The sequence below is a fragment of the Aminobacter aganoensis genome (genome assembly GCF_014206975.1).
Classification (GTDB): Bacteria; Pseudomonadota; Alphaproteobacteria; order Rhizobiales; family Rhizobiaceae; genus Aminobacter; species Aminobacter aganoensis.
The window spans coordinates 221395-335426 of record NZ_JACHOU010000003.1 but is presented as its reverse complement, the minus strand read 5'-3'; the positions used below and the strand labels follow the sequence as shown (position 1 = coordinate 335426).

General features: G+C 63.1%; 105 protein-coding genes and 3 pseudogenes (2 of these 108 only partly in view). 24 read left to right on the top strand and 84 right to left on the bottom strand.

Features of this window, described 5'->3' with window-relative positions:
• From GGR00_RS09230 to GGR00_RS09220, 3 genes are all read right to left on the bottom strand, one after another.
• Window positions 1-192, bottom strand: the 5' end (the start) of a protein-coding gene (locus GGR00_RS09230; RefSeq protein ID WP_055980850.1) for a tripartite tricarboxylate transporter TctB family protein. The gene continues 297 nt to the left of window position 1, outside the view; 192 of the gene's 489 nt are visible here — the first part of the coding sequence; it begins with the start codon at window positions 190-192; its stop codon lies off the left edge, out of view.
• The gene (locus GGR00_RS09225) at window positions 189-1133 is read right to left on the bottom strand and encodes a Bug family tripartite tricarboxylate transporter substrate binding protein (protein WP_184699285.1); all 945 of its coding nucleotides are present in this window, start codon (window positions 1131-1133) and stop codon (window positions 189-191) included. Before GGR00_RS09225 ends, GGR00_RS09230 begins: the two co-directional genes overlap by 4 nt.
• Window positions 1134-1441: 308 nt before the next feature.
• Entirely contained in the window at window positions 1442-2506 is a 1065-nt protein-coding gene (locus GGR00_RS09220; RefSeq protein ID WP_184699284.1) for an ABC transporter substrate-binding protein, read from the bottom strand.
• 128 nt (window positions 2507-2634) lie between these two features.
• Between GGR00_RS09220 and GGR00_RS09215 the strand changes: the two genes are divergently transcribed.
• Both GGR00_RS09215 and GGR00_RS09210 read left to right on the top strand, forming a co-directional pair.
• Window positions 2635-3309: a response regulator gene (locus GGR00_RS09215; protein ID WP_184699283.1), complete on the top strand. Its 675-nt coding sequence runs from the start codon at window positions 2635-2637 to the stop codon at window positions 3307-3309.
• Window positions 3309-4700: a sensor histidine kinase gene (locus GGR00_RS09210; protein WP_184699282.1), complete on the top strand. Its 1392-nt coding sequence runs from the start codon at window positions 3309-3311 to the stop codon at window positions 4698-4700. Before GGR00_RS09215 ends, GGR00_RS09210 begins: the two co-directional genes overlap by 1 nt.
• Window positions 4701-4970: 270 nt before the next feature.
• Here GGR00_RS09210 and trmB read toward each other — a convergent pair whose 3' ends face one another.
• The 17 genes from trmB to GGR00_RS09125 form a co-directional block, all read right to left on the bottom strand.
• Window positions 4971-5672: a tRNA (guanine(46)-N(7))-methyltransferase TrmB gene (gene trmB, locus GGR00_RS09205; RefSeq protein ID WP_184699281.1), complete on the bottom strand. Its 702-nt coding sequence runs from the start codon at window positions 5670-5672 to the stop codon at window positions 4971-4973.
• A gap of 16 nt (window positions 5673-5688) precedes the next feature.
• On the bottom strand, window positions 5689-6972 hold the full coding sequence (gene metK / locus GGR00_RS09200) for a methionine adenosyltransferase (protein ID WP_055980866.1): 1284 nt from the start codon (window positions 6970-6972) through the stop codon (window positions 5689-5691).
• A gap of 257 nt (window positions 6973-7229) precedes the next feature.
• Window positions 7230-7649 (bottom strand): helix-turn-helix domain-containing protein, encoded by a 420-nt coding sequence (locus GGR00_RS09195; protein WP_055980869.1) that lies wholly within the window; start codon window positions 7647-7649, stop codon window positions 7230-7232.
• Between the two features lie 140 nt (window positions 7650-7789).
• Window positions 7790-9382 carry an apolipoprotein N-acyltransferase gene (gene lnt / locus GGR00_RS09190; protein ID WP_184699280.1) on the bottom strand — a complete coding sequence of 531 codons (1593 nt, stop codon included), beginning with the start codon at window positions 9380-9382 and terminating at the stop codon, window positions 7790-7792.
• An 85-nt stretch (window positions 9383-9467) separates the two neighbouring features.
• Window positions 9468-10538, bottom strand: coding sequence for a hemolysin family protein (locus tag GGR00_RS09185; protein ID WP_184699279.1), 1071 nt, complete (start codon window positions 10536-10538; stop codon window positions 9468-9470).
• Between the two features lie 27 nt (window positions 10539-10565).
• The gene (gene ybeY, locus GGR00_RS09180; protein WP_184699278.1) at window positions 10566-11078 is read right to left on the bottom strand and encodes an rRNA maturation RNase YbeY; all 513 of its coding nucleotides are present in this window, start codon (window positions 11076-11078) and stop codon (window positions 10566-10568) included.
• A gap of 18 nt (window positions 11079-11096) precedes the next feature.
• Entirely contained in the window at window positions 11097-12089 is a 993-nt protein-coding gene (locus GGR00_RS09175) for a PhoH family protein (protein ID WP_377863445.1), read from the bottom strand.
• Window positions 12090-12163: 74 nt separating this feature from the next.
• Window positions 12164-13564, bottom strand: a complete 1401-nt coding sequence (miaB, locus tag GGR00_RS09170) for a tRNA (N6-isopentenyl adenosine(37)-C2)-methylthiotransferase MiaB (RefSeq protein ID WP_184699277.1) — start codon at window positions 13562-13564, stop codon at window positions 12164-12166.
• A 48-nt stretch (window positions 13565-13612) separates the two neighbouring features.
• Window positions 13613-14413 (bottom strand): lyso-ornithine lipid O-acyltransferase, encoded by an 801-nt coding sequence (olsA, locus tag GGR00_RS09165; protein WP_184699276.1) that lies wholly within the window; start codon window positions 14411-14413, stop codon window positions 13613-13615.
• A gap of 32 nt (window positions 14414-14445) precedes the next feature.
• Window positions 14446-14934 (bottom strand): GNAT family N-acetyltransferase, encoded by a 489-nt coding sequence (locus GGR00_RS09160; RefSeq protein WP_184699275.1) that lies wholly within the window; start codon window positions 14932-14934, stop codon window positions 14446-14448.
• Window positions 14931-15614 (bottom strand): tRNA (adenosine(37)-N6)-threonylcarbamoyltransferase complex dimerization subunit type 1 TsaB, encoded by a 684-nt coding sequence (gene tsaB / locus GGR00_RS09155; protein WP_184699274.1) that lies wholly within the window; start codon window positions 15612-15614, stop codon window positions 14931-14933. The genes GGR00_RS09160 and tsaB overlap by 4 nt, the downstream gene beginning before the upstream one ends.
• A gap of 287 nt (window positions 15615-15901) precedes the next feature.
• Window positions 15902-18073: a malate synthase G gene (locus GGR00_RS09150; protein ID WP_184699273.1), complete on the bottom strand. Its 2172-nt coding sequence runs from the start codon at window positions 18071-18073 to the stop codon at window positions 15902-15904.
• Window positions 18074-18222: 149 nt separating this feature from the next.
• Window positions 18223-20247 carry a hydantoinase/oxoprolinase N-terminal domain-containing protein gene (locus GGR00_RS09145; protein ID WP_184699272.1) on the bottom strand — a complete coding sequence of 675 codons (2025 nt, stop codon included), beginning with the start codon at window positions 20245-20247 and terminating at the stop codon, window positions 18223-18225.
• An 89-nt stretch (window positions 20248-20336) separates the two neighbouring features.
• Window positions 20337-20711: a hypothetical protein gene (locus tag GGR00_RS09140; protein WP_055980900.1), complete on the bottom strand. Its 375-nt coding sequence runs from the start codon at window positions 20709-20711 to the stop codon at window positions 20337-20339.
• A 708-nt stretch (window positions 20712-21419) separates the two neighbouring features.
• A complete protein-coding gene (locus tag GGR00_RS09135; RefSeq protein ID WP_184699271.1) occupies window positions 21420-21602 on the bottom strand; it encodes a hypothetical protein in 183 nt (60 codons plus the stop codon).
• A gap of 312 nt (window positions 21603-21914) precedes the next feature.
• Window positions 21915-22514, bottom strand: a complete 600-nt coding sequence (locus GGR00_RS09130) for a lysozyme inhibitor LprI family protein (RefSeq protein WP_184699270.1) — start codon at window positions 22512-22514, stop codon at window positions 21915-21917.
• A 43-nt stretch (window positions 22515-22557) separates the two neighbouring features.
• Entirely contained in the window at window positions 22558-23364 is an 807-nt protein-coding gene (locus tag GGR00_RS09125; protein ID WP_210314979.1) for a hypothetical protein, read from the bottom strand.
• Window positions 23365-23777: 413 nt separating this feature from the next.
• On the opposite strand from GGR00_RS09125, the pseudogene GGR00_RS09120 reads away from it, so the two are divergent.
• Window positions 23778-24056, top strand: a pseudogene (locus GGR00_RS09120) (GIY-YIG nuclease family protein); the annotation flags it as partial.
• 495 nt (window positions 24057-24551) lie between these two features.
• Here GGR00_RS09120 and lepA read toward each other — a convergent pair.
• The gene (gene lepA, locus GGR00_RS09115) at window positions 24552-26360 is read right to left on the bottom strand and encodes a translation elongation factor 4 (RefSeq protein ID WP_184699268.1); all 1809 of its coding nucleotides are present in this window, start codon (window positions 26358-26360) and stop codon (window positions 24552-24554) included.
• Window positions 26361-26412: 52 nt separating this feature from the next.
• On the bottom strand, window positions 26413-27057 hold the full coding sequence (locus GGR00_RS09110; RefSeq protein ID WP_184699267.1) for a TetR/AcrR family transcriptional regulator: 645 nt from the start codon (window positions 27055-27057) through the stop codon (window positions 26413-26415).
• 234 nt (window positions 27058-27291) lie between these two features.
• Between GGR00_RS09110 and GGR00_RS09105 the strand changes: the two genes are divergently transcribed.
• Window positions 27292-28233: a homocysteine S-methyltransferase family protein gene (locus GGR00_RS09105; RefSeq protein WP_184699266.1), complete on the top strand. Its 942-nt coding sequence runs from the start codon at window positions 27292-27294 to the stop codon at window positions 28231-28233.
• Window positions 28234-28278: 45 nt separating this feature from the next.
• Here the strand turns inward: GGR00_RS09105 and GGR00_RS09100 are convergent, their stop codons facing one another.
• Both GGR00_RS09100 and GGR00_RS09095 read right to left on the bottom strand, forming a co-directional pair.
• The gene (locus tag GGR00_RS09100; RefSeq protein ID WP_244487916.1) at window positions 28279-28599 is read right to left on the bottom strand and encodes a hypothetical protein; all 321 of its coding nucleotides are present in this window, start codon (window positions 28597-28599) and stop codon (window positions 28279-28281) included.
• A gap of 48 nt (window positions 28600-28647) precedes the next feature.
• A complete protein-coding gene (locus GGR00_RS09095) occupies window positions 28648-28962 on the bottom strand; it encodes a hypothetical protein (protein ID WP_055980921.1) in 315 nt (104 codons plus the stop codon).
• A 275-nt stretch (window positions 28963-29237) separates the two neighbouring features.
• On the opposite strand from GGR00_RS09095, the gene GGR00_RS09090 reads away from it, so the two are divergent.
• The 4 genes from GGR00_RS09090 (at window position 29238) to GGR00_RS09075 (ending at window position 31755) form a co-directional block, all read left to right on the top strand.
• Window positions 29238-29834: a GNAT family N-acetyltransferase gene (locus tag GGR00_RS09090; protein ID WP_082496718.1), complete on the top strand. Its 597-nt coding sequence runs from the start codon at window positions 29238-29240 to the stop codon at window positions 29832-29834.
• A gap of 58 nt (window positions 29835-29892) precedes the next feature.
• Window positions 29893-30621: a hypothetical protein gene (locus GGR00_RS09085; protein ID WP_184699265.1), complete on the top strand. Its 729-nt coding sequence runs from the start codon at window positions 29893-29895 to the stop codon at window positions 30619-30621.
• 319 nt (window positions 30622-30940) lie between these two features.
• Window positions 30941-31252 (top strand): hypothetical protein, encoded by a 312-nt coding sequence (locus GGR00_RS09080; RefSeq protein WP_184699264.1) that lies wholly within the window; start codon window positions 30941-30943, stop codon window positions 31250-31252.
• A 164-nt stretch (window positions 31253-31416) separates the two neighbouring features.
• Window positions 31417-31755: a hypothetical protein gene (locus GGR00_RS09075; protein WP_055980930.1), complete on the top strand. Its 339-nt coding sequence runs from the start codon at window positions 31417-31419 to the stop codon at window positions 31753-31755.
• Window positions 31756-31811: 56 nt separating this feature from the next.
• Here the strand turns inward: GGR00_RS09075 and GGR00_RS09070 are convergent, their stop codons facing one another.
• Both GGR00_RS09070 and GGR00_RS09065 read right to left on the bottom strand, forming a co-directional pair.
• A complete protein-coding gene (locus tag GGR00_RS09070) occupies window positions 31812-32798 on the bottom strand; it encodes a carbon-nitrogen hydrolase family protein (protein ID WP_184699263.1) in 987 nt (328 codons plus the stop codon).
• Between the two features lie 270 nt (window positions 32799-33068).
• Window positions 33069-35054, bottom strand: a complete 1986-nt coding sequence (locus GGR00_RS09065) for a PhoX family protein (protein WP_184699262.1) — start codon at window positions 35052-35054, stop codon at window positions 33069-33071.
• 239 nt (window positions 35055-35293) lie between these two features.
• Here GGR00_RS09065 and GGR00_RS09060 point away from each other — a divergent pair, with 239 nt between their 5' ends.
• From GGR00_RS09060 to GGR00_RS09050, 3 genes are all read left to right on the top strand, one after another.
• The gene (locus GGR00_RS09060) at window positions 35294-35980 is read left to right on the top strand and encodes a phosphatase PAP2 family protein (RefSeq protein ID WP_055980940.1); all 687 of its coding nucleotides are present in this window, start codon (window positions 35294-35296) and stop codon (window positions 35978-35980) included.
• An 89-nt stretch (window positions 35981-36069) separates the two neighbouring features.
• Entirely contained in the window at window positions 36070-36312 is a 243-nt protein-coding gene (locus GGR00_RS09055; RefSeq protein ID WP_055980943.1) for a helix-turn-helix domain-containing protein, read from the top strand.
• An 84-nt stretch (window positions 36313-36396) separates the two neighbouring features.
• Complete coding sequence (locus GGR00_RS09050) at window positions 36397-38112, top strand: SulP family inorganic anion transporter (protein ID WP_156381363.1); 1716 nt, start codon at window positions 36397-36399, stop codon at window positions 38110-38112.
• A 95-nt stretch (window positions 38113-38207) separates the two neighbouring features.
• On the opposite strand, the gene GGR00_RS09045 is transcribed toward GGR00_RS09050, so the two are convergent.
• Entirely contained in the window at window positions 38208-39464 is a 1257-nt protein-coding gene (locus tag GGR00_RS09045) for an Hsp70 family protein (RefSeq protein WP_184699261.1), read from the bottom strand.
• Window positions 39465-39673: 209 nt separating this feature from the next.
• Between GGR00_RS09045 and GGR00_RS09040 the strand changes: the two genes are divergently transcribed.
• Both GGR00_RS09040 and cysK read left to right on the top strand, forming a co-directional pair.
• A complete protein-coding gene (locus GGR00_RS09040; RefSeq protein WP_055980948.1) occupies window positions 39674-40291 on the top strand; it encodes a LysE family translocator in 618 nt (205 codons plus the stop codon).
• A 152-nt stretch (window positions 40292-40443) separates the two neighbouring features.
• Complete coding sequence (gene cysK / locus GGR00_RS09035) at window positions 40444-41424, top strand: cysteine synthase A (RefSeq protein WP_184699260.1); 981 nt, start codon at window positions 40444-40446, stop codon at window positions 41422-41424.
• A gap of 24 nt (window positions 41425-41448) precedes the next feature.
• Here cysK and GGR00_RS09030 read toward each other — a convergent pair.
• The 3 genes and pseudogenes from GGR00_RS09030 to GGR00_RS09020 all read right to left on the bottom strand — a co-directional run bounded on the left by GGR00_RS09030 (window position 41449) and on the right by GGR00_RS09020 (window position 43533).
• Window positions 41449-42692, bottom strand: a pseudogene (locus GGR00_RS09030) (RNA polymerase sigma factor).
• Window positions 42693-42694: 2 nt separating this feature from the next.
• Window positions 42695-43042 carry a YciI family protein gene (locus tag GGR00_RS09025; protein ID WP_055981055.1) on the bottom strand — a complete coding sequence of 116 codons (348 nt, stop codon included), beginning with the start codon at window positions 43040-43042 and terminating at the stop codon, window positions 42695-42697.
• Between the two features lie 167 nt (window positions 43043-43209).
• Window positions 43210-43533 carry a hypothetical protein gene (locus tag GGR00_RS09020; protein WP_183262890.1) on the bottom strand — a complete coding sequence of 108 codons (324 nt, stop codon included), beginning with the start codon at window positions 43531-43533 and terminating at the stop codon, window positions 43210-43212.
• 176 nt (window positions 43534-43709) lie between these two features.
• Here GGR00_RS09020 and mbfA point away from each other — a divergent pair, with 176 nt between their 5' ends.
• The 4 genes from mbfA to GGR00_RS09000 all read left to right on the top strand — a co-directional run bounded on the left by mbfA (window position 43710) and on the right by GGR00_RS09000 (window position 48648).
• A complete protein-coding gene (mbfA, locus tag GGR00_RS09015) occupies window positions 43710-44693 on the top strand; it encodes an iron exporter MbfA (protein ID WP_055980959.1) in 984 nt (327 codons plus the stop codon).
• Between the two features lie 275 nt (window positions 44694-44968).
• Window positions 44969-46360 carry a TackOD1 domain-containing metal-binding protein gene (locus GGR00_RS09010; protein ID WP_184699259.1) on the top strand — a complete coding sequence of 464 codons (1392 nt, stop codon included), beginning with the start codon at window positions 44969-44971 and terminating at the stop codon, window positions 46358-46360.
• Window positions 46357-47634 (top strand): glycosyltransferase family 2 protein, encoded by a 1278-nt coding sequence (locus tag GGR00_RS09005; RefSeq protein ID WP_184699258.1) that lies wholly within the window; start codon window positions 46357-46359, stop codon window positions 47632-47634. Before GGR00_RS09010 ends, GGR00_RS09005 begins: the two co-directional genes overlap by 4 nt.
• Before the next feature lie 3 nt (window positions 47635-47637).
• Complete coding sequence (locus tag GGR00_RS09000) at window positions 47638-48648, top strand: HlyD family secretion protein (protein ID WP_055980974.1); 1011 nt, start codon at window positions 47638-47640, stop codon at window positions 48646-48648.
• Window positions 48649-49121: 473 nt separating this feature from the next.
• Here GGR00_RS09000 and GGR00_RS08995 read toward each other — a convergent pair whose 3' ends face one another.
• Window positions 49122-50192 carry an NAD(P)H-quinone oxidoreductase gene (locus tag GGR00_RS08995; protein WP_184699445.1) on the bottom strand — a complete coding sequence of 357 codons (1071 nt, stop codon included), beginning with the start codon at window positions 50190-50192 and terminating at the stop codon, window positions 49122-49124.
• A gap of 182 nt (window positions 50193-50374) precedes the next feature.
• Window positions 50375-51772 carry an aspartate ammonia-lyase gene (locus GGR00_RS08990; protein ID WP_184699257.1) on the bottom strand — a complete coding sequence of 466 codons (1398 nt, stop codon included), beginning with the start codon at window positions 51770-51772 and terminating at the stop codon, window positions 50375-50377.
• A 241-nt stretch (window positions 51773-52013) separates the two neighbouring features.
• On the opposite strand from GGR00_RS08990, the gene argE reads away from it, so the two are divergent.
• Window positions 52014-53171, top strand: a complete 1158-nt coding sequence (gene argE, locus GGR00_RS08985) for an acetylornithine deacetylase (protein ID WP_184699256.1) — start codon at window positions 52014-52016, stop codon at window positions 53169-53171.
• 2 nt (window positions 53172-53173) lie between these two features.
• Here the strand turns inward: argE and GGR00_RS08980 are convergent, their stop codons facing one another.
• The 19 genes from GGR00_RS08980 to GGR00_RS08890 form a co-directional block, all read right to left on the bottom strand.
• A complete protein-coding gene (locus GGR00_RS08980) occupies window positions 53174-54157 on the bottom strand; it encodes a LysR family transcriptional regulator (RefSeq protein ID WP_244487803.1) in 984 nt (327 codons plus the stop codon).
• A 97-nt stretch (window positions 54158-54254) separates the two neighbouring features.
• Window positions 54255-54932, bottom strand: a complete 678-nt coding sequence (locus GGR00_RS08975) for a DUF1028 domain-containing protein (protein ID WP_184699255.1) — start codon at window positions 54930-54932, stop codon at window positions 54255-54257.
• Window positions 54933-54948: 16 nt separating this feature from the next.
• Window positions 54949-55368, bottom strand: coding sequence for a RidA family protein (locus GGR00_RS08970; RefSeq protein ID WP_055973758.1), 420 nt, complete (start codon window positions 55366-55368; stop codon window positions 54949-54951).
• Window positions 55369-55446: 78 nt separating this feature from the next.
• Entirely contained in the window at window positions 55447-56919 is a 1473-nt protein-coding gene (locus GGR00_RS08965) for a 4-hydroxyphenylacetate 3-hydroxylase family protein (protein WP_055973756.1), read from the bottom strand.
• 44 nt (window positions 56920-56963) lie between these two features.
• Window positions 56964-57527 (bottom strand): flavin reductase family protein, encoded by a 564-nt coding sequence (locus GGR00_RS08960; RefSeq protein ID WP_082496498.1) that lies wholly within the window; start codon window positions 57525-57527, stop codon window positions 56964-56966.
• A 131-nt stretch (window positions 57528-57658) separates the two neighbouring features.
• Window positions 57659-58108 carry a type II 3-dehydroquinate dehydratase gene (locus tag GGR00_RS08955; RefSeq protein WP_055973792.1) on the bottom strand — a complete coding sequence of 150 codons (450 nt, stop codon included), beginning with the start codon at window positions 58106-58108 and terminating at the stop codon, window positions 57659-57661.
• A gap of 19 nt (window positions 58109-58127) precedes the next feature.
• A complete protein-coding gene (locus tag GGR00_RS08950) occupies window positions 58128-58775 on the bottom strand; it encodes a glutathione S-transferase (protein ID WP_184699254.1) in 648 nt (215 codons plus the stop codon).
• Between the two features lie 92 nt (window positions 58776-58867).
• Entirely contained in the window at window positions 58868-59290 is a 423-nt protein-coding gene (locus GGR00_RS08945; RefSeq protein ID WP_055973748.1) for a GlcG/HbpS family heme-binding protein, read from the bottom strand.
• Window positions 59291-59435: 145 nt separating this feature from the next.
• Window positions 59436-60401, bottom strand: a complete 966-nt coding sequence (locus tag GGR00_RS08940; protein WP_184699253.1) for a hypothetical protein — start codon at window positions 60399-60401, stop codon at window positions 59436-59438.
• 80 nt (window positions 60402-60481) lie between these two features.
• A complete protein-coding gene (locus tag GGR00_RS08935) occupies window positions 60482-61057 on the bottom strand; it encodes a HutD/Ves family protein (protein WP_184699252.1) in 576 nt (191 codons plus the stop codon).
• Between the two features lie 66 nt (window positions 61058-61123).
• On the bottom strand, window positions 61124-62230 hold the full coding sequence (locus GGR00_RS08930) for an ABC transporter ATP-binding protein (RefSeq protein ID WP_055973790.1): 1107 nt from the start codon (window positions 62228-62230) through the stop codon (window positions 61124-61126).
• A 35-nt stretch (window positions 62231-62265) separates the two neighbouring features.
• Window positions 62266-63075: an ABC transporter permease gene (locus GGR00_RS08925; protein ID WP_055973741.1), complete on the bottom strand. Its 810-nt coding sequence runs from the start codon at window positions 63073-63075 to the stop codon at window positions 62266-62268.
• Window positions 63072-63929 (bottom strand): ABC transporter permease, encoded by an 858-nt coding sequence (locus GGR00_RS08920; protein WP_055973739.1) that lies wholly within the window; start codon window positions 63927-63929, stop codon window positions 63072-63074. Before GGR00_RS08920 ends, GGR00_RS08925 begins: the two co-directional genes overlap by 4 nt.
• Before the next feature lie 44 nt (window positions 63930-63973).
• Complete coding sequence (locus GGR00_RS08915) at window positions 63974-64999, bottom strand: ABC transporter substrate-binding protein (protein ID WP_055973736.1); 1026 nt, start codon at window positions 64997-64999, stop codon at window positions 63974-63976.
• Between the two features lie 107 nt (window positions 65000-65106).
• Window positions 65107-66042 carry a 2-hydroxyacid dehydrogenase gene (locus GGR00_RS08910; protein WP_184699251.1) on the bottom strand — a complete coding sequence of 312 codons (936 nt, stop codon included), beginning with the start codon at window positions 66040-66042 and terminating at the stop codon, window positions 65107-65109.
• Window positions 66043-66383: 341 nt separating this feature from the next.
• The gene (locus GGR00_RS08905) at window positions 66384-67664 is read right to left on the bottom strand and encodes a TRAP transporter large permease (protein ID WP_184699444.1); all 1281 of its coding nucleotides are present in this window, start codon (window positions 67662-67664) and stop codon (window positions 66384-66386) included.
• Window positions 67661-68263: a TRAP transporter small permease gene (locus tag GGR00_RS08900; RefSeq protein ID WP_184699250.1), complete on the bottom strand. Its 603-nt coding sequence runs from the start codon at window positions 68261-68263 to the stop codon at window positions 67661-67663. The genes GGR00_RS08905 and GGR00_RS08900 overlap by 4 nt, the downstream gene beginning before the upstream one ends.
• A 74-nt stretch (window positions 68264-68337) precedes the next feature.
• Window positions 68338-69336, bottom strand: coding sequence for a TRAP transporter substrate-binding protein (locus GGR00_RS08895; RefSeq protein WP_156381176.1), 999 nt, complete (start codon window positions 69334-69336; stop codon window positions 68338-68340).
• Window positions 69337-69369: 33 nt separating this feature from the next.
• Window positions 69370-70470 carry a mandelate racemase/muconate lactonizing enzyme family protein gene (locus tag GGR00_RS08890; protein ID WP_184699249.1) on the bottom strand — a complete coding sequence of 367 codons (1101 nt, stop codon included), beginning with the start codon at window positions 70468-70470 and terminating at the stop codon, window positions 69370-69372.
• A 305-nt stretch (window positions 70471-70775) separates the two neighbouring features.
• On the opposite strand from GGR00_RS08890, the gene GGR00_RS08885 reads away from it, so the two are divergent.
• Window positions 70776-70931 carry a hypothetical protein gene (locus GGR00_RS08885; RefSeq protein WP_184699248.1) on the top strand — a complete coding sequence of 52 codons (156 nt, stop codon included), beginning with the start codon at window positions 70776-70778 and terminating at the stop codon, window positions 70929-70931.
• A 324-nt stretch (window positions 70932-71255) separates the two neighbouring features.
• Here the strand turns inward: GGR00_RS08885 and GGR00_RS08880 are convergent, their stop codons facing one another.
• The 9 genes from GGR00_RS08880 to GGR00_RS08840 all read right to left on the bottom strand — a co-directional run bounded on the left by GGR00_RS08880 (window position 71256) and on the right by GGR00_RS08840 (window position 79439).
• On the bottom strand, window positions 71256-71510 hold the full coding sequence (locus GGR00_RS08880) for a J domain-containing protein (protein ID WP_184699247.1): 255 nt from the start codon (window positions 71508-71510) through the stop codon (window positions 71256-71258).
• Between the two features lie 470 nt (window positions 71511-71980).
• Window positions 71981-72979, bottom strand: coding sequence for an asparaginase (locus GGR00_RS08875; RefSeq protein ID WP_055973727.1), 999 nt, complete (start codon window positions 72977-72979; stop codon window positions 71981-71983).
• Window positions 72980-72988: 9 nt separating this feature from the next.
• Window positions 72989-73744 carry an amino acid ABC transporter ATP-binding protein gene (locus GGR00_RS08870; RefSeq protein ID WP_184699246.1) on the bottom strand — a complete coding sequence of 252 codons (756 nt, stop codon included), beginning with the start codon at window positions 73742-73744 and terminating at the stop codon, window positions 72989-72991.
• Window positions 73728-75179: an aspartate ammonia-lyase gene (locus GGR00_RS08865; RefSeq protein ID WP_055973721.1), complete on the bottom strand. Its 1452-nt coding sequence runs from the start codon at window positions 75177-75179 to the stop codon at window positions 73728-73730. Before GGR00_RS08865 ends, GGR00_RS08870 begins: the two co-directional genes overlap by 17 nt.
• A gap of 8 nt (window positions 75180-75187) precedes the next feature.
• Window positions 75188-76201, bottom strand: a complete 1014-nt coding sequence (locus tag GGR00_RS08860; protein ID WP_055973719.1) for an agmatinase — start codon at window positions 76199-76201, stop codon at window positions 75188-75190.
• Window positions 76202-76214: 13 nt separating this feature from the next.
• A complete protein-coding gene (locus GGR00_RS08855; RefSeq protein ID WP_184699244.1) occupies window positions 76215-77036 on the bottom strand; it encodes an amino acid ABC transporter ATP-binding protein in 822 nt (273 codons plus the stop codon).
• On the bottom strand, window positions 77033-77755 hold the full coding sequence (locus tag GGR00_RS08850; RefSeq protein ID WP_055973714.1) for an amino acid ABC transporter permease: 723 nt from the start codon (window positions 77753-77755) through the stop codon (window positions 77033-77035). The genes GGR00_RS08855 and GGR00_RS08850 overlap by 4 nt, the downstream gene beginning before the upstream one ends.
• A gap of 4 nt (window positions 77756-77759) precedes the next feature.
• Window positions 77760-78419 carry an amino acid ABC transporter permease gene (locus GGR00_RS08845; protein WP_055973711.1) on the bottom strand — a complete coding sequence of 220 codons (660 nt, stop codon included), beginning with the start codon at window positions 78417-78419 and terminating at the stop codon, window positions 77760-77762.
• 177 nt (window positions 78420-78596) lie between these two features.
• Entirely contained in the window at window positions 78597-79439 is an 843-nt protein-coding gene (locus GGR00_RS08840; RefSeq protein ID WP_055973784.1) for a transporter substrate-binding domain-containing protein, read from the bottom strand.
• Window positions 79440-79756: 317 nt separating this feature from the next.
• On the opposite strand from GGR00_RS08840, the gene GGR00_RS08835 reads away from it, so the two are divergent.
• Window positions 79757-80722, top strand: coding sequence for a LysR family transcriptional regulator (locus GGR00_RS08835; RefSeq protein WP_055973778.1), 966 nt, complete (start codon window positions 79757-79759; stop codon window positions 80720-80722).
• Between the two features lie 326 nt (window positions 80723-81048).
• Here GGR00_RS08835 and GGR00_RS08830 read toward each other — a convergent pair whose 3' ends face one another.
• From GGR00_RS08830 to GGR00_RS08815, 4 genes are read right to left on the bottom strand one after another with little or no spacing between them, the layout of a single operon-like run.
• Window positions 81049-81828, bottom strand: a complete 780-nt coding sequence (locus GGR00_RS08830; protein WP_055973708.1) for a CoA-transferase subunit beta — start codon at window positions 81826-81828, stop codon at window positions 81049-81051.
• Window positions 81829-81839: 11 nt separating this feature from the next.
• Window positions 81840-82787, bottom strand: a complete 948-nt coding sequence (locus tag GGR00_RS08825) for a CoA transferase subunit A (protein WP_055973705.1) — start codon at window positions 82785-82787, stop codon at window positions 81840-81842.
• A 27-nt stretch (window positions 82788-82814) separates the two neighbouring features.
• Window positions 82815-84923, bottom strand: a complete 2109-nt coding sequence (locus tag GGR00_RS08820; RefSeq protein ID WP_055973702.1) for a hydantoinase/oxoprolinase family protein — start codon at window positions 84921-84923, stop codon at window positions 82815-82817.
• Between the two features lie 42 nt (window positions 84924-84965).
• Window positions 84966-86747, bottom strand: a complete 1782-nt coding sequence (locus tag GGR00_RS08815) for a hydantoinase B/oxoprolinase family protein (protein WP_082496496.1) — start codon at window positions 86745-86747, stop codon at window positions 84966-84968.
• 344 nt (window positions 86748-87091) lie between these two features.
• Between GGR00_RS08815 and GGR00_RS08810 the strand changes: the two genes are divergently transcribed.
• Window positions 87092-88252 (top strand): ABC transporter substrate-binding protein, encoded by a 1161-nt coding sequence (locus tag GGR00_RS08810; protein ID WP_184699242.1) that lies wholly within the window; start codon window positions 87092-87094, stop codon window positions 88250-88252.
• Between the two features lie 187 nt (window positions 88253-88439).
• Here the strand turns inward: GGR00_RS08810 and GGR00_RS08805 are convergent, their stop codons facing one another.
• The 11 genes from GGR00_RS08805 to GGR00_RS08755 all read right to left on the bottom strand — a co-directional run bounded on the left by GGR00_RS08805 (window position 88440) and on the right by GGR00_RS08755 (window position 101014).
• A complete protein-coding gene (locus GGR00_RS08805; RefSeq protein WP_184699240.1) occupies window positions 88440-89648 on the bottom strand; it encodes a xanthine dehydrogenase family Fe-S subunit in 1209 nt (402 codons plus the stop codon).
• Window positions 89645-90463, bottom strand: a complete 819-nt coding sequence (locus tag GGR00_RS08800; RefSeq protein ID WP_184699238.1) for an FAD binding domain-containing protein — start codon at window positions 90461-90463, stop codon at window positions 89645-89647. The genes GGR00_RS08805 and GGR00_RS08800 overlap by 4 nt, the downstream gene beginning before the upstream one ends.
• Window positions 90460-92832, bottom strand: coding sequence for a xanthine dehydrogenase family protein molybdopterin-binding subunit (locus GGR00_RS08795; RefSeq protein ID WP_184699236.1), 2373 nt, complete (start codon window positions 92830-92832; stop codon window positions 90460-90462). Before GGR00_RS08795 ends, GGR00_RS08800 begins: the two co-directional genes overlap by 4 nt.
• Window positions 92832-94052: a diaminopropionate ammonia-lyase gene (locus GGR00_RS08790; RefSeq protein ID WP_184699234.1), complete on the bottom strand. Its 1221-nt coding sequence runs from the start codon at window positions 94050-94052 to the stop codon at window positions 92832-92834. Before GGR00_RS08790 ends, GGR00_RS08795 begins: the two co-directional genes overlap by 1 nt.
• A 138-nt stretch (window positions 94053-94190) precedes the next feature.
• Window positions 94191-95228 carry a zinc-binding dehydrogenase gene (locus GGR00_RS08785; RefSeq protein ID WP_082496495.1) on the bottom strand — a complete coding sequence of 346 codons (1038 nt, stop codon included), beginning with the start codon at window positions 95226-95228 and terminating at the stop codon, window positions 94191-94193.
• Between the two features lie 39 nt (window positions 95229-95267).
• Window positions 95268-96098, bottom strand: a complete 831-nt coding sequence (locus GGR00_RS08780; protein WP_055973683.1) for a putative hydro-lyase — start codon at window positions 96096-96098, stop codon at window positions 95268-95270.
• A 132-nt stretch (window positions 96099-96230) separates the two neighbouring features.
• The gene (locus GGR00_RS08775; RefSeq protein WP_184699232.1) at window positions 96231-96941 is read right to left on the bottom strand and encodes an ABC transporter ATP-binding protein; all 711 of its coding nucleotides are present in this window, start codon (window positions 96939-96941) and stop codon (window positions 96231-96233) included.
• Entirely contained in the window at window positions 96934-97728 is a 795-nt protein-coding gene (locus GGR00_RS08770) for an ABC transporter ATP-binding protein (RefSeq protein WP_055973676.1), read from the bottom strand. The genes GGR00_RS08775 and GGR00_RS08770 overlap by 8 nt, the downstream gene beginning before the upstream one ends.
• A gap of 8 nt (window positions 97729-97736) precedes the next feature.
• Window positions 97737-98789, bottom strand: coding sequence for a branched-chain amino acid ABC transporter permease (locus tag GGR00_RS08765; protein WP_055973673.1), 1053 nt, complete (start codon window positions 98787-98789; stop codon window positions 97737-97739).
• Entirely contained in the window at window positions 98786-99658 is an 873-nt protein-coding gene (locus GGR00_RS08760) for a branched-chain amino acid ABC transporter permease (protein WP_055973671.1), read from the bottom strand. The genes GGR00_RS08765 and GGR00_RS08760 overlap by 4 nt, the downstream gene beginning before the upstream one ends.
• Window positions 99659-99859: 201 nt before the next feature.
• On the bottom strand, window positions 99860-101014 hold the full coding sequence (locus tag GGR00_RS08755) for an ABC transporter substrate-binding protein (RefSeq protein WP_184699230.1): 1155 nt from the start codon (window positions 101012-101014) through the stop codon (window positions 99860-99862).
• A gap of 328 nt (window positions 101015-101342) precedes the next feature.
• Between GGR00_RS08755 and GGR00_RS08750 the strand changes: the two genes are divergently transcribed.
• Together GGR00_RS08750 and GGR00_RS08745 are read left to right on the top strand one after the other, a co-directional pair.
• Window positions 101343-102992 (top strand): AMP-binding protein, encoded by a 1650-nt coding sequence (locus tag GGR00_RS08750; RefSeq protein WP_184699443.1) that lies wholly within the window; start codon window positions 101343-101345, stop codon window positions 102990-102992.
• Window positions 102993-103044: 52 nt separating this feature from the next.
• Entirely contained in the window at window positions 103045-103812 is a 768-nt protein-coding gene (locus GGR00_RS08745) for a TetR/AcrR family transcriptional regulator (RefSeq protein ID WP_082496494.1), read from the top strand.
• A 32-nt stretch (window positions 103813-103844) separates the two neighbouring features.
• On the opposite strand, the pseudogene GGR00_RS08740 reads toward GGR00_RS08745, so the two are convergent.
• The 7 genes and pseudogenes from GGR00_RS08740 to GGR00_RS08710 form a co-directional block, all read right to left on the bottom strand.
• Window positions 103845-104586 (bottom strand): annotated as a pseudogene (locus tag GGR00_RS08740) (IS5 family transposase).
• Window positions 104587-104782: 196 nt separating this feature from the next.
• A complete protein-coding gene (locus GGR00_RS08735) occupies window positions 104783-106213 on the bottom strand; it encodes an amidohydrolase family protein (protein ID WP_055973655.1) in 1431 nt (476 codons plus the stop codon).
• A 52-nt stretch (window positions 106214-106265) separates the two neighbouring features.
• Window positions 106266-107645 carry a nucleobase:cation symporter-2 family protein gene (locus GGR00_RS08730; protein ID WP_055973652.1) on the bottom strand — a complete coding sequence of 460 codons (1380 nt, stop codon included), beginning with the start codon at window positions 107643-107645 and terminating at the stop codon, window positions 106266-106268.
• Window positions 107646-107713: 68 nt separating this feature from the next.
• Window positions 107714-108529 carry an alpha/beta fold hydrolase gene (locus GGR00_RS08725; protein ID WP_055973649.1) on the bottom strand — a complete coding sequence of 272 codons (816 nt, stop codon included), beginning with the start codon at window positions 108527-108529 and terminating at the stop codon, window positions 107714-107716.
• Entirely contained in the window at window positions 108522-109568 is a 1047-nt protein-coding gene (locus GGR00_RS08720; RefSeq protein WP_055973646.1) for an aromatic ring-hydroxylating dioxygenase subunit alpha, read from the bottom strand. The genes GGR00_RS08725 and GGR00_RS08720 overlap by 8 nt, the downstream gene beginning before the upstream one ends.
• A gap of 9 nt (window positions 109569-109577) precedes the next feature.
• Complete coding sequence (locus tag GGR00_RS08715; protein ID WP_055973643.1) at window positions 109578-110327, bottom strand: SDR family NAD(P)-dependent oxidoreductase; 750 nt, start codon at window positions 110325-110327, stop codon at window positions 109578-109580.
• 11 nt (window positions 110328-110338) lie between these two features.
• The gene (locus GGR00_RS08710; protein WP_055973640.1) at window positions 110339-111283 is read right to left on the bottom strand and encodes a PDR/VanB family oxidoreductase; all 945 of its coding nucleotides are present in this window, start codon (window positions 111281-111283) and stop codon (window positions 110339-110341) included.
• 113 nt (window positions 111284-111396) lie between these two features.
• On the opposite strand from GGR00_RS08710, the gene GGR00_RS08705 reads away from it, so the two are divergent.
• Window positions 111397-112284, top strand: coding sequence for a LysR family transcriptional regulator (locus GGR00_RS08705; RefSeq protein ID WP_055973636.1), 888 nt, complete (start codon window positions 111397-111399; stop codon window positions 112282-112284).
• Window positions 112285-112411: 127 nt separating this feature from the next.
• On the opposite strand, the gene bhcD is transcribed toward GGR00_RS08705, so the two are convergent.
• Both bhcD and bhcC read right to left on the bottom strand, forming a co-directional pair.
• Window positions 112412-113377, bottom strand: coding sequence for an iminosuccinate reductase BhcD (bhcD, locus tag GGR00_RS08700; protein ID WP_184699228.1), 966 nt, complete (start codon window positions 113375-113377; stop codon window positions 112412-112414).
• 46 nt (window positions 113378-113423) lie between these two features.
• Window positions 113424-114032 carry the 3' portion of a 3-hydroxy-D-aspartate aldolase BhcC gene (gene bhcC, locus GGR00_RS08695; RefSeq protein WP_184699226.1) on the bottom strand. It continues 555 nt past the right edge of the window, so the window shows 609 of its 1164 coding nt (coding positions 556-1164); its start codon lies beyond the right edge, outside the window; its stop codon occupies window positions 113424-113426.

The window sequence follows — 114032 nt, the reverse complement described above, 5'->3', positions numbered from 1 at the left end:
CGACAGGCCGAAGAAGGCGATGGCGATCACATAGGGGAACGTGGTCGGGCCGACGCGGGCATAGTTGGCGCCGGCGCCATGGCTGGCGGTGCTCCAGGCGATGACGGCAGCCACCGCGAAAAGGGCGGCGGCGATGGCAAGCGCCGCCCAATCGGGGCGGCGCTTTTCTTGTTGCTGGTTGTCCAGGCTCATTTCACCAGGCCGATGTCTTTCAGGATCGCGGCGGTGGACTCGGTGTCCTTCTTCAGCTGCGCTGCGAATTCGTCGCCGGCGAGATAGGTATTGGCCCAGCCCTTGTCGGCGAGGATCTTCGTCCACGAGGCCGAGGTGACCATCTTGTCGACGTCGGCTAGCACTGCTGCCTTCTGCTCGGCCGAGATGCCGGGAGCGGCGGCGACCATGCGCCAGTTCTGGATCGAGACGTCCACGCCGCCTTCCTTAAAGGTCGGTGCGTCGATGCCTTCGACCTTTGCATCCGAGGAGATGCCGATGATGCGCAATGTGCCGGCCTTGATCTGCTCGGCGAATTCGCCGTAGCCGGAAATGCCGACCGTCACCTGGCCGCCGAGAATGGCGGCAAGCGCCTCGCCACCGCCGGAATAGGCGATGTAGTTGACCTTGGTCGGATCGACGCCGACGGCCTTGGCAATCAGCCCGGCGGTGATGTGGTCGGTGCCGCCGGCCGAGCCGCCGCCCCAGGACACAGCACCCGGATCAGCCTTCAGCTTGGCGACGAGGCCAGCCATGTCCTTGATGTCGGAAGCGGCGGGAACGACGAGCGCCTCATACTCGCCGGTCAGGCGGGCAATCGGGGTGACCTGGTCGAGCGTGACCGGCGAAGCATTGGTCAGGATCGCGCCGACCATGACGTAGCCGCCGACGATGAGCTGTGCCGGATCGCCATTGGCCTGGTTGACGAACTGGGCGAGGCCGATGGTGCCGCCGGCGCCCGGAACGTTGTTGACCTGGACCGAGGCGGAGATCTTCTCGTCCTGGAGCGCGGTCTGCATCGAGCGCGCGGTCTGGTCCCAGCCGCCGCCCGGGGCCGCAGGTGCCATGATCTTGTAGTCGGCGGCCGCAGCCGGCAGGGCGATCGCGCCTGCGACGATGGTTGCCAATACGAACTGCTTCATTGCTGTTCCTCCCTTGCCCGCATGCGCGGTGCAGATGCTTTTCAGTTTCGAGGCCCGCGCCTGGGCAGCGTCTCGGATTTTCGGGGGAAGGAACCAGCCGGCCCAGGGGCCTGCCATCATAGCAGCGTTTCCCGGCCCCTCTGCTCGGCGAAAGCATCGCCGCCGGGTAGCCGTTAGCGGAAACGTGTTCGAAATCCTCCCGAACTTTCCGAGCCTCGCCGCCTCCAACGGTTGGGCCAAAACTTCCCTATCGCAGCAACCTGACATCAGACTGACACCGATGCAACAGCTTGGGAACATCGCCTAAATCAGGGGCTGCGCAGCGCCTCGTTCCAGCGCTCGATGACCCGCAAGCGCTTGACCTGGTCGAGATAGACCATCAGGCCCGGGCTGACCGGAACCGGGCGCAACTGCCCGCCGAGCACCTCCTGCATGCGGTTGGCGGTGTTCTCGCCCGAGACCTCCGGATTGACGGCCGCGATATGCAACTGCCGCGCCATCACCGTCTGGCCCTCGGCCGACATGAAATATTCGAGATAGCGGCGGCCGAGATCGGGAGACTTCGCCGCCGCCGGCACCAGGCCGATGCGCGACATCACCACCGTGTAGTCCTTGGGCAGGACGATGCCGACATCGGGGTTCCGCGCCGCCCAGTCGGCGGCATAGGAGCCGAGGATGTTGTAGCCGAGCACGAAACGTCCGTCGGCGATGCGCTCGAGGATGGCGCCGCTGGTCGAATAGAGCTTCACGCCGGCCGAACCCATGGTGCGGATCACCGTCCAGATGTCGGGATACTGCTCCTGGTCGCGCGCCATGAACATGAAGCCGACGCCGGAGCGCTCGATGTCGTAGGTGGCGATCCGGCCGTAGAACTTGTCGCCCTGGGTCTTGAGGAAATCGACGAACTGGCCGCGCGTCGCCGGCGGCGGCGCATCCTTGAAGCTCGGCTTGTGATAGACGAAGACCGCCGGCTCGAAGGTCAGCGCATAGGCGGTGTCGCGCCAGTTGGCCCAGCGCGGCCAGCGGTCCGACAGCGGCAGCCGGCTTTCCTGGGCATAGCCGTCATTGGCGAGCTTGACCTGGAGGTCCATGGCCGAGGAAAAGGCGATGTCGGCGGTGCCCTTGCCCTCGTCGGTCTCGGCGACGACGCGGTCGTAGATGTCGACGGTCTGCAAATCCTCGTAGCGGACGGCGACGCCCGGGTTCGCCTTCTGGAAGCCTTCGATCATCGGCCTGGCCAATGGCGCGTCGAGCGATGAGTAGACGACCAGCGTACGGGCATCCGCGGCGCCGTTGAGCGCCGGAAAGACGGTGACTTCGGCCCAGGCGGGCGATGAAAGGCAGGCAAGAACGGTGAGTATGGCCAGGCGCATGATCGCCGGACCATGCAACAGGCACGCGCCCGGCACAACGGCGAAGCGCCATCGAGGCGCATGACGGGCTCTGGACCTTTGCCTGGCGAATGGGCATCGTCCGATCGGGGCGGGCAAGGAGAATTCGGGTGCGCATTCTGGTGGTCGAGGATAATACGACGCTGGCCGGGGGGCTGGCGGCGGTGCTCAAGGGCAGCGGCTATGCCGTCGATGTCGTCGGCGACGGCGCTTCCGCCGTGGCGGTGCTCGCCACCGAGCGCTTCGACCTCGTCATCCTCGACCTCAACCTGCCGGAGATGGACGGGCTCGACGTGCTGCGCACCATGCGCGGGCGCCAGCACGATGCGGCGGTGCTGATCCTGTCGGCGCGTCATTCGCTCGACGAGCGGGTCAAGGGCCTCGACCTCGGCGCCGACGACTACATGGTCAAGCCGTTCGATGTCGGCGAGCTGGAGGCACGGGTGCGCACGCTGTTGCGCCGCCGCGCCGGGCTCAAGGCATCGACGGTGTCGTTCGGCGAGGTGACGCTGGACCTCACCACCCGCAGCTTCTCGTCGCACGGCGCTGCCATCGACATCCCGGCACGGGAACTGGCGCTGCTCGAAACGCTGTTCATGCGCGCCGGCAAGGTGGTCGCCAAGCAGGCGATCATCGAATCGCTCGCCGGCTTCGACGAGGACCTCAGCGCCAACGCCATCGAGCAATATGTCAGCCGCCTGCGCAAGCGATTGGCGCCCTACGGGCTGACCGTGCGCACCGCTCGCGGCATCGGCTACTACCTCGAAAAGCTGCCCAGCCCCTGATGGCCCGGACCAAGACCTATTCGCTGCGCCGCCGGCTTCTGCTGTGGCTCCTGGTGCCGCTCGTCGCGCTCGGCCTCGTCGCCCTGGCCGACACCTACAACGAGGCGGTCGACACCGCCAATGCCGTCTCCGACCGCGTGCTGGCCGGCTCGGCGCTGGCGATCGCCGAGCGGGTGGTGGTGGCCGAAGACGGCGCGCTGGAGGTCGACATCCCCTATGTCGCGCTGGAGATGCTGACCTCGGCGGCACAGGACCGCGTCTTCTACCGCGTCGACGGCCCCGACGGCTTCATCACCGGCTACCAGACGCTGCCCCTCATCGAGGGGCTGGAGCAGGAGGAAAGCGGCTATACCGACGCCAGCTTCCGCGGCGAGCCGATCCGGCTGACCTCGCTGTCCCGCGCCGCCTCGACGGGCGCGAGTTCGATCCCCTTCGTCGTCACCGTGGCCGAGACGACGATCGCCCGCACCCATCTTGCGCAGACCATCCTGCTGCGCTCGGCACTCCGGCTCGCCATCCTGATCGGCAGCGCGGCGGCCATCGTCTGGCTCGCCGTCACCTTCTCGCTCGGGCCGCTCTACCGGCTGCGCGACGCCATCGCCGAGCGCAACCCCGACGATCTCCACCCGATCGAACAATCGGTGCCCAAGGAGGTGCGCGGCCTGGTCGACACGGTCAATTCCTTCATGGGCCGGCTCGGCTCGGCGCTCGGCGCGATGCGCCACTTCACCGGCAATGCCAGCCACCAGCTGCGCACGCCGCTGACCATCATCCGCACGCAGCTTGCGCTCGCGTCACGCGCCCATTCGCTGGAGGAAGCCCGGCAGGCGGCGCGCATCGGCGATGAGGCTGTCGCGCATGCCGAACGCGTCATCGCCCAGTTGCTGCTGCTCGCCAAGGTCGACGAAGCCGCATCGGACCGGCTGAAGAACCTCGGAGCGGTCGACCTCACCGCGCTTGCCCGACAGCTGACCTCCGACCGTGTCACCCAGGCCCATGCGGCCGGCATCGACCTGGGTTTCGAAGGCGAGCATGCGCTGTTGGTGCGCGGCGAACCGATGCTGCTCAGCGAAATGATCCGCAACCTGATCGAGAACGTGCTCGCTTATGCCGGCCAAGGCTCGGAAGCGACGGTCAAGGTGCTCGAGCAAGGCACCGACGTGCTGCTCGAGGTCGAGGACACCGGTCCGGGCATTCCGGCGTCGGAACTGGAGAGCGTGCGCCAGCGCTTCGTGCGCGGGCGCGAGGGCGACAAGCCCGGTGCCGGCCTCGGCTTGCCGATCGTCGAGGAGATCGCCTCACTGTTCGGCGGCCAGCTCGCGCTCTCCACCGGCGCGGACGGGCGCGGGCTCAGGGTGCGGGTGGTGTTTGGGAAGGCCCCCGAAGCTTAGGAGCCCGACAGGGGCGCTCGTCATCCCGGAAACCGGAGCGAAGCGCAGGTTATCCGGGACCCATTGATTTGCACGGCCGGGGTCTGGGCTTGCGGACGCGTCCATGAAGGCCACGAAGCGAGGACCCGGCCGCGCTTCACGATGAACCAGTCAATGGGTCCCGGCTCTCGCTCCGCTCGGCCGGGATGACGTCGTCGCGCTCCGGCCAACACCCCTCATCCGCCCCTTCGGGGGCACCTTCTCCCACAAGGGAGAAGGACGAACTGCGGCCTAAACCCTGGCGAAAGTCAGATACGCCGGCGTCCGGTTTTCGCGGATCGCCTTGGCCTCGTAGCGGGTGCGGGTCCAGCCTTCGTAGGGCGTGTGCCAGTCGGCGGCATCGGCTGCCTGCCACTCGAAGGCAGGATGGGCGCGGCAGTGCTGCAGCGTCCAGTTGACGTAGGTGTCGATGTCGGAGGCAAAGCGGAACTTCGCGCCGCTCTTCAGCACGCGGGCGAAGCGGTCAAGGTTGACCGGGCTGACGAACCGGCGCTTCCAATGCCGCTTCTTGCGCCACGGGTCGGGATACAGCAGGTCGATGCCGGCGAGCGACGCCTCCGGCAGCCAATCGAGCAGCTGCGTCGCGTCCTCGTCGTACAGGCGGATGTTGGCAAGCGGCTTGTCGACGAGGGCGGTGGTCATCTTGGCCATGCCGTTGACGAAGGGTTCGATGCCGATGAAGCCGTCGTCGGCATTGTTCGCCGCGATATGGCGAAGATGCTCGCCGCCGCCGAAGCCGATCTCCAGCCTGACCTTCGAGACCGGCGCCGCAAACAGCGTGCGCAGGTCCTCTGGGGCCGGGGTCTTGATGTCGATGCCCAGGCGGGCAAGCCCGTTTTCAAGCGCGAGCGCCTGATGCGGGCGGACAGGCTTGCCGCGCCGCCGCCCGAAGAAGGCTTCCGTCGTGCGGCTGCGGCGCGGTTCCTGTTCCATCTAACTTACAGTCGCCTCAGGCGGCGACTGCTTCCTTGCTGGCGACGGCGTCCTTGATCGCCTTGACCAGGTCGGTCTTCTCCCAGGAGAAGGAACCGTCGCGACCAGCCTTGCGGCCGAAATGGCCATAGGACGAGGTCTTGGCATAGATCGGCTTGTTGAGGTCGAGATGGCGACGGATTCCCGACGGCGACAGGTCCATGACCTGGCGCAGCGCGTCTTCGAGCACCGCCTCGTCAACCTTGCCGGTGCCGTGCAGGTCGACATAGACCGACAGCGGCTGGGCAACGCCGATGGCGTAGGACAGCTGGATCGTGCAGCGGTCGGCAAGCCGGGCGGCAACGACGTTCTTGGCGAGGTAGCGCGCGGCATAGGCTGCCGAACGGTCGACCTTGGTGGTGTCCTTGCCGGAGAAGGCACCGCCGCCATGCGGGGCTGCGCCGCCATAGGTGTCGACGATGATCTTGCGGCCGGTCAGGCCGGCGTCGCCGTCGGGACCGCCGATGACGAACTTGCCGGTCGGGTTGATGTACCAGTTGCAGTCATTGGCAATCTCGAGATCGCCAAGGGCTTCGCGGATGTAGGGCTCGACGACCTTGCGGACCTTGCCCGAATCCCAGCTGCCGTCGAGGTGCTGGGTCGAAAGCACGATCTGCGTGACTTCGTGGGCCTTACCGTCCTGGTAGCGGACGGTGACCTGGCTCTTGGCGTCGGGGCCGAGCTTGCCGGCGTCGCCCTTGTTCTCGTGGCGGGCCGAAGCCAGCAGTTCGAGGATCTTGTGGCTGTAGTAGATCGGAGCCGGCATCAGGTCCGGCGTCTCGCGGCAGGCATAACCGAACATGATGCCCTGGTCGCCCGCGCCTTCTTCGCCCTGGCGATCGGCGGCGTTGTCGACGCCCTGGCCGATGTCCGGCGACTGGCCGTGCAGCAGCACGTCGATCTTGGCGGTCTTCCAGTGGAAGCCGGCCTGCTCGTAGCCGATCGCGCGGATGGCCTTGCGGGCCACCGACTTGAACTTCGACGGATTGACGACCGGATGACCGGCGGCGTCCTTCACGATCTGGCCGTTCTTGTCCTTCTTCAGCAGCGTGTCGGGCACGCGAACTTCGCCGGCGATCACGACGCGGTTGGTGGTTGCCAGCGTTTCACAGGCAACGCGGACCTTCCACGGATCCATGCCGGTCTTCTTGGCCTCACGGTAGACGAGATCGACGATCTCATCGGAAATACGGTCGCACACCTTGTCGGGGTGACCTTCGGATACGGATTCGGATGTGAAAAGATAATTCTGCCGCGACACGGGATGTCCCCTCTTGGAAAGCGATCGGCGCTATGCCGATCAGTTTGGCGCGTCACGTGTTAGCGAAGCCTGCCGGAACTCGTCAAGCAGGCTTTCGTCGCGGAAGGCTGGTTATTGCAAGGGCGTGGCGCCGGCGCACCGCCGCCGCTCTCGCGCATCGTTCGAGAATCGGAACCGATTTCCGGACGCACGATGCGCAGTTCAGGCATCTGGAGCGCCCTTTGTGCGCCCTTGCGGACGCACGACGCTCCCCGGCATCACTGCTCTTCGTCGTCGGCCAGCACCTTGGCCAGTTCGATGACCTTGCGCCGCACCTTGGGGTTCGAGATCCGGGCAAAGGCGCGGTTGAGCTGCAGGCCTTCGGCGCTCGAAAGAAAATCGACCACGAAGCTGGTGGAAGAGTCCTCGGCAAGCCCCTTGTGCTCGCCGCCATCGGCACCTGGAGCGTCTTCGAAGAAGAATGCGACCGGCACACTGAGGATCGAAGCGATGGCCTGAAGGCGACTCGCTCCAACGCGATTGGTTCCCTTTTCGTACTTTTGAATCTGCTGGAATGTAATTCCGAGACTTTCTCCGAGCTTCTCTTGGCTCATTCCCAGCATGTTGCGTCGCAGGCGAATTCGTCCGCCGACGTATACGTCGGTCGGGTTCGGTTTTTTCTTGTTCTCTTTTTCCACTGTCTTTCCTCGCCGGATTTTTCCAGCTTATTATTTGGGCAGATAGCCCCTTCAGGGCAATTTATAGCGTCCTGGCATGGACGCCGATTGGCACAGCCTGAAGCCGCGCGGTGGCATATGAGTTTCTAACAATAGCAGTGTCAATTCGCCCTGAGCCTCTGTCTGAGCTTCAAGCCACTTGCCGCAACGGCAATAAGGAACATGATCAGGAAACCGTTAACGCGCGAAAACGGCGGCGAGGCAGCGCCGGAGGCGGCCACCGGAAGCGAGACATCGATGGTGCCGCGAACATTCATCGCAAGTGCATCCACAACTCGCCCGCTCGGGTCGACAATGCCGGAAATTCCTGTGTTGGCCGCGCGCAGGACCGGCAACCCGTTTTCGACCGCGCGGACCTGCGACTGCCGGAAATGCTGATAAGGACCCGGAGTGTCGCCAAACCACGCGTCGTTGGTGACATTCACCATAATCTGAGTTGACGCCGCGTCAACTGCAACGAGTGCGGGAAAGATTATTTCATAACAGATGAAGGCTGAGGCCTTGATGCCGCCCGGCAATGTGAACGGCCTCCGGTCCGTGCCGGCGACAAAATTCATCGGGCCGGCGACCAGCTGTGTCAGGCCGACACGCTCCATCAGCCCGGCGAAGGGGATGTATTCACCGAACGGGACCAGATGGACCTTGTCGACAGCGTCAACGATCTCGCCCTTGTCGTTGATGCTGACGACGGAGTTGTAGTAGCGCGTGGCCTCGCCGCCTCCCGACTGGCCCTCGTCGCGGACGATGCCGGCCATCAGCATCTGGCCCTCGGACAGCATCTCGCCGATCGCCACCAGCGCATCCGGCCGCTCGGTGAACAGGAACGGCACCGACGTTTCGGGCCAGATGATCAAGTCCGGCTTCGGCGCACCCCGCTTCGGCGCCTCGGCCGACTGCTGCAGCATGCCGGCAAAGATGCGGTCGCGGACACGCCCGTCCCATTTCTCGCTGAGATCGATGTTCGGCTGGACGATGCGGACGTTGATCGTTCGTTCCGGCTTCGCTGCCGGCGCTGCCAGCCTGAGATAGCCATAGGCGGCGTGGGCTGCGACGAGCATCACGGCCAGCGCGGCACCGAGCTTGAGATTACGCCGGTCGGCCAGCAGCGCCGGCATGGCGAAGACGAAGACCGCCAGCACGTTCATGCCGACGACACCGACGATGGCGACGCTCTGCATCAGCAGCGGCACCGGCATTGCGGCAAAACCGAGCGGGTTCCAGGGAAAGCCGGTGAACAGGAAGGTGCGCAGCCATTCGCTCAGGCCGAAGGCGAAGGCCAGTGCGGCAATGCGGCCGATGCCGTCGCTCCACAGCAGCCGCGCCAAGGCGGCTGCGAAACCGTGGAAGAAGGCGAGGATCAGCGGAATGCCGACGACCGCCAGGGGCAGCGCCCAGGCAAAACTGTCGGCCTCGACCAGCAGCGCGCCACCGACCCACCACAGCCCCGCCAGGAAATAGCCGAAGCCGAACCACCAGCCGGTCGCGAAAGCCGGTTTGAGCCGCCGCAGGAGGCCCGCCGGCCTGTCGGCGACGGCGCCGTCGATGAGCCAGACCAGGATCGGGAAGGAAACGAAGCAGGCGGCGAAGAAATCGTAGGGCGCCTGGCCCAGAACTGCCAGGGCGCCGGCCAGGAAGGCCATCAGCGCCCTTTTCCATCCCCACAGCAGAATTATCCGCCCAGCAAGGCGCGCCATCCTGTCCCCTCGTCCAAGAATCACGGATCGAAGGTGTAGCAGCACCGCGTGGCGGCACCAAATGGCGGGCCGCCGAACGTCAGGCTCACGCCTGTTCCGCCTTGGCGCGGCGGCGGCGCTCGCTCTTGACGCTGTGGACGATGCGGACCCGCTTGACGCGGCGCGGGTCGGCGTCGAGCACGTGGAACTCGAAGCCCGGGATCGCCTGCACCACCTCGCCGCGGGCCGGCACGCGGCCGAGCGCATTGAAGATCATGCCGCCGATGGTGTCGACATATTCGCTGTGCTCGCCGGCCGAGAACTCCTCGCCGAGGACCTTGGCGACCTCCTCGATCTCGGCCTTGCCGTCGACGACGTAGACGCCATCGCCGGCCTGGGTGATCATCGGCTCGTCGTCGTCATGCTCGTCCTCGATGTCGCCGACGACCATCTCGACGATGTCTTCGAGCGAGACCAGCCCGTCGGTGCCGCCATATTCGTCGATGACCAGCGCCATCTGGGTGCGCGTCGCCTGCATGCGGGTCATCAGGTCCGAGGCAAGCATCGACGGCGGCACGAACAGCACGGTGCGGACGAGGTTGAGATCGCCGATGCTGCGCTTGAGGTCCACCTGGGCAAGGTCGAGCTGAGCGTCCGCGGCCTGCGCCTTGCGCGACCGGCCCTTCTTGACGCGGGCGCCGCGGGTGATGTGGGCCAGCACGTCGCGGATGTGGACCATGCCGCGCGGATCGTCGAGGGTCTCGACATAGACGGGCATGCGCGAGTGGCCGGACTGCTCGAAAACCGAGAGCAATTCGCCGAGCGTGGTGGACAGCTCGATCGCCTCGATGTCGGCACGCGGCACCATGACGTCCTCGACCCGCACTTCGCGCAGGCGGAGGATGTTGTTGAGCATGGCGCGTTCGCCGGGCGAAAACGAATCGGCGTCGCTGCCCGTTTCGGCCAGCGCGTCGACGATTTCCTCACGGATATTGGTGCCGTTGCTGCGGTGCCGGAAAAGCCTGGTCAGCCGCTCGATGAAGGATGGCCGCTCGGCCTGCGTGTCGTGCGTCGTTGTTAACGGCGCACTGGTACTAGGTCCGTCCTCGGTCTGGTCGGAGGCCCTTGCCGCGGTTCCCGGTTCGGGCGTGGCGGCAGTCTCTATTTTGTCGTTCATCTTCTTCCGGTCGATTGCTCGTCCCTGTTACGCGTAGGGATCGGGAATGGCAAGCCTCGCCAGCGCCCGGCGTTCCAGCGCTTCCATCTCCTCGGCCTCCTCGTCGGTCTCGTGATCATACCCCAAAAGATGCAGGAGTCCGTGGATTATGAGGTGGGTGATATGGTTTTCGAGCGGCTTGCCTTCAAGCTCGGCTTCGCGCGCCACCGTCTCCCAGGCCAACACGATGTCGCCGAGCATCGGCGGCAGCGGATCGCCGGGCGTCACCGGAAAGGCCGGAAACGACAGCACGTTGGTTGGCTTGTCCTTGTCGCGCCATTCGGCGTTGAGCTTGCGGATCGCCGCGTCGTCGGTGAAGACGAGGCTCAGTTCGACGCCTTCGGCGGCTTCAACCTCGGCTTCCTGGAAAGCCGCAGGCACGGCGCGGTCAACCAGCGCCCGAAGTGCGGCCTCGCTCGGCCAGGCGCCCTCCTCGACCATCAGGTCGATGTCGAGACCGCCCACAGTGCCTGTGGGCGGCGGTAAATCCTTGTCAGGCATTGCCAAATTCGTTCCCGGTCAACCCTCGGTGCCAAGGCCGCGCGCGACTTTGCCGTCACGGTCGTAGGCCCTGACGATCTCGGCGACGAGCGGATGGCGGACCACGTCGGTGTCGTTGAAGCGCACCGTCACCGCACCCGGCACGCCGTCGAGGATGCGCAGCGCCTCGACCAGGCCCGACTTGGTGTTGGGCGGCAGGTCGATCTGGGTCGGATCGCCGGTGATGATCATGCGCGAGCCCTCGCCGAGACGCGTCAGGAACATCTTCATCTGCATCGAGGTGGTGTTCTGCGCCTCGTCGAGGATGACGGCCGAATGAGCCAGCGTGCGGCCGCGCATGAAGGCAAGCGGCGCGATCTCGATGACCTCGGCGGCAATGGCGCGCTCGACCTTGTCGGCCGGCATCATGTCGTAGAGGGCGTCGTAGAGCGGGCGGAGATAGGGATCGACCTTCTCCTTCATGTCGCCGGGCAGGAAGCCAAGGCGTTCGCCCGCCTCGACCGCCGGCCGCGACAGGATGATGCGCTCGACCATGCCGCGCTCGAGCAGCATGGCGGCGTGCGCCACCGCGAGATAGGTCTTGCCGGTGCCGGCCGGGCCGATGCCGAATACCAGTTCGGCGCGCTCCAGCGCCCGCATGTAGGCGTCCTGGTTGAGCGAGCGGGCATAGATGGTGCGCTTGCGCGTCGAGATCTGGGCGGCGGCCATCTTGCCCTTGCGCTCCAGCGTCGGCAGCGTCAGCTGGTCGTCGGGGGCGACCGCCATGCGGACGGCGCCGTCTACGTCGGACTGGGCCAATTCGCCGCCTTTCTGCAGGATGGCATAGAGATGATCGAGCGCCCGGCGTGCCTGCTCGGCGGCGGTGGCGCTGCCCTTGATGGTCAGCTGGTTGCCGCGCGAACGGATGTCGACGCCGAGTTTCTGTTCGAGACGGGCCAGGTTCTCGTCGAACTGGCCGTAAAGCGCACTGGCTAGCTTGTTGTTGTCGAAGGTCAGTACGATGTGCGCCATGTCAGACGCCCCGGAGGGCAGGTTCTTGAGTTCAGCAGCGCTCAACCGTCTCTCCTCATCTGCCGTACGGCCGATCAGACCGCTTCGGCGAACAGGCTGTTGGTACCTGTCTTCGTGATTCGCACATCAACAATGTCACCGATTTCGCCGGCCTTTTCATCAACAATAACCGGTTGTAACCAGGGTGATCGTCCGACGATCTGGCCGGCCTGGCGACCTGGCTTCTCGATCAGCGTCGAGATGGTCTGCCCGACCAGCCCGTCGGCGAAGGCACGCTGCTGCTCGGTGATCAGCCGCTGCAGCCGCTGCAGGCGCTCGTCCTTGACCTTTTCCTCGACATGGCCGCCCATATCGGCGCCCGGCGTGCCGGGACGCGGCGAATATTTGAACGTATAGGCCGAGGCGTAATTGGTGGCTCGCACGATCTCCATCGTAGCCTCGAAATCGGCATCCGTCTCGCCCGGAAATCCGACGATGAAATCGCCCGACATGGCGATGTCGGGACGGGCAGTGCGGATGCGCTCGACCAGCCTGAGATAGTCCGCTGCCGTGTGCCTGCGGTTCATCGCCTTGAGGATGCGGTCCGAGCCCGACTGCACCGGCAGGTGCAGGTAGGGCATGAGGGCCGCAAGGTCGCGATGGGCGGCGATCAGCTCGTCGTCCATGTCGCGCGGATGGCTGGTGGTGTAGCGCAGCCGGGCAATGCCGGGAATCTCGGCAAGGCGGTACAGCAGGCGGCCCAGGCCCCATTCCGTGCCGTCGGCGCCCTCGCCATGCCAGGCGTTGACGTTCTGGCCGAGCAAAGTGACCTCGCGCACGCCGGCCTCGGCCAGCCTTTCGGCCTCGGTGACGATCTGGGCGACCGAACGCGATACTTCCGAGCCCCTGGTATAGGGCACCACGCAGAAGGTGCAGAACTTGTCGCAGCCTTCCTGCACCGTCAGGAACGCGGTGACGCCGCGCCTGGCGACTTCGGCCTTCCTCGGCTGCGGCAGGTGCTCGAACTTGTCTTCGAGCGAATATTCTGTCTCGACCACCTTCTGGCCGCCGCGCGCCTTCCTCACCACCTCGGGCAGGCGGTGATAGGTCTGCGGTCCGACGACAAGGTCGACCGCCGAAGCGCGGCGCAGGATCTCGCGGCCCTCGGCCTGGGCAACGCAGCCGGTGACGCCGACGATCATCTCGCGCCCGGCCTCGGCCCGTTCGGCCTTGAGCTGGCGCAGGCGGCCAAGCTCGGAATAAACCTTCTCGGCAGCCTTCTCCCTGATATGGCAGGTGTTGAGCAGCACCAGGTCGGCGTCCTCGATGGTTTCGGTCGCCGAATAGCCATCCGCTGCGAGCGCATCGTTCATGCGCTGCGAGTCGTAGACGTTCATCTGGCAGCCATAGGTCTTGATGAAGACCTTGCGGTCGGCGCCGGCCGTTGCGGCGGCAGAGGCCGCCGGCATGATTTCGGAGATATCGTCGAGTTCCATGCGGCGCCTATTAGCGCCTTTCCACGGCAAAAAACAGACGCCTTGCGCCTACCGCGCCGGATGCGGCTCGGCCAGCGACTGCAGCATCATCGTGCGCACCCGCTCCTCCATCAGCCGCGTCGCTTCCTTGCGGCTCGATTTGGCCGAGAAGTCGATCGGCTCGCCGAAACGGATCTCGACGTCGAGCCCGCCTTCGGCGAGCAGCTGGCCGACATGCGGCACCAGGTCCATGTCGCCGATCCAGCTGGCGATCGGCCGGTGCTGGCGGCCCATCGGCAGGCCATGGATGCGGGTATAGGCGATCGACACCGGCTGGATGACGACATGCTCGGCAGCCCCCTCGGCGATTGCCATCGAGGCCGCGCCGAACAGCGTGCTCTTGAACGGCAGAAGCAGGTTGCCGTCGCCGGTGCTGCCTTCGGCGAACAGCACCATGGCGTTGCCGGCGGCAAGGCGCCGGGCGATCTCGCTCGCCTGGTCGCCCGACTTGCGCTTGCGCTCGCGCTCGATGAACACGGTGCGCTGCAGCCGCGACAGGAAACCGAAGACCGGCCAACCGTTCAATTCCGACTTGGCGATGAAGGTGACGTCGACCAGCGAGCCGAGCGCCATGATGTCGGTCCACGAGACATGGTTGGACGCGATCATCAGCGGTCGGGTTTCGACCATCTTGCCGACGATGCGGACGCGCATGCCGAGCGCCCGCAGCATGGCGCGATGCCAGATCTTGAGGATGAAGGTTTCCGGCCACAGGCCGGTCTTCATCGAGATGACCTGCAGCGGCACCAGCACCAGCGAGGCCGCCACCATCCAGAAGAGCGCAAGCCCCGTGCGGATCTTTCCGATCATGTAGCCCTCAACGCCCCCGAACGGGCCTCTGGCTAGCGAAGATCGAGCCGCATGACAAGCGCCCCGGTGGCGCCCTGCGCCGACTGGTAGTAGTTCGGGCGCTTGCCGACCTCGTGGAAGCCGAACTTGCGGTAGAGGCCGATCGCCGGCGCGTTGGTCTCGTCGACCTCGAGGAACAGCGCTTCGGCGCGCTGGGCGTGCAGTTCGCGCAGCACCGCATCCATCAGCCGCCAGCCGAGACCATGGCGGCGATGGCTGCGCGAAACCGCGATGGTCAGGATCTCCGCCTCGCCCGCCGCCAGCCTTGCCAGCACGAACCCCGCCGGCGCCTCGGCGCCGTGGCCGATCTGGCGCACGGCAAAGCCGAACACCGTATCCTGTTCGAGCAGGGCGGCGAACTCTTCGCCCGACCAGGGGCGGACGAAATCCTCGCGGTGCAGCGGAGCGATGGCGGCGCTGTCGCCGATGGTCAGGAGTTCGAGCGCGTAGTCGCGCTTCAGCGGCCAGAACGGCAGTTTCATTTCTGTTCCCTCGGCAGCACGAAGCCGGCCTGCGGCTTGGCGTCCGGCGCTCTCAGGTAGACGGGTTTCGGCCGCTCGCCCGGTTCCTTGGCGGCGGCAAGGCGGGCATAGGTGCCGATGTCCGACGTCGCCAGTTCCGGACCGAAGGCGAAGATGCGGTCGACCTTCGCCGCATCGGCGATCTTCCGCGCGGCGGTGCCCGCCAAGGCCACGTCGCCGGACATGGCGATTTCGATTGCCTCGGCCAGGGTCAGGACCGCCGGTTCGCGCAGCACGGCACCTTGCTCGTCATACAAGGCGGCGTGGATTTCCTCGCGGCCGGCATCAAGCGCGGCGAGAACGTTCCTCGGGCCGATCGCATCGCGCGTCTCGCGGGCCAGCGCCTCGATCGTGGTGACACCGACGGCAGGGATCTTCAACGCCAGCGAGAACCCTCGCGCGGCCGACACCGCCACGCGCACGCCGGTGAACGAGCCCGGCCCTGTGGAAACGGCGATACGTCCAAGATCGGCATAGGCCTTGTCGGCCTGCGCCAGCGCCTCGTCGATGACGGCCATCAGGTGCTCGGCATGGCCCTTGCCGAGATCGCGCACGGACCGGCCAAGCTCGCGGCCTGCATCTGTGTCGTAGACGCTGGCGGCGCAGAGGCTTGCGGCACAGTCGATGGCGAGCAGGATCATGGTATTGGCCGCCGCCTTGAGTTGCTAATTGGGCGCTCCTTCGCACCCCCCTCTGCCCTGCCGGGCATCTCCCCCTCAAGGGGGGAGATCAGTCTCGCAACCCGCGGCGCCCATTCTGCAACGTCGCAAGGATAGTCCCTGCGATTTTGACGATTGGCCGCAGCGCCGATGACGGCGTGATCTCCCCCCTTGCGGGGGAGATGCCCGGCAGGGCAGAGGGGGGTGCCAAGGGACGCGTTCATGCGACGTAAATTACCACGGACTGCTTAGCATTCCGTTGGCAATGCTCAGCCTCTTTCCTTAGCCTTGAGCTCCAGCCTTCTCTTGTGGAGGACCGGTTCGGTGTAGCCGTTGGGCTGGGCGCGGCCTTCGAAGACGAGGTCGCAGGCGGCGCGGAAGGCGGTCGACTGGTCGAACTCGGGGGCCATCGGCCTGTAGAGCGGGTCGCCGACATTCTGGCGGTCGACGATGGCCGCCATGCGCTGCAGCGAATCCATCACCTGGATGTGCGAGCAGACGTCGTGGCGCAGCCAGTTGGCGATGTGCTGCGAGGAGATGCGCAAGGTGGCGCGGTCTTCCATCAGGCCGACGTCGTTGATGTCGGGCACCTTGGAGCAGCCGACGCCCTGGTCGATCCAGCGCACGACGTAGCCCAAAATGCCCTGCGCGTTGTTGTCGAGCTCGCGCTGGATCTCGTCGGGTGTCCAGTTGGGACGGACGACCACCGGCACCGACAGGATGTCGTCGAGACGCGCCTTGGGGCGGGACTTGAGCTCTGCCTGCACCTGGTGCACGTCGACCTTGTGGTAGTGGGTGGCATGCAGCGTCGCTGCCGTCGGCGACGGCACCCAGGCGGTGTTGGCGCCGGCGCGTGGGTGGGCGATCTTCTGCTCCAGCATCGCCGCCATCAAATCCGGCATCGCCCACATGCCCTTGCCGATCTGGGCATGGCCCGACAGGCCGCATTCGAGGCCGGTGTCGACGTTCCAGGCCTCGTAGGCATTGATCCACGGCGCCTGCTTCATGTCGCCCTTGCGCACCATCGGGCCTGCTTCCATCGACGAATGGATCTCGTCGCCGGTGCGGTCGAGGAAGCCGGTGTTGATGAACACCACGCGTTCCTTGGCAGCACGGATGCACTCCTTGAGGTTGACGGTGGTGCGCCGCTCCTCGTCCATGATGCCCATCTTGATGGTTTTCCGGGGCATGCCGACGAGGCGCTCGACGCGGTCGAATATCTCGACGGCGAAGGCGACCTCCTCGGGGCCGTGCATCTTCGGCTTGACGACATACATCGAGCCTTTTCGCGAGTTGGCTTTGCGGCCGTTGGCGCCGACGTCGTGCAGGGCGATCAGCGCGGTGATCGCCGCGTCCATGATGCCCTCCGGCACCTCGTGGCCGTCGCGGTCATGGATCGCGGGGTTGGTCATCAGGTGGCCGACATTGCGCACCAGCATCAGCGAGCGGCCGGGCAGCGAGACAGCGCCGCCATCCGGGCCGGTGTATTCACGGTCGCCATTCAGCCTGCGCGTCACAGGCTTGCCGCCCTTGTCGAAGGTTTCCGACAGGTCGCCCTTCATCAGGCCGAGCCAGTTGCGGTAGACCACGACCTTGTCTTCGGCATCGACCGCGGCGACCGAATCCTCGCAATCCTGGATGGTGGTCAGCGCGGACTCGAGGATCATGTCGGAGATGCCGGCCGGATCGGTCTTGCCGATCGCGCTGTCGCGGTCGACCACGACCTCGACATGCAGGCCGTTCCTGACCAGCACCACGGCATCGGGATTCTTCTCAACACCGCGATAGCCCGCAAACTGCCTGGCATCGCGCAGCACAACCGTGCCCGACGCGGTCGCAAGCTTCAGCGCGCCGCCGTCGACCGAAAGCCCGGTCACATCCGACCAGCTGCCCTGTGCCAGCGGTGCGGACTCGTCCAGGAACGCCTTGGCCCAGGCGATGACCTTTTGGCCGCGCTTGGGGTTGTAGCCCCTGCCCTTCTCCGCACCGTCGGCATCGGAAATCGCGTCGGTGCCGTAGAGCGCGTCGTAGAGCGAGCCCCAGCGGGCGTTCGCCGCGTTGAGCGCATACCGCGCGTTCATCACCGGCACCACCAGCTGCGGCCCGGCGACGGTGGCGATCTCGGGATCGACATTGTCGGTGGTCACCGAAAAGGCCGGGCCTTCCGGGACCAAGTAACCGATCTCGCTCAGAAACGCCTTGTAGGCCGCCATGTCGTGCGGCGCGCCGTGCTTGCGGTACCAGGCATCGAGCTTCAACTGGAAGTCGTCACGCTTTTCCAGGAGCGCCCGGTTCTTCGGCCCGAGATCGTGCACGATGTCGGCAAAACCCTCCCAGAACGCATCCGCCGAAACACCCGTGCCGACCAGCGCCTCCAACACCACGAAGTCGTGCAACTCACGCGATATCGATAGGCCAAAGAGTTCGACGGTGTCGGTCATATCTTGCGCTCCAGAATTCCGGCGCCGCAGGGGCGTTCAAAACAAGGTTTTCGGGCGTTTGGCATGCAAAGCCCGCAGGGTCAATTCGTCCAATGTTGCAAGGCAGCATAGATTGCCACCCGGCGCGCCGCCGCAAATCGATTTAGCCGTCAAACCGCGATCCTGGGCCTGCCCGCGGCAATCGCCAGCACATGCGCCTCGATGAACATGCGCTGGCCCTCGACCGTCGAGACCTTGAAGTCGGCCGTCACCTCGATCTCGGCGGCATCGGTGCCGGCATCGCGCGCCTTGGCGGCGACGATGGCGCGCACCTCGGCTTCGGCCAGCGCCATTGCCGCGTCCTCGTCGACGAAGTCGCGCACGAGCTCGCCGACCGCCACCCTAAACAGCCCCTCCTTGGGCTGGCTGACGCGGGCCTCGGCGGTGACGCGGACCTGGCCGACAACCGCACCCAGCGCATTGGCGACGTCGGTGTCCTCGGGCACCACGCATTCGTTGCCGACCAGCGGCGGCAGGCCGGCATAATGCAGCGGGGCGGAAGCGCCGAGGCCGATCACCGGTCGGTCGAGCGCGACCGCGAAACGCGCGATGCCGGGATGGGAATCGACCGCGCGCTGCACCAGCGCATGCGCAACGGTCGCGGCACCGTCGAGCCCGTCCTCGGCGAAGGCGGTCTCGAGGATGACTTCCGCCGACAGGCGGGTGAGCGTCGCCAGCACACGCTCGGACAGCGCTTCCGGGCTCGCCGCGATCGGCTGGCCACGGCCGTCGCGCTTGCGGGCGAACAGCTCGGCGCCGAGCCGTGCGGCGGCCTCGTCCCAGTTCGCCTGGCGGCCGAGCACATGGGCGGCATCCGAGGGCGTGAAGCCGACGACATGGACCAGCCCGCGCGACACCAGCCGGTTGAGCGTGGCGTTCTGGGCGTTGGAGGTGAGCAGGCGGTCGACCGGCAGCGGCACGGTGCCTATCTGGTCGTAGAGCCTGGCCTCGGGCGCGGTCAGGCCGGCGGCGAGCCGTTCCGGCACGCCGGTGCGGACGGCGAAGCGGCCGTCGAGGCGGCCGGGATTGGGGGCGCGCAGCTGGCGCTCCAGCTCCGCCGTCACCGCCTCGCCATGGACCATGCCGGCAAGCGCCAGCGGCACGACGCGGCGCGGGCCGAGCGACATTCTGGGCTTCAGCCCGCCCTCTTCCAGCGCCACCTCGGAATCGCCGCCGAGGCCGAAGGTGCGCATGGCGACCGCCTCGACCATGGTGCGGAAGCCGCCGACGGTTGCGCCCTCGGGATCGAGCCGCGGGCGGCCATGGTCGAGCACAGCGACGTCGGTGGTGGTGCCGCCGATGTCGGAGACCACCGCATTGTCGAGCCCGGTCATGTGGCGGGCGCCGACGAGGCTGGCGGCGGGGCCGGACAGGATGGTCTCGATCGGGCGCTGGCGGGCGAATTCGGCCGAGACCAGCGCGCCGTCGCCGCGCACCACCATCAGCGGGGCAACGATGTTGCGCTTTTTGAGGAAGCCTTCGGTCGCGGCGACGAGGCGGTCGATCATCGAGATCAGGCGGGCGTTGAGCAAGGTGGTCAGCGCCCGGCGCGGGCCGCCGAGCTTGGCCGACAGCTCGTGGCTGGCAGTGACGGGCAGGCCGGTTTTTTGCCGGATCAGGTCGCGCGCGGCGATCTCGTGGGCCGGGTTGCGGGTGGCGAAATAGGCGCAGACGGCAAAGCCCGAGACGGATTTTTCGAGCTCGGGCAAGGCCGCCTCGAGCGGCGCGAGGTCGAGGGGCCGGGCATTGCCGTGGACGTCGTGGCCGCCCTCGCACAGCACCAGCGGGTCGGAGCCGAGCGCGGTCCTGAGCCCGTCGCGGCCAAGGTCGGCCTCGGAAAAGCCGACCATGACGAGCGCGACACGCCCGCCCTGGCCCTCGACAAGCGCGTTGGTGGCGAGCGTGGTCGACATCGACACCAGCTTGATGGCGGCGGGGTTGACGCCCGCCCGGTCGAGCACCGCGTCGACCGCGCCCGAAATGCCCTCGGCAAGGTCGTGGCGGGTGGTCAGCGACTTGGCCTTGGCCAGCACCGTGCCCTGCGGCGAATGCGCCTCCGACCACAGCACGGCGTCGGTGTAGGTGCCGCCGGTGTCGATGCCGAGGAAAAGCGGGGCGTGGTGGCTGGCGTGCATGCGCTGGTGTTCCGGAGTTCCTAATCTCCGTCCCGCTTAGCCGATATGCCGGCCAAAGGAAAATTGGCCAGCCGCCCGAAACGACGGGGTCAGCCATCGCCCCGCGCCTCGAGGCCGGCGACCATACGGTCGGTTTCGGCGCGGATCTCGGCGCGCAGCTCCTCGACAAGGTCGGCATCGAGCGGCACGCAGGGCGGGATGAACGGCCTGAAGGGGAACGACCAGTCGTCCTCGGCGCGGCGGCCGGTGCAGCGGCCCAAGCGCCGGCAGCCGCGCAACGGGCAGGTGCGGACAAAACCGCGATGGGCGGCGAGCAGCTGGAACAGGCCGAGATAGATGCCCTTGGCCTCGGCATGCTCCCGCTGGTCGCGCAGCACGCAGGCCCATTGCGCGTCGGTTTCCGCGCGGCGCGGGAAATTTCTCGGCTCGAAGGTGGGGTGCCAGGATTTTGGTTGGTCGCTCATGGGGGCTCCTTGGGGTGGGGGTTTCCTTCTCCTACAGAGGGAGAAGGCAAGTGCCGGCCTTGCCACGCCCCGTTTCCGGTCTGGCCATTGAGAGGTGGGAAGACGGGCGGTCGCGGGGCCGCTCGGGTTGATAGAGGCGCGGTCTCGCGACCGCCCGTCCGGCGATTTCTGATCCCGTCCGTTCCGCTTCCGGGGCGCGGGCATTTTCGCCTGTGCCCCCACTAGCGCATCGTCCAGCGCACCCGGGCCGTAGTGCCCGGAGGGGAACCCTTGGACGGAACCTCCCCGGGCGGCGGGCTACGCTGGCCCATCGCCGGAGGCGCCGGCCCCTGCCCACGCAATCACCGTCATGACCGGTGTTCCCATGGCAGGGACGGGATGGATTATGGGGCAGGTTTCTGGGGGCGTGGAGAAAGGGGCGCGGATGTTCACGGGGGTGGAGCCCGCAAATGGCCCATACCGAGATCCTTCGCACCCCCCTCTGCCCTGCCGGGCATCTCCCCCACAAGGAGGGAGATTAATCTCGTCGCCCGCGGGCCAGGCGGCGAGAATTTCCTTGCGAGGTCAGCGGCTTGGCGGAGACGCGATGACAGCCTGATCTCCCCCCTTGCGGGGGAGATGCCCGGCAGGGCAGAGGGGGGTGCGAAGGATCACAGCATCCCAGAAAATCGAAAAACTCTTCAAACCCGTGGAGAAATTCTCCCCCGCTCAGCCCTGCGAAATCTGCTCGTCCTGCTCGACGGTGAGCGGTTTTACCCCTGCCGGCAGCGGTTCGACGGCGGGTTGCTCGACCACCGGCCGGGGCGCGGCCACCGGCGCGGGGGGCACGGGCGCACGGGCAGCGCAGGCGGGCAGGATGGCCAGGGCAAGGAGGACGGCGAGCGGTTTCATGGAGCGGGCGTTAGGCGGAAGGTGTGGCGGGATCGCGGCGGCAGATGAGCCTGCCGCCTGGATTTGGTCAAGCCGCCCCTGACAACTGCTGACGGAAGCCTGTCAGCCGTGGCGTGTTTTATGGCGACGATGTCGAGGGTGGGGTGCCAGTGCGCGTGCGGTTTGTCTGGACGGGTGGGGAGGAACCGCGCTGGGAACAGGCGATGACGGCGGCGAGACGTGGGAGGTGAATTGGGTGATGCGGTTTGGGAGGTGAAAGGGTCGTGCGTAGATCGGTCCTTGAACTCGCCGTCGACCGAACTGGCGACACTACTAGTCGTCGTAGCGCTCGCGCATTTCTTCTAGCATGCGCTTCAGTTCACCAGTCCGACTCACGGTAGCGGATTCCAGTTCGCTGGCGTAAGCGAGAGGCGCCATGGAGCCGCCCTCAAACTCGGCTGCAGCAAACTTGGCCTGGGTATGAGCATACTTTTCCCAACGTTCCTGAGCTTCTTCGAGCGCCGATGCTTGCGCTGCGCTAATCCAGCCTGAGCGCTCCAACGCGATGACGGCACGTTCCATCTGTTGTCTTGCGACGTCCGCGCGGCGTCCTGCCTCCACATTCATTTCGGCCTGCGTCATATGGGTGCTGTCGATAACTTCAATGGCGTTTTCAACGAACGCTTCTTGTTGGCTGCTGAGAACGCTCATGAACTGAGCGGCATCATCGCGAGCGTACTTCACCAAATCCGGGTCTTTTCCCACAGATTTGAGCTTTTCCATTATGCTTAGCGTCAGAATATTTTCCTCAACGTTCGCCTTCCTGCGCGCGGAGGGAATAATGCGATTAATCCATTCGGTGCTTGTGGGGATGAAAACTGAACGAAAAATATCCGCGACAAACCCCAAAACGAAGCCACCCAACCATTCCAACTTGATCCCCTCTACTATGCAGAAATAGTTAGCTTGCCGACGCCTAGAAAATTGTCTTCAATATTTTTTCTGTTCCAGAAAGGAGGTCTTCTATTTCTTCCTTTGTTGGCTCACGACCTTTCGAATGGTCGCAAAGATTCCTAATGTCGGCAAGATGCTGGTTGAACCGCCATTGCGGCACGGTGATGGTGTCATTCTCGCGAAGCAGCTGATTCAAATCGGATATTCCGGGATGTTTTTTTCGAATGGAAATGCCGTGCGAATCGCAGGTTTGCGTAAGGTGCTTTTCGATTACAACTCCGCAAATAGCTCCGGCCGCTCGCAGATATCCCGCTTTCGCCAACGCCTTTGCGCTCTCGACTTCACTATCAAATAGGTCCGCTTGTAGTACACTTCTTAGTTCAAGCAATCGGCTCCCAAGCGCAGCCCTTGCCGCCTTGACGATGTTAAGTTGTTGCACAAATTCTGGTATCGCCGCGCTACTATCTACTTGTATTTCCCCTCCCCATCGAATGGTAAGCCCCTGCAAGGCATCTCTGATCATGTAATTCTCGAAGGTAATTTCCTTTCTTATCTTCGTGTATTCATAAAATGAGTTGAAATCTTTAAGGCGATCCGGAAGTATTTGCTTAACTACAGCCTGCGCTTTAGAGAACCATCCTTGATATTCTGATTTGAACACAGGCAATTTCTTAAAATACCCATCGACTTTATCTTTGCCGAACGCCTTCTCGACCTGACTCTTAAATTCGTTTGGACGGCACATATGTTGCATTGCCATGTGAAGCATATCGCCGCGCTCCACCAGCTCATCCAGTTCCTTTGAAAATTTGTCAGCTTTTTCAGACAACGCGCCCCCCCGTCAGTAGAGCTTAAGTAGAATCGGCTCGCGGGATCATAGCAGCGCGCCAAATTCCAAACCCGTAACGCCCCCTCGGTGGCCTTCATAGTGAACGTGTCGAACCAAGAGAGCACCAAGCACTTACTCAGCCTTCGCCCGGCATCTGCACTGCCGTCCCCCCGCTAAGAAGAAAGCGATTGAGAGGCGGAGGCGCCGCAGTAGCCCTCACTGTGAGCCTGTCGAACAACGAGGGCGCTGGGCGCCATATCCTGCACGCCCCAAAACGTCATGGTTCGACAGGCTCACCATGAGGGTTTTGGGGGTGGCGCACGCAGGTCATCCTTCGACAGGCCCATCCTTCGACAAGCTCAGGATGAGGGCTGCGCTGGGACCAGCACTGCATTTTTGCGGAGGCTGCACGCATGGAAGTCACCGTCTACATCCTGCGCTGCGCGGATGGCTCCTATTACACCGGCCTGACCAAGCAGGAGATCGAGGCGCGGGTGTGGGAGCACAACGAAGGTCTCCATGACGGCTACACCGCCAAGCGGCGACCGGTGACGCTGGTGTTTACCGAAACATATGACCGGATCGTCGAGGCGATCGAGCGCGAACGGCAGATCAAGGGCTGGACGCGTGCCAAGAAGGAAGCGCTGATTGCGCTGGCCTATGAGAGGCTGCCGGAATTGGCGAAGAACCGGCAAGGGGTTGAGTTCACGCCGTGGTGGAAGCGTTCGGGCGAAGGCGATGATGGACCGGATTCGGATGGTTCGACAGGCTCACCATGAGGGCGGTGGGTGCGGCGGCCCCAAGACCCTCGTGGTTCGACCGTCCCAAGCTCACGGCAACCACGAGTGTTTTGGGTGGGTTGCGTAAAGTTCTGGGTCGTCGCGACTCAGAGGGAAGACGGCCGTGGCAGGCGAAGGCGCTCCAGTAGCCCTCATGGTGAGCCTGTCGAACCACGAGGGCGCAAGGCGCCATATTCTGGACGCCCCAAAACGTCATGGTTCGACCGTTCGACAAGCTCACGGCTCACCATGAGGGTTTTGGGGGAGCCCGTCATCGACGTGCACCGCTGATCTGCGACGAAGCTTGGTTGGTGAGGTAGCACTGCCCCTCATCCGGCCCTGCGGGCCTAACCCCCACCCGGCGGCTGCGCCGCCACCCTCCCCACAAGGGGGAGGGTAAGGGCAGTGCTAGTTATCGCCCATCTTCAGCGCCTGAATAAACGCTTCCTGCGGGATGTCGACCTTGCCGAACTGGCGCATGCGCTTCTTGCCCTCTTTCTGCTTCTCGAGCAGCTTGCGCTTGCGGGTGACGTCGCCGCCGTAGCACTTGGCGGTGACGTCCTTGCGCAGCGCCGAGATGGTCTCACGCGCAATGACCTTGCCGCCGATGGCGGCCTGGACCGGGATCTTGAACATGTGCTGCGGGATCAGCTCCTTCAGCTTCTCGACCATGACGCGGCCGCGCTTTTCGGCTGCGGTGCGGTGGACGAGCATGGAGAGCGCGTCGACAGGCTCCTCGTTGACCAGGATAGACATCTTGACGAGGTCGCCTTCCTTGTAGTCGGTGAGGTGGTAGTCGAAGGAGGCGTAGCCCTTGGAGATCGACTTCAAGCGGTCGTAGAAGTCGAACACCACCTCGTTGAGCGGCAGGTCGTAGACCAGCATGGCGCGCTTGCCGACATAGGACAGGTCGGCCTGGATGCCGCGGCGCTCCTGGCAGAGCTTGAGGATCGAGCCGAGATAGTCGTCGGGGGTGAGGATGGTGGCGCGGATCCACGGCTCCTCGATCGAGGCGATCTTGACCACGTCGGGCATGTCGGCGGGGTTGTGCAGTTCCTTGGTCGAACCGTCGTTGAGGTTCATGCGGTAGACGACGGACGGGGCGGTGGCGATCAGGTCGAGGTTGAACTCGCGCTCGAGCCGCTCCTGGATGATCTCGAGGTGCAGGAGGCCGAGGAAGCCGCAGCGGAAGCCGAAGCCGAGGGCGGCCGAGGTTTCCATCTCGAAGGAGAAGCTGGCGTCGTTGAGGCGCAGCTTGCCCATGGCGGCGCGCAGGTCCTCGAAGTCGGCGGCGTCGACCGGGAACAGGCCGCAGAACACCACCGGCTGGGCCGGCTTGAAGCCCGGCAGGGCCTTTGCGGTGGGGCGCTTGTCCTCGGTGATGGTGTCGCCGACGCGGGTGTCGGCCACTTCCTTGATCGAGCCGGTGAAGAAGCCGAACTCGCCGGGGCCGAGCTCGTCGACCTGGACCATCTTGGGGGTGAAGACGCCGGTGCGCTCGACCAGGTACTTGGCGTTGGTCTCCATCATGCGGATGGTCTGGCCCTTCCTGAGCTTGCCATCGATGATGCGCACCAGCACGATGACGCCGAGATAGGTGTCGTACCAGCTGTCGACCAGCATCGCCTTGAGCGGGGCGTCGATGTCGCCCTCGCGCGGCGGCGGCAGCTGGGTGACGATCGCCTCCAGCACGTCCTCGATGCCGAGGCCGGTCTTGGCCGAGATGTGCACGGCCTGGGAGGCGTCGATGCCGATGACTTCCTCGACCTGCTCCTTGATGCGCTCGGGCTCGGCGGCGGGCAGGTCGATCTTGTTCAGCACCACGACGATCTCGTGGTTGTTGTCGATGGCCTGGTAGACGTTGGCGAGCGTCTGGGCCTCGACGCCCTGGGAGGCGTCGACGACGAGCAGCGAGCCCTCGCAGGCCGACAGCGAGCGCGACACCTCATAAGCGAAGTCGACGTGGCCGGGCGTGTCGATCAGGTTGAGGACGTAGTCCTCGCCATTGTTGGCCTTGTAGTTGAGGCGGACGGTCTGGGCCTTGATGGTGATGCCGCGCTCGCGCTCGATGTCCATGTTGTCGAGGACCTGCTCGGTCATCTCGCGCAGTTCCAGCCCGCCGGTGGACTGGATCAGCCGGTCGGCAAGCGTCGACTTGCCGTGGTCGATGTGGGCAACGATGGAGAAATTGCGGATGTGGTCGAGCGGTGTGGTCATGCGCCGCGCTTTAGCAGGGGCGGCAAGCGTTAACAAGCGCGGCTTTGCGACCTCAGGCGGTGGCGGGCTGGACCGGGCGGACGGCCGCGGCGGGACCAAACAGCATCTTGACGAAGCTGCGGAAGGCCAGGACCTGGTGCTCGAGGCGGCGCGGGTCGGCCATAAGCTTGGACATGATGATGCCGCCGTCGACGATGCAGGACATCATGTCGGCGACGGTGTCGAGGTCGACCGCCTCGCGCGGCGGGTGCAGGCGGGCGATCTCGTCGAGCGTGGCGCGGAAACGGGCGTTCCAGCCCTGCACCGAACTGGCGGCGATGGCGCGGACCTCGCGGTCGAACATGCGCTCCTGGTAGCAGACCGAGGCGATGAGGCAGCCGGGGTGGCCATTGGGCAGGTCGGCCATGACCTCGGCGAGCAGCTTGAGGCCGATGAGGAAGGCCTGGAGCGGGTCGTCGGAGAGTTGGCGGCCGCGGCCGAAGACGTCGTCGAAGACGCGGTCGTTGGCCGCGACGTAGCGCAGCAGCATGGCGCGGGCGAGCTCGTTCTTGTCCTTGAAGTGGTAGAAGAAGCCACTCTTGGTGAGGCCGGCCTCGGCGATGACCTCGTCGATGGAGGTGGCGCCGAAACCCTTGGCGAGCACCGACATCTCGGCGATCGCGAGAATCCGCTCACGGGTTTCGAGGCCCTTGCCCATATCCGATCCGAAACGCTGTACCCGAGGTACGGTTTTTGGCCCCGGCAGAATATCACCGATGACACACACGCCGCCACAGGCTTGGCCAAGCCATTGGAATTTTTACCTGTTTCACGATGCGACGACCACCGCACCGCAAGATTTCTAGTTCCGAAGCAACGGCTGGGCGACACTTTCGCCATTCCCGATGCCGGCCGTGCGGCAGGACGGGAACCGTTGGTATCGGAGACAAAGATGGCCAAGTACCGCAACGACCTGCCGCAGATGAAGGGCGGACTGTTCCTCAGCGACGGCGGCATGGAAACGACGCTGATTTTCCATGACGGCGTCGAGCTGCCGCATTTCGCCTCCTTCGTGCTGCTCGACAGCGCCGAGGGCCGGGCACGGCTGAAGGGCTATTACGAGAAATATCTCGACATCGCCCGCCGGCGCGGCACCGGCTTCGTGCTCGACAGCGCGACATGGCGCGCCAACCCCGACTGGGGCGCGAAGCTGGGCTACGGGGCGGAGGCGCTGAAGGCGATCAACGTCGGCTCGATCCGCCTGCTCGAAGAGCTACGCGACGCGTGGGAAGCACCGGAGACGCCGCTGGTGGTGAGCGGCGCCATCGGCCCGCGCGGCGACGGCTACAAGGCCGGCAACATGGATGCGCGCGAGGCCGAGGCCTACCACGCGGCCCAGATCGCCAGCTTTGCCGAGGCCGGTGCCGACATGGTGGCGGCCTATACGCTGACCAACATCGACGAGGCGATCGGCATCGCCCGCGCGGCGAAAAAGCTCGGCATGCCGTGCATGATCTCGTTCACGGTGGAGACCGACGGCAGGCTGGTGACGGGGAAGACGCTGAAGGAGGCGATCGAGACGACCGACCGCGAGACCGGCGCCTACCCGCTCTACTACATGATCAACTGCGCCCATCCGAGCCATTTCGCCCCGGCGCTGGCGGCGGGCGAACAATGGCTCCAGCGGGTGGCCGGGGTGAAGGCCAACGCCTCGGCCAAGAGCCATGCCGAGCTCGACAATTCGGAAACGCTGGACCCCGGCGATCCCGCCGATCTCGGCCGCCGCTACAGCGCGCTGACGCGGTCGTTTCCGACGATGCGCATCCTCGGCGGCTGCTGCGGCACCGACCACCGCCACATCGCGGCGATCTGCCAAGCCTGCCTGCCGAACTGAGGCACGGCGCCGCCGCGGCCCTCGCACAGGGCGAGCGGGCCGCGGTCAGGCCGTTCCGGCAATCGCCATGGAGCGGAGGTCGCGGCCCTTGCGGCGGGTGCAGGCGGCCAGCAGCGCCGAGCAGAGAATGTCGACATCGGTGCCTTCGCGCGGGCACCAGCCACACGGGCAGGCAGCCGGCCCGGAGTGGGCATCCGCGGTCTCGCGGTAGATCGAGCCCACGGCCTGGGCGGCGAGCCGCATGACGACCATCGGCGGCAGGCCCGTCTTGCGCATGACCTCGCAGAATTCGTTCATGATGGTGGCGCGGATATGCGCCTGGGCTTCCTCGTGCCGACGTTCGTTCTCGCTCAGATGTGCCAACAAGAAAATCTCCAGATCAGAAACGTGTGCGCCCTCGGCGGGGCCTGTGATTCATCGGCCGGGAACGACGGCGGCTGCCACCAGCCGCAGGGCTTCGCGTGCCGCGTCGAGCTGGCGCATCGCCTCGAACAGCGCTTCCTTGTCGCGGCGGTGCATGTCGAGGGCATCGACGAACAGGGTGTTTTCGCCGATCTCGGGCTGCGGCAAGGCATTGAGCCGGCCGAGGCTTTCGTTGGCGATGCGCCGCGCGCTGTCGACCTGCGATTTCAGGGCTTCGACACGACCGAAAAGCGAGAGATAGCGGCCAATGTCCGTTTCGCGGCTGCCTGCTTCGGAAAAGCCCGCGCTGGGAGCGACATGCATCATCCGGTTCGCCTCCTGTGTTCGTCCGACACCATGACCGCGCGCCGAACGATGCGCGGCCATGGCAACCTAACCCGCCGCCTGGAATGAGCCAATACAAAACTGGACTAAAAATATCAAGTTTAAAAACATGACATTCCGGGATGGGTGACAAACGGCAGAGCCGACGTTCCCGCCCTGCCCCCGGGCAGCAGCCCAAAGCGCGGTTGACTGGGCTGGCGGTGCGCGCTCCTATATGGACCGCAGCCGGGGGACGGCTGCAGAATGGAGGAGCGGTCATGGCCGAGAAGGCTGCGCACAGTGACGAAGGCCTGACCGCCGAGGCCCGCCCCGCCACCAAGGAAGACGCCGACATCCTGGCAAGGCTGGTGAACATGGCCGGCGACGGCCTGCCGCTGTATCTCTGGACCAAGATGGCCGAAGGCGGCGATCCCTGGGAGATGGGGCGCCAGCGGGCACGGCGCGAAGAGGGCAGCTTCTCGTACCGCAACGCCGTCGTGCTGGAGCACGGCAAGGTGCTGGCCTGCCTGATCGGCTATCCGATCGAGCCGACGATACCCGACCCCGACACGCCCGCGATGTTCGTGCCGTTCAACATGCTCGAGGCGCTGGCCGTCGGCAGCTGGTACGTGAACGTGGTGGCGACGCTGCCCGAGGCGCGGGAACGCGGCTTCGGCTCGCGGCTGCTGGCCATGGCCGACGCAATAGCCGAGGCCACCGGCTGCACGGGCACCAGCCTGATCGTCTCGGACGCCAACGCCACGGCCCGGCACCTCTATGAGAGCGCCGGATACCGCGAGATCGCTACCGAGCCCATGGTCAAGGAGGGCTGGACCGGCGCGGGCGAGAACTGGGTGCTGATGGTCAAGCCGTGAGGCGCTCCGACAGCCCTGCCCGCATGGCCCCCCCGAGATGACATTCTGCGACGACGCCATGATGGGCTACGACGACGCGCGCCGGAGCTTCGGCCCAGGCGAGGCACTGGATTTCGACGAGGCCTATCGCCTCGCCCACCTGCCGCTGGTGGCCCCGGGCCACCCGGACGCACTGGCCGGCAAGGATGGGACCGACTATCGCAACGGTCGATACGCGACGCCGCGGCATTCGCTGGTCGTGCCTGTCGATGCCGGGGAGTTGGGCAGGTCAGAGGCGTTTCGACGGTTCGAGGCGGAGCTTCGCTCGTTTTCGTTCAGCGACAAGATCGCCTGGAAAATCGGCCGGGAACGTTCTCCCAAGCTGCATGCGACGATCGTCGGCGGCCTTGCCGAAACCGATCTGGCGCGTTGCGCCGATGCCGCCGCGGCGGCTCTCGCCCCGCTGGGCGCACTCTCCCTGCGCATCGGCGGGCCGTTCCTCGGCCGGATCAACACCGGCCGCATCTACCTGCCGGTCTATCCCTGTTGCCGCGACGGCGAGGACGTGTTCGCGCTCGTCCAGCGGGCATGCGGCGCGCGGCAGACCCGCTTCTACGTGGTCGGCTGCTATCACTTCGCGGCGGCGCTGAGCGTTGCGGAAACGGCCGATCTGTCGGGGCTGGCGGAGCGGTGGCGCCGGCGCATCCTGGCCGAACTGCCGGTGACGTCGCTGGCAGTGATGGCGACGAACGATGACCTGGCGCTTTCCGGGCGGGTGGTTGCGGCAATCCCGGCGGGAGGTGGCTAGGCTGTCAATTGACCCTTGCGCTTGCATTACACGGGGTCTGACGGCTGGGATTGCTACCGCGCGAAGGTGCGGTCGGAAGATACGGCTGCCGTTCTGGGCCGCCGTGCCTTTCATTGATGTCACGGCATGGCGACGTCGAAGTCGGCGCAGGGGATGGATTGCCGCATATCCATGTCCGGTTGTCGTGGCATGAAAGCAAAGCTGGAGTTCGCCAGAACTTTTTCCCTATCCGGCGTGAACCTTCTTCCCCTGCCAGGACACACACGATCGTGGCGGCCGGAAAGCCGCAAGATCAAGGTGTCCCAGAGGAGAACCCGAAATGACGACCATGACCAACAGCATCATCCGTTCGTCGCTGATCGCGACGCTTGCCCTGTCGATGTCGGCCTTTGCCGGCGCTGCCTCCGCAGCCCAGCTCAAGGCCCGCGTGCCGGCACCACCGCCGCACCAGCTCGGCCTCAAGGCGCCGGGCGGCGGCGGACAGGCACAGGGCCATGTCGAGACGTGCAACAACAAGGCATCGTGCAACCTGATGATCGCCTATTGCGCCGGCCATGGCGGCGACTGGGAAGAAACCGGCACCCCCGGCCCGCAGGGCGAACCGCAGAAAGGCAAGTGTACCTATCCCTGATGGCATCAGGGGCTCCCAAGACGTGAAGCTGCCCACCCTCCCGTCTCCGGACGGGAGGGTTTTTGCGCGGGATGCCGCGATAGCGTTGGACCGTGTCGCCGCGCTGCTTGACGTTGGGGCGGCATTCGGAGCAAATCGCGGGCATTCTCGGGAGCTTGCCTCACATGTCAGTTATCGGCCTTTCACTGATTGGTTTTTCGACCGTCATCTTCCTGATCGCCGCGATGGTGGCCAAGACCTGGGGCATCGAGCCGACCATCGGCAAGCTGGTGGTGACGCTGCTCCTCTATTCCCTCGGCAACCTCATCATGCTGCGCCTGGTGCGCGACTTCGGCATGTCGGTGTCGTTTTCGCTGTCGGCCGTCATCCAGCTGATCGCCGTCAACCTCGTCGCCATCGTCTATTTCGGCGAGAAGCTAAGCGGCATCCAGGGCATCGGCGTCGGGCTCGCGGTGGTGGCCGTGGCGCTGATCACGCTCGGGCCGGCGCTGGCCGGGAAGTAAGGCCGCGGGCGATCGGGACCGGTCCGCCCGCAGTGGTCGGTGCCCTTTCCTAAAGTCTAGAAGCTGTCGCGATCGTCGCTACGCGGGTCGCCATTCACCAGATGCGGTTCGTAGATGCCCGAGCGAGCGGTGCGCCGCCAAGGGCGAGACAGGTTCTGTGCATCGCAAGAAATGTCCGCGACGGCGATGGCGGCAGAGCCATCCGCTGGGCACCGCGCGGCCCATCGACCACCCGATGCGATGATGCCGGACGGTGCCGTCGCGCTGTGCTGGGCGTGGACAGCGAAACTGGTCCAGTAGCTGTTGCTGGCCGCATGACCCTGCATCTCGGCAGAAAAACCATCGGGCAAAGCCCCGCCAGTGGTCGAGAACAGCACGCAATCGACATCGAGCCGCTCGTATTCGGCGAAGAGTTCCGGGAAGTGCGACTCCATGCCGAGCGTGCAGCCGAAGCGGACACCGTCAACATCGAAGGTGACCGGGATCGAGCCGGGCGCATACATGAACGAGACCTTGGTGTTGGACAGCATGCGCTCGTCATAGCGCGTCACCAGTTGCCCGCGGTCGGAGACAACGTACAGGGAGTTGTGCGGACGGTTGGGCTCGGTGAGAGGGTGCACCGAGCCCAAGACCGTCCATAAGCCGAGTTCGCGCGCACATGTCCCAATGGCGTCCAGTTCCTCGCGCAAGACAGCCCATTCGAACCGGGTCCAATCGGATGGGCCGATGTGTTCGCGCCCGGTGCTGGACATGGTGCGTTTGTTGGGGGTGCAGGTCGCGCCCTCGGGGAAATGCACCAGCCGCGCGCCCAGCTGACGCGCCTCGAGCATGAGGCGGCGTATCTCTAACCCGGCACGGCGCAGGCCGGCGATGTCGCGGGGATCGTCGCAGGCAGTGGTCTGGGCGACGGCCAGACGCACGGACCTGGCCTGAGGCTGCGAGTTGCTGGATGGGCGGAGGTGCCTGAGTGCGGAGGTGTAGGACTCACCTGTCCTGGCAGCACGAGCGCGCACGCGACGCTTGAAGTTTCGGTTTTCGGTCATCGTCGGGGCCTTTCACGTCTCGGACGGCGTTCCCCAGCAACCACACCCGAAACATCAGGACCAAGACAACGACCCGAGACAACTGTCCCTTTGCCTCCTGGAAGGACCATGCTGGGGAAGGTCCGAGGAGGTTGAGCGTGAGCCACGCGCAGGCAAAAGATGCCGACGCGTCCCCGATTCGTCAACCGAAACAGATGCACGCAAGCACATCAGAGGCAGGGCAAATGGGGGCCAGGCGGCCCCCATTGTCGTGGCATGGTTCGGTCGGGCTCAGACCGCGATCTTGCCGCCGCCCTGCCTGGTGATGACGACGACGGCCGGGCGGACCGGCATGTCGGGCTTGAAGTCGGGCCAGCGGGTCGACAGGTCCTCGTAATAGGACGGGCGGCCGAAACCTTCCCAGTCCTCGCCGCCGTCGCCCGGATGCTGGACGGCGACGAAGGCGGTCTGGTCGTCGGGCGTGAACAGCGGGCCGCACATCTCGGCGCCGACGGGTACGCGGAAGAACAGCTTGGAGGTGGCGCGGGCCTCGCCTTCGGTGTCGACGGCCCAGAGACCGTCGGTGCGGCCGGTGGCCTTGGGCGAGTTGCCGTCGGTCGAAACCCACAGGCGGCCGGCGGAATCGACGGCGCAGTTGTCGGGCATGCCGAACCAGCCATTCTCGGAGGTCGAGGTCGAGAACGAGGCGCCGACCTCGGCGATCGCCGGGTCGCCGCACTTGAGCAGAACTTCCCACTTGCCCCTGGTGGCGGTGAAGTCGCCGGCGTCCTCGATCAGCTCGATGATGTGGCCGAAAGCGTTTTCGGCGCGCGGGTTGGCGGCGTCGACCTGGTCGGCCTTGCGCTTGGTGTTGTTGGTCAGCATGACATAGACCTTGCCGTTGACGGCGTTGGGCTGGATGTCCTCGGGGCGGTCCATCTTGGTGGCGCCGAGCAGGTCGGCGGCGCGGCGGGTCTCGATGACGACGTCGGCCTGGCTGACGAAGCCGTTGTCGGCGGTAAGCGGGCCTTCGCCCTGGACCAGCGGCAGCCATTCGAAGGCGCCGTCCTCGGCGAACCTGGCGACGTAGAGCGTGCCGGCGTCGAGCAGGTCGAGATTGGCGGCGCGGTCCTGCGCGTTGAACTTGCCCGCGGTGACGAACTTGTAGACGTAGTCGAAGCGCTCGTCGTCGCCGAGGTAGAAGACGACGCGGCCGTCGCCGGCCACGATCGACTCGGCGCCCTCGTGCTTGAAGCGGCCGAGCGCGGTGCGCTTCTTGGGCAGCGAGGTCGGGTCGTTGACGTCGACCTCGACGATCCAGCCGAAGCGGTTGGGCTCGTTGGGCTCCTTGGAGACGTCGAAGCGGTCGTAGAACTTGAACCACTCATAGGTGCCTTCGGGCACGCCGAGGCGCTCGTAGTTGGCGGCTTCGGGGTGGTCGGCGGGCAGCTCGCCGCCGAAATAGCCGTGGAAATTTTCCTCGGCCATGATGTAGGTGCCCCAGGGCGTGACGCCGCCGGCGCAGTTGTTGAGCGTGCCGAAGACCTTGGTGCCGGTGGCGTCGGCATTGGTCTTGAGGCGGTCGTGGCCGGCGGCCGGGCCGGTCAGCTGCATCTCGGTGGTGGCGGTGATGCGGCGGTTGAGCTTGCCGTCGCGGACGACCTGCCACTTGCCGGCGTCCTTGCGGATCTCGACGATGGTGCCGCCATGGGCTGCCATCTCGATGTCGACGCGCTTCTGGTCGGCGGAAGACACCTCGATCTTGCCGTCGACGAGCTTGACGATGCCCGGGAACATCAGGTGCTCGTTGGTGTATTCGTGGTTGACGACGAGCAGGCCGTGCTCGGACGAGCCTTCGAGCTCGATGTAGCCGACATAGTCGTTGTTGTAGCCGAACTGCCTGGCCTGGGCTTCCGCCGACTGGTTGAGCGGGTCGAATTCGGGCGCATCGGCGAAGATCGGATCGCCCCAGCGCAGCAGCACGTCGGCGTCGTAGCCGGCGGCGACATGGTGCTTGTCGTCGATGCCGGCCGCGACCTCGTCGAAGGTGAAGGCCGAGCCGCCGGCGGCGCGGGCATCGTCGGCGAGGATGATGGCGATGGGGCTGACGGTGGCGGCGATGGCCGAGACGGCGAGCGAGCCCTGGAGGAAGCCGCGGCGCGAGAAGCGCCGGGCGATGATGTCGCCCATGGTGCGGTTTTCGGTCGGGTTGTGGCCGGGGCCGTCATTGTCCTCGAGCATCGACGTGCGGAACTTCTGATCGTGGGGCTGGCTCATCTGGTAACCTCTGGCGGGTGTTCGGCTTGGGGTTCGCCGAGACCGCTAGTTGCCGCGCATAACAGCAGCATGACAGTGTGGCCGAAAATCCGCCCTGCCGCCAAACGTGACCGGCGCGAGCGCGCTGCGACCTTTTGCATGCATGCCTTTTCTTTGGGAAAGAGCTCCCCACTTGTTCCGAACTTGTTGCGAACGGGCCCGGAAGCGGCCATCCCAAGGTGGAAGGGAACGGCACGACGATGCATCAGAGCTTGTGGAACCGGATCGAATTCTCGCTGTTGGCGGCGGGTATCATCATCGCCGGCGGGCTGTGGGGCTTCGTCGAGCTGTCCGAGGTGGCGCGCGACGCGGCGCCGCACGCCTTCGACACCGACATCCTGCTGTTCTTCCGCGAAGCCGGCAACCCGGCCGACCCGATCGGCCCGTCATGGCTGGAAGAGGCGATGCGCGACATCACCGCGCTCGGCAGCGCCTCGGTGCTGATCTACATCACCGCCATCGTCGTCATCTATCTCGGCATGACCCGGCGCTGGGGTCCGGCACTGTTCGTGTTCGCCTCGGTGGCCGGCGGCCAGGTGCTGTCGAGCCTGCTCAAGCTCGGCATCGACCGTCCCAGGCCCGACCTGGTGCCGCATCTGGCGCAGGTCTACACGATGAGCTTTCCCAGCGGTCACGCGATGCTGTCGGCGGTGACCTATCTGACGCTGGGCGCGCTTCTGGCGCGGTTCCTGCCGGGACGGGCGACGACGATCTTCGTCTTCGCCGTCGCCATCCTGACGACCCTGATGGTCGGCATCAGCCGCATCTATCTCGGCGTCCACTGGCCGTCGGACGTGCTGGCCGGCTGGTGCGCCGGCTTTGCCTGGGCGACGCTGTGCTGGCTGGTCAGCCGCTATTTGATGCGGCCGAAAATCGGCGAGGCATGACACACGCTACAGGCATCAATAATGATGCTTGAAACATCAACATGAATGTATGATACATTGATGTTGCGGATCGAGACGGGAACATCTCAGTGATCACAGCCGCACAGATGCGCGCCGCACGAGCGCTGGCAGGCATCGACCAGAAGACGCTCGCCGAACTGGCGGGGGTTTCGGTGCCGACGATCCAGCGCATGGAAGCGAGCGAGGGCGTGGTGCGCGGCGTGGTCGACACGCTGACCAAGGTCATCGAGGCGCTTGATGCCGCCGGCGTCGAGCTGATCGGCGAGAGCGACAGCGGCGGCCGGGGCGTGCGCCTGAAGAAGAAGGCCTGAGCTCTTAACGATCCGCGTGATGTAGCCGCGACGGCGACCGCCGACAGTCCTGCCGACGATCCCGCCGCGTTGCGACGTGGTGGGATGATGGACGCAGGCAGCAAATCAGGGCAACAGGACCAGCACAGGCAGCCGAGCTTCGCGGAGCTGTTCACGCCGAAGCTGGTGACGGTCTTGCGCGAGGGTTATGGCGCAAGCCAGTTCAGGGCCGATGCGATTGCCGGGCTGACGGTGGCGATCGTGGCATTGCCGCTGTCGATGGCGATCGCCATCGCATCGGGCGTCTCGCCCGACAAAGGCCTGTTCACCGCGATCGTCGGCGGTTTCATCGTCTCGGCGCTCGGCGGCAGCCGTTTCCAGATCGGCGGGCCGGCGGGCGCCTTCATCGTGCTGGTGGCGGCGACGGTGGCGCGCGAGGGCGTCGAGGGCCTTTTGCTGGCAACGATGATGGCCGGCGTCATGCTGGTCGCGATCGGCTATCTCAGGCTCGGCACCTACATCAAGTTCATCCCCTACCCCGTCACGGTGGGCTTCACCGCCGGCATCGCCGTCATCATCTTCGCCAGCCAGCTGAGCGAGATGTTCGGCCTGACGCTGGCCGGCAAGGAACCGGGAGCGCTGCTGCCTAAGCTCGAGGCGCTGGCGCTGGCGGCACGCACGGCCAATCCGTCGGCGCTGGCGGTGACGGCGCTGACGATCGGCACCATCCTCGTGCTCAAGCGTGCCAGGCCGCACTGGCCCGGCATGCTGATCGCCGTCGGCGTGGCAGCGCTCGCCACGGCATTGCTGGCGTTGCCGGTGGAGACCATCGGCACGCGCTTCGGCGGCATTCCGCGCAGCCTGCCCTGGCCGTCCCTGCCCGCCTTCAGCGTGGACAAGGCGATGGCCGTGCTGCCCGACGCGGTGGCCTTTGCGCTGCTCGGCGCCATCGAATCCCTGCTATCGGCGGTCGTCGCCGACGGCATGACCGGGCGGCGGCACCGGTCCAATTGCGAGCTGGTGGCGCAGGGATTTGCCAATATCGGCTCGGCGCTGTTCGGCGGAATCTGCGTCACCGGCACCATTGCCCGCACCGCGACCAATGTGCGGGCCGGCGCGCATGGGCCGGTGTCGGGCATGCTGCATGCGTTGTTCCTGCTCGCCTTCATGCTGGTGGCAGCACCGCTCGCCTCCTACATCCCACTGGCGGCCCTGGCCGGCGTGCTTGCGGTCGTTGCCTGGAACATGGTCGAGAAGCAGGCCTTCGCGACGCTGATCCGCTCGTCATGGGGCGACGCGCTGGTGCTGATGGTGACGTTCCTCCTGGTGGTGTTCCGCGACCTGACCGAAGGCATCGTGGTTGGCTTTGCGCTGGGCTCCATCCTGTTCATCGACCGCATGGCCAAGAGCATCGCGGTGGAGAGCGACCGGCCGCTGGTGCAGGAGGACGTGGCCGACGCCAGCAATGGCAGCCGCCATGCCTATGAAGCGAGCGACGCCGGCGATGCCGACACGGTGATCTACCGCATCTCGGGAGCGTTCTTCTTTGGCGCGGCCTCGACCGTGGGAACCGTGCTGGATCGCATCGCCGACCAGCGCAAGAACTTCATCCTCGACTGCTCGGGCGTGCCGTTTCTCGATTCGACCGCCGCCAACGTGCTCGAAGGCGCCGCCCGCAAGGCACGGCAGGCAGGCGTCCGCTTCTTCATCACCGGAGCCTCGCCGCAGATGCGGCGGATGCTGATCAACCACGGCGTCAAGCATCCCGCCGTCAGCTACGCGGCCTCGGTGCGGGACGCGCAGGATTTGCTCAGGGGATAGGCCGCCGCGTTCCGAACCGTGGCGGCGCTCGACCTTCACGGCATGGCCACCACGTCGACGGCAGCAATGCTACTGGCGCATCGGAGATTTGCCCGTCAGCCGAACTTGCGCTGGGCGTCGAGGGCGAGGCCGAGGCCGACGGAGCCGAAGGCATCGCCCTGGACGATCCTGGCTTCCGGCACCAGCGCCAGGATGCTCTGGCGCGCCAGCGGAATGGCGGTCGAGCCGCCGGTGAGGAAGACGGCGGTGATGTCGCCGGCCCGCACCTGCGCTTCTTCAAGCGTATCGGCAACGGTGGCGGTGACGCGGCCGACCGCGGCGCGGATGGTGTCCTCCAGACCCTGCCGGGTCAGCAAGGCGGTGAACTTCGCTGCCGGCAGCGAGACGTCGATGGAGGCTTCGGCGGCATCGGTGAGCTCGATCTTGGCCTTTTCAACCCTGGTCGCCAAGGCATGGCCGAACCGCTGGTCGACGACCTCGATCAGCCGGTCGATGAGTTCGGGACGCTGTGCCTCGAAGCGGATCTGGCGCAGGTCGAGCTTGGCCTTGGGCGTGTAGAGCAGGTTGATGCGCTGCCACGTCGCCAGGTCGATGAAATAGCCGGCAGGCAGGTTGCGCTTGCCGTCCTTGGTCGGCGTGAGATAGCCGAGCTCGGGCATGACATGGGCGATCGAGAGCAGGCGGTCGAAATCGGTACCGCCGATGTGGACGCCGCGATTGGCCAGGATGTCGGCCTTGCGGTCGTTGGAGGCGGCGCGCTCGGGCGAGACGCGGACGATGGAGAAGTCGGAGGTGCCGCCGCCCATGTCGACGATCAGCGCCAGTTCCTCGCCCGTCACGGTGCGCTCGTAATCGAGAGCTGCGGCGATCGGCTCGAACTGGAAGTCGATGTGCTTGAAACCCTGTGCGCGGGCGGCCTTTTCGAGCTCGCCCTGGGCCGCGGCGTCGGCTTCGGGATTGTCGTCGACGAACTGGACCGGGCGGCCCATCACGACATTTTCGACCGGCTCGCCGACATGGCCCTCGAGGCGGTCCTTGAGATGGCCGACGAACATGCCGATGATGTCGGTGAAGGCGATCTGCCTGGCCTTGATGCGGGTCTTTTCATGCACCAGCGATGAGCCGAGCACGCTCTTGAGCGCGCGCATCAGGCGGCCTTCGGCGCCGTCGGTGTATTCGCCGATGGCGTGGCGGCCCAGTGCCGTCTGGTTGTCTTCGAAGTTGAAGAAGATGGCCGAAGGCAGCGTGACGTTTTCGCCCTCGAGCGCGACGAGGCGCGGGCGGCCGTTCTCGATAACGCCGACGGTGGAGTTGGAAGTGCCAAAGTCTATGCCGCCGAAAGCCGGTCGCATCGTCTCGTCCTGAATTTTTCTGCGTGATCGGGCGGCCGATCCAGTGAAAGGCCGCAGCGGGACCGAGCGCATACACGACGCGGCGGGCAATGTCGATGTCTGAGGCGCCTTCCGGCAAAATGTGATCGCTGGCCCAACGCCCGCGCCATTCCCCGGATACCGGTTTCGTGGCATAGAGCCGTCGATCAACCGACATCCAGGCCGTTCCCATGACGCTGACAGGATTTCTCGCCTATAGCGGCGCGCTTGCCATTGCCGCCGCCATTCCCGGCCCCGGCGTGACCGCGCTGGTGGCACGGGCGCTGGGCTCGGGCTTCCGCTCGTCGCTCGCCATGTCGCTGGGGCTGGTGGTCGGCGACCTGACCTACCTGACGGCAGTGGTGCTGGGTCTCGCCGTGGTGGCGCAGACCTTCGGCATGGTGTTCCTGCTGGTCAAGTGGCTGGGCGTCGCCTATCTCGCCTGGCTGGCCTGGAACTTCTGGAACAGCGGCATCACGCCCGAAACGATCGAGGCGAAGAAGGGCAAGGGCGGGCTGTTCTCGAGCTTCATCGCCGGCCTGACGGTGACGCTCGGCAACCCGAAGACGATGATCTTCTACCTGGCGATCACCCCGACGGTGGTCGACCTGCGCACGGTGACGCTGGCCGACTACGGCATCCTGGTGGCGATCACCATCGTGGTGCTGCTGATCGTGCTGGTGCCCTACCTGGCGCTCGCCTCGCAGGCGCGCTGGTTCCTGAAGACGCCGCGGGCGCTGAAGGCGCTGAACCGCACGGCGGCCGGCTTCATGGTCGGCGCGGCGGCGGCGATCGCCGTCCGCCAGTAGGCGGCGGACAGGAATTTCATTCCTTGCATTCGGCTTTCCCGGAAACACGTTTCCGGGAAATGGCCCTAATCAGCACGACGCCCACTCGGAATTTGCCGTGCGACACCCTATCTTCGTCGCACCAATCTCAGGCAATTTCGGGAGCGAAATCAATGAACCAGCCCGTCACCTCCACGCGTGCGCCCGGTCGCGGCCGCATCTATGGCTCGATCACCGAAACCATCGGCGACACGCCGCTGGTGCGGCTGGACAAGTTCGCCAAGGAAAAGGGAGTGGTGGCGACCCTTTTGGCCAAGCTCGAGTTCTTCAACCCGATCGCCTCGGTCAAGGACCGCATCGGCGTGGCCATGATCGAGGCGCTGGAGGCCGACGGTCGCATCGAGCCGGGCAAGAGCACGCTGATCGAGCCGACCTCGGGCAACACCGGCATCGCGCTCGCCTTCGCCGCCGCCGCCAAGGGCTACAAGCTGATCCTGACCATGCCCGAGACGATGTCGATCGAGCGCCGCAAGATGCTGGCGCTGCTCGGCGCCGAACTGGTGCTGACCGAAGGCGCCAAGGGCATGAAGGGCGCCATCGCCAAGGCCGAGGAGCTGGTGCAGACCATTCCGAACGCCATCATCCCGCAGCAGTTCGAGAACCCGGCCAACCCCGAGATCCACCGCTCGACGACGGCGGAGGAAATCTGGAACGACACGCAGGGCTCGGTCGACATCTTCGTGGCCGGCATCGGCACCGGCGGCACCATCACCGGCGTCGGCCAGGTGATCAAGGCTCGCAAGCCGTCGCTGCACGTGGTTGCCGTCGAGCCGGAGGGATCGCCGATCCTGTCGGGCGGGCAGCCCGGCCCGCACAAGATCCAGGGCATCGGCGCCGGCTTCGCGCCGAAGGTGCTGGACACCACCATCTATGACGAGATCGTCAAGGTCTCGAACGAGGATGCGGTCGCCAACGCGCGGCTGGTGGCGCGGCTAGAAGGCGTGCCGGTGGGCATCTCCTCGGGGGCGGCGCTGCAGGCGGCCGTGGTCGTCGGCTCGCGGCCGGAAAATGCCGGCAAGAACATCGTCGTGGTGATCCCGTCCTTCGCCGAGCGCTATCTGTCGACGGTGCTGTTCGAGGGCCTCGGCGGCTAAGGGGCGACCTTCCCCCTCTTCTCTTCAGCGGGCGGCGAGAGCCGCCCGTTTTCGTTGCAGGAAGCGGCGGACGGCGGCATCGGTTTCGAGGCCGGTCGCCATCTCGTAGGCCTTGTCGGCGTCGGGAAACCTGCCGGCCAGCGACAGAAGCTCGGCGCGGGCGGCCCAATAGGGCTGGTACTGGCCGAGGCGGGCGTCATCGATGGCGTCGAGCAAGGCGAGGCCCGCTGCCGGGCCGACGGCATAGGCAACCGCGACCGCATGGTTGACGGCGACGACGGGCGAGGCGGTGATCGTCATCAGGCCGGCATAGAGGGTGGCGATCGCCGGCCAGTCGGTGCGGCCGGTGACGCGGCGCGCGGCATGGGCGGACTGGATCGCCGCCTCGATGCGGTAGCGGCCGATGCCGCCCAATGCGCCGGCGCGGCGGAGAAGCGCATCGGCTTCCGAGATCATGGTCTCGTCCCAGAGCCGCGTGTCCTGCTCGCTGAGCGGGACGAACTCGCCGCCGGCATCACGGCGCGAAGCACGACGGGCCTCGGCGTGCAGCATCAGCGACAACAGCCCGGCCGCCTCGCCCTCGCCGGGCATCAGTTCGGCCAGCAGGCGCCGAGCCAGATGGCTTCGGAAGCAAGGTTGCGGCGGCGGGATTCGGTGCCGGCCGGATCGGCCCAGCCTTCGGCGAAGGCGGCATAGACCGCCTCCAGCACGGCCGAGAGCCGCTCGCCGAGCTCCGCCGCTTCGGGAACGCGGAAGGGGATGCCGGCCTGGCGGATGCGCGCCTTGGCCCGGACCAGGCGCTGGCCCATGGTGGCGGGCGAGACCAGGAAGGCCGAGGCGATGGCGGCGGCATCGAAGCCGAGGATCGCCTGCAGGATCAGCGGCGCGCGCACGCCCGGGTCGATCGCCGGATGGGCGCAGGCGAAGATCAGGCCGAGGCGGTCGTCGGGGAATTTTTCGCGCGCCATCTCCTGTTCCAGCTCCTCGCCGATAAGGCGCAGATGGTCCTGGCCGGCCTCGCCGGCGATGCGCCGCCGCTGCTGGTCGATGGCGCGGCGGCGCGCGACGGTCAGAAGCCAGGCCTCGGGATGACTTGGCACGCCGGTCACCGGCCATTTGACGAGTGCCGCGGCAAAGGCGTCGGCGAGCGCATCCTCGGCCCCGGCGACGTCGCGGCTGCGCGCGGCCAAACAGGCGACCAGCCGGCCATAACTCCGGCCGGCAGCGGCTTCGGCTGCCGCCCGCGCCCGGTCCGCGGCAGAGGCCATGCCTAGCGGGTCGGCCAGACGGGCCGCACTTCGATGGTGCCGTTGCTGGCGCTGGGGCAGCGTGCCGCCCAGTTGAGCGCGGCATCGAGATCGGGCGCCTCGATGACGTAGAAGCCGCCAAGCTGTTCCTTGGTGGCGGCGAAGGGGCCGTCGAGAACTTCGGTCTTGCCGTCGCGGACCCGCACGACGGTGCCGGTGGCCGAAGGCTGCAGGCGCTCGCCCGAGACCAGCGCGCCGGCCTTGATCAGCGCCTCGTTGTAGGCGGCATAGGGCGCGCCCATCTGCCTTGCCTCTTCGGGGCTGGGAACCTCGCCGGTCTCTTCGAAGTGGATGAGAAGCATGTACTGCATCGTCGTCTCCTGCGTTTCCAACCCGCTTCGTCGCGGGGCAAACGGATGTCGCCCGACGGAGCTCGATTTCGACAGGCGCCGGAGACTTTTTCGTCCAGGCAGGGGTTTTCGGCAAGGGCCGCGCAGGAGCCGGGCGCTGGACGCTCCGGCTCCGCGCAGCGCGTTGCTCAACCGAGCAGCGAGCGCACCCGCTTTTCGCCGCCGGCCTTGCGCCAGGCATTGAAGCGGTGGGTGGCGGCGGCGAACGAGATCTTCATCGCGCGGGCCACCGAATAGCGCGAGCTGCCCTCGTCGAACATGCGGTAGCAGCACTCGACGCCGTCGGGCGTCAGCTTGCCGTCGCAGGTCTTGTTGTGCGGATTGGCCGGGTCGAATTTTTCCGGCTGCGGCTCGAGCATGCCCTTGAGGCGCGCGAGATCCGCTTCGATGCTGGCGATCAGCTCGAGCACGGGCTTGGGGTCGATGTGATGCGCGTGCTGCCTGGCCGCCATGGTGCATTCCTTCTATCAGGTGAGATTAGGCTATATAGCCAAACATTGGGCTATAACAAGGAACGTCGTTTCATCGCCCGGCGCGTGCGGCAAAAAAGTCACGCGCCGCATCCGCGCATTGACCGGTGCGCGGCAAATGCCTAGTTTAGAATTATTCTAAACTGAAAGATTCGCCCATGTTGTCCCGTGTCTTCGGCTTCGGCCGCCGCGCCTTCGATTCCCTGTCCGAGCAGGAGATCCTGGCCCTCGCAATATCGTCTGAGGAAGACGACGGCCGCATCTACCGCGCCTATGCCGATGGCTTGCGCGACGAGTTTCCGCAATCGGCCAAGGTGTTCGACGCCATGGCCGAGGAGGAGGACGGCCATCGCGCCGCGCTGATCGAGCTGCACCGCGCCCGCTTCGGCGAGCGCATTCCGCTGATCCGGCGCGAGCATGTCCGCGGCTATTACGAGCGCAAGCCCGACTGGCTAGTGCGGCCGCTCGGCATCGACAAGGTCCGCGACCAGGCCGAGGAGATGGAGCGCCAGGCCTACCGCTTCTATGTCGAGGCGATGAAGCGGACGAGCGACGCCTCGACCCGCAAGCTGCTTGGCGACCTCGCCGCGGCCGAGCAGAGCCACGAGACGCTGGCCCAGCGCCTCGGCGACAAGCTCGTGCCGGAGGACGTCAAGGACGAGGAAAGGGTGGGCGAACGGCGCCAGTTCATCCTGACCTATGTCCAGCCGGGCCTCGCCGGCCTGATGGACGGCTCGGTCTCGACGCTGGCGCCGATCTTTGCCGCCGCCTTCGCCACGCAGGACACCTGGCAGACATTCCTCATCGGCCTGTCCGCCTCGGTCGGCGCCGGCATCTCGATGGGCTTCACCGAAGCCGCCCACGACGACGGCAAGCTGTCGGGCCGCGGCTCACCGCTCAAGCGCGGCCTCGCCTCCGGCATCATGACCGCCGTCGGCGGCCTCGGCCACGCGCTGCCCTATCTGATCCCGCATTTCTGGACCGCCACGACGGTCGCGGCGATCGTCGTGTTCTTCGAGCTCTGGGCCATCGCCTACATCCAGAACCGCTTCATGGAGACGCCGTTCCTGCGCGCCACGTTCCAGGTGGTGCTCGGCGGCGCGCTGGTGCTTGCGGCAGGCGTGCTGATCGGGAATGCGTAACCACGCCACCCCCTCATCCGGCCGCTTCGCGGCCACATCTCAATCCAGAGTGATGCCGCCAGGACGTACGCCTGGCGGCATCACTCTAGAGTGCCAATTTTCCACCCAAAATACTTGCCGATCATATCCTTTCACTGGCTCCTAAATCAAAATAGCTATGCGCTTGGATAGCTCCAATATGCGATTGACGACCATCAAATGAAGATTAATTTTTAAAGAAACTTTCCAGTCTGCAAAACACTTCTCATCTGTTGATTTTGCAGTGGAGGCAGTTGATGTTGAGCCAGAGTTTTTCTGAATTTGAAGCAATCGCGATAGGCGAAAAAAACCTTAAAATAGAACCCTATACTTCAATAGAAATACTAGAATCTATATGGGAAAAGTTCGACATACCCGTTCCACGGGTAGCTCTGTTCCCGCAGGCAAGCGCGAAGTTTGGCAATCTCCGCAAGATCTTCAAGGTCGTTGAGAGTGGAGAGGTCGACGCGATAGTGCTCACGGACGAACGGCACCTCCCTGCCCTGGAGGATTTCCGAAGCGCTCGAAATCTTGGCTTGGTACCAGTTATCAACGTGACGGGTGGATACAGCCACGTCCCGGACGTCGATTTCGACATCGCCGATCCCAACGCGCTCATGAGGACGGCTGCCACTATCCGGAAGTTCTCGGAGAGAAGGGCACGGCTGTCGCCCAAATTCCTGCTGGTGGAGACTCCAGCGGCCAGGATGGTCGCTCATCTGTTCGTTTCCGGCGAACCGCTCACGCCGGTGCGGGATTCCAGCTCCAGATATTTCCATGCCATGAAAGGATTTCTCGACACCCATTCTACAAGGCTGATCGCGGAAGCTCTCGCAAATCGGGGGTGGCTCGAACGACAATTCGTCGACCGACACCACCAATGTGACAGCTGTGGCTCACACAGGCTGGTGGTGAGGGAAGAATGCCCAAAGTGCCGGTCGGCCAATCTGGATGAGTCGCCGCTGATCCATCACTATAGCTGTGCGCAACTCGGCCCCGAGGCAGAATTCCGAAATGGCAACGCTCTTGTCTGCCCCAAATGCCGCAAGCAGTTGCGTAACTACGGGAAGGACTATGACAAGCCCGGAAATGTGCAGGTATGTGGTGGATGCCGCTATGCGACGTCCGAGCCGGCTATCGGGTTCGTGTGCCAGGATTGCGGCGCGGGGGTCGACGGCCAAAGGGTAACCCGGGTCGATGTGTTCTCGTATGCGTTGTCGGAATATGCCACGCTCCAACTGACCAATCGGGCCAGCCAGCTGCTGCTTTCGCCGCCGCAACTGAAAGACTGTCCGGATGGGCTGCATAAGGAGCTGCGCTCTTTGACGAATGAACTCCCGGCACGGCAGGATTGCGTCGTTGCCGAACTGGTCTACGAGGCGCAAGACACCATTGTGGGCAGGAGCGGAGAGGCCATATTTTCCTCCCTTCGCAGGTTGTTCACCGAAAATCTTCAGGGCTATCTGGCAGGAATGGCCACAGTCCACTCGTCACTGGACCGCGATTTCGTCCTCTTTTACCACCTCACGCAATCCGACAGGGACGGCGACGCACAAGTCATCCTCAACATGTGCGAGGCAGTCCTGTCGGATCACCTGCAGCCGAGGCTACGCATCCTGTGGGGTGCTTCGGATGGGGCAAGCGGTTGACCGATGTCGAATTAAGCATCTCGCTTCTGCTTTCGCAGACGCTGTCGAGCATCGTGGCGATATTCTGGTACACGTTGTTGTTCGACCTGCCCCGTTATGCCCTGCCCTTCGCCGCAGTAGCGCTAAGCCAGCGTAGGGAACCATCGAGCGTCAATGCGGCTCCATTGTTCGACAATGCGCCCCGCAAAGTAAGCGTCGTCCTGATCGGACACAACGAGGCCAATTCCATTCGGGCATGCGTCCGCTCGCTCAGGGAACAGTCCTTTCCAGATTTCGAGATCGTGATTGTGAGCGACGGCTCGACCGACCGGATGAGCCAGGTGGCGCGCGAGATCGTCGGCTCCGGAGATGCAACCTGCATTCTGGCGACGGACGTCAGGGGCGGGAAGTCAAGCGGCGTAAACCTCGCCTGCAAGGTCGCGCAGGGCGACATCATCATAAACGTCGATTGCGACTGCTCGTTCGACCGGTTCGCCATTGAGGCGCTGTTGCAGGCTTTTGACGACCCTCGTGTCGGGGCGGCCTGTGGCGACATCGCCCCCCGCAACGCGAGTGCGACGCTGATGACGCAAATTCAGGAAATCGAGTATCTGGAATCCATATCCGTGGGCAAGCGCTTCAGCGGGTCGCTGGAGCAGGTAACATGCTGTTCGGGGGCGTTCGGAGCATTTCGCCGCGAAGCGCTGGTCCAGGTTGGTGGTCTTGACGTCGGCGGGGGTGAAGACCTCGATGTCACCATTCGCATGCGCCAGGCAGGGTGGCGCATTGCCTTCGTGCCCGATGCACTCTGCTACACCGACGTTCCCGAGTCCGTTTATGCCTACATCCGGCAGCGCTTGCGGTGGGAGCGGGACGCCTTCTGGCTCAGGTTCCGGAAGCATCGCCGGTTGCTCAACCCTTTTGGGCAAAATTTCCGCCCGGCGGAGGCATTGCATCAGTGGGACTTCGCCCTGTTCGGCGTCGCCAGCGCAGTCATGTTCCCCATCTACCTGCTCTGGCTCGCCGCGAATTACGGACTTGATGCGATCTCAATCCTGGTTTCCCTGCAACTGGCACTGCTGGTGCTGGATGCAGCGATGCTCGGTCTCGCCAGCCGGATAACCGGCCGCGCCGCCTTTGCACGAAACGCACCCTTCCTGCCTGCCTATTCGCTGTTCATGTCGTATGTCATGCGCTTCGTGCGACTGAGCGCCTATATCGACGAGTGGTTTCTCTCGGGCTCGCATCGCGACAATTACGTGCCGGCAAAAGTGCGCCTGCTTAGGCCATGGTGACCAATGCAACACATCCGCAAAAGGACACTGCTAGACAATCTCGACAAACAGCAAAGATCGCATTCCGGCCGCATCGGCAGGACGATCTACCTCGCGCTGCTGGCCGGGTTTTTCCTGCTGATCGCGTACTACCTCGCTGGCAATCTGGTCCTCCTGTCAGCTGACGGGATCGTGCTCAACGAGAAGCGCGTGGTCGCCGCGAGCTATCCCGCCACCATCACCAAGGTCATGGTCAGCGAGGGCGACGTCGTCAAAAAAGGCGAATTGCTTGTCCAGCTCGAGTCGTTCGAAATGGTGAAGGAGATCGCGGACCTCTCCGTGCGATCCAGTGAACTCGTGGTGAAAGAAACCGAGTTGCAGGGGCAATCGACGACGATATCGACTCTGCTGCCGCTGGCGCAGCGGGCCTCGCGCGAAAGTGGCGAGACAGTCGCCAGGCTGGACACCGTCGCCAAGCGGGGGCTCATCCCCATGCGGGCACGCGACGATGCGGTAAGCACCAGCTTCCAAGCCGCCCAAAGACTTGCTGAGCTGACTGCGCAAGGCCTGGACAATCAGGCCCAGGTCCGGATGGTCCAGGCGTCACGGCAGGTTGCCGAGAGCGCGGTCGCAAAGCTGAAGGAAATATACGAGGACGGCAATATCCGTGCCCTCGATACCGGCGTGGTCGGCTCACGTGTCCCCGTTTCCGGCCAGTTCGTACGGCCGGGTGACGAACTTCTCCAGATAAATGGCGGACGATCATACATCCTGGCGTATCTGCCCGATGAATATCTGTTCCCGGTAACGGCAGGGATGAAGGTCGACGTCAGTGCCGGGAGCGAGCGCACCAAGGGCACCGTCGAAAGAGTCCTCCAGATTGCCGATGCGCTGCCGGCCGAATTCCAGAACATGCTGCGGCCAAGGGATCGCTCCAGGCTGATCCGGGTGGCGCTGCCAGAAGGCAATCCGTTCGCCGTTTCCCAAAAGGTGGTGATCCGCGGGTGTATCCTGGGATGGTGCTGGGTGAAGTGAGAGGCCGCGAATTTCGGCTGGCCGATCACCGCAGGCGACTTCGCCTTCTTCCCTGCCCGGCGAGACGACAGACCTCGTTTGCCAAGCGCCCTTCAGGCAGAATCTGGATCGGCCTTGTTTGAATCAAGAACGCCGAAATCTTGCGACTTCACCCCGGCGGTCGCTTCCAGGAAACCTTTTGCCGCCAATCCTCGACGCAACAATCAACGTCATCGAGATCGCAGGGGAGATCCAGATCGAAAACCTCCACGAGCCGGCGCCGACGTCATCGCCTACGACGGCACCCAGCGTGTCCGTCCCGTCTCCACCAAGGCTATCGCCGGACGCCGTGATCGAGACGACCAGGACGCCGACGCCGCGCAGCGGCAACCCCGAGCGGTGGCTGGCGGCCCTGCTCAATGCGATTCCAGGCTGGAAGGGCCGTTACGAAACCGTCGGCGGCCGTCACCGGCATCATCGACGACGGCTGCTGGTCACCCCTCAACCGCAAGACGCTCGACATGCCGGACCGCTTTCCCCTGGTCACGACCGTAAGCAGACTCGCCGGCACGGCTGCTGTGCTTGCCGCAAAGGAGTACAACTTTTCCCATATTTGCATTTTCGTCCAATAGGCAGTGCGCCTGCGCCGCGGCGGTCAGCGGATAAGTTCCAAAGATCGGCGGCGTGACCTTGCCGCTCGCCACCAGCGGCCAGACGTGCCGCCCTACAGCGCGCGCCAGTCGACTTTTCTCTTCCACCGACTTGGGTCTCATTGTCGAGGACGTCAAAGTGAGTCCCTTCATCATGATGACGGTCAAGTCGACCTCCACGAGAGCGCTTTCCATGAAGGCAATGCTGACATGGCGGCCACCGGGCGCCAGAACAGCCAGATTGCGACTGATGTAGCTGCCGCCGACAATATCCAGGACGACATCCACACCGCGATTGCCGGTTACCCTTCGGCCAATCTCGACAAAATCCTCGCTGCGGTAATCAATGGCTACGTCGGCTCCCAGCGCTCGCAGGAACTGCGTCTTTTCGGGACCGCCAGCCGTGGCCAAGACGGTCGCACCAGCAGCCCGCGCCAATTGAATGGCCAGGGTTCCGACGCCGCTGGCGCCACCGTGGATGAGTACCGTATCGCCGGGAGCAAGGCATCCGCGCTCGAACAGGTTGTGCCACACTGTGAAGGCTGCCTCAGGCAGTGCCGCGCCGGCGACATGGTCGAGCCCGGCTGGTATCGGCAGACAGTGGCCCGCGTGGGCAAGGCAATACTCGGCGTAGCCACCGCCAGATACCAGTGCTGCAATCGATGTTCCCACCATCGACGGAGCAACACCTGGACCCGCAGCAACGATCTGACCGGAAATCTCCAGACCAAGCACATCGGTGACCCCCGCCGGCACCGCAATTGCACCACGACGCTGCGCAATGTCGGGCCTGTTGACCCCGGCGGCCTCGACGCGGACGAGAACCTCTCCTGCCCCCGGATGGGGCAAGGGCCGTTCGACCAGCGCCAGAACCTCCGGCCCGCCAGGACGGGACGCGACCACAGCCTTCATCATCTTCGGCAAAGTTGTCACTGCGAATACCTGCTATCGTTGAATTGGGCGCAGGGACCGACAGCCTCACCATCCCACCCTGCGATTTCCTGCTCACAGTTTTGACAAGGCTTCCGACGTCGGTACATTCGTGAATATCGGCCCCCAGCATCGGATAAACTGATCGAGGACCGCCAAGGGGCCGATCAAACTGGAAAGGCCAGTGTCATCGGGTCGAGCATGAAATCCACCTGTTCGCCGCTCACCAAACCGCGCTCCACCGCAAGTTCAGCCACCTTTCGATCCAGCCGAAGCGCGTCATTGGCCAATTCAGCGCAGCGGCTATACCCGATCAGCGGCACCAGCGCGGTGGCCGAGCCCACGCTGGCTTCGAGATGCGTCCGGCAACGCCCAGCGTCAGCTTCGATGCCCCGCACGCATTGCTTATCCAGTGTGCGAATTGCGGCCTCCAGCATTTGCATCGAGAAATGCAGATTGAAAGTTATCAGCGGCTCCATGGCGTTGAGCTGAAGCTGGCCGGCCTCCGAAGCCATGGTGACGGCGATATCGTTGCCGATGATCTGGAAGCAGACCTGATTGACGACTTCCGGTATGACGGGATTGACCTTGCCTGGCATGATCGACGAACCGGGTTGCACTGCCGGCAGCCGGATTTCGCCGAGGCCGCCGCGAGGCCCACTCGACAGCAAACGCAAGTCGTTCGAAATCTTAGAGAGCTTTGTGGCGAGCCGCTTCAGCATGGCGGAGAAAAGGACGAATGCCCCCATATCCCAGCTGGCCTCGACCAGGTTGGCAGCCGGCGTCAGCCTGTGACCGCTGATCGCCGAAAGCTCATTCAGCGCGATCCCGGCATATCCCTTGGGCGCGTTCAGACCAGTACCGATAGCCGTGCCGCCGAGGTTTACCTCAGCCAGCAGCGGCAACATCTCGCGGAGCCGGGAAACATCCTCATGCAGCGCCGTTGCAAATGCCGAAAATTCCTGGCCGAGCGTCATCGGCACCGCATCCTGCAGCTGGGTACGGCCAAGCTTGGCGATCTTTGCGAAAACCGCTGCACGCTCCTCGAACGAGGCAACCAGCGAGCAAAGCGCCTGATCGAGGTCGCCATGAGCCAAAAGCAGCGACAGGCGCACCGCGGTAGGGTAAGCATCGTTGGTCGATTGCGACCGGTTGACGTCATCATTGGCGTGAACCGGTTCATTTGCGCCGCGCACACCGCCAAGCCTCTCATTGGCAAGATTGGCGATGACCTCGTTGGCATTCATGTTGACCGACGTGCCGGCCCCGCCCTGGACGGGGTCAAGCGGAAAGGCATCGAAATGGCCGCCGGCGATCACCGCGTCGCAGGCACTTGAGATGGCGTCGCATTTTTCGTGTGACAGCAAGCCAAGGCGGGCATTGGCGCGGGCGGCAGCCTGCTTGGTCATGGCCAGCGCCACGATGAGATGCGGAAAACGGCCGAGTGTCATGCCTGAGATTTGGAAGTTTGTCCGTGCGCGCTCCGTTTGAGGCCCCCACAAGGCATCGAAGGGCACATCCACATGCCCAAGGGTGTCATGTTCGCGTCGAAACCGAATTTCCATTTCCAGACCCTCACGCAAGCCCCAGGCGATATCTGGATTGCTGCCAACAGGCTTAGGACGGCGCTCCCAAGCCTGCCATTCGCAAAAGACTAAGCTGAAGAACGGCGAAAACGATCAGGTACCGTTTCGCGCGTCTGGAACAATGGACTTTACGATCTTCGGCTTCGGAAAAACCAAATGGCGCCGGTGCAGCCCGGTCGGGTAACTGGAACGAACTTCAACGAGCCATAGCTCGGGATCAATGTCCATTCAGCGCGCCACGGAAATACTTGATCGGCTTGTCGCCTTCCCGACCATCAGCCGGACCTCCAATCTCGACCTGATACACTTCGTCAGCGATTTCCTGGTCAAGCTCGGCATCAAGGCCCAGATCGTCCACAATCAGGAAGGCACCAAGGCCAATATTTATGCGACGCTCGGACCGGCCGAGGTTGCTGGCGTGCTTTTGTCTGGCCATACAGATGTCGTGCCGACGGAAGGTCAGGCCTGGAGCACCGATCCGTTCCGGATGACCCAGCAGGGCGACCTTCTTTACGGACGCGGAACGGCTGACATGAAGGGTTTCATCGCCTGCGTGCTGGTGCTGTTCGAGGAATATGCGGCGCGCGGCTTCAACCGTCCCCTGCATCTGGCCTTCAGCTATGACGAGGAAATCGGCTGCGTGGGGGTGCGGCGGCTGATTGACCTGCTGGCCAACAGTTCATACCGCCCTTCCATGTGTGTGATCGGCGAACCGACCAGCATGCAGACAGTGGTCGCACACAAGGGCAAGGTCGCGGGCCGGATCAACTGCACCGGGCGCGAATGCCACTCCAGCCATGCCCCTGAAGGGTTGAACGCCATTTACCTCGCGACCGACATGGTGGGCACGCTGCGTGCACTTCAGGACGAACTGCTAACAAGCGGCGCACGCGACCCGGACTTCATCGTGCCGTTTACGACCGTTCACGTTGGCATCATCAACGGCGGGACCGCGCTCAACATAGTACCCAACCGTTGCAGCATCGACTTCGAGATCCGCAACATTCCGACCGACGATGCGCAGCCGCTGCTCGACCGTCTGACCGATCGGGCTATGGAATTGTCAAGCCAGGCGCAGTCGCGCTTTCGCGACTCCGGCGTGGCGCTCGAAATCGTCAACGCCTACCCTGGTCTCAACACCCAGCCGGACGCTGCCGTGGTTCAGGAGATTCAAAGATACACCAATGGCGGCAAGCTCGGGAAAATAGCCTTCGGCACCGAAGGCGGACTGTTTCACGAGCGGCTAGGCATACCGACGGTCGTTTGCGGCCCCGGCGACATTCGCCAAGCACACAAGCCGGACGAATTCATCAGCCTCGACCAGATGACCCAGTGCATGTCGATGCTGCGCAGACTGGCCGACGACCTAACAGCATAGCCTCAAGGCATCGGCGCCATGCCCGGCAGATTGACGGAGGTCATGAGCTCGCGACAATGCTCTTCGAACCTCTCCGTGGCACGCGTCTTGCGCAGGCCTTTGAGCGTAGCGATACCGAGCACCATGGGGGGATGGTCTCCCGCCAGCGGCACGTAGGCGAGTTGCTTTCCATTGACGGCGGCCATGTTCATGGGACGCGCGGTCATGAGCGAGTAGCCAAAACCGCAAGCCACGAAACTGCGAACGGTTTCGGGCGAAACGGACCGTGCGGTAATGTTCGGGGCAATGCCATGCGTTACGAACAGATTGAGGAAATATTCCTTGCTCAGCGGCATGTCCAACAAGATGAACGGCTTATCTGCCAGCGCCGACAACTCGATCGATTTCTCTCGGGCAAGCGGATCATCAGCCTGCAGCAGGATATAGGTGGGCAATTCGGCCAGCGGTTCGAACGCAATGTCATCGGTCAGGTGAATCGCATAGGTCAGCGCCAAGTTGATCTCGGCACGCCGCAACTTGGCAATCAGCGCTGCCTCGTCGTCTTCGCTGACCTGCAGCTTGACGGCGGGATACTGGGAAAGAAACCCTTTGCACAATTCAGGAATGAGCATCGGCGCCAGGGTGCGGAACGAGCCGACCTGCAACGGACCGGAAACCGACTTGGCCACTTCGTCGGCAATGCCATGAAGGTCCTCCGCCTGTTGCAAAAGCGCCTTGGCGGCATGCAAAAGACGTCTGCCGGCCGGCGTCAGGGACAATCCCTGGGCATGATGCCGAACGAAGAGCTGGAGGCCGAATTCCACCTCGAGCTGCGAGATCGCAGCCGAGATCGAAGGCTGGGAGACATTGATGCGTTCCGACGCAAGGGTCACCCCGCCTACCTCGCCCGCAGCCACGAAATAGGCGAGCTGCCGTAACGTAAATCGCATTGAAAAGGTACGCAAATCCAGATCGTTCACGAGGCCCTGAGCTAGGTTCGTATTCAAGCTAGGTATTCCTCGCGGCGTCGATCGGACGATTGCGTAAGAAACCACCGCGAACGATGGCGGCTACAAATTTTGCTGTCAAGGCGTCATCACTGACTTACATATCGCCGGGAACTCCGTAGGACGGCGCGACGGATGGGTCGATCCCGCGCGACACGTAAGCGTCCAGTTGCGGCTCCCACAATTCCCACAACCTGGAGAGTTCACCGATAGGATCGGCCTCATGCCAATCCACGCGCAGGTCGGCCACAGGCCACGCTACCTCGCGCACCAGCAGCATGCCGACCGAATGGACCGGCCCCTCTTCACCCCCTGCTGCCAGTGCCGCCCGCATAGCCCTGATCAGGCGGCTGCCGAGCGATCCGCGCTCAACTGCCATAAATGCATCGACCATCTTCTCGGGAACCGCCGCATTGGACAGCAGATTGCCGGCGGCCACGACGTTTGGCGCAATCACGGTTCGGTGGGTGCCGAGCGTGTTGCTGCCAGAAAAGGCGGCTCCATCACCATTGCCATCGACCAGCGCGAGCTGGCGATACTGGAGGTGTCGGGCTTGTGACTTGATGCGTTCGAGCGCGTCGCCAGCACTCAGTCCAGACGCCATAAGGTCGAGGCCAAGTGGGCCGAGGGTGGGGTCGGTAATGTTTTGGGTGGCAACGACGCCGACGCCAGCCCGTGCATGAGCACAGCGCGCCGCGACGCACGGGCTGGACGACGAAACCGCGATGCCAAACATTCCAGTTGTTGCGCAGCGGGCCGAAATCGAAAAGGTCAACTGTTCAGCCTCCGGGTCAGGCGGCGTCGGGGATGACCGCGGTCACCTCGATTTCGACGACCCATTCTGGACGCGCAAGCGCTGGGACTACGATGCCGGTAGAGCAAGGGAAAACGCCCTTCAGCCACTTTCCCATTTCCTGATAGACCGCTTCGCGATAGCGGATGTCGGTGACATAGACGACGATGCGACAGATGTGGGCCATTTCGCTGCCCGCTTCCTCAAGCAACATCTTGATGTTTTGCATCGTCTTGGCGGTTTGCGCGCCGGGGTCGCCGACATGCAGGCATTCACGCGTATCGAGGTCCTGGGAAACCTGGCCGCGAAGGAAGACCGTGGTGCCGCGGGCGACTACACCTTGCGAAAGATCGTTGTCGAGCTTCTGTTCTGGATAGGTGACGCGGGTGTTGAACGGGCGCAGGCGCTGGTGGATCATGACTGAGGTTCTTTCACAACATCGAGGGACACCTGCGCCAGCCGGAGGACCGGCTGGCGCGAGACGATTGAAACGGTGCTACTTCGCCGCCGCCGCAAAATTCTGCGGACCGTAGACGCGGTCCGACAATCCGGCCGCTTCCTTGGTGAAGCGCAATGGCTCCTTCCAGTCGAAGTTATTGTAAACGGCAGCGAGGTGCGCGAAGGGCGGGGCCTGTGCGAAGAGCTGGAAGGTCAGGCGATGTCCGGCGTAGTCGGAGTTCAGCAAATCGCGCGCGAAGGCGAGAAGCTTGCGCCGATCCTCGGCGTACCAGTTGTCATTCAGCGTGTAGAACTTCTCGAGCCATTTGCCAGCCTCAGGATCACGGAAGCTGGCGTAGTCCGGCGTGATGCAGATCTGGCCGCCGCAAAGCTCGCGGGCGATGTGCATCATGTGGTGGAGCTGCGAGCAGGCAAGCACGCGACCGGCCATCAGCAACGATTGGTTCGGCATCAGCAACCCAGCAGGGCTGGGTTCGGCAGTGGCGATTGCCGCCGTCAGATGGGCATTGATACCTTCGCGATAGCAGGCCAGCGTAGCGAGCTTTTCCTGAACCGCCTGCTGCTTTTCAAGGCCGGTCTGGCGCACGTTCCACAACGCCGCACCGATCATCAGGTCAGCAAGCTTCTGGTTGCGCTGGACAAATGCGAAGGCCGAGTAGCGATGCAAGGTCGAGCGGATGAACTGTGCTGCCTTGGTGTACTGGTAAAACAGTACATTCTCCCACGGGATCAGCACATTGTCGTAGATGACCAGGGTATCGACCTCGTCGACGCGGTTGGACAGGGGATAGTCCTCGGCCGGCGCGCGTCCGGCAAAGCCGGTTCGGGCAATGAAGCGAAGATTCGGCGACGAGAAATCGCAGACGAAGCCGACCGCATAGTCCGACAGCTTGTCGTCGCCCCAGTTGGCGATCGTCGGCTTGGTGAAGGCCTGGTTGGCATAGGCCGCAGCGGTCTCATACTTTGCACCGCGGACAATAATGCCGGCGTCCGTCTCCTTGACCACATGCAGGAGCATGTCGGGATCCTGGTCCTGCGGCCGCTTCGAGCGGTCACCCTTGGGATCGGTATTGGCCGAGACGTGGAAGGGATCGTTGCGCAGAACCGTGTTGATGTGGCGCTCGATGTTCACCGCAAAGCGCGGGTCGACATCGTTGAGCATTTCGCGGCCGTCGAATAGCGACCACATCTCACCGACGGTCTCGTCACCGACGCGAGTGACAATGCCCCGCGCCTCGTCAAGGACGGTATCGGTGGAGCGGCGCTTGTCGTGCCAATCCTGCTGCGTATAGGGCAGCTTCAAGCCGACCGCGAAACGCTCGCCGCCTTCTTCGTAGGACATGACCGAGCTGTGCTTGGGGTCATGCGCCATATCGTAGATGCGAGCCCGTATGTCGACGATTGGCTTGAACATCGGGTGTGACGTGACATCTTTGACACGTTCACCGTTGATCCAAACCCGCCGGCCATCCCGGATCGAATCCCGATATTGATTACCGGTTCTGATCATCGATACGCCTTTCTCTTGGGTACTGTCTTGCTTCCGGCCGACCGCTAGCTGTTCAGCGGCAAGGTGGACGGATGGCAATATGCGCGTCGGCAATGCGCCAGCGGCGCGCTTTCGGTGGCGGTCACATCCACCACCCGGCCGACAAAAATCGTATGGGTTCCAACGTCGTGGCCGCTATCGACGACGCAGTCGAAGGTGCTTGCCGCATCCGGCAGGCGGGCCGAACCTGTCACTGTCGACTGCCATTCGGCGCAGCGGAAATCGAAGGCCTCGCCTTCGCGCGGATGCCCAGCGAAGACATCCGAAATATCGCCCTGGTGAACAGCCAGGAGATTGACGCAGAACACGCCGTTTTCCCTGATTGCCGCGCATGCCGGGCTACGGCGGTTGACGCACACCAACAGCATCGGCGGATCGGCAGACACCGACGCCATCGCGCTGACCGTGACGCCGAAGGTGCCGGCGGGACCGTCCGTGGTAACGACATTGACGCCGGTGACAGCGCCGCTCATGGCGCCGACGAATGCCCCGCGATCAACCGTCGGAAACTCCTGGCCAGCGGCCGTGAACTCAGGACTTTTACTGTACGATGCTTGGAGGGTCGACATTTTGCGTGTCTCTCGAAGTTTTCATTGCCCTGTTCGATGGGTAAATAGTGCCGCAAAAAGCATCATTTTTATAATAGAACTTGAGTATCCCTTGGTTCGGTATTCCTGATGCAGCCATGCCAAAACAGGCGTCAGCTAGCGCGCAATCTCTGCACGATCGCTTCAACGGCGATTTCGTATCCGGACGGGCCAAGCCCGATCAGGCACCCGGTAACGGCCTGGGAAATGAAGGAATGATGGCGCATCGCCTCGCGCTTGAAGACGTTGCTGACATGCACCTGGAAGCTCGGGCCATCGAAGCTCGCCATCGCATCCATCAGCCCGATGGAGGTATAAGACAGGCTACCTCCATTGATGACGATGCCATGAGCCTTGCCACGCGCCTCGTGAATCCAGTCGATGAGCACACTTTCCGAGCTGGACTGGTTGAAACGAACCGTCACCCCGAGCAATTCAGCCTTGTTGCGGCAGCGCGCCTCGATGTCAGCAAGGGTGAGCCGGCCATAAGGACCGTTCGGGTCAAGGCCATACAGGTTGGTGTTGGGTCCATTGAGGACTTCGATATGCAATATGTCGGACATGTCGGTCACGCGCTCGCAATCATGCTTTGATCTTGGTGGGTTCGACCGGCGCCACACGGTCATACGGCTTGGTCGCAACCATCGACGCACGGGCATCGAAATCGGCGAACCAGCGCGCAGCCGCAGGACGCCCTGCGCGCCAGTCCAGTTCGGGAAAACGGAAGTCGAGATAGCCGAGAGCGCAACCGAAGCTGATGGTTCCGATCGTCGCTTCGCCTCCGATTTCGGGCAGCAAGGCTTCGATCCTGTCCAGCGCCGCCTCGACCTTGCGCAACTGCGCGGCGCGCCACTGCGGCGAACGCTCACCCTCGGGCCGCACCAGCATCTCATAACGGGCGAGCAATGCTGCATCGAGCAACCCGTCACCCAACGCCTGCTGCATCAGCGCCTGCCAATTGCGTTGTCCCTGTCGTCCAAAAAGCGTGGCGCTTTCGGCCTGGTCAGCGAGGTATTCGCAGATGACCCGGCTGTCGAACAGACACATGCCGTCGTTTGTCAGCAAAGCAGGGATCTTGCCGAGCGGGTTGACCGCAATGAGGTCCTCGTCGCCTGCGAGCGGCGTGGTGCCGCTCGTCACCAGCTCGATGCTGGAGACCAGCTGGACTTCGTGGGCAACCACCATGACTTTACGGACATAGGGAGAAGTGGGAGCGTAAAACAGCTTCAAGACAGGGACCCGCCTTTTGCAAGAGTTCTGAAATGGACTGCCGCGGCGAAGCCACTGGCCCGGCGAAATCGGCCCAGGCTGAACGAGGCGAGTTAGGGCTTTTGGTCTTCGGCGCCGATGCCACTGAGAGCGGCACGCGCCACCTCGACATCCTGGGCGCCCGTCCCCGATCCGACGCCGACGGCGCCGACACAGTGGCCGTCGATCAATATCGGCAAGCCGCCCTCGAGATTGGTGAGGCGGCCGCCGCCCGCAATCGCGAGCTTGATTTCATAGTTCGGATCGAGACGCGATGTGGGCTGGCGATGCGAGGCGGCCGTAATCGCCTTGGACATCGAGGTTTCGCGCGACAACAGTTTTGCCCCATCCATGCGCACAAACGCCAGCAGGTTGCCGCCATCGTCGACGATGGTGATGTTCTGGGGAACGTTGAGCGATTCAGCTTTGGCGACAGCGCTGGCGAGAGCCTTGAGCGCGCCGGCATGCGTGAGCTTCAATACAGGTCTGGTTGTCATGCCTACCTCCAAAGATGATGCCGGCCATGACGATCAGCCTGGCACGACATGTTCTTTGATAGGTATCCACCCAGGCCGTTAGATCTGTAAAATAGTATAGCTCGTGCCTATGGATCAATTTTTGCGATCTTGCGACGAAGCGGCACTAATCTGCGCAGTGGCGGATAAAATCGGCGAACAACGGCGCCTGTACCGACTCCACGACGCGCCAGCTCTCCAGTGCCAGCGAAACCAATCCCGAAGTGTCGATGGTGATCCGTCCCTGCGACAGAGAGCCCGGTTCATTGGGCCGGCGTATGACAACATCGTAGCCACCGCAGGCAGGCTTGAGCACGCTTGCGTGCCATGCCACGATCCTCTCCCCCGAGCGTAACACCGCGGCTGGCATCACTCCTAGCTCGACGGTCCAGGCATGGCCGAGCAATGAACTGGCGCCTTCGACATCGCCCGCCATGAGCAGATCGCGCACGCGCGTCGACGAGCATGTGGCGTCGTCCCACTGGACCTCCTCGACTGCCGTTACGGCGAAGCCGCGCAGTCGACCGACGCGCCGCAACAGATCCACGTCGCCGCGCCGCCTTCGGCCGAAGCGAAAATTGTGGCCAACAACCAGCCGTGACACCTTGAAACCGCCGACCAGGATCTCATCGATGAACTCTTCCGGCTCCTGGCCGGCGAAGGCGTGGTCGAAACGCGGGCTATACATGAACTCGACACCGAACCGGCCGAAAGCTTCAGCCTTGGTAGCAGGCGTACCAAGACGAAAGGCAGTGGAGTGCGGCGCAAAAAGCTGTCGCGGATGCGGCTCGACCGACATGACACCGATCGGGCTGCCACCTGCAAGTGCCGCAGCCCGGGCGGCAGCCATCAGCGCCTGGTGGCCGCGATGGAAGCCATCAAAATTTCCGAGCATCATGACGCCTGCTTGCAAATGAGCCGGCACGGTCGTTGCGTCGGTTAGCAGTTGCACCGGACCGCCGCATTGCTCGACGAAGGTCGCGCCATTGGCTTCATGCAAGTTGAGCCGCACAAGGGACTGCTGGCCGCGTCCGGCAAAGCAGCCGGGATACGGCGAAAAGAGTGCGTTTCGAGTATCGACCATCTTGTTCATGATCGAAAGCGTAGCCCAACGTCGCGCCTCGGGAAAATATCAAACAACAACCAACGGCATCAGCAATTCTGATCCAGCGGTCACAGCTCTGTCTCGGGCTCGATAACGGCAACCAGGCATGCGCTGCCCTTGCCCGGAGCAATATCGACCTCGGCGACGTCACGCACAACCAGCGTTTCGCCGGCCTCGATACGGCCAGCGTCTGCTGTGCATTCACCGCGCATCACGTGCACGACGAGCAGCCCGCCTGATGGAACCGACATGCCCGCTGCGTCAGCTCCACCGATCACGGCGACTCGCGCGTCCCAACGCCTGCGGCGCGTCATGACGTTCAGGACCTGCGTGGCGCCCCCCGGCAGCCGCGAAAAGGGCGCCAAGGCGCTGTCGAAACGGTAGGGCGACAGATGCTCCAACATCACCTCCCCCCCATCTTCGAAGCGAAGGACCAGCGGATTGTCACCGATGCGCGTAATCGTCCTGTCGATGCCCGGAAACGGCGAGAATTGAGATTCATCGACGATCGGCGCCCGGCTGATGCGGATATCAAAATTCTCGTGCGATGCGCCTTGCGGCAGCAAAAGAACGTCTTGGGTCACGCCCTTGCCGTTTTTCCAGGGCGTCGTTCGATAGTCCTGCTCGGACAACAATTCCAACATCAAAGATGCCTTTCTGCCGGCCAGGTTGCGCGACTGCCGACTATCCGCCTTGACCGGGCGAACCGTTCAGTTCGGATTGTCAGCCAGGAGAATGACCTGAGACAAATCAAAGGCTATCTGCGCCGGCATGCCTACGGGGACCCTGCCAACGACGTCGCCGCCGGGCAGCCGCATTTCGATCGGGCCTAGACCGTCAATGCGCAGGCGCGTGATGGTATGCGAACCCTGGTAGATGTGGGTCAGCACTTCGCCCGTGACCACGTTGCTGCCGGCGTCGGCGGACGTCGCCATGCGGACATGTTCGGGTCGCACGAACGCCTTCACCATCTCGCCAGAGCCGAATTTCCATTCGGGACGGCGCGGTGCGGTCATGCGGATATCGCCTATTGCCAGCGAGATCTCGCGATCTGACGCCTGGTAGATAGCCGCTGGCAAGGCATTGATCTCGCCGATGAACGAGGCGACGAACCCGTTGGCCGGATTGCTGTAGAGATCAATCGGCTCGGCCACTTGCTGGATCTGGCCACGGTTCATCACCACGATGCGATCGGAAAGGCTCAGCGCCTCACCCTGGTCATGTGTCACGAAGATCGTCGTCAGGCCTGTATTGCGGTGCATCTCGATCAGTTCGACCTGCATCTGGGCGCGCAGGCTCTTGTCGAGCGCCGACAAGGGTTCGTCCAGAAGCAGAACCTTGGGCTGGATGGCAATGGCGCGCGCCAGCGCGACACGCTGCTGCTGGCCTCCCGACAGTTGCGAGATACGCCGGCCTTCCATGCCCGACAGCTTCATCATCTCGATGGTCTGCATGACCTTCCGGGTTACTTCGCTCTTGGAGAACTTCCGCTGCCGCAGGCCGAAGGCCACGTTGTCGAAGACGTTCATGTGCGGGAACAGCGCATAGCTCTGAAAAACCATGCCTGTATCGCGGAGGTGGACGGGAACATTGGTGACGTCGACGCCACCGATGTGGATTGCACCGGCACTGGGGTCGATGAAGCCCGCCACCATGTTGAGCAAGGTGGTCTTCCCGCACCCGCTGGGTCCAAGCAAGGTGACGAATTCCCCGGCACGGATTGGCAGCGACACGTTGTTGACTGCGTGGAACGCGCCGAATGTCTTGCTCACAGCCTTGATCTCGACCGAGTGTTCGAGAGCTGTGATGGCGGTCATTTTTTGATGCATCATGGTGCTAAACCTCTAGCGCTTCAGCCGTTGTCGATTCCGAGAATTCGACGGAGGCCGAGGAAATGATTGGCGATGATCATGATGGCTGTTGTCGATAGGATCAGCAGCGCCGATATCGCCGAAATGGTGGGGTCCGCATATTCCCGGATGTAATTGTACATCGCCACAGGCAGCGTTTGCGTGCGGCTCGCCGTGACGTAGAGCGAAGCCGTGAACTCGGTCAGCGACAGGATCGCTGCGATGAGCCAGCCGCCTATCATGCCAGGCAATATCAGGGGCACGGTGATCTTGAACATCACCCTGGTGGGGGTAGCGCCGAGATTGGCCGCGGCGCGGGCGTAGTTCGGGTCGACATTGCTCAAGGAGACGAAGACTGCGCGCGTCACGAATGGTGTCACGAGCAGCAGATGGGCCATGACGATAACGGCAAATCCCTGCGTCAGGTTGAGATGGCTACCGAGCAGGAGGAAGCCAAATCCGGTGGTGAAATGCGGCACGATCAGAGGCGACCACAGCGCGGCTTCAAGAAGACCGCGACCACGGAAATTGTAGTGGAAGATCAGATAGGCGAAACTTGATCCAAGCAGCATGGCAAGTGTCGACGACATGCCCATGACGATCAAGCTGTTCTTGAAGGCCGCCTGAAAGTCCGGATATGTCAGCGCCTTTTCATACCAGCGCAGCGAAAAGCCGCTTGGTGGAAACGCCATCACCTCGGTGGGGTTGAATGACGTCGCCACGACGACCACGGCGGGCAGCGTCATGTAGACCAGGATGGCGACCACAGCCGTCCAGAACAGAATGCTTCGCATGTTCGTACCCTTGCTCATGACGTCGCCATATTCTGCTCGAGGCGGGCCGTGAGGAGTTTCATCAATGCCAGGCTTCCAAGCGCGGCAAACAATGCGACCAGACTGAGAACCGCGGCAAAAGGCAGGTTGAATGACGAGAAGCCCTGGAGATAGACGACATTGGAAATCATCAACACCTTGCCTCCGCCTATCAATTGAGGTGTCGAGAAGGCGCTCATCGTCCAGGCAAAGACCACCACGAAGCCGGAGAGAATGCCTGGCAGAGTAAGTGGAATGGTGACCCACCAGAAAACCGTGTTGGGCGTGGCGCCGAGATTTGCCGCGGCCTTTTCGCAGTCGCGATTAATCTGGCTGATCGCGGTCGCCAGCAGGATGATCATGACCGGCATGGCAAACTGCACCAGTGCGATGACGACACCCACCCGCGTGTACATGATAGGCACGGACCTATCGATGACACCCAGCGACTTCAGCGCCGTGTTGACGACACCGTCCGAGCCAAGCACCAGCATCCAGGAATAGGTGCGCACGATTTCGCCTGTGAACAGTGGCGTGATCGCCAGGACGACGAGCACTGACCGCACCCAGTTCCGCTCGGCGCGCACCAATGCAAACGAAATCGGGTAACTCAGCAGCAGGGCGAAGAACGCCGTCGCAAAGCTCAGAATGAACGTGTCGAGCAAAACCCAATAATAGATGGGCCGATTGATACGGGTGAAATTCTCCAGCGTGAAGCCCCCGACATTCAGCGAACCCGGAACGAATTCAAGGAAGCTGTATTTCAGGACGTTGAACATCGCTGCGGCGAAAATCACCGCGACGAGCACCGCAGGAACGAGAAATTGCACGAAGAAGGGGCGCTGTCTGGTCATGGCCGTTGGGCAGCGCACAAGGCGCTGCCCATCCTTTCAGCTGGTTACTGCATCATGTTTTCGGTGAACCAGGTCTTCCACTGCGGAAGAAGCTTGGCGTAGGTCGCATCGTCGAGCACGATGGCCTGGGTCTTCCACTGCTCGTCGGTGGTGAAGATGCCCGGCAGTTTCGCCAACTCTTCCGATATCTTGGCCTTGCGGTTCATGGGCGAGCATTTGTGGAATTCACAGATCTCCTGCTGGACGATGGGGTCCAACGCGACGTTGATGAACTCGTGCGCGGCATCCAGCTTCTTGGTTCCGGTGTTGATGCCCAGCGCACCGATGCCAACCACGGCCCCTTCCTTGGGGATGGCGATCTCGATCGGCAGGCCCTGCTCGATGAGGTGGTAGCCGTTGATCGACAACAGCACTTGCACAGGCGTCTCGCCGGTACGGATGAGATCCTGGCTGGTCGCGTCGGACTGGTAAAACGCCTTGATGTTGGGCTTCAGAGCAGTCAGCTTGTCGGTGGTGCTTTCCCAATCGGCCGGGCTCTTGCCTTCCATGACCGATGCGGCAATGACGATGTGGCTGGGATCAAAATCCGGCAGGCCCAGATTGCTTTTCATAGCATCGTCCCAGAGCACCTTCCATGAATCGATCTTGAAGCCGGCGGGCATGAGATCGGTGCGGAAGGCCGGCGAATAGACGTAGGAGTAGACACCCATCTCGTAGCCGCCTCGATCGCCGGCCGGGTAGAGGTCGGCGGCGTTCGGAATCTTGCTCATGTCGAGCTTCTCGAACAGGCCATCCGACTGGTAAAGGGCACCCACATGCGAAGTCGTGTAGGTTACGTCCGACTCGGGATTGCCCTTGGCGACCTTGGCCTTGGCCAGTCGATCAAGCGTACCGCCGGTAATGAACTCTACTTCCATGCCGGTTCGCTTGGTGAATTCCTTGGCGATGATGGCCGTGCCGTCCTTCCAGTTGCCGCCCCAGGTGCTGACGACCAGCTTCTCCTGTGCGATTGACTGTGTCGCCAACGATGCCAGCGCCACGGCACCGATGCCAATCCAGAAATTCTTCATTGCATGCTCCTCATTTTTTCATTGTTTGTTTATTGACACCATCGTTGTCAGGCATCGCGTTCCCCAGCGATGCGAGACAGCGCAAACCTCAGGGTTTTTCCCCGAATTTAGTAACCCCTTTGCGGATCGACCTGATGAAGGGGTGGTTCGCCGCGACGCACGCGCCTTATGCTCTCGGCCACATCGCGAACCGCCAGGGCCGGCACGGTGATGCTGGCCAAATGCGGCGTTATGAAAACATTGTCCAAAGCCCAGTATGGATGCTCGGGCGGCAGGGGCTCGGCACCGAAGACGTCAAGCGTTGCTTCGCCGATGGCACCCGATCTGAGCGCTGCCACCAGGGCCGCCTCGTCGACCACGGCACTGCGCGATACATTGATGAATTTGGCACCTGCGGGCATCAGCGCCAGTTCGCGAGCTCCCAGCAGAGCCTGTGTATCGTTTGTGGCAGGAAGCATCGAAACGAAGATTTCGCAGTCGCCAAGCAGGGTTTCGAGCGAGCCGCGCCCGGCATGACACTCAACGCCTGGAATGGTCTTCAACGTGCGTGACCAGCCGCGGACGTCATAACCCATGTCGGCAAGCGATTTGGCTGCGTGGGCGCCGAGTTCACCGAGGCCAAGGACGCAAACCTTGATTTCGGCGAGAGGGCGCGGATGGACATAGTGCCACTGACCCCGCCGCTTGGCGCGCTCGAAGATGTGCATGTCGCGGGCATAACGGGTCACCGCGAAGATGACATAGCTCGTCATCAACGACACCATGCCGGGGTCGGAAAGGCGGGTGATCGGGACCGGCACGAGGTCGTCGCGGTTCAACAACGCATCCACCCCAGCACCGAGATTGGTCAAGAGCTTGAGATTGCTGAAGCGCCGAAAGAAGCCCTTGGGCGGCAGCCATGCCAAAGCGTAGTTTATTTCGGCGGGATCGCCGACGTCAGGATCGATGCGGAAATCCAAATCCGGAAGTTCGCTAGCTAGAGCATCCCGCCAAGCCGTTGGGTCATCCACTGGACTGTAAAAGACGAGCGCATCACGCTTCATGCTAAACCCTTTTGCCGGGATCGGTCGCGATTTTGCCACCATGGATGGGCCTTTGTTGAAGCCTATCGAGGCCTGCAAATTGAACCAATCTATCGAAGATGGCTGGTTAACGATGTGACGCAGCGTGACCTTTGAAAAGAACTTTTAGTCGTTCCTTTGGATTGGATATTCCGATCCTGTCGCTGCCAGGCACAACTGGTGAGGGGGGAACGCAGCGAAATCAAGCCGGTGCGCTGCGAGCGGCGACAATAGAAGTCAACGCAACCGCCCATCGTGCAATGCCTAGCTGGCCGGTCGGCTCGGGAGCGATACGCCCCCGAGCTCTGCTGATGCGCGATTTCTCAGTCCCTAGCCACTGACGGAAGCCAGGTTGCCAGTTCCGGAACGGCCATCAGCACCAGCGTAAAGACCAGCGTCACGATGAAAAACGGCATGTTGGCCCGGAACACCTTGAGCTGATCGCACTTGGCAATGCGCCCGGCAATGATGAGCGACATTGCCACAGGTGGCGTAACCTGGCCGATCACCACCGCCATCACCATCAGAACGCCGAAATGCAACAGGTCGATATCGAACGCGATGAGGGTCGGCAGGAGTACGGGCACAAGGACCGGGATCAGCGGATCGAGGAACATGCCGGCGATGATGGCGATGACCATCAAGGCGCACAGGCGTAAGAAGAGGCTGTCGCCGATGGCTAGAACGTCGATGAAGGAAGCAAGCGTGGCCGGAATATGCGCGGCCGAAAGGACCGACCCCAGCGCAGCCGAGAGGCTGACGATCAGGAGCAATTCTCCGGACAACTGCACGGCCGCCACGGTGGCCCGGTAAAGACCCATCCAGTCGATCGAGCGATAGACGAACAGCGCCAGGAACGCGGCATAAACCGCGCCGAATGCTCCGGCTTCCGACGGCGTGAATATCCCCAAGACCAGACCGCCAACGATGATGCCCGGCATGCCAAAGGCGAGGCTGGCGGAAAGGGCCGCACGCCTGATCTCTGCCAGGGAGAAGCGGCCGAATGTCGGATAGCCGTTCTTGTGCGCCAGATATCCGACAGTGATCATGAACAGGATGCCAAGGATAACGCCAGGAATAAGTCCGGCTAGGAACAGCGCGCCAAGCGAGGTTCCCGTAACCGCCGAATAAAGGATCGCAGGCGAACTCGGGGGGATCAATGGACCGACGCCGGCGGATGACGCGCTGACAGCCGCAGCAAAGGGTGCGCTGTAGCCCTCCTTCTTCATTTCCGGAATGAGGATCGAGGCGCTACCGGCAAGGTCCGCAGTAGAGGAGCCTACCATGCCACCAAAGAAGATGCTGGTCAGCACGTCGACCTGTGCGAGGCCGCCCTTCATCCAGCCGACCAGCGATCGGGCAAAATTGAACAATTTGCCGGAAATCCCGCCTGCGTTCATATAGATGCCCCCAAGCACGAAGAGCGGGAACGAAATGAGCGTATAGCTGCTCATGCCGGCGACCATGTTCTGTGGCAGGACGAGGCCCCATTGGCTGCCGAGGACAATGCTGATGGTGACGGCGATCATCAGCGCAGCAATCATGGGAACGCCTGCGACCAGGAAGGCCACAAGCGAAGCGATGCCTATTGAAGCGCCGATCATGATAGTCCCCCTGCATTGGCACCGGTTTCGCCTGGATCGACCGCGTCGTTGCGACGGAAATGGCCGATCGCCTCGGCAAGGAAGGCAAGGCAGATCAGCCCAGCGCCGATGCACATGGCCGAGGTGAACCAACCCTTCGACACCGACAGATAGACTGAGCGATCCGCCCCGAAGAGCGAAAGATAGTTGAACGATACCAGCGCCAGATAACCGAAGGCGACGGTGGAAAAAAGTTCAGTGCAGACGAGCAGAAGCCGGCGCGAACGCGGCTTGAGCTGGTCGATCAGGAAGCCAATGCGGATGATCTCCCGCCTGCGTACCGACAAGAACATGCCGAGCATGGCGAGCCAAGGCACCAGGGCGATGACGACCTCGTCCGCCCATATGATCCCGCTGTTGAGAGTGTAGCGCAGGAAGGCATTGGCGAATACCAGCAGGGTGATGGTTGCGAGGACCAGCACGCCCAGGAACTCCATCACGCCGTTTATCCATTTGTCCGCCGTGGTTTCATCGACCGGACCTGCAAGCTCGGCCTCGATCGAGGCCTTGGTGATGGCGTGCGCAAGATCGGCACGCAGTTCGCTGTCGCGAACGGTCATGGAATCTCCTCCCAGGAATTGGCAAGATCGCTTGGCTGGCGCCGTCGCCTTGCGACGACGACGCCACCCGATGATCACTTCGCGGCGGCAGCCTCGAGCACGGCCTTGGTAAGGTCGGCTCCGGCGATACCCTCCACCGAGGCATAGATCGCCGCGGAATCGGCCTGGAATGCCGGCCGGTCGATCTCGTTGATCGCGATCTTTCCGCCAGCCTTGAGCTTGTCGAGCAGATCTCGGTCCTTTTGCTCGCCGATCTTGCGAAGCTCCACCGCCGCGTCAGCCGCGGCCTCCTTGACCAATGTCTTTTGAGCGTCGCTCAGGCTGTCGAATTTCGAGCCGTTCATCACCAGGGTAACCGGCGTGTAGACATGGTTGGACAACGACAGATAGGCCTGCACCTCATGCATCGAATTCGAAACGATGTCGTTGAGCGGGTTCTCCTGGCCGTCGATGGTCCCACTTTGCAGGGCAAGATAGATTTCGCCGTAGTTCAGCGAGACCGGCGTGGCACCGAACGTCTTGAACGTCAGCATGCGCGCCTGGCTGCCTGGAACCCGCAATTTCACACCTCTCAAGTCTTCTGGCTTGGTGATCGGGCGGACATTGTTGGTAATCTGGCGGAACCCCATTTCGCCGAACGCCAGCACTTCCACACCAGCCTTGGCCCGCATGGACTGGCGAAGCTTTTCGCCGATCTCGCCATCGAGCAAACGGGCAACATCGCCGCGATCGCCAAACAGGAAGGGAAGTTCGAACACGGCCCAGGACGGATCGAGCTGCACGGCGTCGGACCCCATCGGAGTGACGTCGATCTGGCCGGTGCGGATCTGCTGCAGATGGACATTCTCGTCGCCCAGCGCCGCACTGTGATGAAAATCGCCTTTGAGGTCATCGCCCAGCTTGGCCTTGAGCTTGTCGGCCATGGTCTGCAGGAGCAGTGTGTCCATGGTCGCGGCGGGTGAAGGACTGGACATCCTCAGCGTCAGCGTCTCCGCGCTAGCTGGTGCGGCAAACAAGGCCGCTCCGAGCAAGAAAAGACCGCTTCCGGTGACACGCTTTACGATATTGAGCATTTCAGTTCCCCATTTTTTGCTTTCTTGAAATGTCTAAAGGTACTTCTGGACGAGCGTTTCCTTGAGCCTTTCGCGGTTGAGAGTGACGCCGAAGCCGGGCGCGTTCGGAATGGCGACCCGACCGTTCTCCGCCTTGGGCGCGTCGATGAACATCTGTTCCTCGACCTGCTCCGACCCGAGATGGATTTCTGCCAATGTGCCGTTGCGGAAGCCGGCTACGTGATGCAGGCACCAGATGCCGCCGCCGCCGGCGTCGGACAAAGGCTTGTTGTAGGCCTGGGCAAGATGGGCGACCCTGCGGGTCTCCGTCATACCGCCATTGTACATGCTGTTGGGCATGAAGATGTCTATGGCATCGTGCTCCACCCACTCCCGAAAGCGAAGCACATGGCCATCCATTTGGCCGGCCGAGAACGGGATCGTCGTGCGCTTGCGCAGCATGCCGAGGTCGCGAGCATCGACCCGGCGCAGCGGATCTTCGAACCAGGCGATGTTGTAATCCTGTATCATCGGACACAGGCGCATCGCGTTTTCGGCGTTGAGGCTCTCGTTAGCATCGACCGCAAGCAGGATGTCGTCGCCGATCGCTTCGCGTACCATGCGCACACGCCGAGCATCCTCAACCACGCCGCCCTTGGAACCCACGAGCATCTTGAGCCGTGTGTGCCCCTTGCCGATCAAGCGGCGCGCCATCTCGATCAACTCGTCCGTGCTATAGGCGAGGAACCCATAGGTCACATAGGCGTCGGCGTAGTCCTTGTGTCCGCCCAGCAGTTGCGCGACGGTGCGGCCACTCTGCTTGCCGATAAGGTCCCACAACGCCAGGTCGACACACGACGATGCAGAAAGATTGATGCCAGTCATCTGACCGCGTTCCGAAAGGATCGGCTGCAATCGGGCATGGACCAGTTCGAGGTCGCGTGGGTCCATGCCCATGATGGCCGGGGCGATGTGATGGGCGACGATACCGGCCACGCCGTGCCAGAGAAACCGCGACGCCATGCCGAAGCCTACGTGCCCGTCGTCGGTTTCGATCTCGCATATGATGCGATAGTCATCCTCGATAGGCTTGTTGATGATCGGGACGAAGTTCTTGAAAGCGTGGATGCTGACCCGGATATCCTTGATTTTCATACTTGTTTTCTACCCTTTCAAATATTATTTGAATGATTGAGGATGAGCGGGTACGGATCCCCATCTGTCTTCTGAGAAGACCATCATTCAGGATCAGAGCTAGCAACGATATATTTCCAATCCAAAAGATCGGAATTCTTAACCTTCGCCTCCTTATTTGCGAACTTGTTGGAGGCTGAAAAGCTGACCGGCTTGCTTTAGGCGCGGCGGCCCGCGAGAATAGCAAGACTGCGCCAAGGCCCACTGGACAAGACCAACAGTGTCGGGGCCGACACAGCCTGCAGGTCGGGGACCAATAAGACTTCATGGAGAAGCAAGGCTTTGTCGGCGGCTCCATCGCAGGAACCGAACGGCAGGCCGATCCCCGAACCACCCGGCGCGCCAACAATGTCAGGTCGAAGGGCCACTCGCACGTCGAGCATGTCTTCGCCGAGTTAAGAGGTTATGGGGTCGTCATTTGAAGGTACCGCACAGGCCACGACGAAGTCTGGCAGCTTGGTCTCGTATTGCGGGGAACACGAAGAAGATGCAGATTTATGATAGATTCTTTGGACTACTATTGATCTCAACGTACCTATCTGAAAACAGCTTTAATTTCTAAAAACATCACCCTAATTCGCCTGTGTATTCTCGCAGTTATACTTCCTACGACTTGGACTTTTCTGCGATTTGACGGACCCTTTTTGCAAGCACGCTTGCCAGCTGATGCCAGAATCTCGTCATCACCGGGCTTCATAGAAATCATATTCGCTCTCCAATTAGGCGCTTTATCCTGCTATCCTCTTCTAGAACCCGAGATAATTTGGCGTCGCAGAATCAAATTTGTCTGGTTCAGCATCATATAAACTTCGTTTTGATGCATTTCCGAGCACGCTATACGCATAATCAAAGTGATATTTCAGACCAAAAACCTTCACTATCAGACCACTTATTCCACAATTGGGCAGATTTGAAACTTTTTCTACATAAGCGTTATTTATTTCATCGGGCGTTGCATTGCGTCCAACACCTAAGACCTCGTATAAAGCTGTACCTGTCATCACTTTGACTCGAAGCTCGAAATAATCCACGCTGACGTTGAACCCCCTGCGTAAAATTACAAAACACCTTTTCCGAACCAGTAACTCAAGAATCCTGATGCAGGCCCAGTTGCCAGATCGTTCGACAAGTGACGTGCCAAACAGCCGCTAGCCACAACAAAGGCCGAGCAAAAGCGGCGCGCATTCATCAGGATAAACTCCAGCCCCAACGCGCCCAACGATGCTGCAAAATCCTTGCCTGGACGCCCTAGAGTCGCGCTGCATAAAACGTTCAACGGTTCATCCTGACCTTCTCGACCTTTAGCGCGCAGTTCAAAACGCTCTGTGCTTCCCCATCTCCTGTGACGGCAGGGAAAGTAGCGCTGCAGCTGGGCAAGGCTTCACTCCTTCGCTTCTGAGGAAGCGTCCCTTGCGGGTACTGATCAGCGATGAGTCCGCCTGCCTTGGATCCTTTGCATTGTTCTTCGAAGCTACCTGCCAAACTGTTCGAAGAGATCAGCGATCTCTCCCATCGGTTTGTTGGCCAACGCCAAGCACAACAGGACCCGCGCCTTCGGGCCCCGCAGGCGCCCGGCAAAAAACGCCCCGGCATCCTCAAGGTCCCGTCCGCCACCGTCGCCATAAAGCGGGAGCACCCGGCCTTCGGGACAGCGGGAAGCGACAACAGTGACAATGCCCTTTTGGCTTGCCCGGGCCACCGCTGCGACCACCGCAGGAGTAGCGTTGCCGCGGCCGAATGCCTCGAGCACTATGCCGCGAGCGCCCGACGCCACTGCGGCGTCAAACAGGCGGCTGTCAGCCCCCATCGCAAGAGTAATCAGATCGACGCGTGGCTCGATAAGTTCGGCCTTGATTCTCGGATAGCCCGAAAGCCGCCTGGTGATCAGGACCGCACCGTGGTCGACCTCTCCCAGCGGCCCGAAAGCGCTTGAATCGTATGCCGCCAAGCGCGAGGTATGCACCTTGGTGGCATCTATGGCGGCCAGCACCTTGCCAGCGAACACGACCAGCGAACCGAGGTCGCGGGCATCGGGCGACGCAGCCACGGCGATGGCATCTGCAAGGTTACGGGGTCCGTCCGCATCGGGCTGGTCGGCGCCACGCTGAGCACCGGTGAAGGCGACCGGTTTGGGTGACGAAACGACAAGGCCAGCGAGGAAGGCACTTTCCTCCAGCGTATCGGTGCCGTGGGTGACAACACATCCGCTGATCGTGTCGTCCCTGAGCCATTTGTCGATCTGGCGTGCCAGGCGGAACGACGTATTTAGGTCGATGCGGTTGCTGCCGACATTGCTGAACTCCTCAACGACAACATCCACGTCAGGCGCGAGCATACCGAGCGTCGACAGCAATTCCTCACCGGTGGCAACGCTTATCAAGGCGTTTTCGTCCGGATCGTAACGCGAGGCAATGGTGCCGCCCGTCGAGACGACCAAGACCTTTTGCCCGCTCCTTCGATCTGTTTTCATTGCCCTCGCCTAGTGCAGGATCTGACTGAGGAAAAGCCGCGTGCGGGCGTGCTTCGGCGCGTCGAAGAAGACAGATGGTTCGGCGCTTTCGACGATCTGGCCGCGATCCATGAAGATGACACGGTCGGCGACACGGCGCGCAAACCCCATCTCATGGGTGACGCAGATCATGGTCATGCCTTCTTCGGCCAGGCCCACCATCGTGTCGAGAACCTCCGTCACCATTTCCGGGTCGAGCGCGGACGTCGGTTCGTCAAAAAGCATCACCTTCGGGTTCATGCAAAGGGATCGCGCAATCGCGGCGCGCTGCTGCTGCCCACCGGAAATCTGCGAGGGGTACTTGTGCGCGTGATCCGAGATCCTGACGCGCGAGAGATATCGCATGGCGGTTTCATTGGCGGCCTTTCGGCTAAAACCGCGCACCGACATCGGCGCAAGCGTGCAGTTTTCGAGGATAGTCAGGTGAGGAAAGAGATTGAAGTGCTGGAAGACCATTCCAACTTCTCGACGCACCTCATCCACCGACCTTGCATCGTCAGTAAGCGCGATGCCGTCGACGACGACCTGGCCGCTCTGATACTGCTCGAGGCGGTTGAGACAGCGGATCAATGTCGATTTGCCGGACCCCGACGGGCCGCAGATGACCACGCGCTCGCCCTTGGCCACGTCGAAATCGATGTCTTTGAGCACCTGGAACTGTCCGTACCATTTGCTGACCGAGCGCATCAAAACCGCGGCATCGGATGCTTTAGCCGGCATTTGCATTGATCAGCCCCTCGCTTGGAATTTCGTGCGGCACGGCCATGCTCAGGGGATCGAGCAGGACGTCCAGTGCGACGGCATCCAGGCCGAGCGACACCGCGACCTCCTTGACGGTCCGGCCGGACGCAAGCGCCTGCTTGGCGATATCGGCGGCCTTGGCATAGCCGACCACCGGCACGAGTGCGGTAGCCAGCGAGATGCTGCCTTGGGCCCCGGCGCGGCAACGTTCGACATCCGCCTCGATACCCGCCACGCATCGCTCGGCAAGATTTGTCATGGCCCGCCCGAGCAGGCGCATTGAAGTCAGCAGGTTGTAAACGATCAGCGGCTCGAACGCGTTGAGCTGCAGCTGTCCGCCCTCAGCGGCCATGGTGACGGCGAGGTCGTTACCGATGACCTGGTAACATACCTGATTGACGGACTCGGGAATGACCGGGTTGACCTTGCCGGGCATGATCGACGATCCGGGCTGGACCGCCGGCAGGCGGATTTCGCCAAGTCCACTGCGCGGCCCGCTCGAGAGCAGCCTCAGATCGTTGGCAATCTTGGAAAGCTTGACCGCGATCCGTCGCAAGATGCCGGAGAATGTCACGAAGGCACCGGTGTCCCAGCTCGCCTCCAGAAGGTTGCTGGCGGCCTTCAACTCAAGGCCTGATATCTTCGACAGCTCGACGATGGCCCGTTCGGCATAGGCGCGTGAAGCATTGATCCGGGTGCCAACGGCGGTTCCGCCAAGGTTCACTTCCTGGAAGAACGAGGCAACCTCCTCCAGCCGGGCTGTATCTTCCCTCAGTGTCGCGGCAAAGGCTTCGAATTCCTGGCCAAGAGTGATCGGGACAGCATCCTGCAGCTGGGTGCGACCAATCTTGACCGTTGTCGAGAACTCGCGCCCCTTCACCTCGAAGGCAGAGATCAGCTTGGCCAAGGCGGTCTGAAGGTCGGAGCAGCTGAGCACCAGCGCCAGCCGAACCGCGGTCGGATAGACGTCGTTGGTCGACTGAGACATGTTCACATCGTCGTTGGGATGGATCGTCTCGTATTCGCCCTTTGGTCGCCCCAGATGCTCGAGCGCGCGATTGGCAATCACCTCGTTGGCATTCATGTTGCTTGAGGTGCCGGCGCCGCCTTGGAAGACGTCCACGACGAACGGGTTCATCAGCTGTCCGTCAATAACGTCGTCGCATGCCCTGACGATGGCCCCGAATTTCGGCTCGGGAAGCTGCCTTGCGACATGGTTGGAAATGGCCGCGGCCTTCTTGACCATGGCCAGAGCGCGGACCAGCGTCGGAAAGTGGCTGAGCGCGATGTCGGAAAGCGAGAAATTCTCGACAGCCCGCAGCGTCTGGATGCCAAAATAGGCGTCAATGGGGACATCCCGTTCGCCCAGCGAATCGCGCTCGCGCCGTGTGCGCGAGCGATTGTCTTCGTGCCCGGTCATGATTGATCTCAGGCCACTTCGTGCGCCGGCTTTGCGGCCTTTGCAGTGTTCGCTTCGAGCTCCGATCTGGTGCCGAAATAATCGGCGCGAACCGCGGCGCCGATCAGGTTGACGAAGAACCGTCCGGCCGAGATCGCAGTGAGCTGGTTGACGTCCTTGGAAGGCGTGATCTCGACGATGTCCATGCCAACGACGCGGCCCTTCTTCACCAAGCCGTGCAGCAGCTTGCGGGTCTGGGCGTAGGTCACGCCAGCCAGTGCGGGACCGGCGACGGCCGGCATCACCGAAGGATCGATACCGTCGGCGTCGATGGTGATGTAGTAACGGCCGCCATCGGGGATACGGTCAAGGATGGCGTCCATGCCGACGTCGTGCAACTCGTATGCGGTGATGATGTTGGAACCGTAGGCCTTGGCCGCTTCGTATTCTTCCGGACGCGCCGTGCCCTGGGCGCGGATGCCGATCTGGAAGATGTCCTTGACATGGGCCATCTCCGAGGCACGGCGGATCGGGCTGGACAGGCCGTCATGCACGCCGTTGATCTGGTCACGCCAATCGAGATGCGCGTCGATCTGGATCAGCGTGATCGGGCCCTGATCGTCATACGCGCGCAGGACCGGAATGGGGATGCCGTGATCACCACCAATGATCAGGGGCAGCGCGCCGGCGGCCAATATCTTGCGAACCGCTGCTTCCGCATTGCGATAGTGAGCGCCTGGATCCTTGGGATCGCCAACGACATCACCGCAATCCACCGCCTTGATGGCACGGTCGTCGTACAGCGGCCCGCCGACGTCGAAATCGTACCTGTCGAGGTTGCGGACGGCGCGGTCGGTCGCCTGGCGCACGGCGGTCGGTGCACGCGTCTGGTCATTGGTCACTTCGTCGATGGTGTAGGCCGAGCCATAGGGGATGCCGAGGAACGCGATATGCGCATCCAGCGTGTCGAGATCGGTGTGCACCTTGGAATAGAGCATGCTTGTATGGCCATGCTTGGGCGCGGAGGTGAGCTGTGCTGTCATTTCGCTGTCCTTCTCAGTGGATTGGCTGTTCGGCTGCAGGCGACGAAACATTGCTTGCCGGTTGTTCGGATGTGATCTGCGAGAGGAATTCACGCAGACGAGGATTGGTCGGGTTGGAAAGTACGTCGTTCGACGGACCGGCTTCGGCAACGTAGCCTCGGTCGAGAAAGACGACCCGGTCCGCGACATGGCGCGCAAAGCCGATTTCATGGGTGACGATGACCATCGTCATGCCGGAGTCGGCGAGTTCACGAAGGAACAATAGGACTTCCTTGACGATTTCAGGATCGAGCGCCGAGGTCGGCTCGTCGAACAGCATCAGCTCCGGTCCCATGGCCAGCGCACGCGCGATCGCGACGCGCTGCTTCTGGCCGCCTGAAAGCGAAGAGGGGAACATATGAGCCTTGTCCCGCAGCCCAAACCGCTGCAACAGCGCAAGCGCCTGTTCTTCGGCTTCCGCCCGTGGTCGTTTCTGGACTTTGATGGGGCCCTTGACGAGGTTTTCCAGAACGCTGAGATGCGGCCACAGATTGAACTGCTGAAAGACGAAGCCCATCTTCGGACGCATGCGGTCGATCTCGCGATGCGACTGCATCCGCAGCTTTCCGTCCGTCCTCCGCGCCCGGCCGATATAGGCGCCGGCAACTTCAACAAGTCCGCTGTCGGGCGTGGTGAGGTGGTTGATGCAGCGCAGGAGCGTGCTCTTGCCGCAACCGCTGGGACCGATAATACAGACGACCTCGCCTGCCGCGACATCGAAGCTGATATCGCGAAGAGCCACCGCACCACCGAAGCTTTTGGCCAGATTAGATACCTTGAGAAGGGTCTTGGTCATGCCGGCCTCCGTGCGCCGATCAAAAGATACTTGTCCGCCAGACTGCTCCGCGCCTGGTGAGCCCCCTGAGCGGCGCCAAACGCCCTCTCCGCGCGGTGCATGAAATGGGCAAAGATCGCGGTGACAACCCAGTAGACGGCTGCGGTGGTCAGGAAGACTTCGAACGGGGCGAAGGTTTCGCCCTGGACGACGAGCCCTTGGTAGGTCAGCTCCGCAACGGTAATCGCGCTGAGCACCGAGGTTTCCTTGACCATCGAGATGCTGGTGTTGGTCGAAGGCGGCACCAACAGGCGCACGGTCTGTGGAGCCACGATTTCCCACAGGCCCTGGAAGTAGGACATGCCGATCGCCCGAGCCGCCTCCATCTGCCCCTTCGGCACAGCGAGGATCGCGCCGCGGATGATCTCGGCGAAATACGAACTGGCAAAGAAGGCGAGCGCGATCGTGCCGACGATGGCTTCGGGCAGGCGAAGGTTGAAGAACGGCAGGCCGTAGAAAAACAGGTAGAGCACGACGATGAAGGGGATGTTGCGGAACCACTCGACATATGCAGTGGCGATCCAGCGCAAGGTCCGGCGATGCGACAGCGCCATCAGCGCGATCGGCATGGAGATCAGGAACCCCGCTGCGACGGCAGCGACCGCGATGACGATCGTCAGCCATGTGCCGCGCGCGAAAAGCGCCCAGTTGTCGAGAATGACATTAAAGTCGAAGGCCATGACTTTATCCTCTGCGCGCGGCGAAGCGCGTCTCCAGAATCCTGCCGCTCTGGCTGATGACGAAGTTCACCGCAAACAGGATGATCGCTGCGGCGAGCAGGGTTTCGAGCGGCCTGAAGGAGGCGTTGGCCACCTGCTGCGCGGTTCGCAACACTTCCACCACCGTGATCACCGACAGCAGGGCTGTGCCCTTGACGATGGTGGTGAGTTCGTTGACCAACGGCGGCATGATGCGGATGTAGAGCTGCGGCAGGATTACCTTGGTCCAGATGACCTTGCCTTTGATGCCGAGGGCGATCGCTGCTTCGACAGGACCGGAATCCATGCCGGACAATCCCCCGCGCATGATCTCGGTGATAAATATCGAGCTGTTGAACGCGATGGCCAGGATGCCTGCCTGAATCGGCGACAGGTCGAGGCCGAGAGCCGGCAGGCCGTAGTAGAACAGGAATATCTGCACGAGGATCGGTGTTCCCCGTATGAAGCTGATCACCACGCCGATCGCTGCATTGAGCGGCATGATGCCAAGCGTGCGCAGGATCGTAAGTGTCGTCCCGCCGATCAAGGCCAGAAGCATGGCGACAAGGGAGATCGCCAGATTGGTGCCCATGGCCGGCAGGAGCTGGGGAAAGGCGCCGCCCAGGGCGGCAACGCTGAAGTCCATCGTCGGTTTCCTTCGACGTCGGGGTGGATGGCTGGCCTACAGCGCCCCACGTCCTGTTGAGCACACCAAGGACGCTGTAGGATCTTGGATTTGTGCATGGTTCCGTTCGAAGATCGTTTCCGATTTTCGTGGTCATGCCGGTCCCGGGCCTTTGGCGTCGGGACAGCAGGGAGGCGTTTAGCGAGCGCCCTCTGGCAGGTAGCCCTTCTCAGGCAGATCGTAAGTCATGCCGAGCCACTTTTGCTGCAATTCGGCCAACTTGCCGCTCTTCTTGAGTTCGAGGATAGCTGCATTGACAGCATCGCGCAGGTCCTGGTCCTCGGGGCGAACGACCCATGCATTGTAGCTCGGTACCACCGCAGCCTTGCCGACCAGCTCGAAGACGCCGGGGCGCTCGTTCATCAGATTCTGCAGGACCGGCAGGCCGGCAAGTGCAGCGTCTGACGTGCCATTTGCGACCGCAAGGAATGAGTCATTGAATGTTGGAAACAGCTTGAGGTCGGCAAAGCCTTCACCGCTGGCCTTCAGGCGCTCATCCAGGGCCTTGGCGACCGGATCGACCGCCGAAGCAAGCTGCGTCGACACGACCTTGCCCTTCAGGTCTTCGACCGTCTTGATGTCGGCATTGCCGATCTTCTTCATGGCATAGGCGGTGCTGTCGGCAATAGGCAAGGTGTAGGCGTAGCGCTTGGCCCGCTCCGGGTTGATGCCAACCGAGGTGGCCACGAAATCGAACTTGCCGGCAATGAGCCCTGGCAGGATGCCCTGGAACGGCAGGTCGAGCTGCTCGACCTCAACGCCCCATTGCTTGGCTATCTCATCCAGCAGATCTTTGCCGAAGCCGACGATCTGGCCGTCTTTGACGAATTCGAAAGGCGGATAGGCAGCCTCGGTTCCAACGGTAACCTTCTTCGTCCGCTGGATCTTCTCAAGCGTGGTCTCGGCCAAGCTGGGTGCGGCATAAGAAACTGCGCAGGCCAGGCCAAGCGCTGCAATTCCGAACATGCGTCTGGTAAGCATTTGGTTCATTCCTCCAAAAAAACCGATGGGCGTTGGAATATTAGAGACGGGTGTTGGGCGCAAACATAATGACTCCACCGCATCTCCTGGAAACCGCCATCGTCCCCGCGCCGGCGTTGGATGGACGCCGTGTCGGCATTTGTGAGTGCAAAAAATTACACTGCAATTACAGTCTATTACTCTCACCCATCGCATAGGCTGCTGCGAAATGTTTCGCATTGGGGCGGAGGTTGACGATTACCGACATTTCTGACTAACATGATCCATACTCATAGTAGTGGCGTGCAATGGTGACGAACTCGACTGCGCACAACCAGATGGTGGTTAGCCGGTTGGGCTTTGACCTTCAGTCTCTGGAGATTTTCACCACTGTTTGCAGGACAGGCAGCATGACTGCCGCTGCGGCCCAGGCCGACCTGACACAATCGGCAGTCTCGCGGCAGATATTGAACCTGGAGCGACGTCTCGGTGTTTCGCTGATCGAGCGTGGATCGCGACCGCTCAAGGCAACTCTGGCCGGACAAAAGCTGGTCAATGTTGCCGAGCGGCTGATTGCCGAAGCGTCTGCGGTCCGCGCGCAGTTGCAGAGCGCAGACGTCCGGATGATCCCGCAGCTGCGCCTGGGCCTGATCGACTCGCTGTCCGATCCGCTGGTTCCAATACTGATAAAAGCGCTTCGCGACCGTGTCGGCTCGATCTCGGTTGCGACAGGATTCATGGAACCGCTGCGCCAGCGGCTGCTCAAGCGTGAACTCGATGCGGTGATCTCGGCCGATCCATTCGACGATGTCGACGGTTTCGAACGGTTTGAGCTGTTTCAGGAGCAGTTCGTGGTGCTTGTGTCTCGCGGGGAGCCGCCTTTTGGGGATGAAAGCGAGTTCCGCAGCTTCGCCACCCGTTTTCCTATGATCCGCTCAGGCAGCACCACCGGAATCGCCCAACGGGTCGAGCAACATTTTCGCAGGATGAGACTGGACGTGCCCCAGGCGTTCTCTTGCGACACGATTGAATCGATCGTCAGTCTTGTTGCCTCAGGCGTAGGGTGGTCGATCCTGACACCTGTGTGCGTCAGGAAGTGCATTTCGCTGGCACCCGCAATCCAGGTGCTCCAACTCCCTGGAGCGGGGTTCTCGCGACACATTTATCTTGTTGTCAGGCAAGGCGAGATGGGCAGCTTCGCAAAGCAACTTTCGACAATCTGTCGTCGCGCTGTGCAGAAGAGCTACATGCCGCCGCTTGTAGCGGTAGCACCATGGATGGTGGACGCGATTACGGTTGCTTGATGTCAGAGCGACAATGCAGCTAAGTTCGATCGAAGCATGTGGTAAACTCGCAGCCGCATGCAGCGCACGAGGCGTCGTGCAGGGACTTGCCTTCCAGGCGCTGGAGGAGTTTCCCCAAACGTTGTGACATGCCGCCGCCGCTGGGCAAACCAAAGCCGGAGAGCCAGCACAATTTTTTCGCGACTTGGCGGCGATTGGCCGAGTGACGGGCCCCCTTAGCGATCGACAAAGGCCATCTGACGTCAGCCCGGGCAACCCAGGAAGAGCAGCGCCCCACTCCGAAAACCTTTGGAGGCTTTCTCGCCGCTCCCTTGGCGGGCCAGAACCTACTTCAGGTACATTCGTGTCGGGTCGATCCCTCGCAAAATGCTCAGCTCCTCGAGCGACGGCGGCTCACTCACCACGATGTTGTCCGGGATGTCTGGCCGGAAACCCATGTTGTCGAGGACCGCATCGATCTTCACGCCCGGGTGCAGCGCGCTCACCGACAGTCGTCGCGTCTGCGGATGGCAATCGAACACGCAGAGGTTGGTAATGACTTTTAGCACGCCGCCGGCGATCAAGCCGCATTTGGCGCGCGACTGTCCACCGGCGACATAGCCGGGGCTGGTGATGAAGTCGACGGTCTCGACGAAGCGTTTCTTCTCGTGCGGCATGATGACGATGGTTTCGGCGAGGCTCGCTATGTCGTTGCCGCCGCCCGAGCCTGGCAGCCGCGTCGACGGTTGCCGGTGGTCGCCAAGATAGGAGCTGTTGACATTGCCATACTGGTCGATCTGGGCGCCGCCGATGAAGCCTATGTCGACATAGCCGCGCTGCAGCAGCGCCAGCACGTCGGTCGGGCTGAGCAGCATGTTGGCTTTCTCGGCGGTGCGCATCTCGTTGGTCGACGGGGGTAGCCGGCCGGGTTGGATGAACGGCCCAATGATGCCGCCCTCGAACAAGATAGTCAGGCTGGGCGCGTTCAGCCGCTGGGCCAGCGTCGCGCCAAGTAGCGGCACGCCGACGCCGGCAAAAATGATCAACCCGTCGCGCATGACGCGCGAGCACATCACCGACAAGAGTTCGGAGGTCGTGTAGGCATCGGTCGCCTGGTGCTTGCCCATCTCGCTTCTCCTCAGCCTCTCGCCTCGACACCGATTTTCGCCAGGAAGGCGTTCCAGTCGCGCGGCTCGAAGATGTGCTCGCGCATATAGTCGAGCGCCCCTGCCAGGCCGTTCCTGCGGGTGAAATCGGCGTAGTCGTCCATGCGCTTGTAGAAAGGATCGTAGCAGCCGGCGCATTCGTGCGGCGCGGCGCCATACGGCACCTCGACGACGGCGTCCACGGCCATGAACGGGATTTTGGTGTGGTCAGGCGCCTGCCGGATCTCGTCGTTGTCGATGATCTTCTCGGTGGTCAGGATCACCCGGTCGGCGGCCATGGCAATGTCGGCGTCCATGAACGGCAGGCCATCATACTGGGCGTTGCCAAATTTGTCGGCCCGCTGGACGTGGATCAGCGCCACATTCGGATAAAGCGCCGGCAAAAGCAGGAGCGGATCGCCCGTGTAGGGGCAGCTCATGGTCTCGAGCTTCGTCACCAGCGCGTCGGGCATGGTGGAGCCCATCATCACCCGCGTCGGCATGAACGGAATGCCCATGGCGGCGGCCCGATACATCATGCCCAGGCTCATGTGGCTCCATTCCTCGTAAGTGACCTTGCCGTTCTCGACATAGTCGCGCATCACCCGCGACAGGCCCCAGACGATGCCCTGGCTGAACCAGCTCGTCATGTATTTGTCGACGCAATCGCCGGCGAGCAGGAAATCGCCCTCGGTCGAGGTGATCGAGCGCGAGACGGTGAGGTGCTTCTTCTTCTGGCGCACGATCTCCCACACCGCCGCGAAGGGCGTACGAGAAAAGGTGTTGCCGCCAATCGCGACATGGTCGCCGTCCCGAATGGTGGCGATTGCTTCCGACAGAGACGTGGTCTTGTCGCGCAGGCCCCGGTTGCGGGACGCCAGGCGCTTGCGCAGCGCGAGATAGGCCGGCGTGTCGGGCGCGCTTTGTTGGTGTGCTGTCATCGTGACCTCGCTGGAAAAGTCAGGCGCTCAGTAGAGCGTGATGATGATGTTGTTCAGAGCGTCGAGCCGCGCCGTGGCGCCCGGCGGCACGACGCAGGTGGTGTCATATTCCTCCACGATGCAGGGGCCCCGCCGCGGTTCGCTCAATGCTGCGCGGGGAATGACCGCCGTTTCTAGCCAGCCGTGCTCACGGCCAAAATAGGCTTGGCGAGGCTTTTGCTCGGACTTCAGGTCGCCCGCGTGCCGCTGCGGCCGTCCCGGCTTCTGCGTGTTGCGATGCGCCGCAAGGCCGGCCACCTGGATGCTGATCAGTTGCACAGGCTCGTCGAACGAGGCACGATGGCCGTAGGTGCGCTCGTGTTCGCTGCCGAACGCTTCCTCGATCTCTCGAATCCGCTCTGCGGTCAGCGGCCCGTGCGGAATGGGGACGCTGATTTCGAAGGTCTGTCCCTTGTACCGCATCGCTGCGAAATACCCGATCGTCATCTCATCCCTGGTGAAACCGTCGGCACGCAGTTGCGCGACGGCCTTGTCCTCCAACACATTCCAGGCCGTCGTCCATGCGTAGGGATCGACGTCGCGCAGCAGTTCCCGCATCGTTTCGGTGTAATAGTGCTCGACATCGGCGTAGAGCAGGCCATAAGCGGAAAACAGACCGGCCGAAGGCGGCACCAGAATCGTCTTGATACCGAGTTCCTGCGCCATGCCCGCGGCAAACAGCGCGCCATTGCCGCCGAGCGCGAACAGCGTGAAGCCGCGGGGGTCCCGACCACGTTCGGACGACACCGCCTTGATGGCGCGGATCATGTTTGAGATGGCGATCTGGCGGGCGCCCCAGGCAGCCGTGGTGACGTCGACTCCCAGCGGCTTTGCCAGCAGCTCTTCGTAATACCGACGGCTGCGCTCGGCGTTGAGTTTTAGCTCGCCACCGACGAGATAATGCGGGTTGATGTAGCCAAGAAGCACGTTGGCGTCTGTCACCGTCGGCCGCTCGCCGCCCTTGTCATAGCAGAGCGGCCCGGGATTGGCGCCGGCGCTTTCCGGGCCGATCTGCATGGAGCCGCCGGCATCGATCCAGACGATCGAACCGCCGCCGGCGCCGACCTCGGCGACATCGATCGCTGGCACCGCGAGCAGATAGCCGCCGCCGGTCAGGAGCCGTGACGAGATCATGATACCGCCGCCGACGGAATATTGCTGCGACAGCACAAACTTGCCTTCCTCCGCGACCGAGGCCTTGGCCGTGGTGCCGCCCATGTCGAAGGAGATGATGTTGTTGTGGCCGCTTTCCATCGCGTGGCGCACCGCGCCAACCACGCCGGCCGCCGGACCCGATTCCACGATATTGACGGGTTTCTCGCTGGCATCCTTGGCGGTTGTCAGGCCGCCATTCGACTGCATCAGCAGGATCGGCGCCTTCATGCCCTGCCGATGAAGGCTGTCACCGAGGTTCTTCAGGTATGAGGCGACGATCGGCATGATGTAGGCGTTGACCACGGTAGTCGAGGTCCGCTCATATTCCTTGATCTGCGGCAGCACTTCCGAACTGATGCTCATAGGCAGGTCCGGTGCGAGCTCGCGGATCACCTCTGCGATCAACTGCTCATGCGCGGGGTTGGCGTAAGAGTTGAGCAGGCAAACCGCGATCCCCTCCACCCCCTCGCCCAGTAACCGCCGCACGGCCGCCTCGACCTCGGCCCGCGCGAGCGGTTTGGTCACCGTCCCGGCGGCATCGACGCGTTCATCGACCACGAGGCGCAGGTAGCGTTCGACGAGCGGCACCGGCTTGTCCCAGTGCAGATCGTAGAGCTTGGGCATGCGCAGATTGCGTATCTCGAGAACGTCGCGAAAACCTTTGGTCGCGATGAGCCCGATGCGGGCGCCTTTCAACTCGAGAATGGTGTTGGACCCCACGGTCGTGCCGTGCAGGAACTCGGTGATCTCGTCCAGACCGAGCCCGGCGGGCTCGAGGACGCCCGCTAGCCCCTCGATGATGGCGCGGGCATAGTCGTCCGCAGTGGAGGAAACCTTCCGGGTAAACGTCTCGCCCTTGGCATTGACGACGACCAGGTCGGTAAACGTGCCGCCGATGTCGATGCCGACGCGGCATCCAGCCGCCTTGGTCCTGTCCAACATGTCTGTGGTCTTTCCTGTATTCGGCTGCGTACGGGACTGGGCTCAGTCGCCCCAGTTGACGAATTCGGTTGCGCCGCCATTGCGGAGGTTTCCGCGCAGCGTGGCCGTGGCGTGGTGGTCGATCACCAGGGCCTGCTCATCGAAGACCAGGCCGTATTCCTCGCGGGCCGCGGCCGGGCTGATGATTTCGTTGCGGACGTCGCGCAGCACCGCCGCCGGTTCGCGGTCAAGCGGGTCGCCCCAGCCGCCGCCACCCGGCAGGACGTAGCGGAACTCGTCGCCTTCGTTGACGCCGATGGTGACCTTGGAGCCTATCGTCTCATTTCCCTTGCCCGGGTTCAGGCTGACCGAGCCAGGCTTGCCGGCCTTGCCGCCATAGAGACCGTAGGCGCGGGTGGTCTGCCGGTCCGCGCGGATCTGCAGCGTCGCGTTGGGAACCTTGATGCGGTAGTCGCGGTAGAACGGCGCGCCGCCGCGGAATTTTCCGGCGCCGCAACGGTCCTGCGCGAATTCGTAGGCGAGAATCTCGACCGGATGCTCGGATTCGATCTGCTCCACTGACTGCGAGGCCATGTTGACGAAGATGTTGGAAATGCCGTCGATACCGTCGGCCCAGGGACGGCCGCCCCAGGTTCCGCAGGAAAAATCGACATAGACGAAACGTTCTCCCGATGGCGCGAAGCCCGCGATGGTGACGCCGACATTGCCGCCGTCGGAAGCGGCGAACACCCGATCGGGCACCATGCGCGCCAGCGCGCCGAAGGCGCAGTCGACCATGCGGAAGCCCGTCAGCGCACGGGCGGCACAGGCGCCGGGCATGGCGACGTTGGCGATCGTGCCTTCCGGCGCGACTGTCTTGATGATGCGGAATATGCCGTCATTGTTGGGGATTCCGCCCGGCAGGATCGAGCGCAGTGCGGTGTAGGAAGCGGCCTCGGTCACCGAGAGCGTGCAGTTGATGGCGCCCTTCACCTGCGGGGCGCTGCCGGTCCAGTCGAATTCGACCGCTTCGCCCTGCTTGCGCACCGTCACGAACAGCCGGATCGGCTGACCGATGTCCATGCCGTCGTCGTCGATCCAGTCCTCGAACGAGAACTCCCCGTCCGGCAGTTCCTTCACCGCCGCCCTCGCAAGGCGTTCGGTATAGTCGATGATCTCGCGCATATGAACGGTCGAGGCATCGATGCCGTAGCGGTTGACCAACGCCAGGATCTTGCGTTGCGCGATCTCGCAAGCGGCGAGTTGCGCGCGCAGGTCGCCGCAGAGCTGGACGGGCAGCCGGACATTGCTGCGGATCAACGTCCACAGCGCCTCGTCATGCTGGCCGGCAGCCACCAGCTTGAGCGGCGGAATGCGCAGCCCTTCCTGGAAAATCTCGGTCGAGTTGACCGAATTGGAGCCGGGCACATGGCCCCCGACATCAACGTGGTGGGCAGTGGTCGCAGCGAAGGCGATCAGCTTTCCGGCCGCGAACACTGGCTTCAGAATAAAGATATCGGGCAGGTGCATGCCGCCTTCAAACGGGTCGTTGAGGACGAACACGTCGCCTTCTTCGATGCTTCCGGCGAACTTCTTCATCACCGCCTGCAGCGCCGTGCGGATAGAACCCAGATGCACCGGCAAGGTTAAGCCCTGCGCCACCAGGCGACCCTCGGCATCGGCGATGCCGGTGGAAAAATCCATGTTGTCGCGCAAGACGCCTGAATATGTCGTGCGGCAGATGGTGACGGCCATCTCGTCCGCGATCGAGAAGAGCTCGTTCTTGAACAACTCGAACTCGATAAAGCCGCTGTCCTCGGCCCGAACCATGGCTGTTGCCGCCATCCCGGTGTTCCTCCGCATGTGATCGATGCTAAGTAAGTATTCTTTTACAACGGCGGCTGTCAATGCCCTTGACCGTCATTTTGTGCGACTTCTCCCCGCCGACAGGGCCGGCAATTTTCGGCAGGCGAAATAAATCGTCGCCGGCGCGCGCCGCTTGACAGCGCACCTTAGTAAGCACTTAATTACTTCTGCAGCATCGGCTGACGACAGAGCCGTTCTGGAGAACCACAGGCAAGCAAAACCCATCGGCAACGACCGGTCGCAACGGCGGAAGCGCAGTTGCGGCATCGCGTCATTCTGTGCTCCGGAACGTCTCCTTCGGTATCTTCAACGGGAGGAACTTGATGAACGCAAAGGGTATGATTGTGGGCGCAGTCGCGGCGCTCGCCTTGTCGGTCTCGGCGGCCTTCGCCGACACGATCAAGATCGGCGTCAACCAGCCGCTGACCGGACCAGTGGCGGCGTCCGGAAACTACGTCACCGACGGCGCACGCATCGCCGTCGAGGAGATCAACACCAGGGGCGGCCTTCTCGGCAAGCAGATCGAGCTGATAATCGAGGACAACAAGGGCAATCCGACTGAAGCTGCGGCGGTCGCCGAGAAATTGATCATGCGCGACGAGGTCTGCGCTATGATGGGCGCCTGGGGCTCGACGATGACGCTCGCCGTCATGCCTAAGCTCGAGGAATACGGCGTGCCCATGGTGGTGGAGACGGCATCGTCCGGCAAGGTCACCAACTCAGGCAACAAGTGGATCTTCCGTACAGCACCGACCAGCGACATGCTGGCAGAATCCTTCTCGCCTTTCGTCGAAAAATTCGGGATGAAGAAGGCAGCGTTCCTGGCGGTCAACAACGATTGGGGCAAGAGCAACACCGACGCGTATTCGGCAATGCTGGACAAGCGTGGCGTGCCGACGACACTACGCGAAACGATGGATGCCGCCGCCGTCGATCTTTCGGCGCAGCTCGCCAAGATCAAGGCGTCCGACGCCGACGTGCTGCTGGTGACGACCGAGATCGAGCAGCTCACGCTGGTGTTCAAGCAGGCGCATGCGCTCAAGATGCCGCAGCGCATTATCGCCACCACCACCTCGTCCACACCCGACCAGGCAATCGAGCATGCCGGCAGCGCTGCCGACAACGCCTATTTCACCGTGCTTTTCGCCCCCTGGTTTCCCGACATGGCGCCCAACCCGGAGGTGGCGAAGTTCTTCGCCGAAGCATGGGAGCGCAAAGGTCTCGTCTTTGCCGGTCGCATCGAGGGCCAGCGCGGCTACGACGCCATCCTGAGCATTGCCGCAGCAATCGAAAAGGCCGGCAAGGCCGAGCCGGACGCCATCCGCCAGGCGCTGTGGGAGGTCGAGGTGAAGGGCGTAAACAGCAACATCCACTTCAACAAGCAAGGGCCGGAAGGCGCCGAAAGCGGCCAGAACACCGCCAACGTCTTCGTGGTCCAGGTAAAGGACGGCAAGGTGGTGCGGCCCGACTTCGCAGCCCAATAGGCGTCGTTGCCCGCTGTCCGGCACCGTCGATCACGGCAGGCACGAAGAGCTCAAGGTCAGTCAGCCATGCCCTTCGGGGCTTGGCTGCCGATCCATTCCGACGAGCATGTCCGGACCGGAGATGGCTAAAAGAGCCAGCCGCACACGAGTGCCGCTGGCTTTCACATCATGGAAGAGAAGGGTCTGATCATCCGCGCCGGAACGGATTGCGAAAAAGCTCGCTGAGCCAGGCTTTCAGGGCGACCCCAAGGCTGCCCGCGACACGCAGTTCGCCGGCGTCCTCGATGGGGCCTACCGCGCCCTCCGGTGACAATGAGCGGCCCAGATTGGCGGCGAATTGTGCGGTGATGGCGCCGATGAAATGCGTGACGATGCCGGCACGTGCGAACTGCGCCAGCGCCCCCGAGAGCAGGTAACTGACCTCGATGTCAACGCGGGTCCCCTCACCTTCAGCCGTGAGCCTATAGTTCAGTTCGCCTTCGGCGAGTGTGGCGCTTTTGGTGTCGCGGCCTGCACCGTGGATCACGCCAGCCATCATCGCGTCGTCGCGTCGTTGGCTCGCCGTTCCAGCGAATTCCGCGCCGATCGGCCCCATCTTGATGCGCATCTTGATGTCGTAGGTTCCGTCGGCTGCCTCAGAGACGAGGCTGGCGCCGGGGATGCAGCGCACCATGGCCGGCACCTCGCCAAAACGTTGCCAGACGACCGGCAGCGGCGCGTCGAGCAAAAAACTCTGCCTGACCGCCGATGCCTTCTTGCCGCTGGCGCCAAGCGGCGCAGGCGCGGGTTTACGGGCCGCCAATTCAGCGTCCGGACGCAAGGATGAAGCAGTCGCCTTTGTCGCACCGCTAACATCCGTGCCGGTCTTTGCATGGCCCGACCCGGCCGGCCCGAGTGGCAATGCGGGCCGCTGCTCAAGCTCGCCCCTGGCGCCCTGGCGGGCCACGATGACCCAACGGATCGCCTTGACGATGCCGGAATAGCCGGTGCAACGACAGAGATTGCCGGCGAGTTCGATGCGGATGCGCTGCTCGTCGGCTTCGCCAAGCCTCAAGACGATGTCGCGCGCCATGACAAGCATGCCCGGCGTGCAAAACCCGCATTGGAGAGCGTGATGCGCGTTGAAGGCGGCGCGCAACTCGGTCATCAACGGGTCGGCGTCGAAATCCTCTATGGTGCGAACGCTGGCGCCGTCGCAGGCGGTTGCATTGCCGATGCAGGAGCGCACCGGCACACCATCGACCAGGATTGTGCAGGCGCCGCACACGCCCTGCTCGCAGCCGAGATGCGTACCAGTGAGGTTGAGGTTTTCGCGTACGAGGTCGGCGAGGCTGGTGCGCGGCTCGACAGCAACGGTCACCTTCTCGCCATTGACGGTCAGAGACAGTTCGCTCATGGCTTCACCTGTTGCAGTGCTCGCGCGAAGGCATTTGCGTGCATCGCATCCTTGATCGGCTCGCCGGCGATGCCCAGCCCCTCGACCATGGCCTTCGCCGCTTCCAGCCGTTCCGGAGAAAGCGGCAGGTAGGCGGAGATGTCGGGCAGGACGATCGGCCGGGAATCGGTAGCGCCGATCACCGCGCGGCTGACGCCGGCGGCGGGGTCGACGACGATCGCCGCCATCGCCTCGGCGAACTCGCCGCGCTTGCGGCAGAACTTGAAATAGCCGAAGCGAGCGGCCGGCGAATGGCGGCGGATGCGGATGCCGACGATGAACTCCGCCTCGTCGAGCGCCACGGAGAACGGCGCCGTCATGAACTCGGCAAGGGCAACACGGCGCTCGCCGGTGGCGCCGGCGATCAGCATCTCGGCGTCGACGGCGGTCAGCGTGGTCATCCAGTCGGCGGAAGGATCTGCATGCGCCAGGCTGCCGCCCATGGTGCCGCGGTTGCGCACCGCACGATAGGCAATGCCGGCTGCCACCCTTGCCAGGAAACCATTGGCGGCGTCGGGTACGCGGTTGTCTTCCACCGCAGCGTGGGTGACGCAGGCGCCGTAGACGATGCCGTCCTTGTCCTCACGCACGCTGGCGAGCTCGCCAATACCGGTAATGTCGACGACAAGTTCGGGCTGGGCGAGGCGCAGGTTGAGCATTGGCCCGAGCGACTGGCCGCCGGCCATCACCTTGCCGCCGCCATCGGAATCGGCCAGCAGCCGGACCGCTTCGGCCACGCTCGACGGGCGGGCATATCTGTAAGCACTTGGCTTCATGACTGGACCGGCTGCCTGCCGTTCCTGCCGGCGGCAATCGCCGCGAGCAGCCGGTGCGGCGTCACCGGCGTCATCGCCACCTCGGCGCCGAGCGGCCGCAGCGCATCGTTGACGGCGTTGGCGATCGCCGCCGGCGGGGCGATGGCCCCGCCCTCGCCCACGCCCTTGATACCGTGCGCTGTGAACGGCGACGGCGTTTCCATGTGGACGATACGGATGTCTGGCACCTCGCAAGGACCTGGAATGATGTAGTCGACGAAGGTCGAGGCGAGCGGCTGGCCGTCGGCGCTGTAGGGCGACTCCTCGTAGAGCGCGGTGCCGATACCTTGCGCCACGCCGCCGATGATCTGGCCGTCGACGATAAGGGGGTTGACCAGCGTGCCGCCATCCTCGACCACGACGTAGTCGAGGATCTCGACCGAACCGAAATCCGGATCGACGGCGACGACGGCCGCATGGGTGGCATAGCTGAAGGTGCCGCTATCAACCATGGGCTTGTAGCCCGCCGTAACCTCGAGCCCTTCCGGTGCGACGTCGGCCGGCAGCGTTTCCGGCGACTTGTACCAGGCCTGGGCGATGTCGGCAAAACCGACACTGCCGCCCTGCCCCTGGATGCGACCGCCGACCAGCTCGACCTCGTCCTTGCCCGTCTGCAAGAGATGCGCGCCGATCGCCAGCGCCCGCTCGCGGATGATCTCGCAGGCGCGCGACACCGCGCCGCCGGCCATCACCATCGAGCGCGAGCCCCAGGTGCCGGTCGAATACGGCGTCAGCGCCGTGTCGCCGTGCACGACATTGATACGGTCGGTGTCGATGCCTAGAACCTGGTTGGCGACCTGCGCCATCGAGGTCTCCATGCCCTGCCCGTGCGAATGCACGCCGATGCGCAGCTCCAGCCCGCCGTCGGGTGTGACCCGCGCCGTCGCCTGTTCGAAACCCGGCACCATCGGTATGCCCCAGGCGGCGTAGACGGTGGTGCCGTGCGCGGCCTGCTCGCAATATGTGGCAAAGCCAATGCCGAGCAGCCGGCCATCGTCGCTTCCCTCGCGTTGCCTGGCGCGAAACGATGCCAGGTCGATCGTCTCGACGGCGCGGCGCACGCTCTCGGGATAGTCCCCGCTGTCGAACAGCTTTCCGGTGATGTTGGTGAATGGCATCTGCTCGGGCAGCACCAGGTTCTTCAGCCGCACGTCGGCGGGCTCCAGCCCGGCTTGCCGAGCGATGGCGTCAATCATCAGCTCCAGCGCGAAGCAGACGCCGGTGCGGGCGACGCCGCGATACGGCATGAAGGGCGGCTTGTTGGTGGCGACCGAGCGGGTACGGCAGGCATAAAACGGCATCTGGTAGGGGCCGGGCAGGATGCTGGCGATCTGCGCCGATTCCAGGCAGGCAGAGAACGGCCACACCGAATAGGCGCCGACATCGACGGCAACGTCTGCCTCGATGCCGAGCAGCCGGCCTTCGGCATCGGCGAAGGCCTTGATGCGATAGTGGTGCTCGCGGGTGTTCGCAGCGGCTACGAGATGCTCGCGGCGATCCTCGATCCAGCGGAATGGCTTCTTTCGCGTCAGCGCTAGCCAGGCGACGCAAAGCTCCTCCGGTTGCAGCACGCATTTGAAGCCGAAGCCGCCGCCGACATCGGGCGCAACGACATGCACCTGCCGCTCCTCCAGCCCGAGACATTCGGCAAGCCCGGTACGCATCATGTGCGGCAACTGGGTCGAGGTGTAGACCACGAGCTGGTCGAGCCGGGTATCCCACCAAGCGATGGTTCCCTTGCCTTCGAGCGGCACCATGCACTGACGGCTGAGACGGATTTCGCGCTCGACCTCGATCGCCGCACCGTCGATCCGCGACCGATCACCCTTCTCGATCCTGGTCTCGAGATAGATGTTGTCGCTCCACTCCTCGTGAACGCAGATGGCGTCCGGCTGCTCGGCCACGGCGAAATCGGCGAGCGGCGGCAGTGGCTCGATCTCGGCCACCACCTGCGCGACCGCGTCCTCGGCCTCGGCACGCGTGCGGCCCAGACACATGGCGACCAACTCGCCGGTGAACCGCACCTTGCCGTCGGCAAGCGCCGGCTGACTGGACGGCTTGAAACCCGGCAGGCCGGAGACGGCGCGGATCGGCTTGACCGAAGCAGCAATGTCGGCGGCGGTGAAGAAGCGGCCGGCGAGCTCATCAGGCGCGGTGACCGAGACGATGCGGCCATGCGCCAGCGGGCTGCGCAAAAAAGCGACGTCGGTGAGGCCCGGCATCTTGATGTCGCCGACATAGCTGCCGCGACCGCGCATGAAGCGCTCGTCCTCCTTGCGCGGGAGGCGGACGCCGATGCCCTTGCCGGCCTTTTGCTCCCCTGCCGCCATCAGGCTGCCTCGGGCCGTTGCCCCGTGAGTTGCTGGAAGGCGGCAGGATCGGTGGCGCCCTCGCAATTGATGACCAGCACCTTTGCCTTGTCGTCGAGGCCGACGAGCGCGCGCGCCTCCGGGTCGGCGCAGATGGCAATTACTGCGGCGAGGCCGGCAGCACCGGTTTCGCCGGCGACGACGCGCGGATCGCGCCCGCGGGGGTTGGCGAAAAGCCGCATCCCCTCCACCGCAGCCTGGTCGTTCATGCGCAGGAACGCCGTCGTGCCGGTGTCGATGGTCGGCCACGCAACATGCGAGACCGCCGCACAGGACAGGCCGCCCATGATGGTTTCGAGGTCGCCTTCAACGACCACCGGCGCGCCGGCGAGTGCGCTGGCGAAGACGCAGTCGGCAGTGACCGGCTCGACGATGATCGCCTGCGGCGCGCGCGCGCCGAGCAGGTGGTGGAAGGCCGACAACATAGCCGCCGCCATGCCCCCGCAACCGGCTGGCAACATAACGTGGGTCGGCAGCTCGCCGCCTAGCTGCTCGACAATCTCATGCGCCATTACTGAATAGCCGGCCATGCAACGGACCGGGATGTCCTGGTAATAGGGCGTGGCGGAATCGGAGATGAGCAGCGCCCCCGGGTCGACATGCGCGACCCGCTCGACCGCAGCATAGGCCTCGTCATAGATGCCGTCGATTCTCACCACCTCGGCGCCCTCGCGCCGCAATGCCTGCTCGCGGCCGGCACTGACACCGCTCGGGATGTAGATTATCGCCCGCATCCCCATTCGGCGCGCGGCGTGGGCGACCGAGAAGCCGTGGTTGCCATCGGTGCAGCAGATCAGGAAATTGTCGACAAGCGCCTCGCGGTACTTGCCGTCGAGCAAATCGCGGTCGGACACGGGATGGCCAAGCCGCTTCTCCAACAGAGCCGAGACCTCGCTGACGGCGGCGTAGACGGCGCCGAGCGCCTTGAAGCTGGCGAGGCCTAGACGCCGGCTCTCATCCTTGCACCACAGCCCACCGAGGTCGAGCTCGGCAGCCGCGCCGGGCAGAGCTCTGAGCGGCGTCACTGCATAGTCTGCCCAGGACGAGATCCGGGCGCGCGCCTCTTCGGCCTGCGCCTGCCCATAGCAAGTCTGGCGCTTGCCGGCGTCGACCTTGCCGGGATTCAGGAAGACCTCGGCGTCGAACCGGCCCTTCACCTTGACGATACGATTGTCGGACATATTTCCTCCCCACCGGTCCCGGGCCGGCCGTCACACTAGAGCGGAACGCGATCAGGTCAAATCGGCATCCCGCTCTGTCTCCTTGTTCGGCCGCATGACCCGAAAAGCCTGCAACTTTTCCGGCTTGGCGGCGCTGTGTCAGTTCAGATGCTCTGGCTCGAGCACGATCTTGCCGAAGATGCTGCGGCCTTCGGCCAGCCGGTGAGCCTCGGCGGCATCCTTGAGCGGCAGCTTGGCGCCGATGACCGGCCGCAGCTTCTTGGCCTCAAGCAGCTTCACGATGGTCGCCAGTTCGTTCATCGTGCCGTGGTTGGAGCCGATGATGGAGAGCTGCTTGTGCCAGATATGGGCGGCGTTCATGCTCACCCGGTAGCCTGACGAGGCGCCACAAGTGACGAGGCGGCCGAAGCGCGTCAGGCTCATGACGCTGTCTTCCCAGACGTCGGCGCCGATGTGCTCGAACACCACGTCAACGCCGCGCTTGCCGGTGAGCCTGCGGATCTCCTCGCGGAAATTCTGCTTCTTGTAGTTGATCATGTAGTCGGCGCCGAGCTCCAGGCCTTTCTCGCATTTCTCGTCCGAGCTGGCGGTGCCGAACACACGCAGGCCGTGCAGCTTGGCAATCTGGAGCGCGGCAAGGCCGATGCCAGAACCGACGGCGTGGATCAGGATGTCTTCGCCGGCGCGGATGTTGGCGCGCGCCAACTTGTGCCAGGCAGTGAGGAAGGTGATGTTGGTGGCTGCACATTCGGCGAAGTCGAGGCCCTTGTAGAGCGGCAGCACGTTCTGCGAGCGCACGGTGGCGTATTGGGCGTAGCCGCCCCACAGTGCCGAACCGTAATACTTGTAATTCAGGCACACATTGGGTTCGCCGCGGCGGCAGGATTCGCAATGGCCGCAGCCGACGGTGGCGTAGACGACGACCGGATCGCCGACCTTGACGTTGGTGACCTCCGAGCCGATCTCGGCCACCTCACCGGCGATGTCACCACCGGGGATGTGCGGAAAACGCGCGTTGGGACGGTAGTCGCCCTTGCGGCCGATGATGTCGAACCAGTTCACCGAGGTGGCGCGCACCTTGATCAGGACGTCGCTGCGACCGACAGGAAGCGGATCCACGTCCTCGTATTTGAGCACTTCAGGCCCGCCATATTCGTGGAAAAGAGCTGCTTTCACGTATTCCTCCAGAACAAAAAAGGATAGTCGGCGACCCCGTCAGATCGCGGCGATCGCCTCGGACAACTTGTCCGTGACGAACAGGTGGCCGACCTTGTGGGTGATCATGAAGTCGATCTTGGACGCCAGCGCGACAGCCTGCGGAGTGCCGCCGCAGCCCCAGAAAACCGGAACGTCGTCCTCGGCGAGCTCAAACACGCCTGTGTCGAAATCGGTCTTCTCAAGGTCGACGCCGATCAACGACGGATCGCCGATATGGACTGGCGCCCCGTGGGTGGCAGGGAACCGCGAGGTGACCTGCACGGCACGCACCAGCTGGTCGCGCTTGACTGGACGCATGCTCACCACCATCGGCCCGGCAAAACGACCAGCGGGAACGCAAGGCACATTGGTCGTGTAGACCGATACGATCTTGTTCTCTTCCTGATGGCGCAGCGGAATGCCCGCATTGAGCAGCGCCTCCTCGAACGAATAGCTGCAGCCGATCAGGAACCCGACCAGGTCGTCGCGCCAATAGGACGTGATGTCGCTTGGCTGGTCGACCAGCTTGCCTTCCTTGTACACGCTGTAGCGCGGCAGGTCTGTCCGAAGGTCGGCATTGGCGACCTGCGTGATCATCGGGCTCCCGGGATCTGTGATCTCGACGATGGGGCACGGCTTCGGGTTGCGCTGGCAGAAGATGAGGAAGTCGAGCGCAACCTCCTTCGGCAGGATGATCAGGTTGGCCTGCGCGTAACCGCGAGCCAGGCCCTCGGTTCCGCCGGTCCAGCGGCCTTCGCGGACGATCTTGCGAAGCTCCCTGGGGTGAAGCCCCTCGAGCTCCGCCTTGGACACTTCCGGCTGCTGCTGAACCTTCGTCACGATCGTCATTTCTTTAGCCTCGCTTTCGTCGTTCGTAATAAGTAATAACTTACTTACTTAGCACTCGAAGTCAACCCGGTTTTCGTTATCTGGCCCAAAGAGAGGGAGGATGTGGAGAGCGCTATCGCGCCCTCCGAAAGGTCAGACTTCCATGCCGAGGTAAGCCTGCTGCACGTGCGGATTGTGGATCATGTCGTCGCCCCTGCCTTCGAGGGAGACATGGCCGGATTCCAGCAAATACGAGCGGTCGCACATCTCGAGCGCGGCGTAGGCGTTCTGCTCGACCATCAGCACGGTCGTGCCCTGCCGGTTGATTTCCATGATGTATTCGAAGGTCTTCTGCACGTTGTTGGGCGCAAGCCCCAGCGACGGTTCATCGAACAGCACCAGCTTCGGCCGCGACATCAGTGCCCGACCGATCGCCAGCAACTGCTGCTCGCCGCCCGACAGCGTGCCGGCCGCCTGGGCGCGCCGTTCGCCGAGCACCGGGAAGCGGTCGAACACCGCGTCCATGTCGTCGCTCATATGCTTCCAGTCGCGACGGCGGTAACAGCCCATCTCCAGATTCTCCTGGACGGTCATGTAGGGGAACACCCGCCTGCCCTCCGGGCAATGGGCGATGCCCATTTCCAGTATTCGCCGTGCCGACGCCCTGGTGATGTCCTCGCCTTCGAAGGTGATACGGCCTCCGACCGGCGGCAGCAGGCCGGAAATCGCCTTCAGGGTTGTGCTTTTACCGGCGCCGTTGGCGCCGATCAGAGCCACGAACTCGCCCTTGCCAACGCTAAGCGAAACCTTCCGCAGCACGTCAACCTTGCCGTAGCGGCATTCGATGTTGTCTACTTCAAGCATGTTTCGGCCCGTGTCCGAGATAAGCGCGGATGACTTCTGGATTCTGCTGTATTTCCGTCGGCGGACCGTCCGCGATGATCCGGCCATGGTTGAGCACCACCACGCGGTCCGATACGCCCATGACCATGCGCATGTTGTGCTCGACAAGCAGCACGGTGATCTTTTTCCTGCCGATTTCGCCGAGCAGGTTGCGGAAATTCAACGCTTCGGTGGGGTTCATGCCGCAGGCCGGCTCGTCCAGCAGAAGCAGCGATGGCTTAGCCGCCAGCGCCACCGCCACTTCAAGGAGCCGCTGTTCGCCATAAGCGAGTGCGCCCGCCAGCTCGTTCGAGCGGTGACCGAGGCCGACGAAGTCGAGGATTTCCGCCGCCGCCTCGCGCAACGCCTGTTCCTGGCGGCGCACCTTCGGTGTCAGCAGCAGTGTCTGCCAGATCGAGGCGTCGCCGCGCCTGTGCAGGCCGATCATGATGTTGTCGATCACGGTATCGTTGCCAAAGACGCTGGTCTTCTGGAACGTGCGCACCAGGCCGGCATCGGCGATCTGGTGCGGCTTCAGCCCGTTCAACCTCCTGCCCTTGTAAGCCACGACGCCCTTGGTGGCGGCGAGAAAGCCGGAGATCACGTTGAAGGCGGTGGTCTTGCCGGCGCCGTTCGGGCCGATCAGGCTGACCACTTCGCCTTCGTCGACCTTGAAGCTGGCGTCGGAGATCGCCACCAGCCCGCCGAAATGCACTGCGAGATTGTCGACGGTGAGCACCGTCTGGCGCGTCGTCGCAGGCGTCGTCATGTGTAAGGTCATCGCGCCACCTCCTGCCGCCGTCCGTTGCTGGCCGACGTGTCCCTTGCAGATTGGTCGCGCCGCTTCTGCCAAGTTGCCCATCCGCGCTGCACCGCCGGAACGATGCCTTGCGGCAGGAAGAACACGATCAGGATCATCAGTGCACCGTAGACAATCCACTGCACCTCCGGCAGCATGTGACCGCGCGTCAACTCCGGCAGGATGCCAAAGATGAGACCGCCGACCAGCGGCCCTGCAAGCGTGCCCTTGCCGCCGGAAATCACCATGATCACCATCGTCACCGTGTAAATAAACAAGAACACGTCCGGATCGACGATACGGACATAGTGTGCGTAAAGCGCGCCAGCCGCCCCGGCGATCGCCGCCGAGGTGATGGCCGCCAGAACGAGGTAGCGGGTGACGTCGACGCCGACCGACTTCGCCAGCGACTCATTCTCACGCAGCGCAATCATGGCGCGGCCGACCCTCGACTGCACCAACCGCTGGATGATGAGGAAGGCTACGAGGCCTACGGCCAGCACCATGTAGTAGTTGGCGACCCGGCGAGAAAGCGCACCGGCTTCCATCCACGGCACGCCGGAGGCGAGCGGCGGAATGTTGTTGAGCGCCATCGGGCCTTCGGTGAGGTCGACCCAATTCAGCGCCACCAACCGCACAACCTCGGCGAAACTGATGGTGACGATGACGAAATAGGCACCGCGCACCCGGAACGACAGCTTGCCGACGAACCAGCCACAGAGCCCAGAAACGATCAGTGCGCAGAAGAAGGCAAACCACACAGGCTTCGGCTCGACCACGAAGGTGTAGCTGTCCGTCAGCTGCAGGTCGAAGCCCAGGGAGACCAGCGAGCTGGTGTAGGCGCCGATGCCGAAGAAGGCGACATGGCCGAGGCTGAGCTGGCCGGTGTAGCCGAGCAGCAGGTTGAGGCTCATCGCCCCGATGGTGAAGATGCCCATCATGATGAGCACGTGATATTGGTACTGGTTGCCGAGCCACAGCGGCACAGTCACCAGGAAGGCCACGATGAGCCATTTCGCCAAGGTGTTCATCCGATGCGCTCCGTCCTGGCAAAGAGACCTGTCGGCTTGACCATGAGTACGAGGATGATGAGCAGGAAGCCCATCGCGTCGCGGTAGCCGGACGAGATGTAGCCAGCGCCTAACTCCTCGACCAGCGCCAGCACGAAGCCGCCAAGTGCGGCACCCTTCATGTTGCCCAGCCCGCCCAGGATGACGATGGCGAACGCCTTGACCACGGCAAGATTGCCCATGGTCGGCATGACGATGAAGATCGGGCCGAGCAGCGCGCCGGCCGCCGCGGCAAGGCCTGAGCCGAGCGCGAAGGTGGCGAGGTAGATCATGTTGATGTTGATGCCCATCAGCGAGGCTGTGTCGCGATCCTGGAACGTGGCGCGCATCGCCTTGCCGAGGCGGGTGCGCTGGATCAGCGTCTGCGAGCCGACGATCAGCAGGATGGCGACGGCGAAGACGAACACGCGTGACCACGCCACCGACACGCCACCGACCGACAGCGGCTCCTCGGGGAACGGCATCGGGATCGATTTGGCAACGCCCGACCAGATCAGCTGCTCGGCATTCTGCATGATGATCCAGGCTCCGATCATCACCAGCATGGTGGTGTCGATGTCGGCACCGCGCAGCCGGCTTAGCAGCACCCATTCAAGCAGGGCGCCGAGCATTATGCCAAGCACGATGGCAATGACGATGGAGAGCAGGAAATTGACGCCGAGCAGTACCGAGAACAGGTAAACCATGTAGGCGCCGAAGGTGTAGAGTTCGCCATGCGCGAAATTCACGACGCGCATGATGCCGAAGATGAACGTCAGGCCGATACCGAGCAGGGCATAGGTTGAGCCCAGGATCAACGCGTTCAACAGATGCTGCAACAACTGGTCCAAGCTGCCTGCTTCCTCTGGTGAAAGTCTGGAGCGGGAGTTCGATCAGGAACGGATCGATCCGATCATTCCGCTCTGTTCTGGTTGCGCATGATCCCTCTCCGAAGGCAGCGCCTTCTGGAATCATGCTCGTGGGAGGATGAGCGCCGCCTCGTCGCACAAGCAACGCGGAGACGGCGCATCAACCCGGTTCGAGGCAGGGCGTCAGATCTGCGGCAGCGCCAGCTTGCCGTCCTTGATCTCGATGACATAGACGTTGGGCGAGCTCTGGCCGCTTTCGCTACCCTCGACCCCCACCTTATCGAACTTGATGTTGCCGTTCACACCCTTCACGTCCACCGCCCACAGCGCATCGCGGATGGCCTTCGGGTCGGCGCTGCCGGCCTTGTCGATGGCCGCGGCGATAGTCGTCACGGCATCGAAGCCGCGGAAACCGTCGGAGAGGCCGGACTTGTCGAAGCCACTCTTGTTCCACATGTCGATGTACTGGCCAGCGACGTCAGGGTTGGCGGCGGCCTCCGGGAACCACGGCGCGAAGAACAGAATGTGGTAGCTGTTGTCGGCCGCACCGCCCAGTTGCTCGGCAAGCCGGTCTGGAAACTGCGAACCGCCGGTGGTGATGGTGCGGCGATCGATGCCTAGCGCCTTTGCCTGCTTGAACACGAGGCTAAGCTGTTCGAAGCCAGTGGTGACGAACAGTGTGTCGGCATCGGAGGCCTTGATCTTGGCGAGCTGCGCCGAGACGTCCTGCGCCGCCGGGTCCATGGTCTCGACCAGGCCGACAGAGACGCCCTGGGCCTTCAGCATCTTGCCGAACTCATCGGCGGCGCCGCGACCCCAGTCGTTGTTGACGACGAGGAAATCGGCCTTCTTGACCTCAAACTTCGGCACCAGCCGCCCGAACGCTTTGGCTTCCATTTCGGAGGTCGGCGCGATGCGGAACACCCATGGGTTTCCGGCTGACGTGACCTTGGACGAGGACGCAGTCTCGACCACCATGGGCACGCCGTATTCCTCAAGCTTGGGCATGACGGCGAGCGTGAAGGTCGAGCCCCAGGCCCCCATCATCGCCACCACCTCGTCGCGCGAGATCAGCTTCTCGGCGGCGGCGGCGGCTTCGCTCGGATTGCTCTTGTTGTCCTCGATGACCAACTCGATCTGCTTGCCACCGAGTACGCCGCCCTTTTCGTTGACCGCCTGAGCGGCGAGCTTCGCGCCATCGGTAATGAATGTACCGGACGCAGCAACCGAGCCGGTGAGCGGCTGGTTGATGCCGATCTTGATCGTGTCGGCAAACGCACCCATGCCCGACAACGCCAACATAGAGGCGGCAAGCGCCAATCTTTTCAGTGTAGCCATGCGGTTTCTCCTCCCTGCATTCGCTAAGTAATAAAACACTTACAAAAAATTGTGTCAATCGCCTGCTGCGTGTGGAGGCGGGATTTCCGGTGCAGCGAATGGCCCTCTGGAAGGTCGCGAAAACACCTCCGACAACCCCTACGGAATTGCGCCTGAAGGCGCTGCGCGTTTGAATTTTCTCATCAATTTGACGGAAACGTGCGAACAGGACCCACACAGCTCGAGGTATGGCACCGAGGATGCCACTCCACCGATTGAAAAAATTTCTTACTTATTCGTGATCGGCTCTGATATCCTGCTGCCGAACCGGTCGAGAAGGGAGAACCGCGTGGGAGGTCACAGCTACAGTTACTTGCAGCGCTGCGCGGCCAATTACCTGCCGCTGACGCCCGTCGCCTTTCTGGCCCGTTCGGCGGTCGCCTATCCCGACAAAGTGGCGGTGGTGGACGGCGACCGTCGCTTCACCTATCGGCAAATGCACGAGCGCTGCCGTCGCTTCGCGGCTGCGCTCGCCGCGCGTGGTGTCGGCGACGGCGACACGGTCGCCGTGCTGGCGCCCAATGTCGCCGCCATGCTGGAGGCGCACTACGGCGTGCCTATGGCTGGTGCAGTGCTCAACGCTCTCAATACGCGGCTCGATGCAGCGGCACTCGGCTTCTGCCTCAGCCATGGCGAGGCGAAACTTGTGCTGGTCGACGCCGAATACCTGCCGTTGATGAAGGCCGCGATGGCGAGCGCCGGCATCGGCGTGCCACTGGTGATCATTGCCAACGAGCATAGCACGGATGGCGCCCCCTCCGCCGGCGAAGAGGACTACGAGGATTTCCTGAACTCTGGCGAGCCGTCTATGGCGCCCGCAGGCATAAGCGACGAATGGGCGCCGATCAGCCTCGGCTACACCTCCGGTACAACCGGCGATCCGAAAGGCGTCGTTTGTCACCACCGGGGCGCTTATCTCAACGCGCTCGGCAACGCACTTGCCGCCCATCTCGACGACCGCTCGGTCTATCTGTGGACGCTGCCGATGTTCCATTGCAACGGCTGGAGCCACACTTGGGCGGTCACGGCCGCCGGCGGCACCCATGTTTGCCTGCGCAAGATCGACCCGGTAGCGATCTACAGGCTGATCGAGCGCGAAAAGGTGACGCATCTCAGCGCCGCGCCGGTGGTGCTCAACATGATCGCAAGCGCGGCCGAAAAAATCGAGGGCGGTTTCGGCCGGCCGGTGCGCATACTCACCGGCGGCTCGGTGCCGCCGACGCCGGTAATATCGTCGATGGAACGCATTGGCTTCGTTGTCATGCACATCTACGGCCTCACCGAGACGACGGGGCCGAGCCTGATCTGCGAATGGCACGAAGACTGGGACGCGTTGCCGCAAGAAGAGCGGGTAGCGCTGAAGACGCGCCAAGGCGTCAACCTCGTGACCATGCAGGAGGCGGTGGTAGCCGACCCGACAACCGGCCGCGAAGTCGCCTGGGACGGCCGCGAGATGGGCGAGATCCAGTTGCGCGGCAACACCGTGATGATGGGCTATCTGAAGAACCCCAACGCGACGGCGGCGGCGCTGGCCGGCGGCCGCCTCCACACAGGCGACCTCGCCGTGCGCCACCCAGACGGCTACATCGAGATCAGGGACCGCGCCAAGGACATCATCATCTCCGGTGGCGAAAACATTTCCTCGGTGGAGATCGAGGAAATCCTGTACCGCCATCCGGCAATCCACGAAGCGGCCGTCGTTGCCAGGCCGGACGAGAAGTGGGGCGAACACCCCTGCGCCTTCATCGACCTCAAAGACCGCGAGATTGCTATCGGCGCCGCCGAACTCACCGAATATTGCGGCAACAATCTGGCGCGCTTCAAAATCCCTAAAACCTTTGTGTTTGGCCCGCTTCCCAAGACATCCACCGGCAAGGTGCAGAAACATCTGCTGCGCGCCCGGGCGCGCGGTCTGAACGGCGCCGATGAATTATCCTAAGGCCGATCGAACACGGCGATTTCAATAACAAAAGGCCGCAAGGGGCATCGAAATGGATAAACGCAATCCATCTACACCTGCTGCCACCGAGCAAGACGGTGAGGCGAACGGGGCGGAGAATAAAAAGACGCCCCGCAAGCGCGCCGCCGCTGGGCGAAAGCACACCTATGTCCCGCGCGACCCAGCGGCCACGCGCCGCCGTATCCTCGACGCGGCGGTGAACGAATTCGCCGACAAGGGATTCAGCGGCGCGCGCGTCGAAAACATCGCCAAGACCGCGAACGCAAACATGCGCATGCTCTACCACTATTTTACCGACAAGGAGCAGCTCTACATCGCCACCATTGAGGAGGTGTACCGCGCCGTCCGCGCTGCCGAGCAGGACCTGCATTTCGACGAAGAGGACCCCCGTCTTGGCCTCGAACGGCTAGTCGACTTCACCTTCAAGCATTTCGCCGACAATCCCGACCTGATCAGCATCGTCATGAATGAGAACATCCTGCGCGCGCAGTTCCTGAAACAGTCGGAACTGGTGCCGACGATGACTTCGCGATTGTCGAGTTCGGTGAGCACCATGCTAAAGAAGGGCGTGGAATCCGGCGTATTCATCCGCAATCCCGACCCAACGCAACTCTGGTTGACGATCTTCGCCCTGTGCTGGGTGCACCTGGCCAACAAACACACAATGTCATGGACTTTGCAGGTCGACCTGACCGACGCCGACTGGCTGGAAGCACGGCGGCAGCATGTCGTCGACGTCGTGCTGAGCTATCTCTGTGGCCCCCGGCCGGGTGCTTCGGCCGCGGCCGAGATCGTATGAGCGACCTTGCTCGGTCATGGTAAGCTGACGCGCTAGGATCCGGACTCAATTGCACCAGTAAGTGAGTGTTGCAGCGATGCGAGGAAGTTCCTTGCCAGCTTGTCGTATCGCGTGGCGATGCGCCGCCAGTCCTTGAGCCTGCACCGGAGGCGCTCGACGAGGTTTCGGGCCTTGTATGCATCGCGAACGTAGGGGATCGGTGTTCGTCGGCTCATGGTTGAGGGAATGACCACGGTGGCGCCGTTGGCTGCAATGGCGGCCCGGATGGCGTTGGTGTCGTAGCCGCGGTCGGCGATGAGTCGATCGAAGCGGCCTGCATCCTGCTCGATCAGTGCGCCTGCCATGCTCATGTCGTTGATGTTGCCGACAGCATGAGCAGCCTTGGCCGACCCTGGGCGTCGTTCAGTCCGTGCAGCTTGCTGGTGCGGCCGCCACGCGAAACACCTATGGCCTGCGCGAAGGCCCCCCTTTTGCGCCGCCAGCAGAGCGGTGCGCCTTGATATGGGTGGCATCCATCGCCACCGTTCCCCAGATGCCGTTGTTACCGGTCAGCGCCTCGAACATGCCCAGCCAGATACCCTGTCGGCTCCAGCGGTTGAAGCGATTGTAGATGGTCGTGTAGGGCCCATACTCCGGAGGACAGTCGCGCCAGCAGGCACCGCTCCTGAGCATGTGCACGATGCCGGAGATCACCCGGCGGTCATCAACCCGGTGCGCGCCCGTGCGTCCTTGCGGCAGCAACGGCTCGATCCGAGCCCATTCCGCATCGCTCAAACCAGGTCAATTGCCGCTGCTTCATCAAGGCCTCCATCTCCAAGGCTTGAAATCACATTTCGGCAAATGCAGGAAGCAAGCTCGGATTGGACCCTCCCTTCAACCACACCTTCGCTCTGAGGTATTTCGGCGCCCTGGAACCTGAGCGTCATCAATTCTCATCGCGCTTGCCTGCTGTTGCCGATTCTATTCCCCTTCAGCCAAGGCTGAAGCGGGGCGCGACCCAGTCCTTGACCAGCGGTCGCAGCGCAGCCCGATCGATAAGGCCGGCCGTTGCCTGCAGCGCATCTGCGACAACTTGCTCCTGATCGATCCGGGTGGACTTCCCGTCCTTGACGACCATGTCGCCATTTACCACAACATCACGAACAGGCGGCAATCCGGCCATCACCACCGAGCTCGCGAGACGCGTGACGGGCTGATGCGCGAGGCCTCCCATATCCAGCGCGACGATGTCGGCCAGGCAACCTGTGCGCAATTGCCCGACGTTGCGGCGCAAGAGGCGACCACCGCGACGGGTCGCGAGTTCCAGCATCAGCTCGGCAGTGGTCGCAAGCGGATCGAACTCGCGGATTCTCTGGAGCAACAGGCCGGCCTTCATGGCCTCGAAGATGCTCAGGCCACCCACGGCCACACCATCGCTCCCAAGCGCGACATTGACACCGGCCTTGAGCAAGGGCTCGAGCCGGATGATGCCGGAGGCAAGATACTGGTTGCAGACCGGATTGTGGACGACGTTCGCGCGTGCCTCACCCAGGATCTCGACTTCGGCATCGTCGTACCAGATGCCATGCGCGAAGGAAGCCCGCTCCGACAGCACGCCTTCGCGCGCCATCCAGATTGCCGGTCGCATGCCGTGAATCGCCTCGAATATCTCGACTTCGAATTTCGACTCGCTGCAATGGGCCTGCCAGCCGATGCCGTGATCCCGGGCAAATTCGGAACAGGCGACGATCAGGTCCGGGTCGAGATAGACGATGTTTTCCGGCATTGGCCAGATCTCCACCAACCCACCTGCCGGATGCGTGGCCAGGCATTCGCGCATGATGGCGATCTCCTCTTTCGAGGAGTGGCGAAAGAGACGTGGATCACAGTTCATGCGCCGCCCGCCTTCGACCATCGGCCCAAAGATGCCGCGCGCGACAACGCCGCGGACGCCGATCGCGGTCATCTCCCGGGCAAGGGTCACCACCGTTTCGGCATCGACTGGGGCGTAGTGATTGTCGACGATCGAGGTGGTGCCGTTGAGCAGGGAATTCAGTGCCGCCAGCCGGACGATGGCCAGCGCATCCTGGGGCTGTACGTTCGCGGCAAGCGGCAGCATGAATTTCTCGAGCCAGGGCAGCAGCGAGAGTCCGTCCCCAAGCGTCCGCCCGAGACTCTGGAACAGATGCGTGTGGCCGTCGACCAGGCCTGGCATGGCGACGCGCCCCGACCAGTCGATCCGCCGCGCCTTGGCACCGTAAATTTTTGCCATGTCTCCCGCGGGGCCGACCTCCAGGATCCTGTCGGCGAATACGGCAATCGCGCCATTGCGGATCAGGGGTTGAGCAGGATCAAGGGTCAGCAAGTCGGCCCCTTCGTAGAGGGAGATGTCGTCGTTCGTGCTGGATACAGCGTCGGTCATGGCAAGCCTTCGAGGTTCGATCCTGCGCCCGACCGGGCGCAGGAGGAGGATGTCAGATTGAATGCACAGCCGGCGCTCGGCTGGCGGCGGGCCGGGTGCCGTTAAACACGATGTTGAGGACAACCGCCGACACTGCGGTCAGGATCACTCCGCTGCCAAGCAGAGGCTCGAGCGAAGACGGGAGCTGGTGGAATATTTTGGCCGACATGTTGGGCATCATGCCGAGGCCCATGCTGATGGCCACGATGAACGCGTTGTAGCGGTTCCCCTGCCAATCGACGCGCGAAAGGATGCGGATGCCAGAACAGGCAACCAGACCGAACATCACCAGTGCCGCACCTCCAAGGACGAAGCTCGGAACCGAAGCGACGACGCTGGCAACCTTGGGAAAGAAGCCCAGGACGATCAGGATCACGCCGCCAGCGACACAAATGAAGCGGCTGCGCGCACCGGTGATGCCGACAAGACCGATATTCTGAGCATAGGAGGTATAGGGAAAGGCATTGAAGATGCCGCCGATCACCGCCCCCAGCGCGTCGGCACGAAGACCGCGACGGAACTGGTCCCGGGTCAGGTCGCGCTCGAGGATCTCACCCAGCGAGAAGAAGAGACCGATCGATTCGACCATCGCGATCAGGACGACCAGCGTCATGGTGAGGATCGGAATGACATGGAAGGTCGGCAGGCCGAAATGGAACGGCTGGACAAAGCCGATCAGCGGCGCCTCGCTCACGCCCGAGAAGTCCACCAGCCCCAAGAGATAGGCGACGGCATAACCCAGCACAATTCCGACCAGCACCGATATGTTGGCGAGGAAGCCTCTTGCAAAGCGGGCTATCAGCAGGATCGAAAGCACCACGAAGGCGCCAATGAGAAGATAGAGCGGCCGCCCGAATTCGGAGCTTCCGAAGCCTCCGCCAATCCATGTGGTGGCGACGCCCAGCAGCCCTACCCCCAAGCTGACCAAGGTGGTGCCGGTCACGACCGGCGGGAACAGGACAAGCGCCCGGGCGATCAGCGGCGTCGCGAGATAGCAGATCACCCCTGCCGCGATGATCGCCCCATAGAGCCCTGTCATGCCAACGTCAGGGGTCAGACCTATCGCAATCATCGGAGCGAAACCGGCGTAGGAGACACCCATCATGACTGGCAGGCGGATACCTATCTTATTGCCGATGCCAAGCGACTGGATGATCGAGATGATGCCGCAACACAGAAGATCGGCATTTATCAGCGTTGCAATGTCCTGCTTGCTCAGGCCAAGCGCGCCGCCGACGATGAGCGGGACGGTGATGGCCCCTGCATACATGACCAGAACGTGCTGAAGGCCAAGCGCGGCGAGCCGCGGCGGGGCAGGCATCTCATCGACAGGATCAACTGCCGGCGCGGCTTTCGATTGTGTGGCGTTGGCCTCTTGACTAGCATTCTGCATGGGGCTCCTCCCTAGGACCTAGCTGCTATACGATTGTCTTTATTCCCCGAAGCATCGGAGCCGCCTGTTCAGGCGCCTCCGATGAACTGCGCGACCTCCTTCGCCAGGGCTCGGGGTTGATCGAGCGGCACGAGATGGCCGCTCGCCGCGATCTCCGACAGATCCCATTCCTTGCCCATGGCGGCCATGCGCAGGCAGACCTCGCGTCGCACGAAGCTTTCTGAACCCCGAATGATCCTCACTTTCTGACCAAGACTGCCAAGCTCCTCCCAGAGATTGTCGTTACGGAAAGGCCAGCGGGTGAGGAAGAAGGGATCATGCCGCCGCAGCCATTGGCCTTCCTGGCTTTCAACCAGCGAGGCGCGGGTAAAGCTGGCCAGATCGGTCTCGGATGCGTGACGGTTCGGGTGCCGCTCCCAGGCAAGGGCCTCCTCCAGGGAGGCGAAACGGTAGGGCCGCGGCAGTACATCGGTTTCGGCCGCGTCAAACGAGGGTTCGACGTCGACGATGATCAGCCGGCGCGCAATGTCCGGGCTCGTGGCCAGAAGCCTGATGGCGACCAGAGCGCCCCATGACGATCCCATGATCACCGGCGGCTCGGGGCCCAGGTCGACCTGATCCAGAATCCTGCGCACATCTGCAACATGGTCGGCGGTTCCATAGGCCCCGTCCGCCGACCAGCCGCTTCGGCCGTGACCGCGAAAATCAGGCGCGACGATCCGTGCCAGACCCGCCAATTCACGTGCCACCCCGGACCACAGAAAGCCGCCACCGGTGACGCCGTGCAGAGCGAGGATGACGGGGCCGGAACCACCGTAGTCGGCCACATGCAGCGGAACTCCGGCGCCGTCGACAAAAATGGACGTCGGACCGCCATCAGACATTGGCCAACTCGTTCGTCAGTTCCAGCAGCCAACGGCGGTATTCCACACTGACGATGTCGGCGTGACGGACCGGCATTTCCTGCCGCGCCAGTTCACCGGCCAAATCCATCTGGATCGGGGTCTGAGACTCGATGATTGGCTTGTCCTCCGCCAGGACTTCGTCTTCGAAATCCATGAAGAAGGCATCGTGCTCTGCTTCAGTGCCGAAGTCGCGTGCCTGCCACCAGAAGCTGCGGGTCGTTGTGGCGTCGACCGGCGAAGCCGCCATGAACAGGACATAGCGCTTGCCGTTCGGGAATATCCGCTTGAGATGGACGGTATGCGGCATGGTGACGTGATAGACATTGGTGGGCTCGATCCAGTCGTCCGTCAGGCCGAGAAGCTCCTTCTTCTTGCCGACGCCCGGCTCCTTTACGCCACTGCGGTCGAAGCGCATGACGTTATCCTCGCGCCAAACCTTCACAGCCTCGACGCGCGGATTTTCGCGGCTACCGATCGTGCCGTCGTGGACAAAGGCGAAGTGCGCGAAATCGACGAAATTCTCCAGACGGCGCGGCGTCGAGGTGCTCCAGTCGTAGGAATTGCCCCGAAGCACGCGATATTCGCCATCGTCCAGTTCCGAGAATTCGGGCGGTGCATATTTCGGCTCGTCTGCGAGGCAGACCCAGATCATTCCGGCCGACTCCGTCGCATGGTACTTGCGCACCTTGCGGTTCATCACCGATGCCATCTCCTCGCGCGCAGGGATGCGCACGCAGTCGCCCTGCTGGTCGAACTGCCAGCCGTGATATGGACATTCCAGCTTGCAATCGACCACTTGTCCCAATGACAGTGCCGCCCCCTTGTGCGGGCAGCGATCCTGCATGGCGACAAGGTCCGAGCCAAGGCGCGCAACCACGATCTTCTCGCCCATCAGTTGGACACCATGCGGCTTGTCTACGATCTCGTGCGAATAGCAGACCGGATGCCAGAAATGGCGGAGTGCCCGATAGGTGGGGTTTTCGTGCGGTGCGGGCGACCTGGGTTCGTTGTTGAGCATGGCTGTCTCCTAATTGAAGTGGGCGCCACCGTTGACCAGAAGGCTCTGGCCGGTGACGAAACCAGCGAGATCGCTGAAGAGGAATGCGGCAGCTCCAACCATGTCCTCGGGAAGCTGCGTGCGCCTGATGCAGCGCCCGGCGATGATGCGTTCGTCGGCGATGGTGCCCTGCCGCGCGATGATGTCGTCATCAGGGATCAAGTCGGGGCAGAGCGTATTGACGATGATGCCATCGCCCCCGACCTCGCGCGCCAACGCACGTGACAGGCCGACGATGGCCGCCTTGGAGGAGACGTAGTGCAGGAAATTAGGGACGCCCTTGTATGGCGTGTTCGACGAGACGTTGACGATGCTGCCCTGGCCCTGCAGCTTCATCTGGGCGTGAACCGCCTTGATGCATTGCCATGACCCCTTGACGTTGACCTCATAGCAGAGGTTCCATTCATCAGCGGGTATGTCGAGGAATGAGCCAAAACTCGCCGACTTGAAGAAACCGGCATTGTTGAGCAGCCCGTCGATCCGGCCGAACTTCGAGACCGCCGCAGCAGCCATAGCGTCGCAATCCTGCTGCCTCACGACATCAGCCGTGACGACCAGCACCCGGTCGGCGGAGCCCCAGGCTGCAGCTTCCCGGCTGATATCCACCAGGTCGGCAGCGACGACATTTGCTCCCATAGCGAGGAAGCCCCGACAGTAGGCCTGACCAATGTTGCCGCCGGCTCCAGTGACGATGATGGTCTTGTTCTTCAAGAGGCTCATGTTGATTTCCTTTAGAGATCGAGAGTGAGCGAGGGGGTCTTGGCCCGGGACACGCAAATCATCATGGTTGCGTTCGAGGCACGTTCGTCGGGACTGAGGACGAGATCGCGATGGTCGGCTTCTCCGGCCAGGATGGCGGTCTCGCAGGTGCCGCAAACGCCTTCGCGACACGAACAAAGCGGCGCCATGCCCCGTGCCTCGAGCGCCTCAAGTACCGAGCATCCTGCCGGTATCGTGAGCGTCATACCGGAGCGGGCACAGACCAGTTCGAACTCGTGGCCCTTTGCCCGCACGGCATCGTTGGCGAAATACTCGACATGGACGCGGGCTGGCGGCAATTTCGCGGTGGCTGCCTCGAAAGCCGCCATGAGCGGCTTCGGTCCGCAGCAATAGAATTGGGCGTCGTCCTGCGCGGCATCGACAACCGCCGCAATGTCTAGCGGTGCGATACCCGGCATGCCGTCATGGACGTGGACGAGGCTTGCCCCGACGCGCGCGGCAAGGATGCGCAACTCCGCCATGAAGGGCGTGCGCTCGGGGGTTCGGGCGCAGTGATAAAGCGTCCAGGCACGGCCAAGCTCGCTCAAGCGGCGGACCATCGCAAGGATGGGTGTAATTCCTATCCCGCCAGCGATGAAGATCGACTGATGCGCGGATTCGTCGAGAGGGAAATTGTTGCGTGGCGGGCTGATCTCGATGCGGTCACCGGCCTTCAAATCCTGATGAACGCAACGCGAGCCGCCGCGGCTATGCGGATCGAGATTAACCGCAACATCGAGCGTTTCGCCGGCGGCAGGATTGATCAGGGAATACTGTCGGACAAGACCGTTCGGCAAGTGCAGGTCGATGTGCGCCCCTGGCGTGACCTCGAGCGCCTGGCTGGCCGCCTCAGGCTTCAGGCTGAGCTGCACGATCCCCGTTGCAACAGGGCGAATGGCCTCGATGACAGCCTGCATAGCTGGGGTTCTCCTAGCTTCCTTTGCGGACCAGCCGAAAGGGTTGTGAATGCAAGCTAAATTGGATTAATCCTTATGGAGAAATAAGATTTTTTTATAAGCTAGGGCAGGTGATGAAGATCACGAACAGACAGATTCAAGCCTTTGTCACCATCGCCTGGCAGCAGAGTTTCTCACAGGCGGCGAACGTGCTCGGCGTGACGCAACCCTCGCTCAGCATGTTGATCCGCGACCTCGAACTAACGCTGTCGGTCTCTCTCTTCGACCGCAATACGCGAGGTGTCCGGCTGTCGCAGGCCGGGCTGGAACTGTTGCCGATTGCGGAGCGCATCATGTCGGATCTCCAGCGTTTGGAGGAAACCTCCGGCGATTTGTCGAGCCTGGCACTCGGCGAATGCCGGGTGGCCTGTTCCTCGGTGCTGGCCTCCGGGCACCTGCCAACCGCAATCCGGAAGTTCGATGCCGACTTTCCTGGCATACGCGTCGTCATCCGCGATACGGCGGAGCAGAATCTGGTCGAATTGGTGCGCAACGACGCGGTCGACTTCGCCATTGCGACGAAGGTGGAGGCCGATCCGAGAATCTATCAGGAAATGGTTCAAACCGATCAGATGACGGCATATGTCGCACCGGATCATCCATTCGCCGCCGCTGAATCCGTCAGTTGGCGGCAATTGGGAAACGCGCCGCTGGCGCTGCTGGATCGCAACAGCCCGCTTCGCCACATCGTCGACAGGACGGCGGGTCAACTGGGAATACCGCTCAACACCCGCTATGAAGTCACATTCGGAACGACCGCGCTTGCCTTGGCGGAACAAGGACTTGCCATCGCCATCCTGCCCGCGAATGCGATGCGGAACGCACAGTCCTTTCGTTGCGTCCCCCGGATCATGGTCAAGCCCCAGACGCACCGGAGCATCATGCTGGTGCGGCTGGCAAACCGGAAACCGAGCGCAGCGGCGGAGAAGTTCTGGGACTACTGCCAACGTGAACTGTGTTAATGACTGGTCAGATCGACAAACCGCGGCTTGGTCTGTTCAAGGAAGCTAGGCTGCCATCAGCCCCTGTCAGCTGCCAACATCGGCCAGCAGCTGACAGCTGAGCTAAGATCGGTTGCTTGTCCCGGCTCTAGAAGTCGACCGTGGTGGCCACCCCCGTGGCAACCGCCCGCTCGACGGCAACTGACGCCACTGCAAGATCCTGCAACGCAACGCCGGTTCCGTCGAAAAGGGTAATTTCCTCCGCGCTGACGCGCCCGGGATGATCCCCGTTGATGACGGCACCGATCTCGATGATGGCGCTGGCGTCCACGAGCCCCTCGGCAACGGCGTGCTGGGTTTCTCCGATCGTGACCGCCTGCGCGATTTCGTCCGTGAACACAGTTGCATTGGCCAGCAGTCGCGCGTCGACCTCCTGCTTACCCTTTGTGTCGGTCCCCATGCACGCCAGATGCGTTCCTGGCCGCACCTGCCCTGCCCGCAGAATCGGATCAAACGAGGACGTGATCGTAATGATGACGTCAGCCTGGGCTCCTAGCGTATCGAGATCGACACGTTCAAATGGCAGGCCGTGCTCTGCAGCCACAGCTTCGAGGCGGACCAGATCCTGCGGGACGATGTTCCATCCCACCACTTTTTCGAACGCGCGCTGCTGCAACGCCGCTTTAAGCTGGAAAGTCGATTGATGGCCCGCTCCAACAATCCCCAGGACCTTGGAGTCCGGACGAGACAGATACTTGATGGAGATCGCCGACGCGGCGGCTGTCCTCAAGGCGGTCAATAAATTGGCGCCGACTACGGCCCGGCACTCTCCAGTATCGGCATTGAACAGCATGATGGTCGACTGATGGTTCGTGAGCCCCCTGGAAGCGTTGTTCGGCCAGAAACCGCCCGATTTCAAACCAAGCACGAGGCCGCCGCGATCGATGCCCGACTTGACGCCATAGATGGCATCGACATGACCGATCGCTTCGCGAACGACCGGGAGGTTCGAGGCCGACTTCTTTGCCATGGAGGCGAAGACCCTCTCGACCGCTGCAAAACAATCAACGGCCGAAACAAGCCGGGCGATCTCTCGTTCGGGTACGATGATCATCAAATCTCATCCTCAGAAAAACCGGGCCAAGCCCCCGGGGAATTGCTCAATATGCCTTGCCGCGGGCCGAAACCGGCCACAACGTTTCGACCTTTCCATTGCGCACGCCGACGTACCAGTCGTGCACGTTGCAGGTCGGGTCGCAGTGCCCGGGCACCAGCTTGAGCTTTTCGTTGATCTTGAGCACGCCGTCCGGGTCTTCGACCACACCGTGCTCGTCCGAGCATTTGATGTATTTGACGTCGTCGCGCCCGTAGACGAAGGGCAGTCCGCTATCGACGGACTGGGCCTTGAGGCCGGCGTCAACGACGGCCAGGTGGGATTTGGCGTGGCTCATCACGGATGTCAGGATGAACAGCGAGTTCTCCCACTCGCCCTGATCGATGCGCTTGCCGTCCTTGTCCTGGATACGTCCGTAGTCCGCGTCCATGAAGGCATACGAGCCGCATTGGAGTTCGTTGTACACGCCCGAGCCCGACTCGAAATAGTAGGAGCCGGTGCCGCCGCCGGACACCAGTGCCGGATCGAGGCCGACAGCTTTGAGGCCCGCTGTTGCATCAGCCACTTGCGCAATTGCAGCGTCGAGCTTGGCCTTTCGCGCCTCATAGCTGTCCATATGCTGCATCGCGCCCTGATATGCCTGGAGGCCGGCGAA

Excerpts from the sequence above, each read along its gene's own strand:
- GGR00_RS09090 (WP_082496718.1), top strand. The coding sequence starts at position 29,238 with ATGGCCGAGAAGGCTGCGCACAGTGACGAAGGCCTGACCGCCGAGGCC.
- GGR00_RS08810 (WP_184699242.1), top strand. The coding sequence starts at position 87,092 with ATGAACGCAAAGGGTATGATTGTGGGCGCAGTCGCGGCGCTCGCCTTG.
- GGR00_RS08850 (WP_055973714.1), bottom strand. The coding sequence starts at position 77,755 with ATGGCCTTCGACTTTAATGTCATTCTCGACAACTGGGCGCTTTTCGCG.
- GGR00_RS09110 (WP_184699267.1), bottom strand. The coding sequence starts at position 27,057 with ATGGGCAAGGGCCTCGAAACCCGTGAGCGGATTCTCGCGATCGCCGAG.
- miaB (WP_184699277.1), bottom strand. The coding sequence starts at position 13,564 with ATGGAACTCGACGATATCTCCGAAATCATGCCGGCGGCCTCTGCCGCC.
- GGR00_RS08880 (WP_184699247.1), bottom strand. The coding sequence starts at position 71,510 with ATGACAGGTACAGCTTTATACGAGGTCTTAGGTGTTGGACGCAATGCA.
- GGR00_RS08835 (WP_055973778.1), top strand. The coding sequence starts at position 79,757 with ATGGTGGTTAGCCGGTTGGGCTTTGACCTTCAGTCTCTGGAGATTTTC.
- GGR00_RS08920 (WP_055973739.1), bottom strand. The coding sequence starts at position 63,929 with ATGACCAGACAGCGCCCCTTCTTCGTGCAATTTCTCGTTCCTGCGGTG.
- GGR00_RS08705 (WP_055973636.1), top strand. The coding sequence starts at position 111,397 with ATGAAGATCACGAACAGACAGATTCAAGCCTTTGTCACCATCGCCTGG.
- trmB (WP_184699281.1), bottom strand. The coding sequence starts at position 5,672 with ATGGAACAGGAACCGCGCCGCAGCCGCACGACGGAAGCCTTCTTCGGG.
- GGR00_RS08775 (WP_184699232.1), bottom strand. The coding sequence starts at position 96,941 with ATGCTTGAAGTAGACAACATCGAATGCCGCTACGGCAAGGTTGACGTG.
- GGR00_RS08940 (WP_184699253.1), bottom strand. The coding sequence starts at position 60,401 with ATGAACAAGATGGTCGATACTCGAAACGCACTCTTTTCGCCGTATCCC.
- GGR00_RS08960 (WP_082496498.1), bottom strand. The coding sequence starts at position 57,527 with ATGTCGACCCTCCAAGCATCGTACAGTAAAAGTCCTGAGTTCACGGCC.
- GGR00_RS08845 (WP_055973711.1), bottom strand. The coding sequence starts at position 78,419 with ATGGACTTCAGCGTTGCCGCCCTGGGCGGCGCCTTTCCCCAGCTCCTG.
- GGR00_RS09060 (WP_055980940.1), top strand. The coding sequence starts at position 35,294 with ATGCATCAGAGCTTGTGGAACCGGATCGAATTCTCGCTGTTGGCGGCG.
- GGR00_RS09145 (WP_184699272.1), bottom strand. The coding sequence starts at position 20,247 with ATGCACGCCAGCCACCACGCCCCGCTTTTCCTCGGCATCGACACCGGC.
- GGR00_RS09010 (WP_184699259.1), top strand. The coding sequence starts at position 44,969 with ATGTTGAGCCAGAGTTTTTCTGAATTTGAAGCAATCGCGATAGGCGAA.
- GGR00_RS09095 (WP_055980921.1), bottom strand. The coding sequence starts at position 28,962 with ATGATGCATGTCGCTCCCAGCGCGGGCTTTTCCGAAGCAGGCAGCCGC.
- GGR00_RS08755 (WP_184699230.1), bottom strand. The coding sequence starts at position 101,014 with ATGGCTACACTGAAAAGATTGGCGCTTGCCGCCTCTATGTTGGCGTTG.
- GGR00_RS08820 (WP_055973702.1), bottom strand. The coding sequence starts at position 84,923 with ATGTTGGACAGGACCAAGGCGGCTGGATGCCGCGTCGGCATCGACATC.
- GGR00_RS09150 (WP_184699273.1), bottom strand. The coding sequence starts at position 18,073 with ATGACCGACACCGTCGAACTCTTTGGCCTATCGATATCGCGTGAGTTG.
- GGR00_RS09025 (WP_055981055.1), bottom strand. The coding sequence starts at position 43,042 with ATGCAGTACATGCTTCTCATCCACTTCGAAGAGACCGGCGAGGTTCCC.
- cysK (WP_184699260.1), top strand. The coding sequence starts at position 40,444 with ATGAACCAGCCCGTCACCTCCACGCGTGCGCCCGGTCGCGGCCGCATC.
- GGR00_RS08905 (WP_184699444.1), bottom strand. The coding sequence starts at position 67,664 with ATGATCGGCGCTTCAATAGGCATCGCTTCGCTTGTGGCCTTCCTGGTC.
- GGR00_RS08735 (WP_055973655.1), bottom strand. The coding sequence starts at position 106,213 with ATGACCGACGCTGTATCCAGCACGAACGACGACATCTCCCTCTACGAA.
- argE (WP_184699256.1), top strand. The coding sequence starts at position 52,014 with ATGTCCATTCAGCGCGCCACGGAAATACTTGATCGGCTTGTCGCCTTC.
- GGR00_RS09135 (WP_184699271.1), bottom strand. The coding sequence starts at position 21,602 with ATGAAACCGCTCGCCGTCCTCCTTGCCCTGGCCATCCTGCCCGCCTGC.
- GGR00_RS09160 (WP_184699275.1), bottom strand. The coding sequence starts at position 14,934 with ATGAAACTGCCGTTCTGGCCGCTGAAGCGCGACTACGCGCTCGAACTC.
- GGR00_RS08830 (WP_055973708.1), bottom strand. The coding sequence starts at position 81,828 with ATGGGCAAGCACCAGGCGACCGATGCCTACACGACCTCCGAACTCTTG.
- GGR00_RS08800 (WP_184699238.1), bottom strand. The coding sequence starts at position 90,463 with ATGAAGCCAAGTGCTTACAGATATGCCCGCCCGTCGAGCGTGGCCGAA.
- GGR00_RS08745 (WP_082496494.1), top strand. The coding sequence starts at position 103,045 with ATGGATAAACGCAATCCATCTACACCTGCTGCCACCGAGCAAGACGGT.
- lnt (WP_184699280.1), bottom strand. The coding sequence starts at position 9,382 with ATGGCGCGCCTTGCTGGGCGGATAATTCTGCTGTGGGGATGGAAAAGG.
- GGR00_RS08770 (WP_055973676.1), bottom strand. The coding sequence starts at position 97,728 with ATGACGACGCCTGCGACGACGCGCCAGACGGTGCTCACCGTCGACAAT.
- GGR00_RS09105 (WP_184699266.1), top strand. The coding sequence starts at position 27,292 with ATGGCCAAGTACCGCAACGACCTGCCGCAGATGAAGGGCGGACTGTTC.
- GGR00_RS08910 (WP_184699251.1), bottom strand. The coding sequence starts at position 66,042 with ATGAAGCGTGATGCGCTCGTCTTTTACAGTCCAGTGGATGACCCAACG.
- GGR00_RS09070 (WP_184699263.1), bottom strand. The coding sequence starts at position 32,798 with ATGACCGAAAACCGAAACTTCAAGCGTCGCGTGCGCGCTCGTGCTGCC.
- GGR00_RS08930 (WP_055973790.1), bottom strand. The coding sequence starts at position 62,230 with ATGACCGCCATCACAGCTCTCGAACACTCGGTCGAGATCAAGGCTGTG.
- GGR00_RS08895 (WP_156381176.1), bottom strand. The coding sequence starts at position 69,336 with ATGCTCAATATCGTAAAGCGTGTCACCGGAAGCGGTCTTTTCTTGCTC.
- GGR00_RS08900 (WP_184699250.1), bottom strand. The coding sequence starts at position 68,263 with ATGACCGTTCGCGACAGCGAACTGCGTGCCGATCTTGCGCACGCCATC.
- GGR00_RS08795 (WP_184699236.1), bottom strand. The coding sequence starts at position 92,832 with ATGGCGGCAGGGGAGCAAAAGGCCGGCAAGGGCATCGGCGTCCGCCTC.
- GGR00_RS08965 (WP_055973756.1), bottom strand. The coding sequence starts at position 56,919 with ATGATCAGAACCGGTAATCAATATCGGGATTCGATCCGGGATGGCCGG.
- GGR00_RS08855 (WP_184699244.1), bottom strand. The coding sequence starts at position 77,036 with ATGACCAAGACCCTTCTCAAGGTATCTAATCTGGCCAAAAGCTTCGGT.
- GGR00_RS09210 (WP_184699282.1), top strand. The coding sequence starts at position 3,309 with ATGGCCCGGACCAAGACCTATTCGCTGCGCCGCCGGCTTCTGCTGTGG.
- GGR00_RS08865 (WP_055973721.1), bottom strand. The coding sequence starts at position 75,179 with ATGACCGGGCACGAAGACAATCGCTCGCGCACACGGCGCGAGCGCGAT.
- olsA (WP_184699276.1), bottom strand. The coding sequence starts at position 14,413 with ATGATCGGAAAGATCCGCACGGGGCTTGCGCTCTTCTGGATGGTGGCG.
- ybeY (WP_184699278.1), bottom strand. The coding sequence starts at position 11,078 with ATGCCTGACAAGGATTTACCGCCGCCCACAGGCACTGTGGGCGGTCTC.
- GGR00_RS08870 (WP_184699246.1), bottom strand. The coding sequence starts at position 73,744 with ATGCAAATGCCGGCTAAAGCATCCGATGCCGCGGTTTTGATGCGCTCG.
- GGR00_RS08890 (WP_184699249.1), bottom strand. The coding sequence starts at position 70,470 with ATGAAAATCAAGGATATCCGGGTCAGCATCCACGCTTTCAAGAACTTC.
- GGR00_RS08825 (WP_055973705.1), bottom strand. The coding sequence starts at position 82,787 with ATGACAGCACACCAACAAAGCGCGCCCGACACGCCGGCCTATCTCGCG.
- GGR00_RS09220 (WP_184699284.1), bottom strand. The coding sequence starts at position 2,506 with ATGCGCCTGGCCATACTCACCGTTCTTGCCTGCCTTTCATCGCCCGCC.
- GGR00_RS09225 (WP_184699285.1), bottom strand. The coding sequence starts at position 1,133 with ATGAAGCAGTTCGTATTGGCAACCATCGTCGCAGGCGCGATCGCCCTG.
- GGR00_RS09050 (WP_156381363.1), top strand. The coding sequence starts at position 36,397 with ATGATGGACGCAGGCAGCAAATCAGGGCAACAGGACCAGCACAGGCAG.
- GGR00_RS08765 (WP_055973673.1), bottom strand. The coding sequence starts at position 98,789 with ATGAACACCTTGGCGAAATGGCTCATCGTGGCCTTCCTGGTGACTGTG.
- GGR00_RS08970 (WP_055973758.1), bottom strand. The coding sequence starts at position 55,368 with ATGATCCACCAGCGCCTGCGCCCGTTCAACACCCGCGTCACCTATCCA.
- GGR00_RS09000 (WP_055980974.1), top strand. The coding sequence starts at position 47,638 with ATGCAACACATCCGCAAAAGGACACTGCTAGACAATCTCGACAAACAG.
- GGR00_RS08730 (WP_055973652.1), bottom strand. The coding sequence starts at position 107,645 with ATGCAGAATGCTAGTCAAGAGGCCAACGCCACACAATCGAAAGCCGCG.
- GGR00_RS09085 (WP_184699265.1), top strand. The coding sequence starts at position 29,893 with ATGATGGGCTACGACGACGCGCGCCGGAGCTTCGGCCCAGGCGAGGCA.
- GGR00_RS08915 (WP_055973736.1), bottom strand. The coding sequence starts at position 64,999 with ATGAAGAATTTCTGGATTGGCATCGGTGCCGTGGCGCTGGCATCGTTG.
- GGR00_RS09140 (WP_055980900.1), bottom strand. The coding sequence starts at position 20,711 with ATGAGCGACCAACCAAAATCCTGGCACCCCACCTTCGAGCCGAGAAAT.
- GGR00_RS08955 (WP_055973792.1), bottom strand. The coding sequence starts at position 58,108 with ATGTCCGACATATTGCATATCGAAGTCCTCAATGGACCCAACACCAAC.
- GGR00_RS09175 (WP_377863445.1), bottom strand. The coding sequence starts at position 12,089 with ATGGCGCACATCGTACTGACCTTCGACAACAACAAGCTAGCCAGTGCG.
- bhcD (WP_184699228.1), bottom strand. The coding sequence starts at position 113,377 with ATGATCATCGTACCCGAACGAGAGATCGCCCGGCTTGTTTCGGCCGTT.
- GGR00_RS08805 (WP_184699240.1), bottom strand. The coding sequence starts at position 89,648 with ATGAGCGAACTGTCTCTGACCGTCAATGGCGAGAAGGTGACCGTTGCT.
- GGR00_RS09065 (WP_184699262.1), bottom strand. The coding sequence starts at position 35,054 with ATGAGCCAGCCCCACGATCAGAAGTTCCGCACGTCGATGCTCGAGGAC.
- GGR00_RS08885 (WP_184699248.1), top strand. The coding sequence starts at position 70,776 with ATGGAGAAGCAAGGCTTTGTCGGCGGCTCCATCGCAGGAACCGAACGG.
- GGR00_RS08725 (WP_055973649.1), bottom strand. The coding sequence starts at position 108,529 with ATGTCTGATGGCGGTCCGACGTCCATTTTTGTCGACGGCGCCGGAGTT.
- GGR00_RS09040 (WP_055980948.1), top strand. The coding sequence starts at position 39,674 with ATGACGCTGACAGGATTTCTCGCCTATAGCGGCGCGCTTGCCATTGCC.
- GGR00_RS08840 (WP_055973784.1), bottom strand. The coding sequence starts at position 79,439 with ATGCTTACCAGACGCATGTTCGGAATTGCAGCGCTTGGCCTGGCCTGC.
- GGR00_RS09185 (WP_184699279.1), bottom strand. The coding sequence starts at position 10,538 with ATGAACGACAAAATAGAGACTGCCGCCACGCCCGAACCGGGAACCGCG.
- GGR00_RS09020 (WP_183262890.1), bottom strand. The coding sequence starts at position 43,533 with ATGGCGGCCAGGCAGCACGCGCATCACATCGACCCCAAGCCCGTGCTC.
- GGR00_RS08860 (WP_055973719.1), bottom strand. The coding sequence starts at position 76,201 with ATGACAGCACAGCTCACCTCCGCGCCCAAGCATGGCCATACAAGCATG.
- GGR00_RS08815 (WP_082496496.1), bottom strand. The coding sequence starts at position 86,747 with ATGGCGGCAACAGCCATGGTTCGGGCCGAGGACAGCGGCTTTATCGAG.
- GGR00_RS09045 (WP_184699261.1), bottom strand. The coding sequence starts at position 39,464 with ATGCGACCGGCTTTCGGCGGCATAGACTTTGGCACTTCCAACTCCACC.
- GGR00_RS08995 (WP_184699445.1), bottom strand. The coding sequence starts at position 50,192 with ATGATGAAGGCTGTGGTCGCGTCCCGTCCTGGCGGGCCGGAGGTTCTG.
- GGR00_RS08990 (WP_184699257.1), bottom strand. The coding sequence starts at position 51,772 with ATGGAAATTCGGTTTCGACGCGAACATGACACCCTTGGGCATGTGGAT.
- GGR00_RS08720 (WP_055973646.1), bottom strand. The coding sequence starts at position 109,568 with ATGCTCAACAACGAACCCAGGTCGCCCGCACCGCACGAAAACCCCACC.
- GGR00_RS09080 (WP_184699264.1), top strand. The coding sequence starts at position 30,941 with ATGACGACCATGACCAACAGCATCATCCGTTCGTCGCTGATCGCGACG.
- mbfA (WP_055980959.1), top strand. The coding sequence starts at position 43,710 with ATGTTGTCCCGTGTCTTCGGCTTCGGCCGCCGCGCCTTCGATTCCCTG.
- GGR00_RS08715 (WP_055973643.1), bottom strand. The coding sequence starts at position 110,327 with ATGAGCCTCTTGAAGAACAAGACCATCATCGTCACTGGAGCCGGCGGC.
- GGR00_RS08780 (WP_055973683.1), bottom strand. The coding sequence starts at position 96,098 with ATGACGATCGTGACGAAGGTTCAGCAGCAGCCGGAAGTGTCCAAGGCG.
- GGR00_RS08710 (WP_055973640.1), bottom strand. The coding sequence starts at position 111,283 with ATGCAGGCTGTCATCGAGGCCATTCGCCCTGTTGCAACGGGGATCGTG.
- lepA (WP_184699268.1), bottom strand. The coding sequence starts at position 26,360 with ATGACCACACCGCTCGACCACATCCGCAATTTCTCCATCGTTGCCCAC.
- GGR00_RS08790 (WP_184699234.1), bottom strand. The coding sequence starts at position 94,052 with ATGTCCGACAATCGTATCGTCAAGGTGAAGGGCCGGTTCGACGCCGAG.
- tsaB (WP_184699274.1), bottom strand. The coding sequence starts at position 15,614 with ATGATCCTGCTCGCCATCGACTGTGCCGCAAGCCTCTGCGCCGCCAGC.
- GGR00_RS08925 (WP_055973741.1), bottom strand. The coding sequence starts at position 63,075 with ATGAGCAAGGGTACGAACATGCGAAGCATTCTGTTCTGGACGGCTGTG.
- GGR00_RS08875 (WP_055973727.1), bottom strand. The coding sequence starts at position 72,979 with ATGAAAACAGATCGAAGGAGCGGGCAAAAGGTCTTGGTCGTCTCGACG.
- GGR00_RS09075 (WP_055980930.1), top strand. The coding sequence starts at position 31,417 with ATGTCAGTTATCGGCCTTTCACTGATTGGTTTTTCGACCGTCATCTTC.
- GGR00_RS08945 (WP_055973748.1), bottom strand. The coding sequence starts at position 59,290 with ATGACAACCAGACCTGTATTGAAGCTCACGCATGCCGGCGCGCTCAAG.
- GGR00_RS08935 (WP_184699252.1), bottom strand. The coding sequence starts at position 61,057 with ATGTTGGAATTGTTGTCCGAGCAGGACTATCGAACGACGCCCTGGAAA.